Source organism: Sphingobium sp. TKS (assembly GCF_001563265.1).
GTDB lineage: Bacteria > Pseudomonadota > Alphaproteobacteria > Sphingomonadales > Sphingomonadaceae > Sphingobium.
The window spans coordinates 119944-234386 of sequence record NZ_CP005083.1; the positions used below are offsets into that span (position 1 = coordinate 119944).

Below are 114443 nucleotides of genomic sequence, written 5' to 3' on the forward strand. Positions count from 1 at the left end.
CCAAGGGAAATTTGATGTCTACGCATGAAGACCGGCTGAAAGCCCTCCGCGCCCAACTGGTGCGCGATAAATTGGATGGCTTTGTCGTGCCGCTGACCGATGAGTATATGAGCGAATATGTCGGCGCCTATGCGCAGCGGCTGGCCTGGTTGACGGGGTTTCAGGGCTCGGCGGGCAGCGCCGTCGTGCTGCCGGAGGAAGCGGCGATCTTCGTCGACGGGCGCTATACGCTCCAGGTGCGCGAGCAGGTGGACGCGGCGCACTGGCAATATGAGAGCGTGCCGCAGACATCCGTGGCGGCCTGGCTGGGCGAGCATGCGCCTGCCGGTGGCCGGATCGGCTATGACCCGTGGCTGCACACGCGCGCCTGGGTGAAGGCGGCGAACGAGGCGCTGGCCGAACGCGGCGCGGCGCTGGTGGCGGTGGACACCAATCCGGTCGATTCGGTGTGGCCGGACCGCCCCGCCCCCAGCGAGGCCAAGCTGGTGGTGCATGACGACCGCTATGCCGGACAGTCGGCGGCGGAGAAGCGGCAGGCGATGGCCGATTGGCTGACCGCGAAACACGCCGATGCGGCGGTGCTGTCGGCGCTCGATTCGCTGGCCTGGACCTTCAACATCCGGGGCAAGGATGTGGAGCGGACGCCGGTGGCGCTCGCCTATGCCATCGTCCATGCCGATGCGACGGCGGACATCTATGTCGCGCCGGAAAAGATCGATGAGACGGTGGTGAAGCATCTCGGCAATGCGGTGCGGGTGCACGACCGGGCCGATTTCGCCGGAGCCTTGGCGGGCTTTGCGGGGAAGACCGTGGCGGCAGACCCCGAGCGTGCGGTGGCGGCGATCTTCGAGGCGCTGGAGGCGGGCGGCGCGACCGTGCTTTCCTTGCGCGATCCTGCGGTGCTGCCCAAGGCGGTCAAGAACCCGGTCGAGATTGCCGGCCATAAGGCGGCGCAGGCGCGGGACGGCGCGGCGTTGAGCCGTTTCCTGCATTGGATCGCGGTCGAGGCGCCCAAGGGCGGCGTCGATGAACTGGGCGCGGCGGCCAGGCTGGAGGCGTTCCGCAAGGAGACCGGGTTGCTGGAGGATCTGTCCTTCGACACCATTTCCGGCGCGGGACCGAACGGCGCCGTGGTGCATTACCGGGTCGAGGAAAAGACGAACCGGCCGATCGAGACCGGCAGCCTCTATCTGGTCGATTCGGGCGGGCAATATCGCGACGGCACCACCGACGTGACGCGCACCATCGCCATCGGCACGCCAACTGAGGAAATGAAGCACCGCTTCACGCTGGTGCTGAAGGGCCATATCGCGCTCGGCCGGGCACAGTTCCCGAGGGGAACGCGGGGCGGCCAGCTCGACGTGCTGGCACGGCAGTATCTTTGGGCTGAGGGGCTGGACTACGCCCATGGCACCGGCCATGGCGTCGGCAGCTTCCTGTCGGTGCATGAAGGTCCGCAGAGGATCGCGACCTTCGGCGGCGGCGACGAGGCGCTCCAGGCGGGCATGATCCTCTCCAACGAGCCGGGTTATTACAAGACAGGCGAATATGGCATCCGCATCGAAAATCTGGTGCTGGTCGAACCGCGCGACGTGCCGGGCGCCGAACGGGAAATGCTGGGGTTCGAGACGCTGACCTTCGCGCCGATCGACCGCAACGCGATTGCCGTGGACTTGCTGACCGGCGAAGAGCGCGCCTGGTTGGATGCCTATCATGCCAAGGTGATCGAGATCGTCGGGCCACAACTGGAGGGCGATGCGCTCAACTGGCTAAAGGCTGCCTGCGCGCCTTTGTAGGCGGCTCATGCGGGAGCACAGCGCCTCCACCGGCCCGGTCTACTCTTTGGCGTCGGTGGAGTTTCGAGGGCTGTCCGCGTCGCGCGATTCGCGTGACTGGGCCTTGCGGCGACGCAGATTGTCCCGCAATGCCTGCGCCAAACGCTCTTTTCGTTCGTCCTGATCGTTTGCCATGGCCCGCCCTTAATCAAATTGCATCTTCCGCCGCAAGCCGCCTTGACATGGGCCGATGAGGCGGCCATAGGCCCGGCTCCGCTGGCGCGATATAGCCAGATGGATGAAATAGTGCTGCCGTAGCTCAGTGGTAGAGCGCATCCTTGGTAAGGCTGAGGTCGTGAGTTCAATCCTCACCGGCAGCACCATTTTTCAATGACATAGCGATCCATTCCTTCTCCAGAAGGCGCCCTGGGCGCAATTCGGATAATGACTGGGACTGTGTTGTTAGGATACAGGTTTCCATCGATCCGTGATGCCGCTCATGCGGAATGGCGCTTGCAAGTTCCCTGGGGCTCGGCACATGCCTTATGCTCGGCATCCCACGCGGACTTTATGATCGGGGCTTGGGCGCGCGCCTATGGTTTCTGCGAAAACGGGGAACATATCGAAAGCCGACGTGGCGCTGTTGCGTGAAGCGGCAACCAAAGCGTTGAAATGGAATGGCGAGGAACGGGACCGGCTGGGGGCGTCGGGAATGCTGGTGGAGATCGAAGATGGCGACGAAGGATAAAGGCTATCGCAGCGAGATCGCAGGCGCGATCCATGAAATGATGAGTGACGCGCACGACGCGGGCGTAGTGTCGCGTGCAACGCTTCGCACTTTTGACGAGGCGCGCCTTGCTCCCGCTCCGACACTCGCGGGCGATGAAATCCGCGCGATCCGCGAGCGCGAGCATGTCTCACAGCCGGTGTTTGCGGACTATCTCAACGTATCGCGCAATCTGGTATCCGATTGGGAGCGCGGCGTGAAGCGCCCCGGTGGCTCCGCCTTGCGTCTGCTGTCCATCATCCAGCGCAAGGGCTTGCAGGCCGTCGCGTAGCTGCCCCGCATCGCTTTTAACCTGATTTTCGACGGGGCGCCCGTTTCTTAAGAAAATGTCGCTACATCACTAGGAGCAAGTTGGTAGGGACATTGATAACCCCGGATTCACCGTGCTGTTATGCGAGAGCCCGGGGGGCGTCCTGGTCGCGATACAGCTCGGCAACGTCACGGAGCGGCAAGTCCCGCTGAGAAGCTGGGAGCTTCGGGTCGCTGCCCGAGGAGCTGGAGCCAGTCAGCCACGGCGGCCTTGAGAGCCTTACAGGGCCGCTCGAAGCCCAGCGCGTCCTCCGGGTTCCGAACAAACCGTTGCGCCTTAAGGAGCTGTTCGGCGCGGTCGATCCACTCCTCCATGATTGCGTCTGTGTCACTCTCGCCTTGCCCGCAGACATAATTCGAGAGCTTCTCCTCCCAGAAGTGGCGCGACGGGATCGCGAAGCCGTCACCACGAGCTTGGAGGGACACTTCGTCGGCGGCGTGCCATTGCTGCACGAACAGCTTGGCCATGCAGCCGATGTTCTCAGATGTTAGCCTATCGAAGGCAGAGGTCGCCCTCAGTCGCTTCACATTCCGCGTTTGCCTCCTGATAAATTTGGAGGGCGTCAGGCTCGGCTATGGATTTTGCCTTTAGGCTCCGCTTCAGTTCCGTGGGCGGAGAGGTCTTGCCCTCCGGGTACGTCCAAATATGGGAGAAGCTCAGGCGGATACATTCGCCGGAACGAGAGACGGCCCGTTTTCTTGTCTTTCATGACGTGAGCCAAGAGGTGCCCCATGTCGCGAATTATACCCCTTCTTGTACCGCATTTTTCTGCGATCAGGGCCGTATTTTCGCTGAAATCCAAGGTTTACAGAACCTCGGAAAGAAATGGTCAGCGCAGCCGCTCTGGCGTGTCGGAGCGGACGTGGATCAGAAAGGCACCGATCGGGCCGCCGGGGATGCCAACGGCGGGTCCGAGTGGCTCGGCCTGCCATCCCATGGTGAGCACTTCCTTGCGAAACGAGTCGGGGATGACGCCCGTGTAGCGCTCCATACCGCGCTCGAGCGCAACATCGACCATCGCGGCGAAGAGCAGGTTGCGCAGTTCTCGGCGCCGTTCGGCCTCATGGCGCTGGGGCAGGCACAGCCGAGTACTTTCCCAGGTGCCGTGATCAACGGGCACGCCAAGCGGGCAGAGATAGGAAAGAGGGTGCCGAGCATGTGCGGCTGGGTGCTCGGGAAGAGCCGGATAGAGGCGGCGTGTCTGCCATTCTCGTCGGCGGCGATTAGCTAGACGGTGTGGCAATTATCGAACTGGTCGATCTCGTACTGGCCGTCGACGACCGGAACATCCCAGCCGAACAGATCGACGAATAGGCGCTTGCGGTCGGCGAACATGGATTGCAGCAGCGTCCGGTTCGCCGGAGCCAAGTGGTTGTCGATGACGTGGATCATGAGAACTGTTCCCAATCGTGGTCTCATCCACGAGAAGAGCAGCGGGCAGGAACTTAAAATAGACCGAGTGATTACTCGAAATAGACCGAGTGATTACTCGGGTTGACGCCGCAATTCGTCGATGCCGACCTCTCCCGCGAGGACCGCGCTGACCACAAGCTCAGTCCGGTCGCGCGCAGAGAACAGACGCCGTGCCTCGGTGAGGTAGCCATCGATGGTTCGAGGCGTCAGCACCAAAGCTCTAGCGATCTCCTTGTTCGAAAAGCCGCGGAAACGCAAAGACCCCGATCAACTGCGACGATCCCAAGTACCGTTCGACGCGGTTCAGGATCCGTGTTCCGGCAAACGTGCATGACCCGATCGGATCGCCTAGACGGTGAAAGGGAACAGTGATTCCTTGGTTCAATCCTTCGCGCGCGCCGATTTCGAGAGTGGCGAGGTCGTAGCGATCGAGATGCATGAAGGTCGGCACGTCCGACCATATGAAGGCACCCCCGGAGAATATGCATCCGCGAATGACGGGATCGCGCCGAAAAGTCCTGTTGGAAAACAGGCGCTCCACTATCGCGGAGGGATAGTCCTTGAGATCGACGATGTCGTCGCGCGGTATCTGCAAATCTGCATGATGAATGAGAGCATAGTAAGAGAAGCCCATCTCGCGGGCGACGTTTGAAATCAGCGTTCTTAGGTCGGTTGCGCTTGCGATGGTTCTTACGGATCGCACAAAATCGTCTGTGACGGAGACGATGTTGTTTGAAACGATCCCGACTGTCGGCAAGTCAACCTCACAGACTACCCCCGCAGCTTTGTTCGATTTCGAAGTTTGTTGCGATATCGGTTGGCGGCGACGGCCCCCACAGAAACGCGCTGTCTTCCGGCGGATGGTCCTCCGCCTGCCATTGGGCGTCGGCAGCTATGTAATCCATGTCTGCCGAATATTCCGCGAAGCCTCCCCAGGGATCACGGACATAGTGGAAGTAGTTTGAGCCCAGGACGTGCCGACCGAGACCCCATCCGGCCGTATAGCCAGCTTGGCCCATCTGCATCGCTCCCAATCCTACATCCGCGAGCGTGCCAACGTCCCAACTTGAGTGATGCAGTCCTCTCCCATCCGAGCGAAGAAAGGCAAGCATATGATGCTCGCTTCCATGACGCCCGTGAAGGAACGCGACGGCGTCGCCGGATCGGTCCGACAGCCGCATACCGAGGCGGTTGCAGTAGAAATCGATCGCAGCAGGGACGTCGGGCGTAAACAGAGCGATGTGGGCCAATCTTCGCGGCCGGACCTGCGTCCGCGCTCCTCTGGCAGACGCACCGCGCTCGCGCGAAGCTCGTGCTCCGATATCGAAGGTCGCTTTAGCGTCGGGTGACGTTTTCGAGGCGACTGCGAGCTCTATGGGCAAACCGTCTGGAGCTGCGCACCACAAATCCCCTCCCGCGTTGGCCGGCGCGGGGATGCGGGCAGAGTCTATCTGGGCGACAAGCCGGTCGAGATCTTTCTGGTAGATGCCGAGGCGTATCGCCAGCAACCGCTTGGCAGAGCCCTGCCGGATGCGTCCCCAGACATGTGCGTCTCCGAAGGTTCGGAGCGTCAGCGCATCCCCCTCCGCGCAAACGTTCAGTCCGAACGTCTCGTAAAATCTACGCGCTTCTCCAAGGTCGGGAACCTCCAGTTCAAAGCGATCGAGCGAATGAATGCCTGCGGTGGCGAGCGAGGAATCCATTTCAGACCGCCTCGGGCACCACCGGATTGCGTAGCACGCCGATCCGCTCGATTTCCACTTCCACGACGTCCCCTGCCTTCATGTGCAGCGGCGGTTTCCGCACATGCCCGACTCCGGACGGAGTGCCAGTCACGATGACATCGCGGGGCTCAAGCGTGATCGCCTCGCTGATGGAAGCAATGAGCTTGGCAACGTCGAAGATCAGTTGATCGGTGGACGATTTCTGAACGGTAACGCCATTCAGGCGGGTTTCGATCGCGAGACCACTAGCACCCGGAGGAAGCTCGTCGGCCGTGACAAGGAACGGCCCGAACGGGCCGGTTCCGTCGAAATTTTTGCCGATCATCCATTGCGGATTGCGAAGCTGATAGTCGCGAATAGTGGCGTCGTTAAAGACACTATATCCGGCAACGTAGTCGAGGGCGTCGCCTTCGCTGATATATCGCCCCGACTTGCCGATGACCGCCGCCAGCTCGCCCTCAAAATCGAGTGCGGTCGACACCTTTGGCAGCCAGATCGACGCTTTTGCTCCGATCACGCTGGAGGCAAACCGCGAGAATAACACGGGATACTCGGGGATCTGGAGGTTGGCCTCCGCCGCGTGATCGGCGTAGTTCAAGCCCACGCAGATAATCTTACCCGGCGTGCATGGCGGCAGAAGGACGAGTTCGTCAAAGTCCAGCGGCTTACCCTTGAGGGCCAAAGTCTGGGCGGCGTCGGCAAGCGCTGTGGGTGTCCCGTCGATCAGGTCGTCGAGCGATCCCGGATAACGAGGATCGCCGACACTGAGTCCGAGAATTTGGCCGTCTTTCAGTATCGCTACACCATGCGTACCGTCTTTGACGTACGAGAGAAATTTCATGTTGATACAACCTCAGGGGTTAGACTCTGCTGTTCGCGATCGGTGGACGGCCGATGATGGACATCGACCGAGCCGGCGGCGGCTCTGGACTGCGGGCCAACCTACCTATGGCGAGCAGAACAACGTCCGCGTCGCTCGAAGGGCGCGGAGCGGCTCGCCAATTCGATCCTCTCCATGCCGGGCGGGTTTCGACCTGCAACTCTGGATCGGAGTGGATCAACAAAGCACTGCTGACAAATTAATATCAGTCCATCTGAATATTCATTGGGTCGATAATGTCCTTGCAGGACTCTCGATTATGTCAGCGCCCGGACCGTCCATTCGGGCCTCCGGCAGCGAGGGCGCTCCACTGTCATTGCCGATCTCGGCGAGGATCTCTCGGATGAACAGATGACCGGGATCCTTGTCGTTTCTCTTATGCCACCACTGACAAACGATGTTGATATCGACCTCGACCGGAAGAGGGACGGCGCAAAGAGATGGTCGGCCATGGAGAAGCCACGGCACGCTTTTGTCGGGTACGGTCGCCACGAGTTCGCCCGCTTCGACGATCTCGGCGAGGACGATTGAGTGAGGGATCGAAAGCGCATCCCGTTTTTTCGATCGGTCGCTTCCCAAGGCGCGTGCGATCGGATCGCTCGAAGCGCCGGGAGCCTGAACGGTAACGTGCGCCGCTCGCAGATAATTCTCGTAGCTTAGCATCGCTACCCCATTTGGAACTTGCTCGATCAATGGATGATCACTGCGCAGTAGGACGGAAAAACTGCTTGAATGGATGTGCTGGAAGCTGAAGCTGGGGTTCAGTTGGAACCGGCCAATGGCGATATCGATCTCCCCGGTTTCCAAAAGATCCTCGTAGTTGACGAGTCCATGCTCGACCACGTGAATCGAGATGCCCGGCGCTGTGCGGGCTAGCGTCTGCATCAGCTTTGGCAGGAAGATGATCTCGCCCACATCGGTCATGGCGATGCGAAACTGGCGCGTCGAGGTCGCCGAGTCGAAGCTCGTGCTGGTGGCTACGCCGGCCCGGATGATGTTCAGGCCCAAGCCAACTGCTTCGGCGAGCAACATGGCTTTACGCGTCGGCTCCATGCCGCCGGCGCCGCGCACGAACAGCGGGTCGTCGAAAAGACGGCGCATGCGGTTCAGCGCGCTGCTGACCGCCGGTTGGGAAAGGCCGAGCTTGTCTGCCGCCATCGAGACGCTCCTGTCGCGGTGGATCGCTTCGAACACCCGCAGGAGGTTAAGATCGAACGTCCGCAGATTGATCATGTGGCCTCGCTACTATTCACTGCATCAATAAACGATCAGTCCAGTATCGATTTGTCAAGCTGCTGCCCCAAGCAGATAAGAAATTGGAGCGCACCAGATGGGCTGCGTCAGCAAACAATTTCGAGCGCGTGGCCAACCTGCGCGCAAAAACGAGAGGGCGGGGATCTTGCGGCTCTGGACAGTAACTGAACCTTGGGGGCCGGAAGGCCTGACCCTGGACGAAACGGCTGATCCGATGCCCGGCCGGGGTGAAGTTCGCGTCCGTTTGCGTGCCGCATCACTCAACTATCGCGACCTCTTGATCGTGCGCGGACGCCATGTCGGCGGCGCGCTCAAACATGGCGCTCCGATCATCCCGATCGGCGACGGCTGTGGCGTAATCGATATGGTCGGCGAGGGCGTGGAGCAGCATCAAATCGGCGATCGGGTCATCCCGCTTATGGTTCCCAACTGGCGCTCTGGTCCCGTCTCACCTGCAAAAATGGCCGGTGCGCTTGGATTGCATAGCCCCGGCCTCGCGCGCGAACTCGCCGTCTTTCCCGAGAGGCACCTTATCAAGGCGCCTTCTTACCTCTCGGACAGCGAGGCCGCTTGCCTCGCTTGCGCTGCGCTGACCGCCTGGTCGGCCTTATTCGAAGGTCCGGGATTGCGGCCCGGCGACGTCGCAGTGATCCAGGGCACAGGCAGCGTGTCGCTCGCCGTGCTGCAATTCGCGAAGGCGGCAGGTCTGCGGACGATCGTGACCTCATCCTCCGACGACAAATTGGCCTCTGTCCTCGCTTTGGGGGCGAACCACGGAATCAACTACCGGACCGTCCCCAACTGGGCTGGCGCCGTGAGAGACCTGACCGACGGCGTCGGCGCGGACTTCGTTCTCGACATGGGCGCGGTTGGCAGCCTCTCGGAGAGTCTTCGCGCCATTCGGATGGAGGGACAGATCGCCGTCGTCGGGATCCTCGAAGGCGGATCAGCTATAGACCCGGCCCAATTTCTGGCCAGCGCCGCAAGGATCAGGGGCATCACGGTCGGCTCGGCAGAGATGTTCGACGCGATGGTGCGGGCACTAACGCATCATGAAATTCATCCTGTCGTCGGGACGGTCCTTCCCTGGACCGAAGCCCCTGCAGCGTTCGAAATGCTCAGCGACGGCAATCAGTTCGGAAAGATCGTCTTGGAGTTCTGAGCAGTAACTGAGCACGTTCATATCAATATTTCGAACATGCAGGAAATGCCTGTCGAAAGAATGCTGTTTATCGTGAGGCTTTAACCGCCCCAATCGAAGAGCAGCTGCAATGGAGGGAGTTTGATTGGTGATGAGTCTCGAAGGAAAAACGGCGATTATTACCGGAGCGGCCGGCAATATCGGCTCGGCCACGGTGCGCTTGTTCGCCGAGCGCGGTGCTAATGTTGTAGCGATCGATCAACCGAGCAGCGACTTCTCCAGCATTACCGGCGATGGGCCAAATCGCGCTTCCATCATCGTCCAGCCCGCCGATGCCCGGTATCCGGACCAGGTTTCGGCCTATGTCGACACGGCGATGCAGCGCTTTGGCAGGATTGACATTTTTTTCAACAATGCTGGCATCATAGGCCCGATGAAATTCATCGACGACTACACGCTCGATGATTTTCGGACCATCATGGACATCAACGCGACCGGCGTCTTTCTGGGCCTCAAGGCCGTCCTGCCGATTATGTATCAGCAAACGTCCGGCAGCATCATCAATACCGCGAGCGTCGCTGGGATCGCCGGCTCGCAAGGCAGCATCGGCTATGTGGCATCGAAGCATGCCGTCGTCGGGCTCACGCGCGCGGCAGCACTGGAAAGTGCCGCTCGAAATGTCCGGGTCAATTGCATCGCGCCCGGACCCATCGCTGGGCCGATGATCGACTCCGTCGACCGGGGCCTAGGTCGATACGACGCTCCTGATCGCATGGCCTACGTTCCGGCGAACCGATACGGCCGGCCAGATGAGGTTGCGCGCTTAGTCGCGTTCCTTGGCGGGGACGAGTCCGGCTTCTGTAACGGCGCCGTCTACACGATCGACGGCGCGAAGACGGCCGAGATCTGAAGCCGGAGCGGTCGAGTCCGGGCGATCGCATTCGCCCAGGCCGAAAGCCTTGAGCTTCACGGAAAATATAGCCGCAGGCCAATGCCACCAGCGGACTGAACACGAAACTATCAAGACAATAAACTGGAGGGGATGTGATGAGGTACTTGGCTCTTTCGACGATGGCGAGTTGTGCTGCAATGATGATTGGAACGCCTGGATATGGGCAAACTGCTGCCCAGGGTGCCGACGCGCCGGCGCAGGGATCTGACGCGTCGCCCGATGGCGAAGTGTCGACCACCGGTCTCGCCGACATCGTCGTGACAGCGCAGAAGAGAAGTCAATCGGCGCAGAAGACACCTGCAGCGGTCACGGCTCTCAGTAGCGAGATCCTAGTCTCTCGGGGCCTCGTCGATCTAGCAGCGATCAACAATGTCGTTCCTGGGGCTCGCTTCAACCAAGAAGGGAACAGCATGCAACTGTTCCTTCGCGGCGTTGGGTCCAATCTCGACATCGCGAATATTGAGCCGGTGGTTAACTTCAACGTCAACGGTGTCTTCATCCCCCGTGAGGGCACAAGTGCGCCCTTGTTCGATCTTGAGAGTATCGAAATATTGCCGGGACCGCAGGGCACTCTCTACGGGCGAGGTGCACTCGGCGGTGCGGTCAACGCAAACTTCAAGAGGCCAACGCACGAATTGTCGACCGACGCCATTCTTGAAGTGGGCAACTATAATCTCGTGCATGGCACGGTTACCCAGAACATACCGATTTCAGACGTCTTGGCCGTGCGTCTTGGTGGGGATTACATCTATCACGAAGGCTATATGAAGTCCGGCGCCTATTCGAAGGATGATTTCGCCGGGCGAATTGGCCTGCTCTATGAGCCCAATCCCGACCTGAAAATCTATCTCTGGGGCCAAGGGGTCACGAAGAACGGCTCTCCCGCGAATGCGGTGAACAAGGGGCTCGATCCCGTAACCGGGCAATACAACGAAAGCGCGTTCCTGAACAAGGATCCATGGAACGACCTACGGACTCCCGCGCAAATCGCGCAAGCTCAATCGGTTCCTGGTTTGGGCGGCCTGTTTTTTCAGCCGCGAAAAGACGACCAGACCTATACCTTCCTCTCTACCGGCGGTCAGATTGACCTTCGGCTGGGCGACGGGCTCACCCTTTCCTACATCCCATCGTACCTCTACCTGAAATCCAGCGAGAGACACTGGAATGGCGTCCTTGAGTCACAGACCGACGCGAAATACCGTCAGGTCACGCAGGAACTGCGGCTGTCGTCGGATGGTCCGAACCTTCAATGGCTAGCCGGGATATACGCCTTCCAGCAACGCAATTCCGGCTTCATTATCCTCGCGCCGGACGTGGCGAACCTGTTCGTCACCAATGTGCTCTACAACAGGATCCAAGGTATAGCGGGCTTTGGGCAAGCGACCTATGCGATTGCGTCGGGTTTGCGGCTTACGGTCGGCGGTCGCTATTCGATCACCGGCAAGAAGGCCAACGGCATCTCCCCCGGCGATCCAAATCAGACGCCGTACTTTTTCGATCGGACGTTCCGGCACTTCGATGTCAAAGCCGGTTTCGAATACGATATCGCGCCGCGGGTCATGGGATATTTCACCTACCAGACCGGCTATCAGGCAGGAACGTACAACGAGTTTCCGGCCACCTCGACCCAAGACAACCTCGTCAAGCCGGCCGACCTCGACTCCTTCACAGGTGGCATAAAGAGCCGATTCCTAGACAATCGGCTGCAGGTAAATGTTGAGGGATTTTACTATAAATACACCAACCTTGTCCTTCAGTCCTTCGATCTAAGCAAAGTGTACAACGAGATTTTCAACGCGAAGCGTGTGGAGATTTACGGCGGCCAGCTTGATGTGACGTTGAGGCCGACTTCCAACGATATGATGAGCGTGTCGGTGAGTTACGCGCATGCGCGAAACAAGGACTTCGTGACCCCCGATGGCTCAAATTTCAACGGTTTGCAGCCCCCCTATGCGGCGGACTGGACGATCGTCGGCAACCTGTCACATGATTTCTCACTGCGGAACGGCTACATTCGCGCCGCGGCCGATGCGCGATACGAGAGTCGCTGGTGGGCCGATTATCTGCACAATCGCGGCACCGAACAGAAGCCAAGCGTGATCGTGAACGGATCGATCACCTACTATTCCGAGGGTGGTCGCTGGGATCTTGGCATCTGGGCCAAGAATCTTACCAACGAGGCCAAGATTGCGGCCGCCGCAGCCAACGGCTTCCCCGGCCCTGCGTCCGGCTTCCTGATCGAACCGCGTACATTCGGCGGTCGTCTCGGGCTGCATTTCTGATGACGGATATCAAACCGACCATGATCGAGCCGGCGATCGATGACCTTCCATGCACGAGGCGCGTCGCCGCCTCGCCTTTTTCCCAAGCTGCCAACGAGGATCCCATGCGTCAGTCCCCCCTTTTCGAGCCGTTCCGCTTGAAGTCTCTATCGCTCCCCAATCGGGTGGTGATGGCCCCGATGACGATGGAGGCCAGTCCCGGCGGTGTACCGGACGACCACACCGTTCAGCATTACGCATGCCGGGCTGCGGGCGGCACGGCCTTATTGATTACCGAAGGTACCACGATCGGTCGGCCAGCGGCGTCCCATAACGGGAACATCCCGAATTTCCATGCGGCGGACGCATTGAGCGGCTGGGCCAAGGTGGTCGAGGCGGTCCATGCGGCCGGCGGCAAGATCGCGCCGCAGCTCTGGCATGAGGGCATGGCCCGTAAGCCTGGCACGGGACCGAACTCGGAAGCGCCGTCTGAAGGACCATCGGTCGGGTCGGACGGCGGTATTGCCATGTCCGACACGGAGATCGCCGACACGTTGGAGGCGTTTGCGATCGCGGCCGGCGAGGCGAAGCGGCTCGGCTTCGATGCCGTCGAGATTCATGGCGGACACGGCTATCTGCTCGATAACTTCTTTTGGGAGAGCCAAAACAAGAGGACTGATGGCTACGGGGGCAATCATCGCAACAGGGGCCGATTTGCGGGCGAAGTGGTGCAGGCGATCCGCGCGGCCGTCGGGGAAGATTTTCCGATCATCATGCGGTTCTCGCAGTTCAAGCTCGAGGATTATCTCGCGAAGATCGCAACCTCGCCGCAGGAACTCGAAGATTTGCTGGCGCCATGCGTCGAAGCCGGGGTGGATATGTTCCACGCTTCGCAGCGGCGGTTCTTCGAGCCGGAGTTCGAAGGCTCCAATCTGAATTTGGCGGGGTGGACCAAGAAGCTGACAGGCCTTCCGACCATTACCGTGGGATCGGTCGGCCTCAAAGGAGCAGACGCGCTGGATTCCTTGCGCGGTGGCGAGACTGGCCCCGATCGCATCGACCGCATCGAAGAGAGGCTTGCGAACGGCGAATTCGACTTGGTTGCGGTTGGACGAGCGCTGCTGACCGATCCAACCTGGACTGAAAAGGTCAGAGAGGGCCGCTTCAGCGAAATGCTCGCATTCGATCCGGCTTCGCTGGGCCGCCGCCGTAATAATGTGGACGATTATCTCAAGGACTCCAAGGCGTCTTGAGCACTCGACTCTTGGGCCGCGGTCTCAATTAGATCGAATCTGCGGCCCGTAGATACCGACCCGATCGCTTCGCATCACGCTGCTATCCGTCGCGGTGATGCAGCCAGAAATTCCAACAATCTGCGGCGGCCAATCGATGGGCGCGTGGAAGTCTTGCGCACGGGAATCAGGCCATGACATCAGACTATTCGAAGAACGAACTCCCGGTCATCATCGTGGGAGCTGGACCAGCGGGGCTATCGCTTGCGATCGAACTCGGCAGGCGCTCGGTCAACTGCGTTTTGATCGAGCGTAATGACCGCGCGGGTGTGGCGCCCCGAGCCAAACTGACGAATGTGCGCACCCGCGAGCATTTGCGCCGATGGGGCATCGCTGATCACCTTCGCGACGCCTCACCGCTTGGGGTAGACTATCCCGCCAACGTAATATTCGTGACGAAGCTCGCCGGACCGCTGATCACGCGATTCGAGGATACTTATTCATGCAACCCGGCTTCGAACCCTCTCTACTCCGAACACGCCCAGTGGATTCCACAATATAAGTTGGAAACTACTCTCTTCGACTACGTCTGCACCTTGCCGAGCGTTCAAGTCCTTATGGGGACCGAGGTCGTCGGCTTCGAGCAGGAAGAGTCCAATGTGAGCGTTCGCATCTGTGACGTTGCGACGGAGACCGAGAAGACGATCTCAGCGGCATTTTTGGTAGGTGCAGACGGAGCGCGAAGCACCATCCGAGAGATGGCGGGAATTCAAATGGCCGGCACCTACGGCATGTCGAACAACTACAATACGATCTTTGAAGCACCTGGCCTCGACCAAGCCCATCCTCATGGTCCGGCGATCCAATACTGGCAGCTTAACGGCGACGTGCCGAGCACGATGGGGCCCATGGATGTCGGCGATCGCTGGTTTTTCATGCCCATGGGACTGGCCATGGGCGGGCGGTTCACGGACGAAGAAATGCCCGACGTAATCCGGCGCGCGACCGGCATAGATCTTCCTTACCGCATATTGAGTTCAGACGCCTGGGTCGCCAGCCGGCTTCTGGCTGAACGCTATCGATCGGGTCGGGTTTTTCTGGTCGGCGATGCGTGTCACCTCCATCCGCCGTTCGGTGGTCACGGCATGAACATGGGCATCGGTGACTCCGTTGATCTAGGTTGGAAACTTGCGGCGGTTCTGCAAGGCTGGGCCGCCCTTACCCTGCTCGAGAGCTATGAGGCGGAGCGCCGGCCCGTCCATGAGCGGGTGCTGGAAGATACCGAGATCAATCACAAGACAGCACCCAACCAACTGGTGCGAGCGGGCATCGAAGAGGACTCGATTGCCGGAGAAGCGGTACGCGCTGAAGTCGCCAGCCTGGTCAGAGAGGTCAAGCCCCGCGAGTTCTACGGCCTGAACCTCGTCTTGGGTTACAGCTACTTTGGCTCGCCGGTGATCGTCCGTGATGCGGATGATCCCACCGCCTGGGTGCCGGGGCCTGATTATATTCCATCGGCGCGCGCGGGCAGCTTGGCGCCACACCAATGGCTGGAAGACGGCAGTTCACTCTACGATCGGTTCGGCGACGGGTTTACGATGCTTCTGCTTGACCCGGAAAATCGCACGGAGGCCGGTAAGGCTGCCGACCAAGCTGAGGCTGCGGGAATTCCGTTCGAAACCGTCGAGTTGGACGATCCAGCCCTTCGCGCCCTCTACGGCGCACCATTAGCCCTCATCAGGCCCGATCAGCATGTCGCGTGGCGCGGAGACGCCGTGCCCGCAAGCCTTCTAGACACTGTGACAGGCCGTCGGGCAGGCCTCAACGGAGACACGGAATGAAAAAGCGGAAAGTCATTGTCACCTGTGCAATCACAGGCTCGGTCCACACGCCGTCAATGTCGCCGTACCTTCCGATCACGCCGGATGAGATTGCGGCCTCAGCGATTGAAGCGGCCGCAGCCGGTGCCTCGGTGGTGCATCTTCACGCACGCGATCCCGAGAGCGGGAGACCAACCCAGGATCCCGAAATTTATCGCCAGTTCTTGCCCAAGATCGTCGAAGCCTGCGATGTGGTTGTGAACATCACGACGGGGGGCTCGCCGGTCCTGCCGCTCGAGGAGAGGCTGCGCCCGGCAGTCACATTCGAGCCTGAGCTTGCCTCCCTCAACATGGGCTCGATGAACTTCGGGATGTACGAGATGCTCGGGCGCTTCACCGAGTTTCGGCACGATTGGGAACGACCCTATCTTGAAAACTCGGCCGATCTGGTTTTTCGGAACACTTTTCGGGACATCGAGTATATCCTGAAATCGTGCAGCGCCGCAGGCACGCGTTTCGAGATCGAGTGCTATGATGTGAGTCATCTCTACACGGCGGCTCACTTCCGCGATCGCGGGCTGCTCGAAGGCCCGATTTTCATTCAGACCGTATTCGGCACGCGCGGCGGCATCGGCGCGCATTACGAAGACATAGTAATGATGAAGCGCACGGCAGATCGGCTGTTCGGTGACGACTACATCTGGTCCGTGCTCGGCACAGGCCGTGGCCAAATTCCGATCGCGACGATGTCGGCGGCACTCGGCGGAAATGTCCGCGTAGGGCTGGAAGATTCGCTCTGGGACGCTCCTGGGCAGCTTGCCACAAGCAATGCCGCGCAAGTTCGACGAATGCGCACAATACTTGAAGCGCTCTCGCTCGACGTAGCGACACCGGATGAAGCACGCGAGTATCTGCAATTAAAGGGCAAGGCCGCGATGAAGATCCCGGTTTGACCTTCTCCCTTCTAACCGCATCGCTGGCGTTTCGCCAGTTCTCAGGCACCCGGCTGCTGCCGGATGAACAACGCTGCGCATCCCTCTAGTTCGAGTAAAAAGTCCATGAGCGATCCTGTCGTTATCGCGAGCTACGCCCGTACCCCGATCGGCGGACTGCAGGGTCTGCTGTCAGCTGTGACGGCTACCCGGCTCGGCTCAATCGCCGTAGGTGCTGCCGTCGAGCGCGCAAATGTAGCACCGGACGCCATCGCCCGCATCTACATGGGCTGCGTCTTGCCCGCCAACCTGGGCCAAGCTCCTGCGCGGCAGGCGGTAAGAGGGGCCGGTTTGCCCGACAGCGTCGAAGCCACCACGGTCAACAAGATGTGTGGATCGGGCATGCAGGCCGCGATCATGGCCTTTGAGGCACTCGCCGCCGGAACTGTCGATGTCGTGATCGCGGGCGGTATGGAGAGCATGACAAACGCACCCTATCTCCTTCCCAAGCATCGCAGCGGCGCGCGCCGCGCTCGCGGAAGCAAAAGAGCCGGACAATGCGGCCGCTGCGGAGGATGCGGCTGCATCTGAGGCTGAGCTGCCTGTCGAAGTTGCTGCAGGCATGCCTGCCGGAGAGCATAAGAAGGTCGCCAGAACCCGCGCCGCGATCCTGAAGAGTCGTTCGACGGACCGTACATCGACAGGTGGTCGCGGCAAGTTCCGGCTGCTTGTGGCGCCGACATCGGGGGAGCGCGCCTGCTGCGTGCTCGACGGTCTGGTTGCCGCCATAGAGGCCAAGGGCTGGTCCCTCGACAATACGGAACAGGGCTATGCCATCGTCGCCGACGGCGAGACCGTCGGCCTGATGATCGAGGAGAAGCTCGATCGCGTGCCGCATGTCATCACCGCAGCGGAGATCAAGGAGAAGGCGGATTATGACCGCAAATGCGCGCTGGCCGATCGCGGGATCGGCTATCGACCATGGCGCGAACCGCCGATCCCCGAGCATGACTATGTGCCGAACGGCGAGCTCGTCCTGAAGTTCGACCGCGAATATGACGCAGGCGGTGCGCGTCGGACCTATTCCGACGGCAAGCACCAGCGGCTCGAGGACTTGATCCCAGCCGTGGTCGATACGCTCGGGGGATGGGCCGTCGCAGTGAAACGGCGGCGCGAAGAAAGAGCCGAGCAGAAGCGGCAATGGGAGGAACAGGACCGCAAGCGAAAGGACATCGAGCGGCAGGTCCGCGTGGAGGGCTACCGGATCACGTTCCTGCAACGGCAGGTCGAGCGAAAGCGCGAGATCGACGGCTCGGCTGGTCTCATCGATCTTTGGAGCGAAGCCGAGGATCCAGATTCGAAATTTGCCGAGCTGCTCGAGTTCGCGCGCCTCTACCCGAAATGGCTCGAGGCCAAGCCGTCGCTAGACGCCGTCGCCAAGCGCATTGCCGAGCTCAAGCTGATGGATGACGACGTCTACATCTACGATGCGAAGCGCCTCGACTGACCCTCGTCCTCCTGTGCCTGGACATTGCCGCGGAAATTGGGCTTGAGCAGCTTGGAGCCGTTGCTCAGGCGGTCGAGCTCGCCCGACCACCACTGCATCATAGTGACCCGCTCGTTCCAATATTCGCCGCGGGTATAGGCCCGGCGCACGCCGTCGCGCTCGACATGGGCCAGCTGGCGCTCGATCGCGTCGGGGTGGAATCGCCCATTTTCGTTGAGCAAGGTCGCCGCCATCGCGCGGTAGAAAGCGCAGCACATTGATGAAGTTCCGGCAGTGCGAGCGCGAGATCGTGCTCATCGGGGTATCCCTGCCGATCACCGACACAGCAAGCCTGCGGCTCGTCTCATATGCTTCGCGCGTGCGCGCACCCCATACTTGCGTCGGATCGGTCAGATATCGCTCGTAGGCATCGTCGAGGGTCAGCAGCGGCGCTTCTTCAACCGGCAACTCCGTGCTGCTGCTGATCGCATCGCTGCTGGTCGTGCGGCGCTGCCGAAGATCGTCATGGGACGGTTCCAGCAGCGTCGGGTCAAATGGTAGACCGGCCATCGACCTGAAATGCTCAATCTCGGTTTCGACACCCGACGGGCCATTTGCGTAGCAATTTTGTGTAACAGCCAACTCGACCATTTTTCGAGGTTTTGCGGAGAGTTGCGGGCGAACTGCATGCGCATTGTGTAGCAGTTTTGTGGAGCAGACGCGCGGAGAGGACCGTCTTTGCGACGATTCTCTAGCGTTTTCCGATGTCTGGAAAAGAATGGTGCCAGAAGAACACTCCCATCGGGCACCCAAGAGGCTGATTTTCCCTGCAAACCGGCAGTGGAAAATCACCGGCACCATCAATCGCACCAACACACCGTCTGGAAAAGGCTGGATGTCCCCGGACAGGGGTAAAATTATGCCGTGACAGCCGCTTAGTAGTAGCCATATGGCGGGCGAAAGGCGTGATCGTTATCGTCGCCGAACAGCTTATTTTTCTCGAAACGCTGCTCGAGGCCGTCAGCCGAAAGCGCAGCCTCGCGCGAGGCCAGTCGGCGCTCGGCCAACCCCACGAATTCGGCGCCGCGGCCGGTGCGCGTTGACATTTCCTCGCCTCACAAATTCGCCACCAGCCATCTCAACCGATTGAGCAAGATATCTCTTCGAGCACTACATCAAGTGCCTTCGCACTGCCGAAGCCAACGCGACAGGCTGCTCTGGCGAGCACCGCACCGCACCGCGTCCACCGGCGCACTTGCGATTAGAATATGAAAGGTGATTATACGCCAAGTCGCATAGAATGAGGAAATGCCATGGCGCGCCCGCGAGAATTCGACGCCGATAAGGCCCTTTATGCGGCGTTGCGCCTTTTTTGGGAGCGCGGGTTCGACGATACGTCGCTGGCGGAACTCGCAGATACGATGGGCATTGTGCGGCCCAGTTTGCAGGCCGCCTTCGGATCTAAAGAGGATTTGTATCGGCAGGCAATCGATCTTTACGGTCGGGAAGCGATGGCCTTCGTCGACGAAGCCGTCGGGAGCGATAGTGCCGCTGAGGTCTGCCGCCTGTATCTCAAGGGTTATTGCGATATCCTGAGCGATCCCGGGACGCCACCGGGATGCTTCATGATCAAGGGCTTGGTGTCGGCGGGCCGTGGTGCCGCCGTCGCGCGGCAGGAGGGCGTGAGCAGGCAGCAGAGCTATGAAGCCTTGCTTGAACAGCGGTTTCAGGGTGCTCAGCAGAGCGGAGATTTGAGCGAGGACATCGACGCGCGCGCGCTGGCGGAAACACTGACCGTTATCGCCAACGGCCTGGCCGTTCGTGCCGACATGGGGGCCACCCGCGCCGAACTCCATCGGCTGGCCGACTTTGTTCTTGCCAACCTTTTGATTCCAAGCGCGCAATGATTCTATGCCGACATGCATAAAACAGATTGACGGCCTGACATGTTGGATTCTATGCGACTTTGCATATTATCCTGCGGAGTTGTGCGATGTCGGAATCGATCAAAGTGGCGATCGTGTATCACAGTGCGTTCGGACACACTCGCCGTATCGCGGAAGCCGTGGCACGGGGAGCTGAAACGATCGAACGAACCATCGCGACACTGGTGGCGGTTGAGGACGTGGCCGATCATTGGGATCTTATGGATGCCGCGGATGCCATCATCATGGGCGGCCCCACGTATATGGGCAGCCTTTCGGCGCAGTTCAAAACCTTCATGGATGCAACGTCGCGTGTGCAATATGTGGAAAAGCGATGGGACGGTAAGATCGCCGCGGGTTTTACCAACGGCGGCTCCCGCGGGGGCGACAAGCAAAACTCACTTATCCAGCTTATGACGTTCGCAGCGCAACATCAGATGCACTGGGTGGGACTGGGTCTGAGCTATGGCAACAATCGCGCGAATACCAATGACGAAATTCTCAATCGCGATACCTACTCGATCGGTATGGCCGGCCAGTCGAACATCGACCAGGGCAGTGACGTGGCGCCGCCCCCATCCGACCTGCGCACCGCGGAATATCTGGGTCGGCATGTGGCTGATTTCACCCAGATCGTGGCGGCTGGCCGCAAGGCACTTAACCGGCCGACGCTTCCCGATGGACCGGGGGGTGCCGAAATCCATGATCCTGAACGGCGCGGCATTGACGAGATCGCCGTCTGACCGCAGCGCTTGGCCGCGTCAGCGCGAGAAATCGCGCAGCCGAGCGCCGCTGTGCGCCGCGATTTCCAATGCGGGAAGGTTGGTGAGAACGATCGCGCCGTTGCGGATTGACAGCCATCCTTGCTCCTGAAACCTTTGCAGCATCCGGTTTACGGTTTGCCGTGTCGTTCCTACCATTGCTGCCAGTTCGGATTGTGATAGCCGGGTCGACAGGGCAATGCCTTCCGTATTCGTCTCCCCGAAGGTCTGGGCAATGTCCGTAAGTCGCTGGGCCAGCCGGAAAGAGACTTCGTTGAGCGTCGCACCGGCAAAATGGTCGCTAAGCAATCGCATGTGCCGCGACAGCAGCTTCAACAGCGCGCTGTTGATTTCGAAATGAGTGAGCCGTAATCGGTCAATAGTCGTGCGATCTAACAATTGTAGCTCGACATCTTCGTGGGCGTCCGCCGTCTGCGGGCGCGGCTCGCCGTCGATGACACTGCTGGTACCAAAGCAATCGCCAGGCCCGAACAACTGGTAGAGCAAATCGCGCCCATCCTCACCCATCACCGACAGGCGGACGGAGCCTGAGACGATGCGGAACATTTCATGTCCTTCATCGCCCTGGGCGTAAATAAGCGCCCCTGCTTTCACGTGACGCCGACAGGCTGCGCCTAGCAGCGCGCGTGCGGTATCCTCGGGTAACCATTGAACGATATCAAAAGGAGCAAAACGCGGCGCCATGCGACAATGATCAACCACTTGGCAGAACTGGTCAAGCGAACGCGCTCAACCCTACGATGCTCCGGTCCAGCTCCCCCAGGCTGCGCGCGCCACTCAATACCATGCAACGTTCAACTTCATCACGAAGGAGCAAGATCGCGCGTTCAACGCCTTGGCTTCCCGCAGCCGCGAGGCCGTAGAGATAGGGGCGACCGATGGAACAGGCGTCCGCGCCCAGCGCGAGCGCTTTGACGATATGGGAACCGCGCCGGATGCCGCCATCGCAGATGATTTTCGCGCGTCCACCCAGCGCATCGGCAATCGGCGCGATCTGATCGATCGGCGCGGCGGCGGACTCAAGCTGCCTTCCGCCGTGGTTCGACACCATGATGATATCGGCACCGGCATCAACCGCGTTACGGGCATCGTCCGATCGCAAGATGCCCTTGATCGCAAGCGGGCCGTTCCAGCGCGCTGCGAGCCAATCCACGTCCTTCCAGGTCAATGAGCGATCGAACTGGCCGTTGACATATTCTTGCAGAGACGTTGTCCCCCCAGACATTGCAGTAACGCGGTGCGCGACGTTGACGAAATCGAATTTGCGACCGAATAATGCGGGGATCGACCACCGTGGCTTGGAGGCGAACCCAAGGAACCCTTGGGGTGTCAGCCGGGGCGGCAAGGTAAGCCCGTGCAGAAGATCGCGCTCCCGCTTGCCCGCCATGGGCGTATCCACCGTCAGCACCAGGCCATCGTAGCCTCCGGCACGCGCGCGCTCCACGAACTCCTCGGTTAGCCCGCGGTCTTTGAAAATATAGATTTGAAACAACTTCGGCGCCCGCATCGCGTGCCCGAACTCCTCTATTGTCGTCGTACCGAGAGTGGAGAGGCAATAGGGGATGCCAGAAGCGGATGCGGCTTGCGCGACCGCGAGCTCTGCATCGTGGTGGAAGAGGCGTGTCAAGCCGGTGGGAGAAAGGATCAGTGGAAACGGTATGCAATGTCCGAAGATTTCGGTTTCCGTGCTGACGGTGGATACGTCTGTGAGCATCCTGGGCAGCAGCTCGTACCGATCGAAGGCCGCGGTCGATCGGCGCAGCGCCACCTCGTCTTCCGCTCCGCCGTCGATGTAATCGAATATGGGGCGCGGCAACATACGGTGGGCGCCCCTCCGCAACGCTTCGATATTGTGCCAGCGATTTTCGCGCATAAAGGCTCCTCCCTGCGCAAGGTCTAAATCAAACGACACGAGGATGCTGTCATCCGGATGACAGCGCTCTTTTACGCAAAGCATTACGATGGTCCCAGGAGAGACCGAATGGACAAACATGCCCCCGTTTCGCTAGAAGACAAATGGGCTATCACGCGCGGCCGCATCCTGTTGAACGGGACGCAAGCGCTGGTCCGCGTCCTTTTGTCGCAGGCGTGGCTGGATCAGTGTGCCGGGCTTAGGACGGCCGGCTATATCAGCGGGTATCGCGGCTCGCCGCTCGGCAACGTGGACACCACGCTTTGGTCTGTCGGTAAACGCCTCGAACAGGCGGGTATCCGGTTTCAGCCTGGCGTCAACGAGGATTTGGCAGTCACCGCTATCGCGGGCACGCAGCAGATCGATCAGGTCCCCGGCGCGCGCTACGATGGGGTATATTCCGCGTGGTATGGTAAAGGCCCCGGGGTCGACCGATCCGGTGATGCCTTCAAGCACGGCAATTACGCGGGCGCCCATCGCAACGGCGGGGTCGTGCTTTTCTACGGCGACGATCACTCGGGCAAATCCTCCACCGTGGCGTACCAGAGCGAACAGGCGATCGCGGCGAACCTGATCCCGTCCTTCTATCCCGCGGATGTCGGCGAAATATTGCACTTTGGTTTGCTGGCTCTCGCATTGTCACGCCATTCGGGAACCTGGGCTGCGGTGAAATGCGTAACAGAAGTTGTGGAACAGACCGCGTCTGTCGACATCGATCTCGATACGTTCGCGCCGATTATGCCCGCGATCCCTGCTGTGCCGCCTGAAGGGCTGCACGCGAAGGTCCGACCGTTCAATCCGCTGCGTGCCGAACAGATCGTAGTGGAATACCGCTTGCCGTCGGTCATACCATTCGTGCGCGCGAACGGGATCGACCGCACGATATTTCGCGCGCCCGAGCCGCGCCTTGCGATCGTGAGTGCGGGCAAGAGTTACGGAGACGTGCGGCAGGCGCTGGCGCTGTTGGAAATCGACGAGGCGCGCGCGACGGCTCTGGGCATCTCGCTATTCAAAGTCGGTTGCATTTGGCCGCTTGATGCTGAAAGCATCGCCGCATTCGCGCGCGGGCACGACACGTTGCTGATTGTCGAGGAAAAGAGGAGCTTTATCGAGGCTCAGACGGCCTCGGCGCTGGTCAACGACCCAGCAGCGCCTCGCCTCATCGGCAAGGCGGACGAGGCGGGTGCTCCGTTGCTCTCGTCCGTCACGCCGCTACAACCCGAGGACATCGCGCGGGTCATTGCGGATCGCCTGAAACGGCTCGGGGTGGAATTCAATGCGCTCGCGCCGGGGCGCGGGGCGGCGCCCGCCGGGGGCAATACGCTGCCTACCTTGCGCACGCCCTATTTCTGTTCCGGATGCCCGCACAACCGATCGACGCGGATCCCCGATGGGAGCCTCTCGATGACCGGCATTGGCTGTCACACGATGGCGGCCTTCGCCACGCCCGAAAAAGCGTTGCTGCCGACGCAAATGGGCGGCGAGGGTCTTAACTGGACGGGGCTGGCACCTTTTACCGACACGCCGCACATGTTCCAGAACATGGGAGACGGCACCTATTACCATTCCGGCACGCTCGCGATCCGGGCCGCCGTCGCGTCCGGCGCCAACATGACCTACAAGATCCTCTATAACGACGCGGTGGCGATGACCGGGGGACAGCCGATCGATGGGCCAATATCGGTCGCGAAGATCGCGCACCAGGTGCTTCACGAAGGGGTGAAGCGGGTTGTCCTGCTCAGCGACAATCCCGATTTGCACCGGCGCGACCGCGCCATGCCCGCCGCCGTCGCAATCCATCACCGGGACGCGCTCGAGCGCATCCAGCGCGAATTGCGGGAGACGCAGGGCTGCACGGTCCTGATCTACGAGCAGACCTGTGCGGCGGAAAAACGCAGGCGCCGCAAACGCGGCGAGCTTCCCGATCCTCCCAAGCGCATGTTCATTGCGGAGGATGTCTGCGAAGGGTGCGGAGACTGCACCGTCCAGTCGAGCTGCATGAGCATCATGCCGAAGGAAACCGCGTTCGGCCGCAAGCGGACGATCGATCAGTCCAGCTGTAACAAGGATTATAGCTGCGCAGACGGCTTTTGTCCGTCGTTCATCACCGTGCGCGATGCCGAACCTGTTCGGCCCCGCGGCGCGGATATCGACGATACGCTGTTTGAGGGCCTGCCTGAGCCGCGCCGGGTCGAAGGATCCTGGAACATCATGGTTGCGGGCGTCGGCGGCACGGGCGTTATCACCGTCGGTGCGTTGATTGCCATGGCGGCGCATGTCGAGGGACGAGCCGTCTCGTTGTTCGACATGACCGGTCTCGCGCAAAAAAATGGGGCGGTCTTTAGCCACATACGGGTTGCCGCTACGTCCGGCGAAATACGCACGCAAAGACTCGGCCGCGGCGAGGCAGACCTTCTGATCGCTTTCGACCTGATCGCAGCGCTCTCGTCCGACGCAATCGCCACCTTGCGGCATGGCCACACACGCGTTCTTGCCAACAGCTTCGTGATGCCGACGGCCGCATTCCAGAGCGACCGCGATGCCCCGTCGGAGGCAGAAATCCTGATGGCGCGCCTCATCGCCAGCGCGGGCGAAGACCGTTGCATTCAGATCGATGCGGCCGCGCTGGCACGCCGCATCACCGGGGATACGATGGCGGCGAACCTCGTCCTGCTGGGCATGGCCGCCCAATCCGGCCTGCTGCCGGTATCGACCGTCGCGCTGGAACGCGCCATTATGCTGAACGGGGTTGCGGTAAAGGCCAACATCACGGCCATGCGCCTGGGCCGCGTGCTTGTCGCGGACGCAGCCCGCTTGGACCATCTCACGGCCGACCGGGCGGATCGCGCTGTGACTCCGCAGACGTTCGAAGACATTGTGACCCATCGTTCCGCGCATCTTTCGCGCTATCAGGACGACGTCCTTGCCAAACGGTATCGCGATAAAATGGCGGTCGTCCACGAAGCGGAGCAGCGGGCCGCCGCCCGGTCCGAGGCGCTCTCACGCGTGGTTGCGGTGAACTATGCGAGGCTTCTGGCGATCAAGGATGAATATGAGGTGGCGCGGATGCTGACGGATCCGGTGCTGCGGCGGAGCCTGTCAGAAACGTTCGGAGACGGCGCGCGACTGAGCTTCAACATGGCACCGCCGTTTTTACCTGGCCGGGCGGCGAACGGCCGACCACGCAAGCGGGAAATTCCCTGGTGGCTTGCTTTCCCGGCGCTACGACTGCTGGCCCAAATGCGGGGATTGCGCGGAACCGCGCTCGATATCTTCGGCAGCACTGCAGAGCGCCGACGAGAGCGCGCCTTGTTGCGGGATTACGAGGCGCTTGTCGATCGCACGGTCGCGCGTCTTTCCGCCGACAATCTTGCGGCAGCAACCAGGCTGCTGGACGAAGTCTCTGCGGTGCGGGGATATGGCCCCGTGAAGGACGAGGCCATGTCGCGGTATTTCGACAAAATTCGCGCCGACGAACGTCTTTTCAGTGACGGAGACGCGCTGGATCAGCCTGACGTGGCAGCTTTTGCGACGTAAAAAGCGACGGGAGCGGGAAACTTATGCCTGCTATCTGGCGCGGCACTGGCACAGTTCTCATTTCCGTCAATCATCGTCCTCAGGGACGTCGCAGTGCGTTTCGAATGCCGCCGTCGAGATGGTGACGACCTCATCAATCATTCGGTTGATCGTTTTCTCGTTCAGCCGGGGTGCTCCAAAGCGAAACGGGGCCAGCGCAGCAAGGCCCACCGTCAGGCTCAACATTTCATAGATACGGTTTCGCGACACATTGGGAAATAGCTTGGCGAGTGCATCGACATAGAGTTCGCGGACGGGCGCTATGCGATCCTGAAGCAGCGTGACGGCAATATCGGGCACAACGAGGTGCAAGCTAGCCACGATTCGTAAGTAGTTGTAACCCGTCTCACTTCCCGATTCCCGCAAGTGCGCCCCGAGATAAGCCGTCATCAGCGCGCGAATGTGATCATGCTGATTAAGATCAATGGGGATGTTGTGGAACCCGGAGATGCGGGTTGCTTGAATCCGCGACAACGCTTCTTCGAGAACCGCGCAATATAGCGATTCTTTCGAGCCAAAATAATAGTTTACGGTAGAATTATTGACGCCGACCTCGCGCTGGATCGCGCGTTGACTGGCGCCTTGGAACCCATGCTCCGCGAAGTGGCGCGCAGCGACTCGGATCAGCCGGTCTCTGATGTTCGATGTGTCATTCTCGTCCATTGGTTGCCGTAGTTGCGTTTCGATTTTCAATTCTGACATCCTGGTTTCATGCTGCAAAAGCGCCGGCAAGAAAAGGCAAAACACCTGCCAACCGCTCGAAACAGGAAACTCTCTCCGTCTCAGTGGCCGTCACCGTGACAAAAATGGCCTTGACACCGCACGCTCTTGAGATCATTCAACCGGTTGAAAGTGGGGCTTGGATAAATGAGCCCTCGAAATGGGGAGGATATATGATCCGGCTATTTTCTTCGGTAGGTGTGGCCGCGCTGGCGATCGGGGCCGCAACGGCGGCGAACGCGCAGGCTGCGGCCCCGGAATCCACGAGCTCGCAGACGGCGGCGCCCGTCGACAATTTGATCGGGGACATAGTCGTCACCGCTCAAAAGCGCTCGGAATCGCTGCAAAGAGTCCCTGTCGCGGTGACCGCCGTTACCGGAGCGGAGCTTGCGCGTAGCGGGATTACCGATCTGGCCGGTGTCACGGCGGTAGTTCCAAACCTTAATCTTGGGCAGCAACTGGGTGTCGCCAAGATAGCACTTCGCGGTATCGGGCTGGAAAACATCTCGGCAGGTGCCGAAGGTAGTATCGCTTTCCATGTCGATGGAGTGTTCATCTCACGCTCGATCGCGGCATTGTCGAGCTTCTATGATATCCAGCAGGTCGAAGTGCTGCGCGGCCCGCAGGGCACGCTTTACGGCCGGAACGCCACCGGCGGATCGATCAACATCACGACACGCAGCCCGACGCAGGATCTGAGCGGGTACGCACGAGTGACTGTGGGCAATTATGCGCGTGTCACGACCGAAGGCGCCATCAGCGGCGCGATCATTCCCGGTGTGCTTGCGGCACGAATCGCGTTTCAAACCCAGGACCACAACGGTTATGGCCGAAATATCGTCACGGGTACGCGAATCGATGATCAGAACACGCGCGGCTTTCGCGGTAGCCTGCTTTTCACGCCGTCCGATCGACTGACGGTTGATGTCAAGGCGGACTATTTTCGCGAAAGCGATCGTTCGGGCGCGTATCACTATTTCGGCGCGGGCGGGTTTGACCTTGCCGGCAATCCGGTTGTTCCCACAGGTTTGACGTCGGGCGGCACCGTTCCGGCCAACGTCCGCGACATTAGCAATGATAGCGACCCCAGCAATAATGTGAAGTTCTGGGGCGTGAGCGGTAAGATCAGCTACGAGCTGTCGGATTCGGTCCAGTTGAGCTCGCTCACGGCGTTCCGGCGGACGGATTACACCACGCTAGCGGATCTCGATTCCACGAGTGCGAAGCTGGCGCCGACCACCCAGTTCGAGCGGGATCGGCAGTTGAGCCAGGAATTCCAGCTTTCCGGAAAAGCGGACCGTTTAAACTGGCTCGTCGGCCTCTATTACTTTCATGAAAACGATGCCGGCGCGATCGATATTCCGTTTAACAATCACATCGTCGGGTTTCCTCTCCCGGGAACTTTCGTACAGGGGTTCTACGGCGGCGGCGTGATCAAGACCGACGCGCTCGCCGCGTTCGGCCAGGCGACCTACGAAGTGGTTGACAATCTGCGTCTAACGCTCGGCGCGCGCTACAGCACTGAAAAGAAGACCAACCAGGATCAGGTTCTTTTCGACTTCCTGACGCCTTACAATCCCGCGACGCGCGCGCCGTTCACGTTGCCTGAGCGGAGCAAGCGGTTCAAGTCATTCACGCCGCGCATCGCTCTAGACTATCAGGCCACGCCTGATGTGTTGGTGTATGGTTCCTGGTCGAAAGGCTTCAAATCCGGAACGTACAACCTCGGCACCGGTCAGGCGCCGGTCAACCCCGAAAAGGTCAGCGCGTTCGAGGCGGGTCTGAAGTCGACGTTGCTCGATCGCCGCCTGCGACTGAACCTCGCCGGATTCCACTACAAGTATAAGGATCTTCAGGTCGGTAAAGTTGTGCAGACGGTGTTGAATCTCGAAAATGCCGCAACGGCCAACATCTATGGTCTCGAGGCCGAGGTTCTGGCCAAAATCACGCCGCAGTTCGAAGTGACACTGAACGGCGCTTGGTTGCACGCGCGCTTCGACAATTACATCTCCTCCGATGCTGCGCGTCCGGCAGGCGACGGATCGGGTGTGCTCGATCCCACCACGCATTTGCCGGCGTTCAATCTGCACGGAAACAGGCTTTCGCAGTCGCCTGACTTCACCTTTTTCATTGCGCCGCAATATACAATTCCCACCGACGCGGGCAGTTTCGCCCTACGTGGCGAGTTGAGCTGGAGGGACAAGGTCTTTTTCACGCCGTTTAACGTAAATGCCACGAGCCAGGCAGCGAATGCGCGCGTCAACTTGTTCCTGAACTGGGAGTCCAATAACAGCAAGGTTACTGCATCGCTGTTCGTGAAGAACCTCACCAACAAGACCATTATCGGCAACTCCTACGTCAGCACCTCGCTCGTCGGCTTTCCGGTGAATGGCTATCTCGAGGAACCTCGCACTTGGGGTGCGACAGTCGGGTATAAGTTTTGAAGCCATGGTGCCGTGACCTGTCACGCAGGCCGGTCACGGCACCGCCGTCGCAGATTTCTGGCCCGCCCCCTTGGCAGCTTGGCCGCAGCCCGGCACGTCTGACCGGTATGAAATGAAAGCGAGGATGCCGATGGAAATGGCCAGCGATTTTCGCCAGCATTGGCGGACGCTCGCGGGCTGCACCATCGCCGCCTCCATCGGCACGTTCGGGCTGCATAGTTATACCAGTGGCGCTTTCGTGCCTGAACTCGCGAAGCATGCTGGCTTCACGCGCGGCGAGATGTCGCTTGCCACCCTGATCTTGTGCGCGACGATTGCCGTGAGCGCCCCGTTCGTCGGTGCCTTGATGGACCGCTATGGCGCCCTGAGGATCGTTAGCGTTGCTGTCGTGGGTGAAGCGGCGGCCTTTGCCTTGCTTGGTCTGATCCGGGCGAACTTTCCGTCCTATGCGTCGGGCATCTTCATTCTCGCGGTGTTGGGCGTCGGTACGACGCCGCCTGGCTTTGCCAGAATGGTGACTGCGCGCTTCGATCGATCGCGCGTGCTGGCGCTCGGCGTGCTGATCAGCGGTCTTTGTGTGGTCGCGATCGCCGGTCCGGTCTGGATGACGGCCGTGATCCAACATCTTGGTTGGCGAGGGGGCTATTTCGCGCTGGCCGGGCTTGTGCTTCTACTTGGAGGCGGCGGCGTGCTTCTGACTAGGAGCGACGGCACGATGCCGGAGGCGCAGGGCAACACAGATGAGTCCCAAAGCCGCGCCAGAGCGGGCGGCTACGCGCCGTTGCGGCGCCCGCTCTTCTGGATGATGCTTCTGGGCTTTGCCGCCCCGGCGGTGTTTTGTGGAGGATATATACTCCACTTGATCACGTTGCTGCGGGAGCGCGGTTTCAGCCGAGGCGAAGCAGCGCAGATCCAGGCGCTTATCGGCGTGGCCGTGCTGGCCGGGCGGTTGGGATCGGGGTGGGCCCTCGACCACTTCCCCGCGCAGCGCGTCGCCGCTTGCACAGCTTTCGTTTCCGGTCTGGCCTGCGCCTTATTGCTTCAATCCGACCCGGTGCTTTTGTGCATCGCTGCGCTAGGCATCGGCCTGACCATCGGCGCAGAACTGGACGTGATGGCCTATCTCCTTTCCCGGTATTTTGGCCTCGACAGCTTCGGACGACTGTACGCTTTGGCTTATGCCTGCCTGATCACGTCGGCGGGCGTCAGCCCGGTGCTGATCAATTGGATTGCCGATTTCGGCGGTGGATACGGCGCTGCGCTCATCACGTCGACAATCGGCACGATATCCGGAGCGGCCGTTCTGATGCTCTTGCCCAATCCGCCGGTGTCGGCGGCATGGGGCACGATCGCTGAGACTTCGTCTCGGCACCGCCTTGCCGACCCCGTGGACCCTGCCACGGTGGCGGAGACATGACATTGGGCGGCTCAGCCGGAAACATAAGAGTTGACCTGCTCATGCCGCTTGTCGGTCCAACTTCAGTTTTGAGGAGAGTTTGATGTCTGGCCAAAAGAAAACGCTGATCCGTGGTGCATCGATTGTCAGCATGGATTCGGCGATCGGCGATCTTCCGCGCGGTGATATCCTGATCGTCGATGATCGCATCGTCGAGGTCGCGCCATCGATTTCGGCCGACGACGCCGAAATCATCGATGCGACCGGCATGATCGCCAGTCCCGGCTTCGTCGATACCCACCGCCACGTCTGGCAGACGCAGCTGAAGGGCGTGGCGATCGACTGGAGCCTGTTCGACTATAGCTGTCTGATGCGGTCGATGTATTCGATCTGCTATGAAGCCGACGATGCCTATCTGGGCAACTATGTCGGCGCGCTCGATGCCATCAACGCCGGCATCACGTCGATCGTCGACCACAGCCATTTGCAGATCACGCCCGAGCATTCGGATGGGCTCGTCAAGGGACTGAAGGACGCCGGTATTCGCGGCGTGATGTGTTACGGTCTGTATCGCAACCCCAAGTACAAGCCGGGCGACACGCTCACAGTTGCGCAGGTGGTGGACGAAGTCTCCGGCCCGCTCGAAGAGTTTCACAAGGTCAATGCGACGCGTGTGCGGGACCAGCATTTTTCGTCAAACGACGGGCTGCTGCGGTTCGGGATCGCCGCGAGCGAGTTCGTCGTGTCGCCAGGTCCGGAGCCGGTGCTCGAGGAGATGGCGTGGGTACGGACGCTGGATCCCGCGCTCGTCAGCATTCACATCGGGTTCGGTGTGAACGAAGGGTTCCGCGTCGTTCCCCTGCTCCACGAACATGGCATGCTGGGCGATGACCTCCTCTTCGTTCACGGGGCGCACCTTACCGACTACGATCTGGCGCTGCTCAAGCAGCATGGCGGATGGCTGTCGACCACGCCCGAGACCGAATTGCAGATGGGCATGGGCTATCCCGTGCTGGAGCGCGTGGTGGAAAGCGGCAGCACGCCCTCGCTCGGCATCGACATCGCCTCGAACTTCGCGGGCGACATGTTCGCGCAGATGCGCCTGATGCTCCAGACCATGCGCTTCCGCCATTATGAGATCGCGAACGCGGGCCTCCCGGTCGCGTCACGCTATGCGGCGCGCAAGATGCTCGAATTCGCCACGCTCGGTGGTGCGCGGGTGATGGGGATGGACAGCTACACCGGCAGCATCACGCCCGGAAAGAAAGCCGATCTCCTTCTGACGCGGATGGACAGCGTCAATATGAGCCCCGTCATCGATCCCATCGCGGCGCTAGTCTTCTATGCCGATGCGGGCGACATCGATTCCGTCTGGGTCGATGGCGTGGCGCGCAAGCGGCACGGCAAGCTGACGGGGCTGGACTGGTCGGCCGTCCGCTCCAGCCTGGTGACCTCGCGGAACGGCATTTACGAGAAGTTCCGCAAGATTCCCGAGCAGCAGATCCGGGACTATTGGTCGCCCCTCTGGAAGATCGAAATGCCCGCCATCGAGCTTCCGCTTGCCACGGCGGGGGCATGACTGTGGCTCTCGATCATACGCATGACGCCGCAGCCAGGAGCTGGATCGAAGCCGCCAATGGGGAGGGGGCCGATTTTCCGATCCAGAACCTGCCGCTTGGCGTGTTCTCGACTGGGTCGGCAGGTCCGCGTTGCGGCGTGGCGATCGGCGATCAGATTCTGGATCTGAAGCTGGCCGCGGAGCGCGAGTTGATCGAAGGTCCAGCGGCCGCGACGCTGTCGGTTGAAAACCTCGATCGTCTGTTCGCGCTCGGGCGCCCAGCGATGCGTGCGCTTCGTCATGCCGTGTTCGCGCTGCTCCGTGAGGACAATGACCGGCGCGACGGCAGCCTGCTGCACCCGATGCGGGATTGCACCCTGCTCCTGCCGACGTCCGTTCGCAGCTTTACCGATTTCTACGTCGGCATTCATCATGCAATTCGTTGCGCGGACGTTCTTGGGCAAGGCGAGAACCCGCTTCCGCCCAATTATCACACAATGCCGCTTGGGTATAACGGGCGTGCATCCACCGTCCGCGTAAGCGGGGAAAATGTCCGTCGGCCGATCGGGATGCGCAAGCCCATCGGTCAGCCGCAGTCAAGCTTCGGTGCCTGCGAATGGCTCGATTTCGAACTGGAAATGGGATTCTACATCGGCCCCGGAAATCCCGTCGGCGAGCCGGTGGCGATCGATCAGGCAGAAGACCAGGTAGTCGGCTATTGCCTGCTCAACGACTGGTCGGCGCGCGACATCCAGTTGTTCGAGATGGCGCCGCTCGGGGCCTTTAATTCCAAGAGCCTCAGCACCTCGATTTCCCCCTGGGTCGTCACCGCCGACGCCCTGGAGCCGTTCCGGATCGCGCCGATGAAACGCCTGCCTGGCGCGGGGCCGGTCCCGGCCTATCTGGATGGGGCAGCGGATCAGGAATGCGGCGGCATCGACGTCACGCTAACCGCGACGCTGTCCACCGCCGCCATGCGCGCGGCGGGCGCACCGGCGGCCCATCTGCTCGAAACCGGATCGCGCTATCTTTATTGGACCTGCGCGCAGATGGTGGCGCAGCAGTCCGTCACAGGGTGCTGCCTGATGCCGGGAGACCTGATCGGCACGGGCACGATCTCCGGACCTGATCAGGCCAGTTACGCCAGCCTGTTCGAACTGTCGGTCGGAGGGCGGGAGCCGCTCGTTCTCCCCAACGGCGAACGGCGGATGTTCCTCGAGGATGGCGACGAGGTCAGCTTTACAGGCCGGTGCAGCCGTGACGGGTTTGTCCCGATCGGCTTCGGAGCCTGCTCCGCCCAGATCCTGCCGGCGCTCGCGTGAGGCGAGCGCGAAGGATTGTCACGCACCGCGCGGGCCACTTGCAGGAACGTAACTCTTTGATTCGATCGGATAACGCATGACCATCTACATCGTCAGCGCCATGGATAAACACGACGAGCGCCTCTATGCCGAATATGAGGCGGATGCCCACGCGACCTTCGCCGGGCATGACGATATCGAAATTCTGGCCATCTCCGATCACGTCCGCGCCATCGAGGGCGAGCCACCGGGACAACGTATGGTTCTGATCCGCGCTGCGGACGAGGCAGCGTTCGACCGCTGGTACCACTCGCCCGCGTACCAAGCCGCGAAAGCGAAGCGGCTTGCCGCCTCGCATGCCCGGTTCACGGTGATGTTGGACTAGCCAAGACTTCTTGGAGATATTTGTGACGCAAACGTATGAAAAAGGCATGTTTCAGCTCGCCAATGGCTGCTGGGCGTGGCTTCAGCCCGATGGTGGCTGGGGGTGGAGCAACGCCGGGTTGATCACCGACGGCGGCTGCTCGATGCTTGTCGACACCTTGTACGACCTAAAGATGACGCGCGAGATGCTTGCCCGGATGCGCGACACGACGCCTGCAGCTCGCACCATCGATATTCTTGTCAATTCGCACGCGGATGGTGACCACACCTTCGGAAATCAGCTCGTCAGCGGCGCCCGGATCATCGCGTCCGCCGCGACGGTCGATGAATTCTTCAAGGTGACGCCCGAGACACATCAGCGTATCATCGAAAACGCCGATTTCATGGGAGACGGCGCGAAATATGTCGCCGGGTTCATCCGCGACCATGGCTTCACGTTCAGCGACATCACACTGACGCCGCCGACTGAAAGCTACGACCGGGAAGCGATGGTCAAGGTGGGGGACAAGGACGTGCGCCTGATCAACGTCGGGCCGGCGCATACGGCTGGCGATACGCTGGTGCATTCCATCGCCGACCGCGTCGTCTATACCGGCGACATCCTGTTTCTCGGCGTGCATCCGGCGATCTGGGATGGCTCGCTGTCGCGCTGGGTGGAAGCCTGCGACGCGATCCTCGGGCTTGATGTGGATGTGATCGTTCCTGGTCACGGCCCTCTGACCGACAAGGCCGGAGTGGCTTTGTTCAAGACATATCTCCAGACCGTGGAGCACGAAACGCGCTTGCGCTTCGAGGCGGGCATGAGCGTCGAGCAAGCCGCCGCCGACATCCGCTTCGAGCCGCCGTTCGACGCGTGGATTGTCCCCGAGCGGATCGTCGGCAGCGTCAATTTCCTTTACCGGGAGTGGGGCAGCCCGCTTGCCGAAAACGATTACATGGAAGTGTTCGGCATGGTGGCGCGCTATGCGGACCGGCGGGCAAGATGCCTCGCCGGGCAGCACGTCGCAGGCTGCGGCCACGCGCACTGAACCGGGGACACAGGATTGTCAGCCACTCGCCGTAAGCAGCGATCCCTGCGGATCCCTGCCAGGCGCCAGCGCGGCCCAGCGATCCTCCTCACCCAGCAAGCTGCGGCGAAGGTAAGCGAGCGTCACGTCCTGGACCAGCCTTACGCGATCTGGATTTTCGTCGCTGGTCTCCACGACCTCATAGCCCGATATGCCGCCGAGCATATGTTCGCCGCCATGCAGCGTGAGAAGCGCCTTGCTGCCGGGCGACAGGTAGAAGGGATCGTAGAACCAGTCGGGACCACGCACGGTGAGCGGTGATCGATCGGCATCGCCCGCGACCATCAATGTCGGGCAATCCATGTGCGTGAACGCCGTGTCGAGGTACGGCGTGGCCCGTCGTCCAAGGTCGCTCAGGTCGCTGCCGCCCCGGCCGCCTGACGCCAGCAGGATGCCGCAGGCGACGCGGGTGTCGGACATATCCTCGTCCGCGTCTGACGCCGCCATGCGTGCGCCCGGCAGCATGCTGGTCATCTGCCCGCCGAACGAATGGCCGACGGCGGCGAGGCGGGTGATATCGGCGCGATCTGGCAGGCCGGGCACCTGGTGCATGATATCGGCCAGACGATCGATAACCGTTTTTGCGTCCGCGACCCGGATGCCAGATTGCCGGTCGCCGTGGATCATCCTCCGCCAGGCCGAGCCGCCGCGCATCAAGGTACGTGAGCTGCACGACCGCGAAACCGTGCGCTGCCCAATAGTCCGCAAGGGGCGCATAACCGTCCATCGAGGATCCGAATCCGTGCGAGAACAGCACGACCGGCAACCCCGTTCCCGCAACGGGCGCGGATATCCGAAGCTGAATGTCCTCACCACGGTTGCCGCCGGGAATCCGGATCGAGCGCACCGAAAGGATCGGCACTGGCGAGTCCATGTTGGCGTCGCGCGGAATCCACGGGCCGGGCATAGGCAACTCCTTGGCGGGCGACCGCCGACCCCTGCCATGACGCTGGCGGGCCGATGGTCTACATTGTAGACCAGCTCTAGTTATGGGATCGCGGGCGCGGCACAAGAACGCATATTTTGGAGACTAGGTCACATGGAGATGCCTTTGCGGCCGACTGTGCTGCCCGATTGCACCGGCGTCGGCGACGTCCTGTCACGCATCGGCGACAAATGGTCGGTGCAGATCATTGTCGTGCTGCATGACAGCGCGCAGCGCTTCAACGGCGTGAAGCGGGGCGTGCCCGGAATCTCGCAGCAGATGCTCACCCGCACGCTCAGGAACCTCGAACGGGATGGCCTGGTCGATCGCACTGTCCGCGCGAGCAAGCCGCCCCAGGTCGAATACGTGCTGACGCCGCTCGGGCGGTCCCTTGCCGGGCCCGTGCGCGCGCTTGCGGCCTGGGCGATCGAGCATCGCGCGGCGATATGCGACAGCCGAACGACGTTCGATGCGAGCGAGGACGAAAACGCGCATCGATAGCAGGCGCGGCGCTGGATGCCGGGCCTGCTTTTTCTCGTTACCGCGGATCGATGATGGTCGAGCCGATGGTCTGGCGGTTTTCCAAGGCGACATGCGCCTTGGCGGTTTCCGTAAGCGGGAAACGCTGACCGACCTTGATCTTGAGGACGCCCTTGGCGGCCAGATCGTACATGGCGGCGGCAGCCTTCAGCGCGACCTGGCGGTCGGTGTAATGCGTCGGCAGGATCGGGCGCGCCAGATACAAGGCCTTGGGCGCCAGGGTGTCGAAGATATCGTCGATCGAGACGCGGCCGGACGAGTGGCCGAAATTGACCATCAGGCCCCAGGTGCGCAGGCAATCGAGCGAGCCTTGGAACGTGTCCTTGCCGACGGAATCGTAAACGACGTCTACGCCCTTGCCGCCGGTGATCTCCTTCACGCGCTCGACGAAATTCTCGGTCTTGTTGTCGATGACGTAATCCGCCCCGCTTTCACGCGCGAGCGCGACCTTTTCTTCGGAGCTCACGGTCGCGATCACGGTGGCGCCGATATGCTTTGCCCATTGGACCGCGATCTGCCCGACGCCGCCCGCTGCGCCATGGAACAGGATCGTCTCGCCCGGCTGGAGCTTGTGCGTCATGTGGAAGAGATAATAGACCGTCATGCCCTTCAGCGTGATCGCGGCGGCCGTGTCGAAATCGACGCCATCGGGAATAGGAAACACGATCGAGGCGGCGACGTTCCGTTCTTCGGAGAAGGCGCCCGTGGCACCCATGTACGCGACGCGGGCACCGAGTTTGAATTCCGTGACGCCGGCGCCGACCTCCGTGACGACGCCCGCCGCTTCCTGTCCCAGCACGAAGGGCGTGGGAATATCGTAATGGCCCTCGCGGATCAGCACATCGACGAAGTTCAGGCCGATGGCTTCATGCCGCACCTTGATCTCGCCCGCGCCGGGCGGGGGCACATCCCAATCCTCCACCTGCATTTTGTCGGCGCCGCCGACTTCGTTCATCACGATCACTTTCGTCATTCACTTTTCCTTTCAGATGCCAGATCTTCATCCTTCGCCCGGACTGGTCGGGCGGAGCGAATGAGGGCCGGGGCGGCTGGGGAACCACGGGGTCGGTCAATGCTGGTGGTTGCTGTCCGAGCACCCGCAGGCCGCCACCGCCGGGTTGTCGGCGGCCATTTTCGCGACGAGACCGAAAATCTCGAGGAAGTCCGTCCGCGCGTCAGGGTTGCCCCATTCGCGGTAGAGGAAGTTGACGCTCCCGACCAAGCGCTCCGGCAGCAGCCAGTCGTCATAGGGCGGTGGAAAGGCGATGTCGGCCGCCGCCTGCTCCACCGACATGCCCGCCTCGAAACGCTTGCGTGTTTCCGTCTCCAGGATTTCGATGTAGCGCTTGAAGGTTCTTACCCCCTGCTTGTCCGTCACCGGGCCGTGTCCGGGCACGACCAGGTCCACGTCGAGGGACAGGATGTGATCGCAAGCGGCCGACCAGCCCTGGATCGACCCTTCCCAGATCGCCGGATGCACGCCGATGAACAGGATGTCTGCCGTGAAGACGACCCGATCCTGAACGCTGTGGACCAGCGTGTCGCCGGCGGTATGCGCCGGGCCGACATTGTAGAGAAGCACATCCTTGTCGCCCACCTTGAGGGCGTGGCGGCGATCGTATGTTTCCGTGGGCGGCGTGAACTCGACGCCGGTGAAATCAAAGCCATTGCCGCGAACGAAGCCCGCGACATACTTTGCACCTTCGCCCAGGACCTCGGCATTTTCGACCATGGCCTGCGCCTTGTCTGGTGTCAGCCCCGTGAATTCGCGCGCGGTCTCCTGCGAGGCAATGATGCGTGCGCCCCGCACAAGCTGGTTGCCGAAGGTGTGATCGGCGTCGGCGTGGGAGTTGACGAGGATGTCGATCGTCGCTGCGGAGGGCGACGCATCGCGCATGGCCGCAAGCATCTCGGCAGTCGATGCCAGATCAAAGAGCGTGTCGACCAATAGCGATTGTCCGCCGTCGACGATCAGGCCGGCGTTGGAAAAACCCCAGCCTCCATCGGGCTGTAGCCAAGCCCAACTGCCGCTGCCCAGATCCCTCAGCCCCTTACTATATTCCGCAGCCATATTCCTCTCCTACAGCATTATATCAATCGGTTGAATGACATGCCGACAGGCTTGTGCTCCGCCCGGACAAGCTACGATATTAGAGTTGACCTGCGGCAACGCACTTGACTCATAACACCACAATGTTCATCAATACAACCAACCGATTGAAAGAACTGGTTGGCTATCCGCTTTTTCCGGCGTTTCGGTTGCGAACGGTTCAATCCGCGGAACGTCCGCGCTTGAGGCCAAGGGTGAGAGGAAGGCTGAATGGAAATGCGTAGAACGCTAATTCGTGGCGCCGCCATCGTCTCCATGGATCTCGCCATCGGCGATCTGCCGCGTGGCGACATTCTGATCGAGGGAAACCGCATCGTTGGTGTTGCCCCAGTTATAGAAGTGGGGGATGCCGAGACCGTCGATGCCGAAGGAATGATCGCGAGCCCGGGCTTCGTCGATACACACCGGCACGTCTGGCAGACGCAGCTAAAGGGCGTGGCAATAGACTGGAGCCTGTTCGACTATATCTGCCTCATGCGAAGCATGTACTCCGTTTGCTACACGCCGGAAGATGCGTATCTTGGCAATTACTTCGGAACGCTCGACGCCATCAATGCCGGCGTCACTTCCATTGTCGATCATAGCCATTTACAGATCACGCCCGAACATTCCGATGCGTTGGCCAAGGGCATGCTGGATTCGGGGATTCGCGGCGTGTTCTGCTACGGCGCATATCGTAACCCGAAATACATGCCCGGAGATTTGCTAACCCCTGAGGCGATCATCAACGACATTGCCGGCCCGCTGGAGGATTTCCACCGGCGCAATGCTCCACGCGTGCGCGAGAAATATTTCCCGTCCAACGACGGTCTGGTCCGCTTCGGGATCGCCTCGAGCGAATTCCCGACCGCCGCGCTGGCCGAGCCGATGCTGGAGGAATTGGCCTGGGCGCGCACGCTCGATCCTGCCGTGATCAGCATGCACGCGGGCGTGGGCGTGAACGAGCATTTCCGGATGGTTCCGATCCTGCACGAGCACGGCCAGCTGGGCAACGATCTGCTGTTCGTGCACGGCGCGCACCTGACCGATGAGGACCTGGTCCTGTTGCGCGACCATGGCGGCTGGCTGTCGACGACGCCCGAGACCGAATTGCAGATGGGCATGGGCTATCCCGTGCTGGAGCGCGTAGCGGCGAGCGGCAGCACGCCCTCGCTCGGCATCGATATCGCATCGAACTTTGCGGGCGACATGTTCGCGCAGATGCGCCTGATGCTTCAGGCCATGCGCTTCCGCCATTTCGAGCATGCGAATGCCGGCCTGCCGGCGGCGTCGCGCTATGCCGCGCGCAAGATGCTCGAATTCGCGACCATCGGCGGCGCGACCGTGATGGGTCTGGAGACGATCACGGGGAGCCTGACGCCGGGCAAGCGCGCCGACATCATCCTGACCCGCACCGACAGCGTTCATATGAGCCCCGTATTCGATCCCGTCGCGGCGCTGGTCTTCTACGCGGATGCGGCGGACGTCGATTCCGTCTGGATTGACGGTATCGCTCGCAAGCGCGGCGGCAGGCTCGTCGGCGTCGACTGGCCTGCGGGCCACGCTGCCCTCTCGGCCTCGCGCGATGCGATCTACGCGAAGTTCGGCCAGATTTCGGAGCGCGAAATCCGTGCCACCTGGGCGCCGCTTTGGGGGCTCGAAACGCGGGCCATGGACCCGGCTGACGCATAGCCGGTCTAATCACGCATTTACGAATTCGCACAAAAACGGTAGTTTTCTGGAGGATTTATGGACTATACGCACGAAGCGGCACGCAGGAGCTGGGTCGCTTCGGCCAATGACGCGACGACTGACTTCCCGCTGCAAAACCTGCCGCTTGGAATTTTCCGTGTCGCCGACGGCCCGGCACGTTGCGGCGTGGCGATCGGCGACAAGGTATTCAATCTTTCCCGCGCCGCGCAGGACGACCTGCTGGATGGCACGTTCGCTTTTCTGGCTGCCGCCGAGAGTCTCGATCCCTTGTTCGCGATGGGGCGGCAGGCGCTGACCAGCCTACGGCACCAGGTTTTCGACCTGCTGGACAGTGGGAGCGCGACATTGCCGGGCGAGCGCAGAGAATCCTATCTCCACCCAATGACGGAATGCACGATGCTGCTCCCGGGCGGCATCCGCAGCTATACGGATTATGTCGCCAGCGTGCATCACATCGCGCGGTGCAGCCGCATCATGAGCCTGCCCAACGAAATCCCCATCAACTATAAATGGCAGCCGCTGGCTTATAACGGCCGCGCCTCGACCGTCCGCGTCAGCGGCCAGGCCGTCCGTCGTCCGTCCGGCAACAAGGGCCAGCTGGCGCCCGGCGCCACGCCCGAGTTCGGCCCCACCGACCAGCTCGACTTCGAGCTGGAGCTCGGCTTCTTCATCGGCGCGGGCAACCCGATCGGCGAGCCGGTTCCGGTCGCCAGGGCGAGCGAGCAAGTGGCCGGCTTCGTCCTGCTGAACGACTGGTCGGCGCGCGATCTGCAATTCTGGGAGTTCGCCCCGCTCGGGCCGAACATCTGCAAGAATTTCTGCACGTCGATTTCTCCGTGGGTGCTCACCCCCGATGCGCTCGAGCCATTCCGCTGTGCGCTGCCGCAGCGCTTGGCGGAGGATCCTCGCCCCGCATTCCTCGACGACGAGGCAGACATGGCGCGCGGCGGCTTCGACATCGCGATGACGGCGCTGCTGCAAACGGACGCCATGCGCCGAAACAGCGAAGAGGCGACTGCGATCATTTCGACCAATGCCAATCACTTCTATTGGTCGGTCGCGCAGATGATCGCGGCGCAGACGGTGACGGGCTGCGCGCAGGATCCTGGCGACCTGATCGGTGCGGGGACGGCATCCGGCCCGGAAGACGCGCAATCCGGATGTTTGCTGGAGCGGACATATGGTGGCGCCAACCCTATCCACTTGCCCAATGGAGAAACGCGTACCTATTTGCAGGGCGGTGACGTGGTGACGTTCCGCGGCCGCTGCGCGCGCGACGGATATCGCAGCATCGGCTTTGGAGAATGCGTCGGCCAGGTGATCGACTGATGCGGTTCCTGGAAAACATCCGATACCGCATGCCGGTGTCGTTCGGCCCGGCGCCCGGCCCGCGCCAGCAAGTGGGCGGCGCGCGCGTCGTCGATCCCATGGCGCGCGTGCAAGGCGTCTCGACCCGGTTCCTCACCGATGCCGACAAGCTGGAGGCGCTTCTGCCGCCGGGCATGAGCCTCGACGGGGAGCCGGTCGTCACGGTCGAATTGCTGTTCCTCACCGAGCTCGCCTGGCTGGCGGGGCGCGGGTACAACAGCCTGGGTGTGAAGTTTCCCGTCGTCTGCAAGGGCCGGACGGAGACGGTACGCGGCCCCTATCTCTCCGTCCTATGGGAGAACATGGCCGATCCGATGATCACCGGCCGAGAGGAGCTCGGATATGCCAAGCTCTATTGCGAAATCGATCAACCGGCGATCTCGAAAGACCGGCAGCGCTACGCCGCAAGCTGGCAGCGCCACCGCTTTTTCGAGATGGAGCTGACGGATATCGCGCCATCCAGCGATTTGCCGAACCGCGAAGGCGACGGCCTGTTGCACTACCGCTATGTCCCGGCGATCGGTCGGCCCGGGGTGGCGGATTTCGCCGGGCCGACGCTCTCGCCACCGTCCCCGCATGTCGAATTGCTCGATCACAAGACGGCGCAGGGCCAGCTCCGCTTCATACGTTCGTCCTTCGAAGAGCTGCCGACGCTGGTGCATATCGTGAATGCCCTGGCCGGTCTTCCGATCGTCGAATACCGCGGCGCCAGCATCACCGAATGGCGGCAGGACGCGGAGTTTGCAAACCAGCGCCTGGTGGATTGAAGCGTCGAACCTTTCCCGGACTTGCCATGAACTCCAGACCCATCGAAGGATTTTGAAATGACGCAAGCTTTTGCTGGCCTACAGTTGCAGTCGACCGTTTCCTCGGAAGGAGTTCTGACTCTGGATCTGGCCAAGGGCAATTGGGCAGATCCGGCCGCGGGCGAGATCATCGTCCGTATCGAAGCGTCACCGCTCAACCCGTCGGATCTCGCCAACGTCTTCGGTCCGGCGGATCTTTCGACGCTCGAAAGCGGAAAAACGGACGCTGGCCCGGTGCTGACCGCGCGCATTCCGGCCGGTGCGATGGGTGGGCTGGCAGCGCGTATCGGCCAGCCCCTGGTTGGCGGCAACGAGGGCGCCGGCACGGTGGTGGTGGCGGGATCTGGTGCTGAGCATTTACTTGGTAAGCTGGTGGGTACGTTCGGTGGCAGAATGTATGCCCAATATCGCAAGCTCCCGGTGGCCGACTGCATCCCCTTGCCGGAAGGCGCGACCGCGCAACAGGGCGCGGCGATGTTCATCAACCCGCTCACGGCGCTTTGCTTCGTGGAAACCATGAAGGCCGAAGGGCACAGCGCGATTGTGCATTTCGCGGCGGCGTCAAGCCTCGGGCAGATGCTCAATCGCATCTGCCTCAAAGACGGCGTTCCACTCGTCAACGTGGTCCGGTCCGCGGAGCAGGTGGCGCTCCTGCGTTCCGCAGGGGCCGAGCATGTCCTGAATTCGTCCGATCCGGATTTCATCTCCCAGCTCATCGATGCCGTGGAAGCGACCGGCGCGACGCTGGCGTTCGATCCGATCGGCGGCGGCCGCCAGGCCGCGCAGGTCCTCGACGCGATGGAGAAGGCCGCGCTGCGCAAGATGACTAGCTACGACCGTTATGGATCGGGCAAGTTCAAGCAGGTCTATATCTACGGCATGCTCGACAGCGCGCCCGTGGTGATTGACGGCTGGTTCGGTTATGCCTGGTCGGTCGGCGGGTGGCTGTTCTCCTATTCGCTCGCAAGACTCGGCGCCGATGGTGCGGCACGGCTGAAGCAGCGCATTGCGGACGAACTCACGACCACCTTCGCCAATTCCTATATTGACGAATTGACCTTCGAAACGATGCTCCAGCCCGATAACGTCCGCGCTTTCATGCGACGGTCGACCGGAGGAAAGTATCTCCTCCGCCCTCAGGGCTGATATCGTCGCCGTGATACGACAAGCTCGATGTCTGCAATCTTTCTTCCTCGCGCGATGCGGATCGGCGGCGGTGCGCTGAACGAACTGCCCGCCGCATTGGCGCAACTTGGGCTAAAGGCACCTGCAATCCTGACTGACGGGTTCCTGGGGAGCAATGGTGCGCTCGACCGGCTGTTGACGATCCTGGCCGACGCCGGGATCGATGCACGCGCTTATCGCGACGTTATCGCCGATCCTACGGTCGCTTCCGTGAACATGGCGGTCGATTTTGTCATCGGGGGCAGTCATGATTGCATTATTGGCTTTGGCGGCGGCAGCCCGATCGACACGGCAAAGGCAGTCACCGTCCTGGCCGCCCGAGGTGGCACCATGCGCGAGCGCAAGGCGCCGCATCAGGAAGACGAACCCGGTTTTCCCGTGATTGCGATCCCGACAACGGCAGGCACAGGCTCTGAAGCGACGCGGTTTACGATCATCACGGACAAGACGAACGACGAGAAAATGCTTTGTGCTGGTCTCGCCTATCTGCCCGTGCTAGCAATCGTCGATTACGAACTCACCCTAACGAAGCCGCTGCGCCTTACCGCGGATACCGGTCTCGATGCGCTCACGCATGCCGTCGAAGCGTATGTTTCCCGGCTTGCCAACCCTTTCTCAGACAGCATGGCGCTCGCCGCGATGGCAGCAATCTGGCCGAATCTGCGCCGCGTATGCGAGTATCCTGCTGATCGCCCCGCGCGCGAGGCGATGATGGTCGGCTCGCTGCAGGCTGGGATCGCTTTTTCCAATTCCTCCGTGGCATTGGTTCACGGTATGAGCCGGCCGCTTGGCGCGCATTTCCATATCGCGCACGGACTTTCAAACGTTATGCTCCTGCCCGTAGTGACGGCGTGGTCGGCACCTTCGGCGCTAGGTCGCTACGCAGATTGCGCGCGTGCGATGGGGCTGGCGGAAACGGGGGAAGGAGACCAGTCGACCGTGGCGTGTCTTGTCGAGGCACTGCGCGATGCTAACCGAGAGCTTTCAGTCCCGAGCCCCAGAACATACGGGATTGATGAAGCGCGCTGGATCGAACTCTTGCCGTTGATGGGGGGATAGGCGCTGGCTTCCGGCTCTCCCGGCAACAATCCCCGAATACCAGACCACGATGCGATCCAGTCGCTTTATCGCGAAGCGTGGGCCTGATCTTGGGCACTATAAAGGGCGAGAGCGAAGGGAATGAGGAAACCGCTCAATGGTGAGCACTAGAATCGTGACCGTTGCCAGCATGTTTGGCCGGTCGGTCACCGAAGAGATGTTTCGTCATGCCCCGTTTCTGAGATTCTTGCCGGTTTCTTTTGCCGCAGAGTCCACGCTTCCCCCCGGAATCGAAATCCTGCTGGCCATGCCTGTGAACTTTCAGCCCGGCCACAGGCAAAGTCCCCGACCGGTCGGATGGCCCTCCGGTTGCGCTGGGTTCATTTGCCCTCGTCCGGTCTGGACGGCTACCCTAGCTGGATGCTTGAGGATGTTATCGTCACGTGAGCGCCCAATGTTTCAGGCTCGTCGCTGGCGGAATATGCGCTCGCGGCCATCCTAACGGTGACGAAGAATCTTCCTGCGTTGTGGATTGATTCCGCAGAGCGTTGGCAGAGGCAGTGGGTTCCGATGGTAGCTGGTTCGGCGCTCGGCATCGTGGGCTTCGGAGATATCGGCCGCGAACTGACGTCGCGCGCTTTGGCTTTCGGAATGACTGTCAGCGTACTGCGCAAGTCTACTGATCCGTTGCCGGATGGTGTCCATCGTGCCGCCGATCTCGAAGAGTTGCTGGCGACATGCGACCATGTGGTCCTGGCGGCACCAGCGACCGAACAGACCAGGCACATGATCAATGCGGAGACGTTGGCCAAAGCAAAACCGGGCCTGCATCTGATCAATGTCGCTAGGGGTTCGTTGATCGACAATAAAGCGCTGCTTCGCGCTCTTGATGCGGGGAAAGTCGGTCATGCCACGCTGGACGTGACTGATCCCGAGCCGCTGCCCAAGGAGCATCGTTTCTACACCCACCCCAGAGTTCGGCTTTCGCCCCATACAGCAGCGGCGAGCATCGACATGATGAATAAACTCGCCAAGCAGTTTGTTGAAAACGTCAAACGTTTCAGCTGCGGCGAAGCTCCTAACGGCTTGGCCCTCGATTGATGAGCGACATCGAAACGTCGGCCTTCGTTCCAAATTACAACGTAGCTGAAGTCCGACTCTGGCCTCGACGACGCTTATGGGACAGCGGTGCCGGTGCCGGACATCTATTACTCAAATTCATACAGACAGGTCGCTCCCGCTCGAACTTGCGCGTTGAGACCCAGCGCCTCGGGAACGATATGGGCAAGATACCATTGCGTGGTAGCCAGCTTGGATCGCAGGAAAGGTGTCCGGCCATTGTCGGATGCACTTTGCGCTGCCGCCCTGTTCTGTCGCTCCATAAGCCAGGCGCAGACCATTACCGACGTCATCGTGAGAAAGGGCGCGCTGGCGGCCAGACGGTCGTAGATCGGCGCGGCGAGTAACCATTGGGCCAAGTCGGCAACCTTACTGGCCAGTCGGATCAAGCCCAGGTCCTGCGCTTCGGTTTGCACATCGGCGACGAGGGCTTTCATCGCTGCACCGTTATTTCCGGTTAGCTTGCGACCGACGAGATCCGCCGCCTGGATGCCAGTGATGCCCAGACGCGTGCGATCCATTTCCGCTGCCGACGCATAAAGCAGGGCGCGGATAGCCTCTGTTTGCGCGCGCATGCGGCGCACATGGGGATGCTCGATAATTGTCACAGGCGTGGGCGAGCCGCTGCTGACGCGTGCCGATTGCACCCGCTCGCGCGCATATGCAAACGCAGCCTGCGTCGCGCGTTCGGCTACCGACACGCCCTGAAGACCCACATTGATGCGGGCGTTGTTCATCATCGTGAACATGGCGCGCATGCCAGCCCCCTCCTCACCGATCAACCACCCCTGGCATTCGTCATGATCGCCATAGATCATCACACATGTAGGCGAGGCGTGAATTCCGAGTTTGTGTTCGATCGACGCGCAACGCAGATCGTTGCGGGTGCCGTCGGAAAGCACCTTGGGCACGAGAAACAAAGAAATGCCCTTGGTGCCCGTTGGGGCGCCGGGCGTGCGGGCGAGGACAAGGTGAATAATGTTATCGGTCAGGTCATGCTCACCGAAGGTGATAAAGATTTTGGTGCCCTTAATTCGCCAACCGCCGTCTCCGGCTGGCGTTGCGGTCGTGCGTAGCGCGCCTACGTCGCTTCCCGCCTGCGGTTCGGTCAGGTTCATGGTGCCCGGCCCATTCCCCTGAAACCTAGCTTCGGCAGGTAGACCTCCTGTTGCTCCGGCGATCCGTGGTGCACCAACGCCTCGATCACGCCGGCGGTTAGCATCGGACAAAGCGAGAGGGAAGGTTGGCGGCACCCAGGCTCTCCGAAACGGCCATGCCGAGCGCAGTCGGCAGGCCCTGCCCGCCAAACTCGTGCGGTGCAGTCAGCGTGCCCCACCCGCCATTAACATAGCTATGATATGCGTCGTGAAAGCCTCCCGGCATCGCAACTGAGCCATCCGACCATTGGGCACCCACCGTGTCGCCAAGCCGATTTAGCGGTGCCCATTTGCCTGCGGCCAGCGCGCCGGCACCTTCAAGAATGGCGTCGGTCATCTTGGCATCAGCCGTGCTGAACTGCTCGTGCGCGGCGAGCGCTGGGAACCCTGCGACGTGGTCAAGAACGAAGCGCTGTTCGGTAAGAGGTGGTTCAAACGTCATGGCAATCCCATAGCTATCAGAAAGGATGATCGGGTGCGTTGGGGTCAGGTGCGTTCCCAAATTGCCGACATTCCTTGGCCACCGCCAATGCACATGGTGGTCAGCGCCAGGCGGCCTCCGGTACGGTGAAGTTCGTGCACAGCCTTTGTGGTGATGATCGCGCCGGTGCCGCCGATCGGATGGCCGAGCGCAATGCCACTGCCGTTGGGATTGACCTTCGCCGAATCGAAGCCGAGCTCGCGTGCGACGGCGCAGGCCTGCGCAGCGAACGCCTCGTTCGCCTCGACTACATCGAGATCGTTCACCGAGAGGCCCGCGCGTGCCAATGCATTGTGCGTGGCCGGCACCGGGCCGATTCCCATATATGCGGGATCTACCCCGGCATAACCATAGGCAACCAGCCGGGCCAATGGGGTCAGACCATGAGCCCTTACCGCTTCTCCGCTGGCGAGGACTACCGCCGCCGCACCGTCGTTGATGCCGGAGGCATTGCCCGCCGTCACTGTGCCGTGCTCTTTCTGGAATGCTGGCCTGAGGCTAGTGAAATCTGACAGCTTCGCATCCCGGCGAACATACTCGTCGGTGTCGAAGTTGACCGTGCCTTTTCGGCCTTTGATCTCGACCGCCACAATCTGATCCTTGAAGCGGCCCTCCTCGATTGCGCGGGCTGCCCGAGTCTGGCTTTCGAGCGCCAGAGCATCCTGATCTTCCCGGCTTATGCCGTAGCGCTTGGCGACGTTTTCGGCGGTTACACCCATGTGGTATTGGTGAAAGGGATCGGACAGAGCGCCGGTCAACTCATCGATCAGAGCGGCGTCTCCCATACGCTGGCCCCAGCGCACCGCCGGCGCGAAGAAGGCAGCGCGGCTCATCACATCGACCCCGCCCGCCAGCGCGACGTCGCAATCGCCGGCAATGATGGTGTGGGCGGCCGAGATGATCGCCTGCAGGCCAGAAGCACATAGCCGGTTGACGGTGAACGCGGGCACTTCTTGCGGAACGCCAGCCGTGATGGCGGCGATGCGCGCGACATATGCGTCGCGCGGCTCGGTCTAGAGAACTGAACCAAGCGTGACGCGGCCGATTTGGCTGGGATCGATACCCGCCCGCTCGATCGCGGCGCGCGCCGGGACAGCGGCCAGTTCGCCTGGGCTTTGATCCTTGAGCGAGCCGCCATAGCTGCCAATGGCGGTATGAACGGCTGAAACGAGATAAACATCAACCAAGGTGCATTCTCCAAATCGGTTCGAATTAGATGTTGAGATCGGCGAAGCTTCCGCCGGTAGCGGCAAGCTTCGTCAACAGGGGAGCGGGGGTCCATGCCCAGCCATGGCGACCCGCAGTCAAGGTCGAGATGCGATCGAGCACTTGGGCGAGCCCCATGGCGTCGGCCTGAAAAAGCGGGCCACCGCGTTCGCGGGCAAAGCCATAACCAGTGAGCCACACCATATCGACATCGACCGGGCGATAAGCGATGCCCTCGCCGACGATCCGCGCGCCCTCATTGATCAGAGCAAGCAAGCACCGACTTACGATTTCCACGTCCCCGATTTCGCGGCGTTCGATGTCGATTTCCGCCGAGTAGGCGACGATCAGGTGATCAATCTCGGGGTCGATTTCCGGCGTTTGTCCGTCGGGATACCGATATATCCCTTTGCCCGTTTTCTGTCCGAAGCGGCCCAATTCGCAAATGCGGTCGATCACTCCGGAATAGGGTCGGTCGGGATGTTCGACAGCGCGGCGCTTACGGCTCGCCCAGCCGATATCCTGTCCGGCAAGGTCCATAGTACGACATGGCCCCATGGCAAAGCCCCAGCGCTCGAGTACCGAATCTATCTGCCGCGGGAGAGCACCTTCTTCGAGCAGAAAACAGACCTGACGCAGATACTCTTCAAACATGCGATTGCCGATGAAGCCATCGCACACTCCTGACGCAACGCCGACCTTGCCGATACGCTTTGCGAGCGACATGGCGGTGGCAAGGACTTCGGGGCGAGTATCGCGCCCTCGCACCACTTCCAGCAGCCGCATGATGTTAGCTGGCGAAAAGAAGTGTAGCCCCACCACTCGGCCCGGATCTGCAACCAGCCCCGCGATCGCGTCGAGGTCGAGTGTCGAGGTATTGCTCCCTAGGATAGTATTGGCGCGGGTTACGCGATCCAGCTCGGCAAAGACCTGCTGCTTGACGGCCATATCCTCGAACACCGCCTCGATCACGAGATCGGCGTCGCCCAGCGCCGATATGGCGTTGGTCGGCGTCAGCCTCGCGATTCGCGCGTCGGCGGTCTCGGTGGAAATGCGGCCCTTTTCGGCGTCGCGGCGGGTGGTCCGGCTGATTGTCGCGACCGCCTTGGCAAGACCGTCCTCACGCGGTTCAACAAGCGTAACTGGGAGATCGGCATTCAGCAGCGCGATGGCGATGCCTGTGCCCATTAGTCCGCCGCCCAGAACACCGACCTGTCTGATCGGCAAAGTCGCGGGCTTTGCAGGATTTCCCGGGATGCGCGCCACCTGCCGTTCGCCAAAAAAGGCATGGCGCATTGCGCGCGAGGTTTCGCTGGCGAGCAGCTCGGCAAACAGGGCCTTTTCCACCGCCAGACCCGGAACATAGTCGGGTGTGATGGCGGCCACGCAATCGCAAATGCGAGCCGGAGCGGCACTCAACGCATCGGGGCGCAGGCGCGCGCGAAGGGCCGCCACGGCCTCGGCGCCATCGGCGGGCGGCGGCAGCGCGCCGGTGCGGCGAAGCGCAGGCGTTGTCTGCGCCGCCAACGTTTGTGCGATATTCTCGATCCCATCATCCACGAGATGGTCAATCAGTCCTGCTACCAACGCAGTCTCGGCGGTTACGGGTTGGCCAGAGATCATCATGTCGAGCGCTCGGGCCGCGCCGGTCAGTCGCGGCAGGCGCTGGGTTCCACCCGCGCCGGGGAGCAAGCCAAGAGTGACTTCCGGCAGTCCGAGTCGCGCGGAGTGATCTGCCACGCGGAAATGACAGGCCAGTGCGAGTTCGAGTCCTCCGCCAATGCATGCGCCTGAAATGGCGGCAACAACCGGCTTGGTACAGGCCTCGACCCGATTGACTAGGTCCTGAAAACTTGGCTGGCCGCCCATGTCATCCAATGCGAACTCTCGAATGTCCGCCCCCCCAGAAAATAGACCTCCCGCGCCTCGGATGACGATCATCCGCACTGTTGCGTTGGCTTCCGCAGCCTCCAGCCCGGCCAGCAGCGCCTCCCGGACCGGCCGGCTAAGCGCGTTGACCGCGCCATTGTGCAAAACAATCTCGAGGACGTCGTCGCGCAAAGTCTGCCTTGTCACCTATTCCCCTCCGCAGTGCGTCCGCGACCACACTTCCGCTGGCTTGCAGAAGGCGACCGTCTCCATGTGTGGCTAACCGCCACGCGCTTGCCATCAACCTCCTGTCAGCGTTTGGCCACTGTATTTCAACTGGTTGAATGTGTGTATATGCCGATGTTGTCAAGGTAGCTGGCCCACTCTGCCGCAGATCAGGTGCTAATAAGCACTAACTACCAGTTTATGCTCTATTTTATCTCGCATAGCTTTAGCCGCTAAGGTCGTGGCTACACGATGATCGCAGAACGGTTTGACAACCAACCGATTGAATATAAAAAGGCCTCATTAGGAGGCGATAGCTATGCAAAAGGTTTATGCCGACGCTGAGGCGGCATTGTCAGGGGTCCTTCAGAGCGGCCTGTTGATCGCTGCCGGCGGCTTTGGGCAGTGTGGAATTCCGGAGCGACTCCTGGACGCGATCCTGGCTTCAGGTTTTAAAGATCTCACATTCGTATCCAATAACGCCGGCATCGATGGCGAGGGCATCGGTAAATTGCTGGCAACGAGGCAAGTCAAAAAAATGATTTGTTCCTACATAGGGGACAACAAAGAGTTCGAGCGGCAATATCTTGCAGGCGAACTGGAAGTGGACCTTTGTCCCCAGGGCACTCTTGCCGAAAAGCTGCGGGCTGGCGGCGCGGGCATACCCGGCTTTTACACTAAGACGGGAGTCGGTACCGTGGTTGCGGAAGGAAAAGAGATCAGGGAATTCGCCGGCGAGGAATATATCCTTGAGCACAGCATCGTAGCGGACGTGTCCCTCATCAAGGCTTGGAAAGCGGATGAGGCGGGTAACCTCATATTTCGAAAGACTGCGCGCAACTTCAACCACCCTGCTGCCACGGCTGGAAAATTGTGCATTGCAGAGGTTGAGGAAATTGTGCCGGTCGGAAACATCGATGGAGACGCAATTCACCTTCCCGGCATCTACGTGGATCGAATAATTCTCGGTGCTCCATATGACAAAAAGATCGAGCAGCGCACCGTACGGAAGAGGGAGCTTGCCGCATGAGCTGGACACGCGATGAAATGGCCGCGCGTGCGGCCCGGGAATTACAGGACGGTTTTTACGTAAATCTTGGCATCGGCATACCGACGTTGGTGGCGAACCATATTCCATCGGGGGTCCAGGTCACGCTTCAGTCGGAAAACGGGATGCTCGGCATCGGGCCGTTCCCATATGAAGGCGAAGAGGATGCGGATCTTATCAACGCCGGAAAGCAAACCGTGTCCGAACTCCCCGGCACCTCTTACTTTTCATCGGCTGACAGTTTCGCGATGATCCGTGGGGGGCATATCGACCTTGCCGTTTTGGGGGCGATGGAGGTCGCAGAAAACGGCGATATCGCCAACTGGACGGTCCCAGGCAAGATGGTAAAGGGCATGGGCGGCGCGATGGACCTTGTCGCTGGCGTCAAAAATATCATCGTCGTGATGGAGCATGTGTCGAAGAACGGCGCTCCGAAATTCACGCGCGCGTGCACGCTGCCGCTGACGGGAAAAAACGTCGTCAGCACGATTGTCACGGATCTCGCGTACTTTCGTCGTTCGGATCGGACATCTCCGTTCAAGTTAATCGAATGCGCGCCCGGCGTTTCTAAGGACGAAATTCGCAGTAAAACGACTGCGTATTTTGATTAATGTTTCCTCCCACTCGGCCTTGCGCAACTCTCCCGGCCGGACGAACAGGTGGGGTGACAGCCGCAAAGCGATCGCGGTGATTTCGTGACCCGTATAACCATCAATCGCGCGCAGAAGCGCGCCAGCCTCCTTCGGCGTCGTGATCGCGGCAAGATGCTGGACCTTCGGGGTGATGAGCGCGCCACGCAGGTCAGCGGCGACGTCGCGATCCGCCCGAGCGGTCGCGATTGCATAGCGGAACACCCGACTGAGTACGCTGCGCATCCGACGCGCACTTTCGTAGCGCCCGGTCGCCTCCACCTTGCGCAGGACGGCCAGGACTTCCTGCGGTGATATCTTCGAGACCGGAAGGTTGCCGATCATCGGATAGGCCATGCCGAGCAGCCATCGAATCTTGTCAAGCGTGATCGGCGCGCGGCCCTCCCGTTCATTCTTCGCCACCCATTCTTCTGCGATCGTCTTGAATGCGTTGTCCGCCGCCACTTTGCGCGCGAGGTTCTCGACCCTTTTCTCGGCGGTGGGATCGAGGCCGGCGGCGATCTGCTCCCGCGCCTTATCGCGCCGCTGGCGCGCCATGGCGATTCCCACTTCGGGCCAGGCGCCGAAATAGAGCGTCTTCTGCCGGCCAAGGTGCCGGTAGTTCATGCGCCAGAGTTTCGTGCCGTTTGTCTGGACGACGAGGTACAGCCCATCGGAGTCGGCCGCCTTGTAGGCCTTGTCTTTGGGTTTCGCGTTGGTGATCTGGATGTGATTCAGTGCCATGATGGTGCCAGCTCCAAAGGGCTTGCCGGCACCATCAAAAACACCATCATTTTGATGGTGCTGCCGATGGATTCGGGTGGATGAGCCCGGATTCCATTTGGCGATTTTCACTGAAAATATGCTGTAAAACCAGCCGCTTGCTGGACCTTCCCGGACGTTGCCGGAAAGGCCTCTGGTGCCCAGAAGAGGACTCGAACCTCCACGACCTTGCGATCGCCAGCACCTGAAGCTGGTGCGTCTACCAATTCCGCCATCTGGGCACGGGGTAGGAGCGCGCAACTAGCCGCTGGCCGGAGGGCTGTCAATCACGGCAGCCGCATTATTTTTATTTTTCTGGTTTCCCGGCCAAGAGCTTTTTACGGCCCTTTTTTCAGGCTCCTGCCGCTGAACTGGAGAATCGCATGGAACGCCCCGATGTCGCGCCGCCCGCCCTATATGCTCGCCCGGACGGGGTACGGCTTGCCTATCGCCATCGGCCTGGAACGGGGCCTATGATCGTCTTCCTGCCCGGCTATATGTCCGACATGGAAGGCGGCAAGGCGGTGGCGCTGGATGGCTGGGCGCAGGGTCAGGGCCGGGCGATGCTTCGGCTCGACTATGCCGGCAATGGCGCGAGCGAGGGCCGGTTCGAGGATGGCACGCTGGCGAGCTGGCGCGACGATGCGCTGCTGCTGATCGATTCGCTGACGCCGGGCCCGGTCGTGCTGGTCGGGTCTTCCATGGGCGGGTGGCTGGCGCTGCTGATCGCGCTGGCGCGGCCGGAGCGGGTCGTGGGGCTGGTCGGCATCGCGGCGGCGCCGGATTTCACGCAATGGGGCTTTACCGATTCGGACAAGGCGCTGCTGGCGACGGAGGGCCGGATCGTCGAGCCGACCTCCTATGGCGACGATCCCTATGTCACCACGCTTGCTTTCTGGGAATCCGGCCAATCGCTCCGGCTGCTGGAGGGGGAGATTGCGATCGATTGCCCGGTGCGGCTGTTGCATGGGCAGGACGATCCCGACGTTCCGTGGCAGACGGCGCTGCGCATCGCGGAGCGGCTGCGTTCATCCGATGTGCAGACGCTGCTGATTAAGGATGGCGACCATCGTCTTTCCCGTGACCCGGATATCGCCCTGTTGATCCGCACCGTCGCCAGCCTGTTGGACAGCCTCTGATGCCCTTTCTGCTCCCGCTGCTGCTGCTCGCCCCGCAGGCCTATGATCCGGAGATCGAGGCGGTGATGAACCGCAAGAGGAAGGAAAAGGCGGAAGCCGCGGCCTCCGCTTCGGCCGCCGCCCCTCCGGCGCGGGCGGCGGCGAGCGATGGCCGCATCCCGGTGCCGGACAAATATGCCGCGAAATTCCAGGCCTGCCTGGATCAGGCGATCGAGGCGCCGGACAAGGCCGTCGTCTTCGCGCAGCAATGGCGGATCGACGGCGGGAGCTTCTATGCGCGCAACTGCATGGGCTTTGCCTATGCCCGCGCCGAACGCTGGGCGCCCGCCATCGTCTCCTTCGAGCAGGGGGCCGACGAAGCCGAACGCAATGGAGAAATGGTGCAGAGCGGGCGGCTCTGGGCGCAGGCGGGCAATGCCGCGCTGGCGGGCGGGGATGCCGCCAAGGCACGCGACGATTTCGATGCGGCACTGGTGCGTGGTCTGCCCGACGGCGTGGAGAAGGGCGAGGTCCATCTGGACCGCGCCCGCGCGCTGGTGGCGCTGAACGATGCCAAGGGCGCCCGCGATTCACTCGACATCGCGCTGGAGCAGGTGCCGCAAGACCCGCTCGCCTGGCTGCTCTCGGCCACTTTGGCCCGCCGCTCGGGGGAACTGAAGCTGGCGCAGGCGCATGTTGCGCGGGCGGTGCAGCTTGCGCCCGACGATGCCTCGGTCGCGCTGGAGGAGGGCAATATCGCCATCCTCACCGATCAGGAGGACGTGGCCCGCTCCGCCTGGCAGCGCGCGGTGAAGCTGGCGGCACAGTCGCCTGCGGGGAAGGCGGCCGCCGACAATCTTTCCCGCTTGCCTGCGCCGAAACCCGCCAACTGATTGGCCGATACTGAAGCTTGGTCCTTTTAATTGAGGTAGAAATCGACGGTCGTGACGACGCGCACCTTCTTATAGGGCGTGTCGCTCGCCCCGTCGGCCTCGCCATCGCGGGCATCGATCGAGAAATAGCCCTGGGTCGCGCTCTTGATGCCACCGACGCTGGCGCCGCTGTCGTGGGCGAACTGTTCGGCGGCGGCGCGAGCGTCCTTGGTGGCGGCGGCGACCATTTGCGGCTTCACGTCATTGAGCCTGGTGAAGCTGTAGCGCATGCCCGACCCTTCCTGCAGCGTCACGCCGCGCCGGACCAGGTCGAACTGCTGGGCCACGGCGCGCTGGGCGCGGGCGATATCGGTCGTGCGCAGCAGCATGCGCTGGGTGATGGTGATCGTGTTGACGCCATTGTTGATATATTGATTGACCCCCGCGCCGGTCGCGGTCAGCGCGTCGGGCCGGAAGCCGAGGCTGGTGAAATAAGCGCGCAGTTCCTTCGTATTATTGTCGATCTGGGCGCGAACGGCAGGCAGGTCGAAGCCGGTGGCGGAATAGCTGATCGACCAGGTGGCGAGGTCGGCGGTCACATCCTTTTCCGCCAGCCCGCGCACGGTGACGGAGCGGTCCGCCGCCTTGGCCCGTTTCAGCCCGTCGCCCAGCAGATAGCCGCCGCTGACGATTCCCAGGGCCAGCAATCCCGCGCAGCCGAGCAACAGCTTGTCATGATAGGCCAGGTCCATGCATGCCTCCCTCTTCCTTCCATGCCCAACGCATCTTATCTTGGGGATGTTCCTAGGATTTCAGAGATGAACCGTTGCTTTATGGCGACGAATGGAGTGAGCAATTGCCCAAATATCTGCACACGATGATCCGCGTGACCGACGTTGACCGGACGGTCGCCTTTTTCCGGCTGCTGGGCCTGGAGGAACAAAAGCGCTTCGACAATGCGCAGGGGCGGTTCACCCTGGTCTTCCTCGCCGCGCCGGGGGATGAGGAGGCGCAGGTCGAACTGACCTATAATTGGCCAGCCGAGGACGGCACCCCGCCGGAGGCCTATGGCGGCGGCCGCAATTTCGGGCATCTCGCCTATCGGGTCGAGAATATCTATGAGACCTGCCAGCGGCTGATGGATGCGGGCGTCACCATCAACCGCCCGCCGCGCGACGGGCACATGGCCTTCGTGCGGACGCCGGACAATATTTCGATCGAAATCTTGCAGGACGGGCATCTGGAACCGGCCGAACCCTGGGCGTCCATGCCCAATAAGGGAGTCTGGTAAGGTCATGCTGGAAGTCGTCCGCATCCCCGTACTCAACGACAATTATGTCTGGCTGCTGCACGACGATGCCAGCGGGGAGACGGTGGCGGTCGATCCCGCCGTCGCGGAACCCGTGCTGGAGGTGGCAAGGCTGAGGGGCTGGACCATCGGCCAGATCTGGAACACGCACTGGCATGGCGATCATGTCGGCGGCAATGCGGCGATCGAAGCCGCGGCAGAGGCATGGGGCGGCTGCACCATCACCGGCCCGGCGGCCGAGGCTGAGAAGATCGGCACGCTCGACCGTGTGGTGGGGGAGGGCGACAGCGTCCGCATCGGCCATCATCAGGCCGCGGTGCTGGAGGTGCCTGCTCATACGGCCGGCCATATCGCCTATCATCTGGCGGACGATCATCTGCTGTTCGTGGGGGACACGCTGTTCGCCATGGGCTGTGGCCGGTTGTTCGAGGGGACGCCCGCTCAGATGTTCGCCAATATGCAGCGCTTCGCGGCCTTGCCGGACGATACGGCGGTCTATTGCGCGCATGAATATACGCAATCCAATGGCCGTTTCGCGTTGACGGTGGAGCCGGACAATGCGGCCTTGCGCGCCCGTATGGCGGAGGTCGACGCGGCGCGGGCGCGGGGCGAGGCCACGGTGCCGACCAGCATCGGGCAGGAGCGCGCGACCAATGTCTTCATGCGCGCCCGCAATGTCGCGCAACTGGCCGAACGGCGCGCGGCCAAGGATGCGGCGTGACGGTTTTCGCGCCGTTCCATCGTCTTGGAAGCGGGGACGAATGAGGAGAGGTGTCATGCGCTCTTGGATGTTGCGCTCCGGGCTATGTCTGGGGCCGCTGCTGCTGGCGGGCTGCTCCGGCAGCTATGAGCCGCCCAAGCTGACCGAAAAGCAGACCAGCGAATTGGAACGCGCTCTGGCCGGCAAGGTGGCGGGCGAAAAGACGAGCTGCGTCAATCGCGTATCGCAGGCCAATCTGACGGCGATCAGCAACAGCGTGCTGCTCTATCGGGTGAGCGGGCGGCTGGTCTATCGCAACGATCTGATCGGCAGTTGTTCCGGCCTGTCGCGGGGCGACACGCTGATCATCAAGACCTGGGGATCGCAATATTGCCGCGGCGACATGGCGACCAGCGCGGACCTGACGACGGGCATGGTGACGGGAAATTGCGCGCTGGGGGACTTCACGCCCTATCGATCGCCGGGCAAATAAGGCTCACCCCTTGTACAGCGCGTCCAGCCGTTCCTGATAGCGGGCGCGGATGACATGACGGCGGATCTTCATCGACGGCGTCATCTCGCTATTGTCGATGGTGAAGGGTTCGTCTGCCAGGATGAAGCGCCGCACCCGCTCGATCACGGACAGATCGTCATTCACCCGGTCGACCGCCCCGCGCAGCGCCGCCTGATAGGCCGGATCGTTGCCGATCCCGTCGACGCTGCATCCCTGCGCCTGCGCCCATTCCCGCGTCCATTCGGCATCGGGCACCAGCAGCCCCACCAGATGCGGACGGCGGTCGCCATAGACCATCGCCTGCCCGATCTCCGGCTGGAGCGTCAGTATCCCTTCCACCTTCTGGGGCGAGACATTGTCGCCCTTGTCGTTGACGATCAGATCCTTCTTGCGATCGGTGATGCGGATGCGGCCCTTGGCGTCGATCTCGCCAATGTCGCCGGTGTGCAGCCAGCCATTTTGCAGCGCCTTCTCCGTTTCCGCCGGATTGCGCCAATAGCCGTGCATCACCAGTTCGCCGCGCACGAGAATCTCGCCATCCTCCGCGATCCGTACTTCGACGCCGTCGAGTGGCGGGCCGACCGTATCCATCGCAATCCCGGCGCGGGGGCGGTTGCAACTGATCACCGGCCCGGCCTCGGTCTGGCCATAGCCCTGGAGCAGCGTCAGTCCCATCGCATCGAAGAACAGGCCGACATCGGGGTTGAGCGGGGCGCCGCCCGACACCAGCGCCTTCATCCGCCCGCCGAAGCGCGTCGCGATCTTGGGCTTGAGCGTGTGGGACAGCAGCGCCTTCATAGGCAGGTCGAGCAGCGATTTCTGTCCGCGCTGTTCCTTCGCCGCGATGCGCAGCGCCTGACCCAGCAGATAGGCGGGGAATTTGCCCTGCTTCTCGATCGACTTGATGATGCGGGTGCGCAGCACTTCGAACAGGCGGGGGACGACGACCATGATGGTCGGGCGCGTTTCCTCGATATTGCTGGCCAGCTTTTCCAGCCCCTCCGCATAATAGATCTGCCCCGCCAGCATGATCGGCATGAACTGGCCGCCGCTATGCTCATAGGCGTGGGAGAGGGGAAGGAAGGAGAGGAACACCTCCTCGCCCCATCCGAAATCCTCCTCCAGCAGCCGGCCTGCCCCCTCGATATTGCAGAGGATGGAGCCATGATGCTGCATCACCCCGCGAGGGGCGCCGCCCGTGCCGCTGGTGTAGATGATGCAGGCCAGATCGTCGCGCCCCGCCGTCTGGCTGGCGGCGCAGGCGTCGATGTCGGTGGGATAATGGGCGATCAGGTCGCTCCACACATGGCAGGCGACGCTGCCCTGCGCGCCCCGCAGCGGCTCCATGCCGATGACGAAGCTCGCCTGCGACCGCAGCACGGCGGGCATCAGATTCTGCGCCAGCTTCGCGGTGGAGACGATGACGGCGCGGGCGCCGCTGTCGGTCAGGATATGCTGGTGATCGCGCGTGGTGTTGGTGGTGTAGGTCGGCACCGTGACGCAGCCCGCCGCCATGATGGCGAGGTCCGCGATGCAGAATTCCGGCCGGTTCTCGCTGACCAGCATCACCGGGTCGCCCGGTTTCAACCCTTGCGCCTGCAACGCGCTGGCGAGCGAGGCGATGTCATGGGCGACCTCGGTCCAGCTCAGCGATTGCCATTGGCCCGCCACCTTGCGCCAGAGGAAGGGCGCGTCGCCCATCGCCCTGGCCCGGGCAAAGAACATGGTCACCAGATTGGGAAAACGCTCGATCGCCCTCAAAACGGCATCTCCTCACTCGCGGCGCGTCTCCGGCGCGCTTCTTCGCCCGATCGGCAGGCTATAACCGCGCCAAGCCGTAACGGCCATGATTTTTAGCGGATTTCCTGAGATTCGCTTTGGGGTGTGGGCGGATTGATTCAGGATGGAAATAGGGTGGATAGGGGACGGTCTGCCTAGCGCTGCTTTTCTTGAAGCACATCGTGCTCCTGCGAAGGCAGGAGCCCAGATCCTAAGGTGCGATGATCCACCAGGGGCAGAACTGGGTTCCTGCCTTCGCAGGAACACGGATTCGCTCAATGGCAGCTAGCGGCCATCTCCGTCGACCTATCCTAATCGAACAATCCATCCTGAACATTGGACGGCGGGTTCAGCCCCAGATGCTTCCAGCCGGGCCCATTCAGGCAGCGCCCCCGTGCGGTACGGGCGATCAGGCCGAGCTGGATGAGAAAAGGCTCGATCACTTCCTCGATCGTGTCGCGGGCTTCGGAAAGGCCCGCCGCCAGCGTTTCGACGCCCACCGGCCCGCCGCGGTAGATGTCCGCGATCATCATCAGATAGCGCCGGTCCATCAGGTCGAGGCCGAGATGGTCGACCTCCAGCCGGGTCAGCGCGGCGTCGGCCACCCTGGCGTCCACGGCTGGCGCCCCCGCCACATTGGCGAAATCGCGCACCCGCCGCAGCAGCCGCCCGGAAATGCGCGGCGTGCCCCGCGATCGCCGGGCGATCTCCACCGCGCCGTCGGAGGTGATGGCGAGGTCGAGCAGCCGCGCCGCACGCCGCACGACCAGTTCCAGCTCGTCGACGGTGTAGAATTGCAGCCGCACCGGAATGCCGAAGCGGTCGCGCAAGGGCGTCGTCAGCAGGCCTTGCCGCGTGGTCGCGCCGACCAGGGTGAAAGGCGGCAGGTCGATCCGCACCGAGCGGGCGGAGGGGCCTTCCCCGATCATCAGGTCGAGCGCCCGGTCCTCCATGGCGGGGTAGAGCACTTCCTCGACAGCCGGATTGAGCCGGTGAATCTCATCGACGAAGAGGACGTCGCCCTCGTCCAGATTGGTGAGCAGCGCGGCCAGATCGCCCGATTTGGCGATCACCGGACCGGATGTGGCGCGGAACCCCACACCCATTTCGCGGGCGACGATCTGCGCCAGCGTCGTCTTGCCCAGGCCGGGCGGGCCGAAGAAGAGCACATGGTCCAGCGCTTCGCCGCGCCCCTTGGCGGCCTCGATGAAGATGCGCAGATTTTCGCGCGCCGCCTGCTGGCCGATGAATTCGGCCAGCGACTTGGGGCGCAACGCGGCGTCGGCATCTTCGATGCGACGCGTGGAGGAGATCAGGCGGTCTTCGCTCATTTCGCCGCTTTCCTGAGAGCGAGGCGGACCAGAGCGTCAAGCGAGGCGTCTTCGCCCAGTTCCTCTTCGGCGGAGGCGACGGCGCTGCTGGCTTCGGCGGGCCTGAAGCCCAGATTCTGCAGCGCGGAGATTGCATCGGCGCCATGGCCGCCGGTCGGCACGACCGCAAATCCCCCGCCGACCGCGCCGGTGGGCATGGGCACTGCGCCGATCTTGTCCTTCAACTCATTGGCGATGCGCTGGGCGAGCTTGGGGCCGACGCCATTGGCCCGCGCGATCATCGCCTTGTCCCCGGTCGCCACGGCGCGATGCAATTCCGCCGGTTCGAGCGCGGAGAGGATGGCCAGCGCCACCCGCGAACCCACGCCCTGCACGCCGGTCAGCAGGCGGAACCAGTCGCGTTCCTCCGCCCGGGCGAAGCCGACGAGGCGGATCGCATCGGCCGACACCAGCATTTCGGTGTGGATCGTCACCGCCTCCCCCACCGGCCCCAGCGCGGCGAGCGTGCGGGAGGAGGCGCCGACCAGATAGCCGACCCCGCCCACATCGATGATGGCATGGTCCAGGCCGGTGCTGTCCAGCCGTCCCTTGAGTTTTGCGATCATGCGCCCCGCCCTTTGGTCATGATCTGTTCCTTACGGGCCTCTCCCGCGCCGCGCCAGTCAAAAGCGATGGGGGACGGCACCATTTGCGGACCCATGCGTAGAGCAGCGGCGGGGATATGCCAAAAGGAACCGTTTTTCATGTCGATGCAGGCGCCGCTGCTGGACCCCAAGGATTTCGAATATCCCGCGATCATGCTGTCGGGCATTGTCGATCACGGCATGTATCTGCATTTCCGCAACTGCCTGTCGTCGGCGCCGCAGCAGGGACTGGTGGTGGTGGAGATCGCCACCCTGGGCGGCGATCCGGAGATTGCGCGGATGATGGGGGAGGATATCCGCTTTCATTCCGACCTCTATCCAGACCGGCGGCTGGTGTTTCTGGGCAAGACGGCGGTCTATTCGGCGGGCGTGACCTTCATGGGCTTCTTCGCCGCGGAAAACCGCTATCTGGCGCGGGGAACGCGGCTGATGATCCATGAGCGGATCATCACGCGGGACATCCATCTGGAAGGACCGCTATCGACCTGCATCGCCTCGCTCAAGGCGACGCTGCATGAGATCGAGGCGTCGATCGCGATCCAGAATGAAGGCTTTGCGAACCTGATCCTGGGATCGCGGGTGTCGATGGAGGAGCTGCGGACGCGCGCGCCCGAAAACTGGTATCTGGAGGCGAATGAGGCGCAGGCGCTGGGGCTGATCGCGGCGGTGATATAAAGCGGCTTGTGCGGGGCGCCGATTATGCCTTTGATGCGCGGCATGATCCGGTCGCAAATCTTCCCCTGGCGTTATGGCATGTTCCTGACCCTGCTGGCGAGCATGGCGCCGTTCGGGTTCCTGCTGCCCTGGCATGAGGCGGTGATGGCGGGATTCGACGTCGCGGCGCTGGCGTTCATTCTGTCCGCATGGCCATTGTTCGACGCCGATCCGGATTCGATGCGGCGCAAGGCGGCGGACAATGACGCGAACCGGCAATTGATGCTGCTGCTGACCGCGATCGTTTCGGTGGTGATCCTGATCGCCGTGGGTGTCGCGGTCAGCCAGCATGGCGGGCCGAAGGGGCCAGTGATTGCGTTGCTGCTGGGGACGCTGGCGCTGGCCTGGCTGTTTTCCAACCTCGTCTATGCGATGCACTATGCGCATATCTTCTATCTGGCCGGCGAAAAGGGCGGGGATAGCGGCGGGCTGGATTTCCCCGATACGCGGGAGCCGGGCTATTGGGATTTCCTCTATTTCGCCTTCACGCTGGGGATGACGTTCCAGACGTCCGACGTGGCGGTGACGAATCGGGGGATGCGGCAGACGGCGCTGTTCCATTGTCTGGCGGCGTTCGTGTTCAACCTGGGGATATTGGCGTTCACGATCAATGTGCTCGGAGGGGGGTAATCGGGGGCACCGGAAGAGGGTTTTGGCCAATTGCTGACGCGTGATATCCGTTCGGGCTGAGCCCTTCGTCTGCCTGCCAAGGCAGGCGCTCAGGATAAACTTGCCTTCGGCAAGTCGAAGCCCTCAGCCGAGCGGAGCGAGGCTCCCATGCTTCGCCTTCGCTCAGCAGAGCCCTTCGACAAGCTCAGGGCAAACGGAAACGGAAGGTCCACCTTCCACCCCAATCCGGACCTTCGGGGGTTGTTTACCAATTTTCGCTAACGCGGCGGCATGAGCGACAATGCCGATCCCTGTCCGAAATCCGCCGTCAGCCACGGCGTCGGCATAGCCGGGCTGGTGGGATTGGGGCTTTGGACGCTGGTGGCGCGGCATTATGGGATGAATGGGCCGAATGCGGGCTTTGCCGCCGTGGCGGCCTGTGGCGTGCCGATGGTGCTGTGGTCGCTGCTGGTCGACAAGGTGCATCGGCGCGCATCGACCGGGATCGACTGGACCGCGCCGGCGCGGCCCTGGCGGTCGGTGCTGGACGTCAGCATCGTCAAGATCGCGGGATTGTGGGCGACATGGCTCGCCATCGCGGTCTTTTATTGCGTTGCCCGTTGGTATTGGAGCGGGGATTACCGCTTTTCCATGGATCTGTTCAGGGGGGCGGCGCCCTGGTTGCTGGCGGCGTCGGCGCCTTATGTGATCTGGCTGGACCGGCGGCTGGTCGAGCCCAAGGATGCGAGTTACGCCTTCGGCCAATGGGTGATCGGTGGGGCGGCGGGGGTGCCGGATCGCGTCGAGGTCGCCCATCATGCGCGGGCCTGGGCGGTGAAGGGCTTTTTCCTGGCCTTCATGCTGTCGATCGTGCCGGGCAATTTCGCCAGCGTGGTGGAATGGCGGATCGAGGACGCCTTCAGCCATCCGGTGGCTTTGGCCGGGTTCCTGATCGCAGTCATGTTCATGATCGACGTCTGTATGGCGACCGTGGGCTATTTGCTGACGTTGAAGCCGCTGGATTCGCATATCCGCACGGCCAATCCGCTGCTGGCCGGGTGGGTGGCGGCGCTGATCTGCTACCCCCCCTTCGTGCTGATGGGGAATGGCGGGCCGCTCGATTATCATGCGGGCGGGGCGGAGTGGGATGTCTGGACGCAGGGGCATGGCGTCTTGCAATGGATTCTGGGCGGATGGTTGGTGTTGCTGACCGCTGTCTATGCCTGGGCGACGGTGGCTTTCGGGTTGCGCTTTTCCAACCTGACGCATCGGGGGATTTTGACGCACGGCCCTTATCGCTGGACGCGGCATCCGGCCTATCTGTCGAAAAATCTCTTCTGGTGGTTTTCCGCGCTGCCGTTTCTGAGCGTGTCGGGAAGTTTGACCGATGTCGTGCGGAACTCGGCGCTGCTGGCGGTGACCAATGCGGTCTATTTTTGGCGCGCGAAGACCGAGGAGGCGCATCTGCGGGCGGATGCGGAGTATCGGGCCTATAGTGACTGGATGGAACGGAACGGCGCGGTGCCGCGGTTTTTTGCCTGGGTCGTGGGGCGGAAGGTTCGGCAGGGAGGCGGGGTTCAGCCTGCGGAGTGAGCGTTACGCAACACCCTCATTCATAAGGCGTTTTATCCTTCTCCCATCAAGGGAGAAGGATAAAATCGTCAGAAGCTTTCTTCGGCGTAGATTTTGCTGAGGTCGCCTTGCCATTCGCCATGATAGCGGGCGAGCAGGCGTTCGGCGTGGGTCTGGCCCGACGCCACGATCTCGTCCAGCGGGGCGAGATAGCCGGTTTCGTTGTCGCCTGAGGCATTGAGCCGGGCGCGGGCGGAAAGGCCGCTACGGGCGATGTTGAGGACTTCGCCTGCTATGTCGCGCAGCTTGCGCCCGCCTGCGATGGGGGCGTCGAGGGCCAGTTTCGGCACGGAATCGCGCAGAACCTGCCGTTCCTCCATGCTCCAGTCCTTGACCAGATCCCAGGCAGCGTCGAGCGCGCCTTCATCATAGAGCAGGCCGACCCACAAAGCGGGCAGCGCGCAGATGCGGTTCCAGGGGCCGCCGTCCGCGCCGCGCATTTCGAGGAAGCTCTTCATCCGCACTTCGGGGAAGGCGGTGGAGAGATGGTCTTCCCAATCCTTCTCCGTCGGCTTTTCGCCGGGAAGGACGGCCAGCTTGCCTTCAAGGAAATCGCGGAAGCTGTGGCCCGCGGCGTCGATATAGCCGCCGTCGCGATAGACGAAATACATCGGCACATCGAGCGCATAGTCGGCATAGCGTTCATAGCCGAAGCCGTCCTCGAACACGAAGGGCAGCATGCCGGTGCGGCCGGGGTCGGTGTCCGACCAGATATGGCTGCGGTAGGAGAGGAAGCCGTTGGGCCGCCCTTCCGTGAAGGGGGAGTTGGCGAACAGCGCGGTCGCCAGCGGCTGGAGGGCCAGGGAGACGCGGAACTTCTTCACCATGTCCGCCTCGCTGCCATAGTCGAGGTTGGTCTGGATGGTGCAGGTGCGCAGCATCATGTCGAGGCCCATCGACCCCACGCGCGGCATGTGGCGCAGCATGATGTCGTAGCGGCCCTTGGGCATGATGGGCAGCTCTTCGCGCGTCTTGTCCGGCCACATGCCCAGGCCCAGGAAACCCAGGCCCAGCATGTCGCCCACATATTTCACCTGTTCCAGATGGCGGCTGGTTTCCGCGCAGGTCTGGTGCAGATTTTCCAGCGGCGCGCCCGACAGTTCGAGCTGCCCCGCCGGTTCCAGGCTGATCGTGCCGTCGGTGCCGGAAAGGGCGATGATATTCTCGCCCTCGAACACCGGATTCCAGCCATAGCGGGTGAGCCCGATCAGCAGCGTGTGGATGCCGCCCCGCTCGTCATAGCTGGGGGCGTGATGATCCTTGCGGCTATAGACGAATTTCTCATGCTCGGTGCCGATGCGCCAGCGATCCTTGGGCTTGGCGCCCTTGGCGAAGGCCGCGATCAACTGGTCGCGGCTCTCGATGATGGGATCGTCGCCCCCTGAGTCTGTTCTGGTGCTCATGCCCCGCCTTAATCTATCCCCCGGTTGCGGCAAAGGCGCAACGTTCGGCGCTCAAATAGGCTGCGTTGATGACGGCTTCAATCCCATTGCGGAATGAAACCCGAAAGCAGGTCATTTCCAGTCGCCGTTTATCGTCATCCAGGCCGTGGTCGCGGCGATGGCGGCGGTTTCGGCGCGCAGGATGCGGGGGCCAAGCGAAACGGGCACGGATTTGGGGTGGGCGCGGATCGCATCGCGTTCGGCGGGGTCGAAGCCGCCTTCGGGGCCGATCAGGAAAGCGGCGGGGCCGGCATGGGCTTTCAGCGTATCCGCCAGCGGTTCGCCGCCGGTTTCGTCCGCGAAGAACAGCCAGCGGTCGCCGGGCCAATCCCTGAGCAGCGCGTCGAGCTTTGTCATTTCATGGAGGTCGGGGAGGGCGGTGCGCCCGCATTGTTCGGCGGCCTCGACCAGATGGGCGTGGAGGCGGTCGAGGTTCAGCTTGTCCACCACGGCGCGGCGGGTGAGCACGGGTTGCAGCCGCGCCACGCCCAGTTCGCAGGCCTTTTCCGCGATCAGGTCGATGCGGCCCTTCTTGATCGGCGCGCAGCAGAGCCAGAAATCAGGGACGGCTTCGGGTGGCCTGGTCTGGCTGATGACCTCCAGCACCAGGTCTCGTTTGCGGATGTCGCGGGCTTTCGCCGCCCATTCGCCCGAGCGGCCGTCGAACAGCAGGACGATATCGTCCGCCTTCACCCGCATCACGCTGATGAGATAATGGGCCGGATTGCCGTCGACCGGCACGGCGACGCCCTCGCCCAACGGGGTCTCTACGTGGAGGCGCGGGGCGCTTTGTGGCGGCCAGGCGGGGGTTGCGGTCATTTTGTCTCTTCCATTTGGGACGCGCTTGTCGGCGCGACGTTCTTCCCTAAAGAGAAGGGGAGGGCTTCGACAAGCTTTGGCCCGAACGGAGTTGGTGTGAATCAGACGATCGTCCCCGACAGCGAAGCGCGTGGTTTGGTTGCGCGCCTGCCCGATGTTCCGCGTGCTCTGGCCTTGCTGGCGCGGTTCGACCGGCCGATCGGCTGGTGGTTGCTGTTCTGGCCGGGCGCCTGGGCGGTGGCGTTGGCAGGGGAGGGCTGGGCGCATTGGCCGCTGATCCTGTGGTTGCTGCTGGGCAGCGTCGCCATGCGTGGGGCCGGATGCGTGTTCAACGATATCGTAGACCGCGATCTGGACCGTCAGGTGGCGCGGACGGCTTCGCGGCCTTTGGCGAGCGGGGCGGTGTCGCTGAAGACCGCCTGGGCCTGGCTGTCGGCGCTCTGTCTGGTCGGGCTGGTGGTGCTGCTGCAACTGCATCTTCATGCGCAGCTCGTGGCGCTTGGGTCGCTGGCGCTGGTGGCGGCCTATCCCTTCATGAAGCGGATTAGCGGATGGCCGCAAATATGGCTGGGGCTGGTCTTTTCCTGGGCCGCGCTGGTCGGGTGGACCGAGGTGGCGGGGACTCTCACCGTACCGGGACTATTGCTCTATGGCGGCTGCATCTTCTGGGTGGTGGGCTACGACACCATCTATGCGTTGCAGGACCGGGAGGATGACGCGCTGATCGGCATCGGATCGAGCGCCCTGTCGATGGGCAGCCATGTGCGGGGGGGGGTGACGCTTTGCTATGCGCTGGCCTTGGCGTTGTGGGGGAGTGCGATCTGGCAGGTCCGGCCGCAGGGGCTGGCGTTGCTGGCGCTGCTGCCGATGGCGGCGCATCTGGGCTGGCAGGTGGCGACTTTGAAGGAGGATGGCGTCGATCCCCTGGCGAAATTCCGGTCCAATCGCTTTGCCGGGCTGCTGATGTTCCTTGGCTGCCTGGTGGTAGGCAGCGCATGAGCGCCCCCCGGCCGGGAGAGGATTGCTGGCGCATCGAGCGCGCCTCGAAGGCGAGCGTGATCGTCGATGCGGATGCCTATTTCCGCCACGCCCGCGCGGCGATGATGAAGGCGAAGAAGCGGATCATGCTGATCGGCTGGGACTTCGACGCCGCGATCAGCCTGATTCGTGAGGATGAGGCGGCCGATGGCGCGCCCGTGGTCATCGGGGATTTCATAAGCTGGCTGGTGGAACGGACGCCGGAGCTGGAAATCTTCCTGCTGCGCTGGGACGTGGGGGCGATGAAGTCGATGGTGCGGCCGTCGAACCTGTTCACCACCGTCCGGTGGATGGCCAATTCGCGCATCACCGTGAAGCTGGACAGCCATCATCCGACGGCGGCTTCGCATCATCAGAAGATCGTGGTGATCGACGATTGCTTCGCCTTTTGTGGCGGGATCGACATGACGGCGGACCGCTGGGACACGCGGCATCACCGCGACGACGATCCGGGACGGCGGCATCCGGACGGGTCGGCCTATGGGCCGTGGCATGATGCGACGACGGCCTTGCAGGGGCCGGTCGCGGCGGCGCTGGGTGACCATGCGCGGGCGCGGTGGAAAGGCGCGGGCGGCGAGGAACTCGCGCCGGTCGAGGGCGTGGAGGATTGTTGGCCCGATGCGCTGCCGGTGCAGTTCGAGGATGTCGACGTCGCCATTTCCCGCTCCGCCCCGGAGATGGAGGATCAGGAGCCGCTCTTCGAGATCGAGCGGCTATATGTGAACCAGATCGCGTCGGCCCGACGATATATTTACGCGGAGAGTCAGTATTTCGCGTCCCGCCGTATTGCCGAGGCGATCGCGGCACGGCTGGGCGAGGAAGACGGGCCGGAAATCGTCATCGTGAACCCCGATCAGGCCGATGGCTGGCTGGAGCAGCAGGCGATGGACACGGCGCGAGCGCGGCTGTTCGAGGCGTTGAAGGCGCGGGATGCATATGGGCGCTTCCGGCTCTACCATCCTTTCACCGCGCGAGGGGAGCCGATCTATGTCCATGCCAAGGTGCTGATCGTCGATGATCGGGTGCTGCGGGTCGGGTCGTCCAATATGAACAACCGCTCGATGCGGCTGGATACCGAATGCGACGTGACGATCGATGCGGCGCTGCCGGCCAATGCGGGGCGGGAGGATGCGATCCGGGGGATTCGCGACGATCTTGTAGCCGAGCATCTGGATTTGCCGGTCGAGCGGGTGGCGGCGGTGATTGCCGAGCGCGGCTTGATTGCGGCGATCGAGCAGTTGCGGGACAAGGCGGGGCGGACCTTGCGGCCCTATGTGACGCCGGATCTGAGCGATGTACAGGCATGGCTGGCGGACAATGAGGTGCTGGACCCCGAGGGACCGGGCGAGATGTTGGAGCCGATTGCCGAGAGGGGATTATTCCGGCGGATGCGCGGATGGATGGAGCGCGGGTAAACCGGATAATGGTGGGTGCTCCTGCGAAGGCAGGAGCACGTAGCTTTACTCCGCCGCCAGCAGCGCCTCAGCCCCGCCCAAATTCACCGAGACGAGGCGGCTCACCCCTCGCTCCACCATCGTCACGCCGAACAGGCGGTGCATGCGGGCCATCGTCACCGCATTGTGGCTGACGATCAGATAGCGCGTGTCGGTCTGCCCCACCATCACGTCGAGCAGATCGCAGAAGCGCTCCACATTAGCGTCGTCCAGCGGGGCGTCGACTTCGTCCAGCACGCAGATCGGGGCGGGGTTCGTCAGGAACAGGCCGAAGATCAGCGCGACGGCGGTGAGCGCTTGTTCGCCGCCAGAGAGCAGGGTGAGCGCGGCCAGCTTCTTGCCCGGCGGCTGGGCCATGATCTCCAGCCCCGCTTCCAAGGGATCGTCGCTGTCGATCAGTTCCAGATGCGCTTGGCCGCCGTTGAAGAGGGTGGTGAAGAGGCGGCGGAAATGGCCGTCCACCGCCTCGAACGCGGCGAGCAGGCGCTGGCGGCCCTCGCGGTTCAAACTGCCGATGGAACCGCGCAGGCGGTTGATGGCCTGGCTCAGTTCCTCGCTTTCGGCGCGGCTGTTGGCCTGGGTCGCTTCCAGTTCCTCCAGTTCCTGCGCGGCGACGAGGTTGACCGGGCCGATGCGTTCGCGCTCGGTAACGAGGCGGTCATGCTCGGCCTGTTCGGTCTGTGCGATGCGGATGTCGGCGCTGGCGAAGCCCAATTTCTCCGGCAGGACCGGGGGTGGGCATTCGAAGCGTTCGCCCGAAAGGCGGTTGGTTTCGACGCGCTTTTCGTCAGCCGCTTCGGCGCGGGCGACGGCGGTGGCGCGGGCTTCGCGGCATCCGGCGAGGGTTTCGCCAGCTTGGGCGGCGCGCTGCTCGGCGGTGCGCAGGGCGGCTTCGGCTTCGCTTTCCTCGCGGCGGGCGGTGTCGGCGGCTTGGGTCAGTGCGTCGCCTTGTTCGCCAAGCGTCGCGATGGCGGCGGCGAGCTGGTCCGGCTGCTCCGCAATGTCGGCGCGTTCCTGGGCGATGGCCTCGTTACGGTCGACCATGGCGGCGATGCGCTTGGCGGCTTCGCCTGCGCGGGCGCGCCAGCCCTTGGCCTCGGCATCGGCGGCGGCCATGCGTTCGCGGTCGCTGGCCAGAGCGCGGTCGGCCAGCGCCTGGTCGGCCTGAAGCTGGCTGACGGCAAGGCGGGCCTTTTCGCTGGCCTGTTGCAGCGTGGTGGCGAGGGTGCGGGTTTCCTCTCCGTCCGGCATGGCGGCGCGGGCGACTTGTGCCTTGTCGTGTTCGGCTTCAGCGGCGTCGAGGTCGGCGCGGGCTTCGGCCAGCCGTTCCTCAATCGCTTCGCGGCGGCCGGATAGGCGTTCGAGCGCGGTCGCGGCTTCGTCGGCGGCGCGCAGGGCGGTGCGCAGGCGCTGGTCGGCATTGGAGAGTTGCGTACGGCCGGTGGCAAGGGTCTGGGCTGCTTCGCGCTCGCAGGCGGCGGCAGAGTCCTGCGCCATGCGGCCGGCATCGACCTCGGCCTCAATGGCGGGACGGGCGGCGGCGATGGCGTCGAGGCGGTTGATGCGAATCAGGCGCTCGGCGGCGGCTGCGCCGCCTTCGATGGCGAGATAGCCGTCCCAGCGGCGGAGCTGGCCGTCCTTGGTGACGATCCGTTGGCCTACGGCGAGGGGATGGCCTTCGTCACTGTCCGTGACCGCGACCTGCGCAAGGCGGCGGGCAAGTTCCGGCGGCGCGGTCACATGGGTGGACAGCGCCGTGCAGCCCGCGGGCAGTGCGGGATCGCTGTCGAGCGGGGCGGCGCCTGCCCAGCGGCGTTTGCCTGTGGTGGCGATAGGGGCTTCCAGATCGTCGCCCAGCGCGGCGGCCAGGGCGCGTTCATAGCCGGGGGCGGCTTTGAGCTGGTCGAGTGCGCGGCTGCGGTTGCCGGTGCCGCTTTCCACCGCCCGTTTTAGGGCAGAGGCTTCGCTGTCCAGCGCGGCGAGCCCGGCGCGGGCGGAGGCAAGCGCGGCTTCGGCGGTGGCGCGGGCTTCGGCGGCTTCGGCGCGAGTGGTTTCGGCGGTGCGGATCGCGGCTTCTGCTGCGTCACGGTCGGCGCCGGCTTGTTGTTGGGCGGTGAGTGCTTCGGTGCGCTTCTCTTCCAGCGGGGCGGCATCGGGTAGGGCGGCGGCCTCGGATTCGAGGCGCTGGGCTTCGCGGACCGCACGGTCCAGGCGGCCGCGCGCGGCGGCGAGGGCTGCGTCGGCAACGCGCAGTTCCGCCTGCTCGCCAGCCTGCTTGGCCATGGCTTTCGCCAGATCGAGTTCGGCGTCGCGGGCGGCGTCCTCGGCGCGGGCGATGCGGCCGGCGAAATCGGGGCGCATCGCTTCGGTTTCCGCGATGCGGCCTTTCAGCACGGTGATTTCGTCGGTGAGGCGGGCGATCGCTTCGGCCGCGTCATTGGCGAGCGTGCCTTCCCGCTCCCGGTCCTCTTCCAGACGGGCGGCCTGCTGGGCAAGGTCGTGGAGGCGGCGGACCACGCCGTCGCGTTCGGTGCGCAGGGCGGTAAGCTTGTGGCCCGCCTCGCTGGCGGCATCGCGGGCGGTCTGGGCGGCGGCGCGTTTTGCGGCAAGCGCTTCGACGGCGGCATTGGCGTGGACGGCGGCAGCCTGCTGGGCTTCCTGCGCGGCGGCGACGGCGGTTTCGGCCTGCTTCGCCTCGGCGCGAGCGGCATCGGCGCTGGCGGCTGCTTCGCGCCAACGGGCAAAGATCACCCGCGCTTCGGCAATGCGGATCTGTTCGGACAGGCGGATATAGCGCTCTGCCGCCTTGGCCTGACGGCGCAGGCTGTTGGCGCGGGCGTCCATGTCCGATAGGATTTCGTCCAGCCGCATGAGGTTGGCTTCGGCGGCGCGCAGCTTCTGCTCGGCATCCTTGCGGCGGACGTGGAGGCCGGAAATGCCCGCCGCTTCCTCCAGCATGGCGCGGCGTTCCTGCGGGCGGGCGGCGATGACGGCGGCGATGCGGCCCTGGCTGACCAGAGCTGGACTATGTGGCCCGGTGGCGGCATCCGCGAAGATCAGCGACACGTCCTTGGCGCGGACGTCGCGGCCATTGGCTCTGTAGGCGCTGCCCGCGCCGCGTTCGATGCGGCGGGTGACTTCCAACTCGCCGTCAGCCGCGACTTCGACCGCGTTGAACAGTTCGCCCTGTTCCTGGATGGTGAGCAACGAGACTTCAGCGAAATCGCGCTGGGGGCGGGTGGAGGTGCCCGCGAAGATCACATCCTCCATGCCGCCGCCGCGCATCGACTTGGCGCTGGATTCGCCCATGACCCAGCGGATCGCTTCGAGCAGGTTCGACTTGCCGCAGCCATTCGGCCCGACAATGCCGGTGAGGCCGGGTTCGATGCGCAGTTCCGTCGGGTCGACGAAGCTCTTGAAGCCGGAAAGTTTGAGGCGCCTTATCTGCATCGTGCAAGATCAGGGCAGCGCAAAGCCGCCCCGCGGCTGGCCCCTTTCGGGGCCAGCATGTTGCCCGTGATTTCCGAGCCGCCAGATGTTGCCATCTGGCTTGAAATCACTTTAGCGGAAACCCGCATCGATGATGTCAGCCCCCTCTTATTCAATCCCAAATCCCTGACTTAGAGTCCCGCTTCCTTGAGTTTGGTGCGCAGTGCTGGCCAGGCGGCGGTGTTTTCGACCATCACGCCGTTCAGGATGAAGGTCGGCGTGCCTTCGATCTTATATTGCTGGTTCGCCTCTTCCACGCCCTTGGCCAGCTTTTCGGCGGCGGCGGTGTCGGCCAGGCATTGCTTCGCCTGATCCTCAGCTATGCCGCGCTGCTTGGCGAAATCGACCAGGCCGACGGCGGCGGCCAACTGGCCGAAGCGCTGGGCCGGGGGCGCGCTCATCAGCGCCTTGTATTTTTCGTCGCCCAGCGCCTGCGCCTTTTCGAACATGGCGTTCTGGTTGCCGAAAAACTGTTCGGACAGCGGATAGAAGATGTCCTTGCCGCCGCAGCGTGCCAGCAGCGCCGTCGAAATGTCGATCGGGTCGCGCACATAATTGCGGAATTCGAAGCTCATCTTGCCGCTGTCGACGATCTGCTTGATCTCTTCGGCCGATTCAGCGGCGAAATCGCGGCAGTGCGAGCAGGTGTAGGAGCCATATTCGATCAGCTTCACCTTCGCATTGGGATTGCCCATGACGAAATGGCCTTCGGGCGTGGCGGCAATGGTTTCGGACCATTTGGTGCCTGCCGGCGCGGCGACGGCGGCGACCGGTTCGGCGGAGGTGGCGCTGCCCGCATCCTTCTTGCCGCAGGCGGCGATGGTCAGGCTAAGGGCGATGAGAGCAAGTCCGGAAAGGGCTTTCACGTTATTTTGGCTCCGTTTGTCGGGCGTTATCGTGCACGTTTAGATCAGGGCAATGCCGCCTGCAACCGCGTCCAGTCGGAACCGTGAACCAACGTGCCGTTCACCGTGAACGCGGGCGTGCCGGTGATCTGCACCTTGTTCCAGGCTTCGTCGGTCATGGCGAGGATCTGCTTCATCGACGCGGGATCGTTGATGCAGGCGTCGAGCTGTGCGGGCTTGTAGCCGCGCTTCGCCATCAGGGCGTAGAGTCCGGTCTTCTGGCCGATGTCGCGCAGGGCAGCCTTTTGTTCGGTCGGCTTGGTCGCGTCCTTTTCATAGGCCATCAGCTTTTCCATCCAGGCGTCCTGATTGGCGAACAGCGCTTCGTGATTGCCGAAGAAACGCTTCGGACCGCCGCAGCGGGCGAGCAGGGCGGCGGTCAGGTCATATCTGTCGCGCACGGCGTTGCGGACTTCGACGCTCATCTTGCCGCCCTTCACATAATTGGCCCGCAGCGGTTCGCTGGCCTCGCCCACGAAATGGGCGCAGTGGGAGCAGGTGTAGCTCACATATTCGACCAACTTGGTCGGCGCGGCGGGATTGCCCAGCACATGGCCGCCGATCGGGGACAGGACGATCTGATTCAGCCAATTGGCGGCGGGGGCAGCGATGAGGGTCGCGGGGATGGCGAGCAAAGTGAGCAACAGCAATCTGAGTTTCGTCATGCGGTGGTCCAGTGAAACGCCGCCCCTGTCACGGCTGAGGATGGATCGAATCGAGGTGCGATGTGCGCCGACGCGTCCCGGCACCTCGAACTCAGCTGATCTTGGGCAAACCATTGGAATTGGCAAGCCCCTGCGCCAACGATTCCAACACGGCGCGCAGTTCGGGATCGCCAATGTCGCGGAGCGAATCGCCCAGTTCCACCGGAATGGGCTTGAGGTTGCGCGGCGGCGGGCGGCGTTCCGGCTCGCGGGGCTGGGTCATGCCCTGCTTCATTGAGACCTTGGCGACGGCGGCATAGCCGAAGAAGCGGTTCACCCGGTCGATGATGTCGGGCAGCACATGCTGGATCATCGGCGCATGGCCGCTCATGACGGTGAGCTGCAACGTGCCCCCGGCTTTCTTGCCCGCCGGGAAGCGGATCGATTCGGGTTCGCTGATCCCGGCATAATGGAGCCCGACGATCTCCGCCCAGCGGGTAACGATGCTGGACTGGACGAAGCCGAATTTGCGGAAGGCGGCGGCGCCGATGGCGGGCATCAGGTCCGCGATCCGGCGCGGGGCGCCGATGCGCGGGCGTTCCTCCGCCTGTTCCTTGCGGCTTTTCATTTTGGGAGTCGCGGGGCGTTCCGTCATGCCTCGCTTAATGGCATAGGGGCGCCATGCGCGTCGAGGGTAACATCCAGAAAATAGCATCCGATTTGCTCGCCCATTATGACGTCCATGCGCGCAGGCTGCCCTGGCGCGCGGCGCCGGGGGCCAATGCCGCCGATCCCTATCGGGTGTGGCTGTCGGAGGTGATGCTCCAGCAGACGACGGTGGCGGCGGTCGGGCCTTATTTCGCGAAGTTCACGGATCGCTGGCCTGATGTGGCGGCCCTGGCGGCGGAGGAGGATGCCGAGGTCATGGCCGCCTGGGCGGGGCTGGGCTATTATGCCCGCGCCCGTAATCTGCTGGCCTGTGCGCGGGCGGTGGCGGGCGAGCATGGCGGGGTGTTTCCCGATACCGAGGACGGACTGCGCGCCCTGCCGGGCGTGGGGGCTTATACGGCGGCGGCGGTGGCGGCGATCGCCTTCGGGCGGCGCGCCGTGGTGGTCGACGCCAATGTCGAGCGGGTGGTGGCCCGGCTCTTTGCCATCGCGACGCCTCTGCCTGCGGCACGCCCGGAGATTCGGGCGGCGACCGACAGCATCACGCCCGATCTGCGCGCCGGGGACTTTGCGCAGGCGATGATGGATCTGGGCGCGACCATCTGTACGGCGCGCAATCCCGCTTGCGGGATTTGCCCCTTGCGGGAGGATTGCGCGGCTTTCCGGACCGCCGATCCTGCCGCTTTTCCGGTCAAGGCCGCGAAAAAGGCCAAGCCGCATCGGCTGGGCCATGGCTGGTGGATCGAGCGGCCGGACGGACATGTCTGGCTGGTGCGGCGGCCCGATAAGGGGATGTTGGGCGGCATGCGCGCGCTGCCTTCCTCCGAATGGAACGACGCGCCCGATGCCAGGCCGCCGCTATCCGCCCGCTGGCGGCAGGCGGCGGAGCCGGTGGCGCATGTTTTTACGCATTTCTCCCTCGCATTGACGGTCCACCATGCCCATGTCGGGCAGGACGTGACCCCACCCGGCGAGGGTGAATGGTGGCCGGTGGCCGAAATCGGGAAGGCGGGCCTGCCGACTCTTTTCGCCCGCGCCGCCGAAGTGGCGATGAAGGAGAGGATGGACGATGCACGGCTCTAATGCCCCGGAATCGCAGCTTGTGGCCTTTGGCGGGGGGCGGTTGGACCGGGTCGATCATATCCGCAGCAATCCTGCCCTGCTGGCGGAGGCCTTTGCCTCTCCGCTGGCCCGCCGTGTCGTGCTGGAGGGACTGGAGCCAGTGGTCGAGGGTGGCCATCTGGTGATGGAGCCGCTGCCCGACGATGCCTGGATCGAGCATCATGCGCTGCTGGGCGTGGATGAGCGGCAGCGGCCGATCTTCGCGGAGCTGCTCGCGGATGCGCCGGACAGCTTCTTCGCCACGCCGCGCAGCCGGGCATTGGCGGGCGAGGTGCCGGGACATGAGGTCGCCCTCTACGGCACGGCGCGCAGCCTGCTGGCCTGGCATGCGCGGCACCGCTTCTGTTCCGTGTGCGGGCAGCGCACCGCCCCGGTCAAGGCGGGCTGGTCGCGCCGCTGCGGTTCCTGCGAGGCCGAGCATTTTCCCCGCGTCGATCCGGTCGTCATCATGCTGGCCGAGCATCGCGGGCGGGTGTTGCTCGGGCGGCAGCATAGCTGGCCGGCGGGGCGCTATTCGGCGCTGGCCGGCTTCGTCGAGCCGGGCGAGACGCTGGAGGAAGCGGTCGTTCGCGAGATCAAGGAGGAGGCGGGCGTCGCCACCCATAAGGTGCGCTATGTGACCAGCCAGCCCTGGCCCTTCCCCTCCTCGCTGATGATCGCCTGCATGGCGCAGGCGGATGACGATGCGCTGAAGATCGACGAAAATGAGATCGAGCATGCCTTCTGGTGCGATGCGGAGGGGGTTCGGGCTGCGATGGCCGAAGAGGAAGGCGCGCCCTTCGTCGCGCCGCCGCCGATGGCGGTGGCCTGGCATTTGCTGAAGCACTGGCTGGATGGGCAGGTTGCCGACCGTGAGCCAAGCGCGTAAGGCCGCCCATTCGCCCTGCATGCCCCATTACAGGAAACGACACAGCCCATGCTCAGCCTAGAAGAAGCCCAGTCTCGCGCGCAGGATCTGGTGACGGCGGCGCGCCGGGCAGGTGCGGATGCGGCCGACGCCATCTATGCCTGCAACGCGTCGACCAATGTGTCGGTGCGGCTGGGCGCGCTGGAGGATGTGGAACGGTCGGAGGGCGAGGAAATCGGCCTGCGCGTGTTCATCGGCCGCCGCTCAGCGAGCATTTCGGCGTCGGACATGAATCCGGCGACGCTGGCGACTTTGGTCGACCGCTGCATCGCCATGGCGGGGCAGGCGCCGGAGGATCCCTATGCCGGGCTGGCTCCCGAAGACCGGTTGCTGAAGGAGGCGCTGCCCGCGCTGGACCTGGCCGATCCGTTCGAGCCGGAACCGGCGGACCTCAGGGCACGCGCCATGATCGCGGAGGAAGCGGCGCGTGCTGTGCCGGGCGTCACCAACAGCGAGGGCGGCGGCGCGGCGACCGGGCGGAGCCAGATGGCGCTCGCCACCAGCCATGGCTTTGCCGGAGCCTATGCGGGGACGAGTCATTCGACCTGGGCGAGCGTGCTGGCCGGGACCGGCGCCGACATGCAGCGCGACCATGCCAGCCACAGTGTCCGCCATATCGAGGATCTGGACGATGCCGATGCGGTCGGCACCCGGGCGGGGCATCGCGCGGTGGCGCGGCTCAATCCGGTGAAGGTGGGAAGCGGCGTGATGCCGGTGATTTTCGACCCGCGCATCGGCTCCAGCCTGGTCGGTCACTTGATCGGCGGCATGGTCGGCCCGGCGATCGCGCGGCGGTCCAGCTTCCTGCTGGACTCGTTGGGCGAGGCGCTGTTCGATTCGGGTGTCACGATCATCGACGATCCGCTGCGGCTGCGGGGTCTGCGTTCGCGGCCCTTCGACGGGGAAGGCCTTCCGGTCGAGCGTCGCGCGCTGATCGACAAGGGCGTGCTGACCGGCTGGCTGATGGACAGCGCCTCGGCGCGGCAGTTGGGGCTGGAGCCGACCGGCCATGCCAGCCGTGGCGGCAGCGGCGCGCCGGGCGCGGGCGTCACCAATGTGCATATGGAGCCGGGGACGGTTTCGCCCGGTGAACTCATGGCGGATGTGAAGCGTGGCCTCTACGTCACCGAACTGATCGGCATGGGCGTCAATGGCGTGACCGGCGATTACAGCCGGGGCGCGGCGGGCTTCCTGATCGAAAATGGCGTGGTGGGTCAGGCCGTGTCGGAAATCACCATCGCCAGCAATTTGAAGGCCATGTTCCGGGCGCTGGTGCCGGCCGATGACCTGGTCTTCCGCTATGGCATGAACGTGCCGACGATCCGCATCGACGGGATGACCGTTGCCGGCGGCTGACATCCCCTTGCGCGATGTGGTTGCCGTCGTTTCGGATGCGGCGGACCGTGCCCTGACGCTCTGGGCGGGCGGGGAGACGCGCGTGCGCCAGTGGGAGAAGGTTCCCGGCCATCCAGTGTGCGAAGCCGATCTGGAACTGGACGCGATGCTGCGCGAGCGGCTCTATGCGATCGATCCGTCGGCGGGTTGGCTGTCGGAGGAGACGGCGGATACCGTGCACCGGCTCGACCTGCCCCGCGTCTGGGTGGTCGATCCGATCGACGGCACGCGTGACTATCTGCGCGGGCGGCCTGGCTGGGCGGTGTCGGTGGCGCTGGTGGAGCATGGTGCGGTGCGCTTCGGCATATTGGCGGCGCCTGCCCGCAATGAGCTGTGGATCGCGCAGGCGGGCGCGGGGGCGACCCGCAACGGGCGTATCTTGCAAGCGGGCTCGCGTGCCCTGCTGCCGGGTTCACGCGTACCCGCCGATCAGCTTCCCCGCTATGACCGCGATCTCGTCACCGTCGACAAGCCCAACAGCATCGCGCTGCGCATGGCGATGGTCGCGGCGGACGAGGCCGATCTGGTCGCGACGGTTCGCTGGGGCAATGAATGGGATGTCGCCGCTGCGGCGTTGATCGCTGAGGAGGCGGGGGCGATCGTCACCGATGCGCTCAGCAATCCCTTTTCCTTCAACCGGCCGCAGCCCACCGCCTTTGGGTTGTTATGCGCCGCGCCGGGGATTCATGCCGCGGCGGCGGAGCGCCTGGCGCCGCGTGCGCGGGAGATATTGGGGCGGGGCTAGGGGTTAGGTCTGCCAAGCGATACGTGCTCCTGCGAAGGCAGGAGCCCAGATCAGACGGTGGAACTGGGCTCCTGCCTTCGCAGGAGCACGATACGCTTCACGGAAAGCAGCGCGAAGCAGACCGTCCACCCTCCACCTATCAAGGCGTGCAGCGGCGTACCGTCTCGGGTGGCAGGATTTCGCTCAGCCGCTGGCGCACAACCCCGGCCCAGATGCGGTATCCGGCCGGGTTCATATGCACCCCGTCGGGCCGGTAATTGTCGCCCAGCTTCCCGTCCTTCAGCAGCGGCGTGGTGATGTCGGCATAATAGGTCAGCGGAATCCGGTCGATCAGCCTTTGCGCCGCCGCGTTGAACAATAGCTGGTTGCGGAAGATCGAACGGCGCGTGGGGCTAGGCTTCATCGACAGCACCAGGACCGGCACGTCGCCCATCATCCGGTTGCGCAGATCGAGGAAGTAGGCGAGGTCGCGGATGACGGTTCGGACCGCGATGCCGTTGGCGATGTCGTTTTCGCCGGCATAGAGGATGATCGCCGCCGGCTTGTGGTCGTCCGCGGTATTGGCGAAGCGGGGCAGGATTTCAGCGAAGGTCGCATTGTCGATGCCCCGGTTATGCGCCAACCATGGCGCCATGTCCTGGTTGAGGCTGGTCCAGCGGTGCATGGACGAACTGCCCACGAACCAGAGCGAGCAGGCGCTTTGTCGCGGGTCGTCGTTCGGCAGCGTCGCTCGCGCATCGCGGTAATGGCCGGCCGCCAGCCAGCCGCCGAAGATCAGGCAGAAGACGAGAACCGCCAACCCGATCTTGGCAAAAGGCGAGGCGTCGAGGCGTTGCAGCAGCGGCGTCTTCATCGAAAGATATATGTAGAGTTTTTTTTCGGCTGCAAAGCCATATTCGTTTCTTTTTCTTAACGATGTCGCAACCCTATCAACGTTAATGTTCCGACCGGGGCGCTAGGGCAAAATTACGTGGGCAAGAATCCGTCGATCGACCTGCTGAAAGGCGTGCTGATCCTGCTCGTCATGGGCGGGCATGTGATGGAGCTGACCGGCGGCCATGATCTGGCGCTGTGGGTCGGATCTGGTTTCCGCATGCCCTTGATGGTCGGCATTTCCGGCTATTTGCTCAACGTCACCCGCACCCGTGCCGATTCCACCCAGCTTCTCATGTCCCGCTACGGCCGGCGGATGCTGCTGCCCTGGGCCTTTGCCGGGCTGGTCTATATGGTTGCCAGCGGAGAGGCGCTGCACTGGACCACGCCTTTCGACCTGATGTTCCGGCCGCCCTTCCACCTCTGGTATGTGCCGACGCTGTTCTTCCTGATCATGTTGACGCGGCTGTTGCCCTTCTCGCCGCTGGTCCTGCTGGCCATCGGCACGCCGGTCAGCCTGGCCGTCATGTACAGCTTCGGCCTCAATCACGGTCCGATCGGGCACAGCCTGTTGTCGATCGACAGCCGGTTCCTGCGCTATCCGGTCTATTTCTTCTTCGGCATGCTGATGGCGGAGCGGCGCGTTTCGCGACGTTATCTGCCGATTGCCGGGGCCGTCGCGCTGCTTGGCATCCTGTGGTGGTCGGGGCTTTACGATGCCGACGATGAGCTGGCTTTCGTGCCGGCGCGGCTGCTGATGTGCCTCGGCCTGATCGCGCTGTTGCCGATGCTGTCGGTGCTGCGGCTGGACTTTGCCCCAGTCAATGCGATCGGGCGCGACAGTCTGTTCTTCTATCTCTGGCACCCGTTGGTCATGGGCGTGGTCATCATGACTGGAGTGGGAGCGGTGGCGACGCTGGCGCTGTCGATCCTGCTGCTGGCATTAGGCAACCGCCTTGCGGCGTCGGGGACGCTGCTGCCGCTGCTGTTCGGCAGCGTGCCGCAGGGGCGCACCGTGCGGACCACGCCCGCAAAAGCGCCCTTACCGGCCTGACTGTTCAGATTTTGCCATATTTGGCTTCGAACCCGGCGACGTCGCCGGCGGCGAGATATTTCGCCTGGTCGATCCACTGGTCGCGCACCGGACGGCCCTTGAAATTGCCTAGCTTGGCGTCGATTACGGCGATGTCGGTATCGTTCCAGCCCGCGATCTGCGCATATCGGGTGACGCCCAGCTCGATCAGCAGCGTGTTGAGCTTGGGGCCGATGCCCTTCAGCTTCAGTAGGTCGTCCGCATCGCCGGACGGCGTGGTGACGGCGGGCGATGTCGGGATCGGCTCCGGCGCGGGCGTCGGTTGAGCCGGGGCAGCGGCGATGGGTTCGGGCGCCACCGGCTCGACCGGTGCGGAGACGGACGGAGCGGCGACCGGCGCGGCAGGCTTCTTCGCCTCTACAGCGACGGGAGGCTCGCTCGGCCTGTTGCGCCCGGACAGCAGGAAGACGATGCCGATAAGGACCAGCAGCGCGATCAGCAGCCACAGGCCATAGTCCATGAAAAATTCTTGCATCGCTCGTCCCTCCCTGTCCAACTTTGCTTTATTTAAGAGCGCTTGAGTGCGCGCTGCAAGGGATCAGTGCGAGGCATCCTCCCGCGCGACTTCCCGCCAGCCAATATCGCGGCGGCAAAAGCCGGTCGGGAAGCCGATGGCGTCGACCGCCTTATAGGCCGCCTCCTGTGCTGCCTTCACCGTGTCGCCGGTCGCGGTGACGTTCAACACGCGGCCGCCATTGGCGATGATCGTGCCGTCCTTGTCCGCCGTGCCCGCGTGGAAAACACGCGCGCCGGTGGCTTCCGCCGCGTCGATGCCGGTTATCGCGCCGCCATTTTCCGGGGTGCCGGGATAGCCGTTCGCGGCCATGACGATGGTCAGCGCGGTGCGGTCCGCCAGTTGCACCGGCCCCTGACCGGCCAGCCGGCCTTCCGCCACCGCCAGCAGCAATTCCCCCAGATCGCCGTCGAAGCGCATCATCAGCACCTGGCATTCGGGATCACCGAAGCGGGCATTATATTCGATCAGCTTTGGCCCTTCGTCGGTCAGCATCAACCCGGCATAAAGAACGCCGCTATAGGGCGTGCCTTCGGCAGTGAGCGTTTCCACCGTGGGGCGGATGATCTTCTCGATCACTTCCGCTTCCAGTTCCGGGGTCAGCACGCGGGCGGGACTATAGGCGCCCATGCCGCCGGTATTGGGGCCGGTGTCGCCATCGCCCACGCGCTTGTGGTCCTGCGCCGATCCGAAGGGCAGGATCGCGCTGCCGTCGGTCAGGGCGAAGAAGCTCGCTTCCTCGCCGGTCATGAACTCCTCCAGCACCACTTCCTCGCCCGCCGCGCCGAACGCGCCGGAGAACATGGAGTCGAGCGCCTCCAAGGCTTCTTCGCGGCTTTCCGCGATGATCACGCCCTTGCCCGCCGCCAGGCCGTCCGCCTTGATCACCACCGGCAGCGCGAAATCGTCGAGCGCGGCGATCGCGCCATCCTTGCTGGTGACGCGCTCATAGGCGGCGGTGGGGATGTTGGCGCGCTTGCACAGATCCTTGGTGAAGCCCTTCGAGCCTTCGAGCTGCGCCGCCTTCTTGCCGGGACCGAAGACCGGATAGCCCTTCACCCGCAGATTGTCGGCCAGCCCGTCGACCAGCGGCGCTTCGGGGCCGATCACCACCAGGCCGATGCTGTGGCGCAGGCAGAAATCGACCACGGCGCGATGATCCGTGGCATCGAGGTCGACCAATGTCGCATGCTGGGCTATGCCGGGGTTGCCCGGCGCGGCATAAAGGGTGGTAAGGGTAGGCGATTGCGCCAGCTTCCACGCCAGCGCATGTTCGCGGCCGCCGCCGCCCAACAGAAGGATGTTCATTTCGCCCATGTCCCCGGAAGATGAAGCTGGTTTCGATGTCTCGGGGCGCCTGTTAGCCGAGGAACGCGCAGGGGACAACGCGCCGCCGCTGTCGGTGAGCGAATTGTCGTCCCTGTTGAAGCGCGCGGTCGAGGACCGTTTCGGCCATGTCCGCCTGCGCGGCGAGATTTCCGGGTTCAAGCGGGCGGGGTCTGGGCACATCTATCTGTGCCTGAAGGACGACAATGCCGTGATCGACGGCGTGATGTGGAAGGGCGGCGCGGCCCGCCTGCCCTTCGCGCCGCAGGACGGGGTGGAGGTAATCGCCACCGGCAAGCTCACCACTTATCCCGGCCGCTCCAAATATCAGATCGTGATCGAGCGGATGGAACTGGCGGGCGAAGGCGCGCTGATGGCGCTGCTCGAGAAGCTCAAGCAGAAGCTGGCGGCGGAGGGGCTGTTCGACCGGGATCGCAAGCGCCGCCTGCCCTTCATGCCACGCGTCATCGGTGTCGTGACCTCGCCCACCGGGGCCGTGATCCGGGACATATTGCATCGGTTGGAGGATCGCTGCCCGACGCAGGTGCTGCTCTGGCCGGTGCTGGTCCAGGGGCAGGGCGCCGCCGAGCAGGTGGCGCGGGCGGTGCGCGGCTTTAGCGACATGCAGCCCGGCGGGCTTTTGCCGCGTCCCGATCTGGTGATCGTGGCGCGTGGCGGCGGCTCCATCGAGGATCTGTGGAGCTTCAATGAGGAGATCGTCGTCCGGGCGGTGGCCGAATGCTCGATCCCGATCATCTCCGCCGTGGGGCATGAAACGGACACGACGCTGTGCGACTATGCCGCCGACGTGCGGGCGCCCACGCCCACGGCTGCGGCGGAAATGGCGGTGCCGGTCCGGGCCGAACTGCTGGCGATGCTGACCGAGCAGGGGCTGCGCATGGATCGCGCCGTGCGGCGGGGCGCCGCGCAGGCGCGGGAACGGCTGGAAATGCAGGCGCGGCTGATGCCGACGCCGGATATGCTGCTCAGCCCCCAGCGGCAGAAACTGGACCAGATGTCGGATGGTCTGGTGAGCGGGTTGCGACATCGCGTTGCCGATGCCCGTGCCCATCTGGGGCAGGCGGGCGGGGCATTGCGGCCTGCCTTGCTGCGTCAATATGTCAGCCGCGCGGCCGAGCGCGTCGACCGGCTGCGGCTGCGCCCGGATTATCTGACGCGGGTCTATCAGGACCGGGCGACGACATTCGACCGGGTTTCGCGCCTGTTCACATCGGTCAATCCGGACCTGCCGTTGCAGCGCGGCTTTGCGCGGGTGATGGCGGGCGACCGGCTGGTGAAATCGGTGGCGGAGGCCCAGGCTGCGGGGGCCGTCAGCCTGCACTTCCGCGACGGCGCGGTGGGCGCGAGCATCGAAGGCGGCGCGCCTCTTGAGAAGCCGTCCGCCGAGGCTATATCGACTCCGTCCCGCGCGCCGCGCAAGCCGCGTGAGGGCAAGGGAACGGACCAGCAGGATCTGTTTTCCTGATGACGCCATTGCGCAAGAAAGGCCGAGTGACCCCATGCTGATGTCCAACCGCGATCGCCCGGCCCGGCTGCACTATATGGCCTACAGCTTCCGCATCCTGCAGGCGGGCGACCATGTCGTCTGCGCCGTCAGCGGGCGAAAGATCTCGCTGGAGGATTTGCGCTACTGGAGCATCGCCCGGCAGGAACCCTATGCCAGCGCCGAAATCTCCGCCCAGGCCGAATTGAAGGCGCGTGGCCTGTAAAATGTCGGGGTCGTAAATGAAGAGTTGGATTGCCGCCGCTGCGCTGGCGATGGCCGGCGTGACGGCTGCGTCTTTCGCAGCGCCGCCCGCCGCGGAACTGCTGTTGACCGGCGTGCCCATTCAGGGCGGCACCTTGCTGGGGACGGCGCCCAAGGGGACGGTCGAACTGCGCTTCAACGGCCAATTGGTCCCCGTCGATGCCGATGGCCGCTTCCTGATCGCCTTCGACCGCGATGCCGTGCCGCAGGCCCGGCTCACAGGGCGTCTGGTCGATGGCACGCTGCTGGACCGCGCCCTCGCCGTCGCGCCCCGCGACTGGCGGATCGAGCAGGTCGACGCACCACTGCGCCCGACGAAAGATACGGAAGCCTTCCTCGCCCTGCGCAAGCCGGAACTGGAGCAGATCGCCGCCGCCCGCGACATGACGACGGACGCCAGGGGCTGGCGCCAGCGGTTCATCTGGCCGCGCATCGGCCGCGTCTCCGGCCTGTTCGGGTCGCAGCGCGTCTATCAGGGGCAGCCGGGCGCCTATCATAGCGGTGTCGACGTTGCGGGCGCCACGGGCGATCCTGTCGTCGCCCCGGCCGACGGCGTGGTGATCCTGGCCGCCGATCACCCCTTCACGCTGGAGGGTAATCTGTTGATGATCGACCATGGCCATGGCCTCAACAGCGCCTTCCTGCATCTCTCGCGGATCGACGTGATTCCCGGGCAACATGTGATTCAGGGACAGCGCATCGGCGCGATCGGAGCCACCGGCAGGGCCACTGGACCGCATCTTCATTGGGGAATGAAGTGGAATGACGCGCGGATCGATCCGCTTTTGCTCGCCGGACCCATGCCGCCGAACTGACGTAATATTTCACGGAACTATAATTTTATTCGTGTGTTTTCGCGCACCGAAATGCGAAAGTTTTTCCCGGAAACTCGGGCCTGCAACAATGTTGTTATACGGCTGTTCAATCGCCATTTTGTGCGATTGTGGCATATTTACTACAGTTTCCGCCAAATGCGATTTCCGACCCCAGAGCCTGCTTTACACTCATAAAACGACTGCGCAGAGTAACCCGCAGTACGTGTGAAGAGGGTTTGCTGTCGGGCTCTTTTCGCTCTCTTCACGCGTCAAAAAAGCGCGCGGTGCAGTCCGCGAACCTCCAGAGCAAGGGACTGGATAGTGAAGACCATAACCAAGATCGGGCTGCGCGGTGGCGCGGCTCTTCAGGCGTTGACTCTCGTCGGCGCGGGCCTCGCGGCATTCTCCGCACCCGCTTTCGCCCAGGATGCAGCGCAGGGCGCCAATTCGGATGCAGGCGATGTCATCGTCGTCACCGGGTCCATCATCCGCCGTACCGATGCCGAAACGCCTTCGCCGGTCACAACCGTTTCGGTCGAAAATCTCGACAAGCGCGGCATCAGCACGGTTCAGGAAGGTCTGCAGCGGATTGCCGCTAATAATGGCCCGGCGCTGACCAACAGTTTCTCGGCCAATGGCGCGTTCGCCGCCGGTGCTTCGGCTGTGTCGCTGCGCGGCCTGTCGACCAACTCGACGCTGGTTCTGTTCGACGGCATGCGCGCCGCTTATTATCCGCTTTCGGATGACGGCACGCGCAACTTCGTCGATCTGAACACCATCCCGGACGATATCGTCGACCATATCGAAGTGGTCCGTGACGGCGCCTCTTCCGTCTATGGCGCGGACGCCATTGCGGGCGTGGTCAACGTCATCACCAAGAAGAATTTCAAGGGCATTTCGGGTCGCGTCGAAAGCGGCATTTCCAGCCGTGGCGATGGCCAGCAATATCGCCTGTCGATGACCGCCGGCACCGGCGATCTCGATGACAATGGCTATAATGCTTATGTCAGCGGCTTCTACTATAACAGCAAGCAACTGAAGAACGACCAGCGCCGCTATCCCTACAATACCGACGACTATCGCAACATCTGCCATGACGGCGTCTGCGGTCCGAACAATATCGTTGACGGTCTGGACGGCGACGGCGCCTATCCAGGCTTCAGCCCGGTTGTGACCAACACCGGCAGCACCTTGTTCGTGCGTCGGGCCGATGCCCTGACCGGCACGCAGAGCGGCCGCTATCAGTTGCTTAACCCGGCCGTTGCCTGTCAGCGCGGCAGCCTCTACAATCTGACGGGTGCCGAACTGGCTGATCCGGCCAACGCCGCCGCCCCGACCACCGTATGTCAGGAAGACCTGACCAAGAATTACGGCGTCATCAACCCGGATATCGAGCGTTACGGCCTGTCGGCCCGTTTCACCGCCCGCGTCGGTGATTCGAGCGAAGCCTATGCCGAGTTCAACTTCCTGACCACCAAGGTCGCCTATGACGGCCTGCCCAGCACGCTTCGTGCGAACGCGCCAGCGCCCTTCTACTTCCCGCGCTACAGCACCTCGGGCAACGTCGCTTATTATGGCAACAACAACATCCTGCAATTGCCGGTCTATGTCTGCCCGCGCGGAACGACCGTCGCCTGCACGGCTGCCAATGGCACGCTGAACCCGAACAACCCGTTTGCGGCCGCAGGCCAGAAGGCGGCGTTGATCGGCCGTCTGCCCAACTCGATCGAGCATGATGAATCGCGTACCCGCGCCTATCGCGGTGCGCTCGGCATCAAGGGCCCGATCAACGACAAGTGGAGCTATCAGGTCGACGCGACCGCGATGCACATGGATCTGCGCCGCAAGTCGGACGGCTATGTCTACATCCAGCACCTGCTGGACGTGATCGCGGATGGCAGCTTCAACTTCCTGAATCCTAACGCCAACAGCCAGGCGAGCATGGATTATCTGATGCCGACGGCAATCGCCAATTCGACGTCGGACATGGTTCAGGTTCAGGGTGCGGTCCAGGGCGAACTGTTCGACCTGCCGGGCGGCCCGCTGCAGTTCGCCGCGGGCGTGTCGTTCCGCTATGAAGCGATCGACTCTCCGTCGATCAACTCCGATATCAATGGCGGCACGGAGCGCTATTATCGTTTGAACGGTTTCGCCGTGAAGGGTGATCGCCGGGTCTATTCGGCCTTTGCGGAACTTACGGCTCCCATCATCGACCAGGTCGAAGTCGATGCGTCGGGCCGGTATGACCGTTATTCGGGTGGTCTCGACAATTTCTCGCCGAAGATCGGCGTGAAGGTGAAGCCGATCAAGGAAGTGCTGCTGCGCGGCACCTTCTCGAAGGGCTTCCGCGTTCCGAGCTTCGGTGAAGCGAATGCGACCTTCCCGACGACGGGCTTCGTCACCAACAACCAGAGCCTGTTCAACGACACCTATCTGGCGCAATATGGCTGCACGGTCGCGACCTTCAGCTCGTGCCCGCAATATATCCGCAGCGGCAGCTATGGCGCGACCTCGCTCGCCAATCCGGAGCTGAAGGCGGAAAAGTCGCGCAGCTTCACGGCCGGTATCCTGGTCGAGCCGATGCGGGGCGTGTCCTTCTCGGTCGACTATTACAACATCAAGAAGACGGGCGCGATCACCACGGCCGACAACACCCCGGCGTTGCAGGCCTATTATGCGGGTCTGCCGATCCCGGCAGGCTTCAACGTCATCGAAGACGTGCCCATCGCGCCGGGCGATCCGCGCCAGCCGCGCGTTGCCTTTGTCCAGTCGGGCTTCATCAACGCCAACACCATCAAGTCGGAAGGCCTGGACTTCGAAGCCAATATCGATCTGCCGGTCGCCGAGGGCATCCGTTGGAACAGCTCGCTGCAAGCCAGCTACATCCTGCGTCTGGAAACCGAATTTCCCGACGGTTCGGTGGAACGCTATGACGGCACGCTCGGCAACTTCAACCTGACCGCCGGTTCGGGCACGCCCAAGTGGCGCGGCACCTGGACCAACACGCTTGACTTTGGCGGTTTCGCGCTCAGCGGTACGGCCAACTTCTTCGGCGGTTACGACACGTCGGCGATGGACCAGGGCACCGGCTACAAGGATTGCGGCCTGAACGACGGCTCGCTGCCTTGCCGGGTGAAGGACTACATCACCTTCGATCTCAATGCGCAGGTCAAGGTGACGGACCGCTTCACCTTCTACGCCAACATGCTGAACGTGTTCGACAAGCTGCCTCCGATCGACACGATCACCTATGGCGCCCATGCCTACAACCCGGTTCAGGGTGGCGAAGGCATATTGGGCCGCTATTTCCGCATCGGCGCGAAGTTCAACTACTGATCTTCCCCGTCCTTCGGACAGAAAAGAAGGGGCGCTTCCATCGGGAAGCGCCCCTTTTTCTTGGTTCGGCGAAAGAAGATCAGCCGATGCTGAGCTTCAACGCACCATCGCCTTCATCGACGCGAACGGTCGAACCATCCGGCACCTCGCCGCGCAGGATGAGGTCGGCCAGCGGGTCTTGCAGATAGCGCTGCACCGCGCGCTTGAGCGGCCTTGCGCCATAGACCGGATCATAACCGACCCGCCCCAGCCACGCCCGCGCGCCATCGGTCAGGTCGAGCGTCACCTTGCGATCCTTCAGCAGCTTGCCGATGCGCGCGACCTGGATGTCCACGATCGGCGCCATGTGGGCGGCGCCCAGGCGGTGAAACAGGATCACTTCGTCCAGGCGGTTCAGGAATTCCGGCCGGAAATGCGCCCGGACGATGTCCATCACCTGATCCTCGACCTTCTCGACCGGCTCGTCGTCGGCCAGGCTGGCGATGAACTGGCTGCCCAGATTCGACGTCAGTACGATGATCGTGTTGGTGAAGTCCACCGTCCGACCCTGGCCATCGGTCAGGCGGCCGTCGTCCAGCACCTGCAGCAGCACGTTGAACACATCGCTGTGCGCCTTTTCGACCTCGTCGAACAGGACGACCTGATAGGGACGGCGGCGCACGGCTTCGGTGAGCACGCCGCCTTCCTCATAGCCGACATAGCCCGGAGGTGCGCCGATCAGCCGGGCGACGCTGTGCTTCTCCATGAACTCGCTCATGTCGATGCGCACCATCGCGCTGTCGTCGTCGAACAGGAAGCCCGCGAGCGCCTTGGTCAGTTCCGTCTTGCCGACGCCTGTCGGGCCAAGGAAGAGGAATGAACCCAAGGGCCGGTTCGGATCCTGCAATCCCGCACGGCTGCGGCGCACTGCGGTAGCGACGGCCTTCACCGCATCGGCCTGACCGATGACGCGCTTGGCCAGTTCCGCTTCCATGGCGAGCAGCTTTTCGCGCTCGCCTTCCAGCATCCTGTCGACGGGGATGCCGGTCCAGCGGGAGACGACCGAGGCGATATCCTCGCTCGTCACTTCTTCGCGCAGCATCGCGCCCTGGGTGACATTCTGCGCTTCGGCCAGCTTGCGCTCCAGTTCGGGGATGCGGCCATAGGCCAGCTCCCCCGCCTTGGCGAGATCACCGGCACGCTGCGCCTGCTCCAGTTCGACGCGGGCGGCGTCCAACTGTTCCTTGAGCTTGCTTTCGCCCGCAATTTTGTCCTTCTCCGCCTGCCAGCGCTGGGTGAGTTCGGCCGACTGCTGTTCGAGGTTGGCGAGGTCTTCCTCCAGCGCGGCGAGACGGTCCGCCGAGGCCTTGTCGGTCTCCTTCCTGAGCGCTTCCCGCTCGATCTTGAGCTGGATGATGCGGCGGTCGAGCGTCTCGATCTCCTCGGGCTTGCTCTCCACCTCCATGCGCAGGCGGCTGGCGGCTTCGTCCATCAGGTCGATGGCCTTGTCGGGCAGGAAGCGGTCGGTGATGTAGCGGTTGGAGAGCGTCGCCGCCGACACGATCGCGCCGTCGGTGATCCGCACGCCATGGTGCAACTCATATTTCTCCTTGAGGCCGCGCAGGATGGAGATGGTGTCCTCCACCGTCGGCTCGCCCACGAAGACGGGCTGGAAGCGCCGCTGGAGCGCGGCGTCTTTCTCGACATATTTGCGATATTCGTCGAGCGTGGTCGCGCCGATGCAGTGCAGTTCGCCGCGCGCCAGAGCGGGTTTGAGCAGATTGCCCGCGTCCATCGCGCCCTCGGACTTTCCCGCGCCGATCAGCGTGTGCATCTCGTCGATGAAGAGGACGATCTGGCCTTCCGCGCCCTTCACCTCGTCCAGCACGCCTTTGAGGCGCTCCTCGAACTCGCCGCGATATTTGGCGCCCGCGATCAGGCTGCCCATGTCGAGCGCCATCAGCGTGCGGTCCTTCAGCGTATCGGGCACGTCGCCATTGGCGATGCGCAGCGCCAGACCCTCGGCAATGGCGGTCTTGCCCACACCGGGGTCGCCGATGAGGACGGGGTTGTTCTTGGTGCGGCGGGCAAGGATCTGGATGGTCCGCCGGATTTCCTCGTCGCGGCCGATCACCGGGTCGAGCTTGCCCATGCGCGCCGCTTCGGTCAGGTCGCGGGCGAATTTCTTGAGCGCGTCATAGCGATCTTCCGCGCCCGCCGTGTCGGCGGTGCGGCCGCCGCGCAGATTGTTGATCGCGGCGTTGAGCGCTTCGGCCTTCACGCCCGCAGAGCTGAGCGCCTTGCCCGCCGCCGTGGTGGTGGCGAGCGTCAGCGCCAGCAGCAACCGCTCGACCGTGACGAAGCTGTCGCCCGCCTTGGTCGCCACCTGCTCTGCACTGTCCAGCACGCGCACGGCGTCATTGTCCAGGCCGGGCGTCTGCTGCGCGCCGCTGCCGGACACGGACGGCACCTTGGCCAGCGCCGCGTCGGTTTCGCGCAGCGCCACGCCGGCATCGCCGCCTGCCGCTTTGATCAGGCCGGACGCCATGCCCTGCTGGTCCTCCAGCAGCGCCTTCAACAGATGCTCCGGGCTGATGCGCTGATGGCTCATCCGGATCGCGACAGTCTGCGCCGACTGGAGAAAGCCCTTGGCGCGGTCAGTGAATTTTTCGAGGTTCATCAGAGTCCTCTTTCTGGAATTTGGCCCTTCGTGAAGCTGGCCCCGATGTAATGTTGCATAAAAGCAACACAAGATGCCCTACGCAAATATCCTTAGGGCGCTTTCGGCCTCTCCACGTTCGCCCTGAGCGAAGTCGAAGGGCAAGGCTGAGCTTGTCGAAGCCTTCGCTATGCTCAGGTCAGGGCTTCGACTTCGCTCAGCCCGAACGGGGGAGGGATTATTCCGTTTCTATGGCTTCACCGCCTTGAGCGCATCCGGTGCAAAGGCGTTCCCGAAGAAATCGCCCTTATACCAGCGCGGCGCCTCCTGTTCATCGGCAATCTCGCGGGCGATGGCATAGTTCACCTTGGCGAATTTGGCGGCGGCTTCCCAATGGAAGGGCAGGCTCATCTGGTCGGAAGGCTGGTGATAGTCGGTCTTGAGGAAATGCTCGAAGGCCTCCTTCCCCGGTCCGGCGAACCCGGTCATCAGGAACACCGCAGGCACCCCCTCCTGCACGAAGCGATAATGGTCGGATCGGGTGAACAGCCCCTCGGCGGGCAGCGGATCGGGCGAGAGCGAAACACCCTCCGCTCTGGCTGCCTTGGCGACGATGGGACCGAGGGTCGAATGTTCGGCGCCGAACGCCACCACATCCTGAAAATCATAGGTCAGGATCGGCATGTCGAGATTGACCACGCCGACCAGTCTGGCGCCCGCTGGCAATACCGGGTTTTTGGCCAGATATTGCGAGCCGAGCAGCCCGTCCTCCTCCGCCGTCACCGCCGCGAACAGGATGGAGCGTTTCGGCCGCTCGCCGCTTTCCGCAAAGGCCTTCGCCACCGCCAGCATGGTCGCCACGCCCGAGGCATTGTCCATCGCGCCATTATAGACCTTGTCCGGCCCCTTGGCGTCTTCCTTGACCCCCAGATGGTCGAGATGCGCCATCAGCAGCACATATTCATGGGCAAGCGCCGGGTCGGAGCCGGGCAGCACCGCCAGCACATTGCGGCTGGGCGCCGTCTCGACGGAGCTGGCGCGGTCGATGCGGATGCTTTGCTTGAGCGCGAAGCCCTTGGGCCGCGCGCCCTTCTTTTCGGCCTGCGCGCGGATCATGGCGAGGCTCTTGCCCGATCCGGCCAGCAGCGCCTCGGCGGCGGCCCCGGTCACGGTGCCGGTGCCGCGAATGGCAGGGGTGCGGACATAGGGCTGACCAGACTTGTCGATCCAGCTCACCATCGGGCTCTGCGCCCGTTCACGCAGCTTGTCCCAGGGCGTGCGGGCCAGCATGCTGGCGCTGGGAATGGTGATAAGGCCGATGGCGCCGGCCTGTTGCGCGGCCAATGACTTTTCGGCGGCCAGATGCGCGCCGATCTCGCTCGGCATGCCGACAGGGGAACCCGAAAGCGCGACCGCGAACTTGCCCTTAAGGTCTAGGCCCGCATAGTCGTTGATCTTCTCGCGATCGGATTTCAGGCCATAGCCGACGAACACCGCCTGCGCTTCGATGCTTTGCCGCGGTTCGCGGCCGAAGGCGCCGATTGCGACATCATCGCCATTGGCGAAGCGCCTGCCGCCGATGGTGAGCGAGGGGGTGGACGCCTTGTCGAGCCGTGCGACGGCGAGGGTCACCGGCTGATACCAGCTATTCGGCAAGGCCTGTTGCAGACCCAGCGTCTCGAACCGCGCGGCGACATAGCGGGCGGCGATGTCATAGCCGCGCGTGCCGGCATCGCGCCCTTCCAGCAGGTCGTCGGCCAGAAAGCCGATATCGGCGCGGATGGCTTCTCCGGTGATGGCGGGTGCGGCTTGGGCGGAGGCGAGGCTGGGGGTGGCGAGCGTAAGGGCGAGGGAGGAAGCGAAAGCGAAGGAGCGCAGGCGCATCGGGTGCGGAACCTCTCTTTATGGTTGGAAGGGGAGCCTAACGCGCTGGTTTCGCCTGTCCAGCCGCCTCTTCTGCCCACATGCGTATTGCGCGTCTAAAACGCCTCGCTATGCTGCCGGCCAATCCATTGACCATCATGAGGCGCCCATGACTCTTTCCCCTTTTTCTCGCCGGGTAGCCCTGATGCTCGGCCTGTCTTCGCTTGCCCTCATGCCGACGGCGCAGGCGCTGGCGGCGCCCAAGGCCGCCAGCGTGGCCGCGCCCGCGCCGCTTTCCAGCCTGGTGGCGGCGGTGGACATTCCCTATGAGGAATTCACGCTGAAAAACGGCCTGCGCGTCATCGTCCATAGCGACCGCAAGGCTCCGGTGGTCGGGGTGTCGATCTGGTATCATGTCGGCTCGCGTTTCGAACCCGTGGGCAAGACCGGGTTCGCCCATCTGTTCGAGCATCTCATGTTCTACGGCTCTGAAAATGCCGACGGGCCGTTTTTCGGACGGCTGGAGGATATCGGCGCGACCGACTGGAACGGGACGACCTGGTTCGACCGCACCAATTATTTCGAGACGGTGCCGACCGGCGCGCTCGACCGGGCGTTGTTCCTGGAATCGGACCGCATGGGACATCTGCTGGGCGCCGTCACCCAGACCAAGCTCGATGCGCAGCGCAGCGTTGTGCAGAATGAAAAGCGCATGGGCGAGAATGAGCCCTATGGCCTGGTCGAATATGCGCAACTCGCCGCGATGCTGCCGGAGGGGCACCCCTATCGCCACTCGACCATCGGTTCGATGGCGGATTTGAACGCGGCGAGCCTTGCCGACGTGCAGAACTGGTTCAAGACGCATTATGGCCCGAATAACGCCGTGCTGGTGCTAGCGGGCGACATCGACGTGCCGACCGCCAAGGCCAAGGTCGAAAAATGGTTCGGCAACATTCCCGCCGGCCCCGCGCCCAAGGATGTGGATGCGACGGTGCCGACGCTTGGGCAAGATGTCGAGAAGGTGATGCACGACAATGTCGCCGCGACCCGGCTCTACCGCAACTGGATCGTGCCGGGGGTGAATTCGGACGATCTGACGCCGCTCAATCTGGCGATGGCGGTGTTCGGCGGCCTCAGCTCCTCGCGGCTCGACAATATTCTGGTGCGGGATGAGAAGGTGGCGGTTGGCGTCAAGGCCAGCATCCAGCCGTTTGAGAAGCTTTCGCTCGCGGAGATTACCGTGGACGTGAAGCCGGGACAGGATCCGGTGGCCGTCGGCAAGCGGCTTGACCAGCTTCTGGCCGACTATCTCGCCAAGGGTCCGTCCGCCGACGAGGTGCAGCGCGCCGCGACGCAGCAGCTTTCGGGGACCATCGGCGGACTGGAGAAGGTCGGAGGCTTCAGCGGCAAGGCGGTGACGCTGGCCGAGGGCGCCGTCTATTCCAACGATCCGGCCAAATATAAGAAGGACTTGGCCGCCGCCGCCGCCGCCACGCCGCAATCGGTGAGCGAGGCTGCGCGCAAATGGCTGGGAAGGCCTGTGTTCCGCCTGACCGTGGCGCCGGGCGAACGTTCGGCGGAGGATAATGCGCTGGCGGGCAACGCGACCCATCATCCGGCCTATTTCCGCGATCCGAAGAAACCCGCTCCGGTCGCGGCGACCCCGCCGCCGCCAACGAAGATCGCGGAACCGGGGATCGAGCCGGTCAAGGATCTGGAGTTCCCGGCGGTCGAGCATGCGACCTTGAAGAACGGCATTCCCATCGTCTTCGCGCGCCGGGCGACGGTGCCGGTGGTGCGGGTTTCTGTCTCCTTCGACGCGGGCAACGCCGCCGATGACAAGGCGAAGCTGGGCACGGCGGGTCTGACCACGGCGCTGCTGGACGAAGGCACGACCACCCGCAGTTCGGTGCAGATCGCGGAGGAGCAGGAGCGGCTGGGCGCCTCGATCAGCGCGGGCAATGGCATGGATGCCACCAATGTCGGCCTTTATGCGCTGAAGCCCAATCTGGACGCGTCGCTCGGCCTGCTGGCCGATGTGATCCGCAACCCGGCCTTCGCGCCGACCGAGGTGGAGCGTCTGCGCGGGCAGGTACTCACCCGGATCGCGGCGGAAAAGACCGAGCCGATGCCGATCGCGCAGCGCCTGCTGCCGCCGTTGCTCTATGGGCAGGCGCATCCCTATGGCATCCCCTTCACAGGCTCCGGCACGGAAAGCGGGGTCAAGGCGGTGACGCGGGCCGATCTGGTCGCCTTCCATGACAAATGGCTGCGGCCCGACAATGCGACCATCTTCGTGACCGGCGATACCACGCTGGCCGATGTGATGCCGCTGCTGGAAAAGCGCTTCGGGGACTGGAAAGCGCCCAAGGTCGCCAAGGGCGCCAAGCTTTTCCGCATGGACCGCATGATGCGCCCGTCGCGCATCATCCTGGTCGACAAGCCGCAAAGCCCGCAGTCGATGATCCTCGCCGGCCTGCTCACCAACAAGGCAGGCACAGACAATCCGGTGACGCTGCTGACCGCCAATGAAGTGCTGGGCGGCAGTTCCACCTCCCGCCTGATCATGGACCTGCGCGAGAGCAAGGGCTGGGCCTATTATGCGGGCAGCGCGCTGCCCGGCGTCAAGGAGACGATCCCGCTGCTGGTCTATGCCCCGGTGCAGACCGACAAGACCGGCGAGTCCATCGTCGCCGCGCGCAAGGACATCAGCGATTTCCTGACGGCCAAGGGCACGACCGAGGCGGAACGCAACCAGACGATCAATAGCCAGATCCTGTCGCTCCCGGGCAGCTTCGAAACCTCGTCCGACCTGCTGGGGGCGATGATGCGCAACCGGATGCTGGGACGGCCGGACGACTATTATGCCAGCCTGCCGGGTGTCTATCGGGCGATGACGGCGACCGACCTCGATAAGGCGGCGCGGGAGGCGATCAATCCCGACCGGCTGATCTGGGTGGTCGTGGGCGATGCGAAACTGGTGAAACCACAGCTTGACGCGGTTGGCCTTCCCGTCGAGATGGGCACATTGGCCGACTGACGATTACGTAAAGGAGAAGTGCTATGGCAGCAGTGGACGGTGCCTATGATTGCGTGGCGAAGACCCCGATGGGCGACCAGAATGGCGTGCTGACCGTCATCAGCGCGGGCGAAAGCTTTCACGGCACCTTTGCGGGGATGATGGGCTCGCTCGACGTGGCTGAAGGCAAGGTAGAAGGCAACAAGCTGAGCTGGAAGATGAACATGACCATCCCCATGCCGATGACGCTGGAATGCGAGGCTGAGGTGAGCGGGGACAGCATCACCGGCACGATGCAGCTTGGGGCTTTCGGCGCAGCGGGCTTTTCGGGCACGCGCCGGGGCTGAGGATCACATTTGCCCATCTTCGTCATTCCCGCCTTCGCGGGAATGACGGTTGGGTAATGGGGCTGGAGGCAGGAAAATCTCCGGCCTTTTTCGTAACTTGGGGAAATGCAGTATCAAATTGCAACGACTCTCTTGACGAAAGACATTAGTTAGCTATCTAAGAAAAATGTCTCGATCGGAGTTGAAGCGCGTCTTGGCGCATAAAATGCCCCAGGTGGCGCGTCAGTGGCGGCAATTGGCCGATCTGGCGCTGGCCGAATTCGGCGTCTCGAACAGCGCGGGCTGGTGCCTGATCTATCTCGACCGGCTGGGACCGGACATTCGGCAGGCCGACCTGGCCGAGGAACTGGGCATCACCCAACCCTCGCTGGTGCGGACGCTGGACCAGTTGCAGGCGGCGGGACTTGTCGAGCGCGTGCCCAATCCGGATGATCGGCGCTCGAACCGAGTCGCCTTCATGCCGGAGGGTCAGGAACTGGTAGGGCAGATCGAAGCCAAGTTGGGGAATTTGCGGCGCGAGTTGCTGGATGGCGTGCCCGACGCCGCGATCGAGATCATCGTCAACCTGCTGAGCCTGCTGGAACGGCGCATGGCCGAGCGGCGGGGGCAGTCGTGATGAGTGGCCTGATGTGGGGTGGCTTGGCATGCGAGCGTTGAGATGAACGCCTTTGGCGAGCGCATCGGCGGGCCCGCCGCGCTCTTTTCCCTGAAATGCTTCGCGGCGGCGATGCTGGCGCTCTATGTCGCGCTCAGCATCGGGCTGGAGCGGCCCTATTGGGCGTTCTTGACCAGCTATATCGTCGCCCAGCCGTTGGCCGGCGCGGCGATTTCCAAGGCGGTGTTTCGCGTCATCGGCACGTTGACCGGCGCGATCTTTTCTGTCGCCATCGTGCCGCCGCTGGTCAATGCGCCCGAACTGCTGTCGCTCGCCATGGCGCTGTGGATGGCGGCCTGCGTGTTCGTGTCGCTGCTCGACCGCACGCCGCGATCCTATATGTTCGTGCTGGCGGGCTATAGCGCCTGCCTGATCGTCTTTCCCGATGTCGACACGCCGCAGACCATCTTCACCGTGGCGACGCTGCGCGTGCAGGAAATCACCATCGGCATATTGTGCGGCAGCCTGATCCACGGCGTGGTTTTCCCCGGCTCCATCACCAATTTGCTGCTGGCGCGGGTGGAGGCGATGCTGCGCGATGCGGAGCGCTGGTCGCATGACGCCATTGCGCTGGAGCCGGTCGAAGGGTTGGAGCAGGAGCGCCGCCGCCTGGCGCAGGACATTACCGAGTTGCACCAGATGTCGGTGCACCTGCCCTTCGACATCAGCCGCCTAGCGCCCCGCGTGCGGACGGTTCGGGCGATGCAGGACCAGCTTTCCCTGCTGCTGCCGCTGGGCGCGGCGGTGGAGGACCGGCTGGCGATGCTGAAGGCGGCAAGCGGCGGAAAGGTGCCGCATGAGGTCGCAAGCCTGATAGCCGATGCGCGGGCCTGGATCGTGAATCCCGGCGAAGATATCGCCGCCCGCACCGCTGCGGCGGACGCGCTGATCGCTCACTGCGCCGCGCTGGAGCCGGCGGCGCGGGCGGAGATGGACTGGGCCGACATGATGCGCCTCAGCCTGTTTGCGCGACTGTCCGCCCTGATCGCGGCGCATCGCGATTGCCGCGATCTTTACGACCAGATGGTGACGCACAGGCGCGAGGCGGTCAGCCCCCGCGTCGGTGAATTGCTGGAGGGGCGGCGCAACCGTGAATTGCACAAGGATTATGCCGGGGCGGCGCGTGGGGCCTTCGGCGCCTTCATCACCGTGGCCGTGGGTTGCGCGCTATGGATCGGCAGCGGTTGGAGGGACGGCGGCAGCGCGGTGATGCTGGCGGGCGTGTTCCTCTCTCTGTTCGCGGCATCCGACAATCCGCTGGCGCCGCTCAAGGGCTTCATGATCGGCACTATCGCCGCCTCGCTGCTGGGGGCGATCTATGGCTATGTACTCATGCCGCGTCTGGACGGGTTCGCCATGCTGGCGGCGGCCTATGCGCCGATGCTGCTGCTGCTGGGGACGATGATGGCGTCGCCCCGTTGGGCCGGAATCGCGCTGCCCACGTTGCTGGGGCTGGGCAGTCCGGTGCTGCTGTCGGATCGGTACAGGGATGCCTTTGCCAGCTATGCCAACGGCACGGTGGCGCAGTTGGTCGGCCTCTGGTTCGCGATCATCATGACCGGGCTGTTGCAGTCGGCAGGCGTCGAACGGGCGATCCGGCGCACGGTGCGCGCGGGGTGGAACGATATCGCCAACCGCGCCACGCTGATGACGCCGCCCGATGTGCGCGGCTGGATCAACCGGATGCTGGACCGCATCGCCCTGCTCGCACCCCGTCTGGCGGCAACGCGGTCCGAGAGCGGGCAGCCGCTTTACGATGCGCTGCGCGACCTGCGGACGGGTGTCGCCATTGGCGAATTGCGGCAGTTGCGGCTGGACCTGCCCGCCGACGAAGCGGCGCCGCTGGCGGATGTGCTGACAGGCGTCAGCACGCATTATCGCGAGTTGGACCCGGATGCGCCCATGCCTGCCCGGTCCGCCCTGCTGGTCGATATCGACCAGGCGATCAGCGATCTGGCGCGCAATCCCAGCGCTCCGATCAGGCGGGAAGCCATACTCGGGCTGGTCAGCCTGCGCCGCAACCTGTTCCCTGAGAGCGAAGGCTATCGGAGAGTCGCCGCATGACCGGAGAAATCGCCCTGGGCGGCGTCTATGTGCCGACCCTTTTGTTGCTGGCGCTGGTCGCGCTGATCCTGAGCTGGGGCGTGACCCGGCTGATCGGCGCCTTCGGCCTTTATCGCTTTCTCGCCTATCGGGCGGCGGTCGACCTCAGCATTTTCGTGCTGATGCTGGGCGCGCTCGCCATTCTCGTTCCCACCCTTGGAATCCGCCTATGAACCGCCTTACTGCCAAGCTGATCAGGAGCACCGCCACCATCGTCATCGTCATCATTGCCGTGCTGGTGGCGGTGTGGATGTGGAACCATTATGAGCGCAGCCCCTGGACACGCGACGGGCGGGTGCGCGCCGATGTGGTACGGGTGACGCCCGATATCGGCGGCCTCGTCACCTCTGTCGCGGTGCATGACAATCAGGCGGTGACGGCGGGCGACCTGCTGTTCGTGATCGACCGGCCGCGCTATGCGCTGGCGCTGGAGCAGGCCGAGGCGCGGATCGCCAGCGCCAAGGCGACATTGGGCCAGGCGCGGCGGGAGGCGACACGCGACGTCGCGCTGGGCGACCTCGTCGCGAAGGAAGCGCATGAGCAGAATGTCGCGCGGGTGGCGACGGCGGAGGCTGCGCTGGCCGAGGCGATGAGCGCCCGGGACGCCGCTGCGCTCAACCTGAAGCGCACGCAGGTGGTGGCGTCGGTCAATGGTGTGGTCACGAATCTTGACCTGCATCCGGGCGATTTCGTCGCGGCGGGGCAGCAGGCCATGGCGCTGGTCGACCGCGACAGCCTGCGCGTCGAGGGCTATTTCGAGGAAACCAAGCTGCCGCTCGTATGCATCGGCGCGCCGGTGACGGTAAGGCTGATGGGCGAGGCGGAGGACCTGCATGGCCGGGTCGACAGCATCGCCTATGGCATCAATGATTCGAGCCGGAGCGACAGCGGCAATTTGCTGCCGACGGTCGAGCCTACCTTTTCCTGGGTGCGGCTGGCCCAGCGCATTCCGGTGCGGGTGAAACTGACCAAAGTGCCTGCGGAGGTGAAGCTGATTGCCGGGCGCACCGCCACGGTGACGATCGAACCGGCGAGGAAGGGCGCGAAGCCGGGGGCTTGCCACCATGCGTAAGAGGGGCTGGACGCCCTTGCTGGCTTTGGCGCTGGCGGCCTGCGCGACGGCGGGACCGGATTACCGGCCGCCGGAACAATCGGCCGCGACGGCTCCGGGTGCGCAGGGCGCCTTCCTGTCGGCGCAGGGGGCGGGTTTCAGCAATGCCGAGCTGCCCGACCATTGGTGGCGGCTCTATGATGATCCCAGGCTGGACGCGCTGGTCGAGCAGGCCCTGTCAGCCAATACCGACCTACGCGTGGCCGACGCGAATTTGATCGCGGCGGAAGCCGTGCTGCGCGAGGCGGAGGCGGGGCGGACGATCGGCACGGCGATCAGCGGCGGTGTGTCGCTGGCGCGGCCTTCGGGCACGGGCGAGAGCTTGCCGGGCGTGGTCGGCTATGATCTGGGCCTCGGCGCCTCCTATCCGCTCGATCTGAACGGTCGGATCAAGCGCGCGATCGAGGCGAGCACCGCCGATCTGGAAACGGTCGTGGCAGCGCGCGACTATGTGCGCGTCAGCGTCGCGGCGGCGACGGCCAAGGCCTATGCGCAGGTCTGCGCGGCCAATTATTCGCTGGCCGTCAACCGCCGGGTGGTCGCCTTGCAGCGCGAGACGCTCAATGCCACGCAGCGATTGTTCAAGGGCGGACGCGGCACGGCGTTCGACGTCAGCCGGGCGCGGGCGGCCGTCGATGCCAGCGAGGCGAGCCTGCCCGCTTTCGAGGCGCAGCGACAGAGCGGGTTGTACCTGCTGGCGACGCTGCTGGGGCGGGCGCCGGCGGATTATCCGAAGGAAGTGGAGGGTTGCGCATCCTTGCCGGTGCTGCATGCGCCGCTGCCGGTGGGCGACGGCGCGGCGCTGATCCGGCGGCGGCCCGATATCAGGCAGGTGGAACGAGAGATCGCCGCCGATACCGCCCGCGTCGGGGTGGCGACGGCGGACCTTTATCCGCAGATCAGCATCGGCGGATCGCTGGGGCTGGGCGGGCCGCTGAAAAGCTTCGGTTCGGGGACGAGCTTTGGCATGAGTCTGGGGCCGCTGCTAAGCTGGAGCTTCCCCAACCGGCCAGTGGTGAAGGCGCGGATCGCGCAGGCCGATGCGCAGGTGCAGGCTGATCTGGCGCGCTTCGACGGGACGGTGCTGGAGGCTTTGCGGCAGACGGAGACGGCGCTGGAAAGCTACCGCCGCCATGCCGAGCAGGCGGCTGCGCTCGACCGGGCGCGGGACAGCGCGGGGGTGTCGGCGGGGCAGGCTGGCAAGCTATTCCGCTTCGGGCGCGGGGATTTCCTGTCCTTGCTGGACGCGCAGCGGTCGCTGGCGGGTGCGGAGGCGTCGGCTGCGGCGGCGCGGGTGCAACTGGTGCAGGATCAGATCGCGATCTTCCTGGCGCTTGGGGGCGGGTGGTCGCGGAAGGATGACGGCGCTCGTTAGGCAGTCCGCTTCACCAAGGCGGGCGGCAAGCAAAAGTCTTCCCCCGGCCTGAGAATCTGTCGGCGGGAAAAGAAAAGACCCGCCGGCCGAACGACCGGCGGGTCATGAAGCACAGGTGCGACCCAAAAGCTTCAGATGATCAATATTGGACGGTGACCGTCACTGCGCGGCGGTTCTGCGCCCAGGCCGTTTCGTCCGATCCCAGCGCGGCAGGGCGTTCCTTGCCATAGCTGACGGTGGTGATGCGGCCGGCGTCGATGCCGAGCGATGCGAGATAATTCTTCGCCGCATTGGCGCGGCGCTCACCCAGCGCGATATTGTAATCGCGGGTGCCGCGCTCGTCGCAATGCCCTTCGATGGTCACGCGGACATTGGGGTTCTGTTGCAGCCAGGCGGCCTGGCTTTGCAGGATTTGCTGGTCCTGCGCGTCGACATCATATTGGTCGGTGCCGAACAGGATGCGGTCCGACGATACCGAGGCGACGAAATCCTCCTGGCTGCCCTTGACCGGGCCAGAGGGCGCGGTCGGGCCCGTGGAAGCCGATGTGTCGCCACCGGGTGCGGGCGGCAATTCTTTCGGCGGCTTCTTGGAGCAGGCGGCAAGAGCCACGATGGCGGTCGCCACCAGCAAGGTGCGGGAAAGTTTCATCGGGTTGCTCCTCAACATTTTCTAAAAGTCGTTACGCAGTCGGGACGATTCGGTTCCGATCATGATGCAGATTAAGGCAGTAGCGGACCCCAGGCCGGGTCGGAGCCGCTCAAGGGCGTGGGTATCCGCCGCTCGTTCACGCCGGTCAGGTCGACCTGCCACACCTGGCTGTTGCCGTCGCGGCCCGGCGTGGTGCGGAAAAATTGCAGCACGCGGCCATTGGGCGACCAGCTCGGTTGCTCGTCCTGCCAGCCATTGGTCAGGATGCGCTCATTGTCGCCCGTGGGCGTCATCACCGCGATCTTGAATTCGCCCGAAATCTTGGTGAAGGCGATCAGGTCGCCGCGGGGGCTCCATTCGGGCGTCGCATAGCGGCCGCCGCCATGGCTGATCCGGCGCTGGCCCGAACCGTCGGCGTTCATGACATAGACCTGCTGGCTGCCGGAACGGTCGCTTTCGAACACGATCTGGCGGCCGTCGGGCGAATAGCTGCCGCCGACATCGATGCCCGGCGCCGTGGTCAGGCGCACTGGTGCGCCGCCGGTGGCGGAGACGCGATAGACGTCGGTATTGCCCGCGATCGCCATGGAGAAGAGGATGTTGCGTCCGTCGGGCGACCAGCGCGGCGCGAAGGTCGGGTTGTTGCTCTCCGTCACCAGCCGCTGCCGTCCGGTGCCGATGTCGTAAATGTAGATGCGCACCCGGTTGTTCAGGTAGCTCACATAGACGATCGACTTGTAATCGGGCGCGAAGCGCGGGGTCAGCGCGATCGACTGGCCATTGGTGATGAAGCGGTGGTTGGCGCCGTCCGAATCCATGATGGCGAGGCGCTTGGTGCGGTTCCCCTTGGGGCCGCTTTCCGCGATATAGGCGATGCGGCTGTCGAAGAAGGGGCTTTCGCCCGACAGCCGCGCATAGATGGCGTCGGCGCATTTATGCGCGGCCCGGCGCCAGTCGCGGGGGGCGACGACATAGCCCTGCCGCGTCAATTCCTGCTTCAGCGCCACGTCGTAGAGATAGCAGCCGACGGTGATGTCCGCCTCGCCGCCCGTGGTGCGCACGAAACCCTGCACCAGCGCCTGATAGGCGCCCCATTTGTCATAGGCGGGACTGGTGACTTCGGGAAAGGCGATGGTCGGGATGCCGTTGGGGCCGGAGGGATCGAACAGGCCCGACCCCTTGAGGTCGGCGGCGATCACTTCCGCGATCTTGCGGCCCAGTTCGGTCGAGCCGCCTGCGGGCGTCGAGACTTCCGCCTGCGCGGGCAGCGCGGGGACGACGATCTTGAGGTTGGAGGAGGATTCGTCCGTCACGTCGACGCTGAGCTGTGCCGAAACGGCGGGCGCGAACGCCAGCAGCAGCGCCCCCAGCGTGGCCCCAAATGCGGCCCGAGCCTTTCCGGTCATGAAGGGTGGCGTCATTGCGATAGCCTCTTGTCGAAGGAGATGCGGAGGGATTTCCAGCCATCATAAAGATCGGGCGGCAGCTTGAAAGGCGCGGCGAGGCGGATCGCCTTTACCGCCAGTTCCTGATGCAGCGTCACCTGCGCGCGGTTGCTGGCGGTGATGCCGGTCGTGTTCACGACCTGCGGCTGGCCCGCCAGTGATCCGTCGCGGGAAAGCTGCACGTCGACGAAGGTGCGGAGCTGCTCGATGTCCGCGCCGCTCGGGGATTTCCAATAGGGCTTGAGCTGACGGCGGATTTCCGCGTCCAGCGCGGCCTTCTGCGCCGGACCCATGGCGGCGGCGGGCGGCGGCGCGGGCTTGCGCGGGGCGTCGTCCTCCGCATTGATGCCCTTGAGGAAATCCTTGCCCAGCAGCGATCCCTTGGGCTTGTCCGCCTTGCCCTGCCCTGAGGCGCGGTTGGGGGAGTCGGGCTTCGGCTTGGCCGCTGGCTTTTGCGATGCCTTGGCGGGCGCGGCGGCAGCGGGCTTTGGCTTTTCGGGCGCGGGTTTCGGCTTGGGCTTGGCTGCGGGCACGTCCTTCTTCGGCGGCGCGGGCGTGGGTTTGGGTGGCGCAGGCTTCGCCACCGGCTTGGGTGGCGCGGGCGGCGCCGGGGTTGGTTCGGGCTGGGGTGCTGGTTCCGGCGCGGGCGCGGGTGAGGCATCCTCGGTCGGGCCTTGTTCCGGCGCGACGCTGGGCGGCGGCGGCTGGGTCGAGACCTGCGGTGCCATGGATTTCAGCGCGACCTCATCCACCAGGCTGACGTCCATCGGCGGCGAATTGAGCTTCAAGGGGTTGGGTGTAGCCAGAAAACCGGACGAGAGCAGGCCGAACAGCAGGACATGTCCCGCCGTCGCCACGCCAAGGCCGATTTTCTCCGCGCGATCCATGGGCAAGACCTATGGCCCCTATTCTGAACCGCTGCTGACAGCGGACCCTTGCTCCGTGCCGGTGCTGACCAGTGCGACCTTGTTCAGGCCTGCACGGTTCAACTCGCCCATGACCAGCATCACCCGGCCATAGTCCAGCCCCTTGTCGGCGCGCAGGAAGATCTGCGGCGGCTGCGCCTTGCCGGCGTTCGCGGACATGATCTCGGCCAGGCGGCCGGGCAGTTCGGCATCGCTGATCTGCGTGTCATCGATGAAGACGCCGCCGTCACGGTCGATCGACACCACGGTGGGCTTCTGGTCCTGATCCAGCCCCTTGGCGCGGGTTTCGGGCAGGTTCACCGGTACGCCGGTCACCAGCAGCGGCGCGGTCACCATGAAGATGATCAGCAGCACCAGCATGACGTCGACCAGCGGCGTGACGTTGATGTCCGCCATCGGCGCGCGATGACGGCCACGGCGACCGGATGGAGGACCGGACATGGCCATTATAACCGCCCCTCCGTCATCCCAGCGGAAGCTGGGATCTCGTGCCTCAAGCGCCGCCCTATCCGGCCTGAGATCCCAGCTTCCGCTGGGATGACGGTGTTGAAGGACAACATCGTCACCGCTGCGCCTCCAACTCGCGGCTGAGCGTCGAATAGAAATTGTCGGCAAAGCGCGTCAGCCCGGCCTCCATCCGGTTGATGCCATGGCTGAACCGATTATAGGCGATCACCGCCGGGATCGCCGCGAACAGGCCGATGGCGGTGGCGAACAATGCCTCCGCAATGCCCGGCGCCACGACCGCGAGGCTGCTGTTCTGTTCCGCCGCGATGGAGGTGAAGGCGCGCATGATGCCCCAGACGGTGCCGAATAGACCGACGAACGGCGCGACCGATCCGATGGTGGCCAGGATGTTCAGCCGATCCGACAGCCGGTCGACCTCCGCGCCGATGGTGCTGGTCATGGCGGTGGACAGGCGGTCGCGCGTTCCGTCGCGGTCGATCACCTTCTGCGCGGTCGAGCGGCGCCATTCGGTGACGCCTGCGGCCATCACCTTGGCGGCGGGAAATTCGGACTTGCCGCGCGCTTCGTAGAAGCGGTCGATATCCTCCGCCTTCCAGAAATCGCGTTCGAAGGCGGCGCTCTGCCTGCTGGCCTTGCGCAGCGTGAAGCTGAAGCCGATGATCATCGCCCAGGTCCAGATGCTGGCCAGCAGCAGGCCCAGCATCACCACCTTCACGACGATGTCGGCCTGAAGGAACAGGGCCAGCGGCGAAATGGTGGCGGCTTGCGCGGCGGTGCCGACAGCAAGGCCAACGTCGGGCATCGAAAGGCTCATGGGTTGATGTCTTCCCCTCTCATCAAACGGCTGAAAATGTCGATCCAGGGCTTGGGTTGCCGGCGCGGGCGGCCCTGGGGCGTCAGAAAGGCGACGGAAACCGTGCCTTGCGTCAGTAATTCCTCATCGCGCATGACCGTCTGATGAATGGAACATGAAGCCGCGCCGACCTTCGTCACGCGGCTCACCACCATCAGGACGTCGTCCAGCCGCGCGGGGCGGCGATAGTGGAGTTGCAGGTCGGTGACGGCATAGACGCCCTCTCCCCCCTCCAGATTGCCGCGCTGGTCGATCCCGGCGATGCGCAGCATGTCCGACCGCGCCCGCTCCATATAGCGCAGATAATTGGCGTGATAGACGAGGCCGGACAAATCCGTATCCTCGAAATAGACGCGCAATGGAAAATGATGCACGGCGGCGATGAACCTTCCGGTCGCCGGCGCGGGCAGCAGGTCTGAAACGGACATGCCGGGGCTTTTAACCATCAAGCAGGCGCGGCGCAAAGCCGGAAATGACCGAAAGAAAAGCGCTCCGCCGACCGTCCAGGGCTTTCCGTCCGCTTTCGCCCGGCCCGGAAGCTCTGGCGGCCCGCCTGTCATGGCGCTACGGGGGCTGGCGACGAGCGATTTTAGTGCAGGAGGGTTTCGGGAATGACGGATATTCGGACAGTGGGCGTGATCGGCGCGGGTCAGATGGGCGCGGGCATCGCGCAGGTGGCGGCGCAGGCGGGCTATGAAGTGATCCTGTCCGATGTTGACCTGCCCCGCGCGCAAAAGGGCCGCGACGGCATCATCCGCCAGTTCGCCAAAGCGGTGGAAAAGGGCAAGCTGGCGCAGATTGACGCCGACGCCGCCATCGCCCGGATCACGCCGGTGGGCGAAGTCGCGCCGCTTGCGGCTTGCCAATTGGTGATCGAAGCCGCGACCGAGCGCGAGGAGATCAAGCGCGCCATCTTCGCCAATGTCGGCGCATTGCTGGCGGACGATGCGATATTGGCGTCGAACACCTCCTCCATTCCGATCACGCGGCTGGCGCAGGCAGCGCCGGATGCGGGCCGCTTCGTGGGCGTGCATTTCTTCAATCCCGTGCCGGTGATGGCGTTGGTCGAGGTTATCCGCGGACTTGCCACCAGCGCTGAAACCGTGGCGGCGGTGGAGCGCTTCGCCGCGAGCCTGGGCAAGCAGGTGGTCCATGCCTTCGACGCGCCGGGCTTCGTGGTGAACCGCATCCTTTTGCCGATGCTCAACGAAGCGATCTTCGCGCTGGGCGAGGGCGTGGGCAGCGTGGTCGATATCGACAAGGGCGTGATGCTGGGCCTCAACCATCCGATGGGGCCGCTGACGCTGGCGGATTTCATCGGTCTCGATACCTGTCTGGAGATCTGCAAGGTGCTTCAGAACACGACCGGCGACCCGAAATATCGCCCTGCACCGCTGTTGGTGAAGTATGTCGAGGCTGGCTGGCTGGGCCGCAAGACGGGCAAGGGCTTCTATGACTATTCCGGCGCGGAACCTGTGCCGACGCGGTAGAAGATTGAGTGCTCCTGCGAAGGCAGGAGCCCAGTCCCGCCATCTGAACTGGGCTCCTGCCTTCGCAGGAGCACGTTTTCCCTACCCCGCGCTCAACCCATGCTTCTTCATGCAATGGCGAAGCTGGTCATAGGTCAGCCCCAATCCCTTCGCCGTCGCACGTTGATTATAACGGAAACGCTCCAGCGCCGCCCGCACGATCGCCGCCTCATGCGCATCCACGGCGGATTTGAGGTCGGTGATCGCGTCATGACCGTTCGCTACGGCAGCCGGTGAGCCCATGGGCGCAGCTTCGACCACCGCCTTCCCGGACATCAACGGCTTGGGCTTCCAGGGCGAGGCGAAGGGATCGAACACGATCGCCGCGATCGGCCGGGTCGGGTCGTTCCAGCGATAGACGGCCCGCTCCACCACATTGCGCAATTCGCGCACATTGCCGGGCCAGTCATGCGCTTCCAGCTCGGCCATGCAGGCGGCGGAAAAGCCGGGCCATTGCGGCCAGGCGATCTCCGCCGCCATGCGCCGTCCGAAATGATCGGCCAGCACCGGGACATCCCCCTCCCGCCCTCGCAGCGGGGGCAAGGTGATCACCTCGAAACTCAGCCGGTCCAGCAGATCGGGCCGGAACCGCCCGGCATCGGCGGCGGCTGGCAAATCCTCATTGGTCGCCGCCACGATCCGCACATCCACGGTCAGCGGCTTCGATGCCCCGATCCGCGTGACCTCCCCATATTCGATCACGCGCAGCAGCCGTTCCTGCGCCGCCATGGACAGCGTGCCCAGCTCGTCCAGGAACAGCGTGCCGCCATCGGCTTCCTCGAACCGCCCGGCCCGTGTCCGCGCCGCGCCGGTGAAGGCGCCCTGCTCATGCCCGAACAGTTCCGCCTCGATCAGCGTTTCGGGCAGCGCCGCGCAGTTCATGATGATCAGCGGCCCGTCCCAGCGCGGCGACAGGCGGTGGAGGCGCTCGGCAATCAGTTCCTTGCCGGTGCCGCGCTCCCCGATCACCAGGATCGGCCGGTTGAGTTCCGCCGCCCGCCCGGCCTGCTCGACCGCATCCAGAAAGGCCAGCGACTGGCCGACGAACTGGGTATTTTTCTCCATGCCCCAACTTATGGTGAAATTTCCCACCTTTCGGCAAGAGCTATTCTTGGACAACCGTAAAAAACGGCGCAACTCCGCCATTTCCGAAAATTGGCACGCCTTCTGCAAAGTCGGAAAGCGAAGCCGCTGACCCATCAAGCGGCACGTCAATGAAGGCCAAGGTTCAGGAGTTTACCATGGAAAAGCAAAGCAACAGCGTTCGCGAAATCGGCCAGTTCCTGTCCGTCGTCATCGCCTCCGTCCTGTTCGGATCGACCCTGATCCTTTCGGCGGTCGGCCCGGCGCGCGCCAGCGAAGTCCCGATGCTCGCGACCCATGATTGCCCCGCGGCGCTGCGTTATCTGGCGTAAGGCCGCACCCAAACAAGTCGTACCAGGAGTGAAGTTCAAATGGGGGCTCTGTTGCAAAGATTGGCGGCAGTCAGAGGTAGGCTGTCGCTCTGCGCCGATCAGGCGGCTGCTGCGAAATGGTGGTTGAGCATGCCCATGGCCTCCGTCAGCGCCGAGGGCCCAATGCCAAAAGCTCTCTCCACAAGGCGCACCTCGCCCCTGATGCCGGGCTGCAGGCACCAGGGGCGAGCCTGTCCTTTGCGCAGGGCTCGCATGACTTCGAATCCCTTGATCGTGGCATAGGCCGTGGGGATCGATTTGAAACCGCGCACCGGCTTGATCAGTATCTTGAGCTTTCCGTGATCGGCCTCGATCACGTTATTGAGATACTTCACCTGCCGGTGGGCCGTCTCCCGGTCCAGCTTTCCTTCGCGCTTCAATTCGGTGATCGCTGCACCATAGCTCGGCGCTTTGTCGGTATTGAGCGTGGCAGGCTTTTCCCAGTGCTTCAGGCCTCGCAGGGCCTTGCCCAGGAACCGCTTCGCTGCCTTGGCGCTGCGGGTCGGCGACAGGTAGAAATCGATCGTGTCGCCCCGCTTGTCGACTGCCCGGTACAGGTAGGTCCACTTGCCCCGCACCTTGACGTAGGTTTCATCCAGGCGCCAGCTCGGATCAAAGCCACGCCGCCAGAACCAGCGCAGCCGCTTCTCCATCTCCGGGGCGTAGCACTGGACCCAGCGATAGATCGTCGTATGGTCGACCGAAATGCCGCGTTCCGCCAGCATTTCCTCAAGGTCGCGATAGCTGATCGGATAGCGACAATACCAGCGCACCGCCCACAGGATCACATCACCCTGGAAATGGCGCCACTTGAAATCCGTCATCGTTCCGTCCGTCCAATCTCCGCCAAGCATGCTCAAGCTTCACGATTTTTGCAACAGAGCCTCCGCGAGATCGTCGAGAGCGGCAACGACGGGCCGGTCCTGATGATGAATTTGAACCGCTACACGCAGGAAGCGGCGGTGGGCGCGCGGATCCTGTGGTGCACGCCCGTGTTTGGCCAGGCCGTGGGCACTCAACATATCGATGAGATTCTCGCGGTCTGGTATCCGACTCACAAAACCTTCCTCGATCTTTCGGATGCGCCCGGGGCTAAGGAAAGCTACCGCCTGAGAGGCGCCTGCGTGGCCTACGCCGTCATCCATCGATGCTCCGGCAGCAACTCTCCGCTCGACGGCAATGGCTAGAACGATTCCTCGATTGACATGATATTCATCATGCGATATGCATCGCCGACCGGGCAGACCAGAAAATCGCTCAAGGAGAATATCGATGAGCCTCGGCGCAAAGCCATTTGGCGAGAAGAAATTCATTGAGATCAAGGGCCGGCGCATGGCCTATATCGATGAAGGGACCGGCGATCCGATCCTCTTCCAGCACGGCAATCCGACGTCGTCCTATCTGTGGCGCAATATCATGCCGCATTGCGCCGGGCTGGGACGGCTGATCGCCTGTGACCTGATCGGCATGGGCGATTCGGACAAGCTCGATCCGTCGGGGCCCGAGCGTTATGCCTATGCCGAGCATCGTGACTATCTCGACGCGCTGTGGGAGGCGCTCGATCTCGGGGACAGGGTTGTTCTGGTCGTGCATGACTGGGGGTCCGTCCTCGGCTTCGACTGGGCCCGCCGCCACCGCGAGCGTGTACAGGGGATTGCCTATATGGAAGCGGTCGCCATGCCGCTCGAATGGGCGGATTTTCCCGAACAGGATCGCGATCTGTTTCAGGCCTTTCGCTCGCAGGCGGGCGAAGAATTGGTGTTGCAGGACAATGTTTTTGTCGAACAAGTTCTCCCCGGATTGATCCTGCGCCCCTTAAGCGAAGCGGAGATGGCCGCCTATCGCGAGCCCTTCCTCGCCGCCGGCGAAGCCCGTCGACCGACCCTGTCTTGGCCTCGCCAAATCCCGATCGCAGGCACCCCGGCCGACGTGGTCGCGATCGTCCGGGACTATGCCGGCTGGCTCAGCGAAAGCCCGATTCCGAAACTCTTCATCAACGCCGAGCCGGGTCACCTGACCACGGGCCGACTGCGCGACTTCTGCCGCACATGGCCAAACCAGACCGAAATCACGGTCGCAGGCGCCCATTTCATCCAGGAGGACAGTCCGGACGAGATTGGCGCGGCGATTGCGGCGTTTGTCCGGCGATTGCGCCCAGCATAATCCGGAACCGGCTCATTTTCTAAGATCCGAACAAACCACAGACGCGGCGACGCCGATCACCCGCGCAGGACAATAGGAGAGACCGACATGAGCGACGACATTAAAGGCTCTGTTGCAAAGATTGGCGGCAGTCAGAGGTAGGCTGTCGCTCTGCGCCGATCAGGCGGCTGCTGCGAAATGGTGGTTGAGCATGCCCATGGCCTCCGTCAGCGCCGAGGGCCCAATGCCAAAAGCTCTCTCCACAAGGCGCACCTCGCCCCTGATGCCGGGCTGCAGGCACCAGGGGCGAGCCTGTCCTTTGCGCAGGGCTCGCATGACTTCGAATCCCTTGATCGTGGCATAGGCCGTGGGGATCGATTTGAAACCGCGCACCGGCTTGATCAGTATCTTGAGCTTTCCGTGATCGGCCTCGATCACGTTATTGAGATACTTCACCTGCCGGTGGGCCGTCTCCCGGTCCAGCTTTCCTTCGCGCTTCAATTCGGTGATCGCTGCACCATAGCTCGGCGCTTTGTCGGTATTGAGCGTGGCAGGCTTTTCCCAGTGCTTCAGGCCTCGCAGGGCCTTGCCCAGGAACCGCTTCGCTGCCTTGGCGCTGCGGGTCGGCGACAGGTAGAAATCGATCGTGTCGCCCCGCTTGTCGACTGCCCGGTACAGGTAGGTCCACTTGCCCCGCACCTTGACGTAGGTTTCATCCAGGCGCCAGCTCGGATCAAAGCCACGCCGCCAGAACCAGCGCAGCCGCTTCTCCATCTCCGGGGCGTAGCACTGGACCCAGCGATAGATCGTCGTATGGTCGACCGAAATGCCGCGTTCCGCCAGCATTTCCTCAAGGTCGCGATAGCTGATCGGATAGCGACAATACCAGCGCACCGCCCACAGGATCACATCACCCTGGAAATGGCGCCACTTGAAATCCGTCATCGTTCCGTCCGTCCAATCTCCGCCAAGCATGCTCAAGCTTCACGATTTTTGCAACAGAGCCTGACGCCCTGCCCAAACCGGTTGAGGCCCCTGTAACCAGCACCCACGAGTTCTGGATCGGCAGCGGTTTCATGCGCTTTCCAGAGCCTTGTACAGGGCGGTTTTCCCGATCTTGAGCCGAGCCGCCGCCTCACGAACAGTTAGGCCCGCTGCGATGTGCGCCCGCGCCTTGCGCAGCTTGTCGGGAGTGACGACAGGGCGGCGACCGCCCTGACTACCGCGCTCGCGCGCGGCTCGCAGGCCAGCATGGGTGCGTTCCCGGATCAGATCGCGCTCGAATTGGGCAAGCGAGCCGAAGATGTTGAATACCAGCATCCCGCCTGACGTGGTGGTATCGATCTGCTCGGTGAGCGAGCGGAAACCCACGCCGCGCGCCGCCAGCTCGCCGACTTTCTCGATCAGGTGGCTCATCGAACGCCCAAGACGATCGAGTTTCCAGACCACCAGCGTGTCGCCGGTACGCAGATAGGTGAGCGCCTCGGCCAGGCCGGGCCGATCGGCTTTTGCTCCAGATGCATAATCGTCGAATATGCGATCGCAACCGGCAGCGCTCAACGCGTCGAGCTGGAGCGCCAGCTTCTGGTCTGCGGTCGAGACGCGCGCATAGCCGATCAGCGCCACATGCTGCCCGATCGTGTCCGTTTTCCCATCATTTTGCGATCTTGTCCGAATCGCCATCACAGGTCCAGAGTTGACGGACATATTCATCCTGGCCGCCAGAGGACCGTCTGACGGACAGGCACAGAGAAGGAGATGATGTTGGCGAGGCGGCGACTGGTGAGCCCGGAAATCTGGGCGGGGCATTATGACGCGCCGCTCGATGAGCGCGAGATTGCACGTCACTATACGCTGACCAGCGACGATCTGGAATTTGTCGGCCGCCGTCGCGGCGATGCCACCCGGCTCGGTTTCGCGATGCTCCTGCTCACCATGAGATGGCCTGGCCGTGCGCTGGAAGCGGGCGAAGTCCCGCCCGCACCCGTGCTCGCTTATGTGGCCCGCCAACTTGGTGTCGCGCCCGAAGCCTTTGCGGCCTATGCTCATCGGGACCAGACCCGTCGCGAGTATCTCGTTGAAATCCGACGATCGCACGGGTTCAGGATCTTCGACCGCGACGCCTTCCGTGAAGTTGTCGCCTTCTCGATCCCGATCGCGCAGACCATCATCCATCCCGGCCAGATGGCAGGGGTCATCGTCGATGAACTCCGCCGTCGGCAGATCCTCCTGCCTTCTTCGTCGATTCTCGAAGCGGTACTGCGACGGGCTCGCCAGCAAGCTGAACAGCTTACCTATGAAGTGCTCACAAATGGCCTGCTGCCCGACACACTACAGGGCCTGGACGATTTGCTGGCGCGACGGTCGGGGCAGGCCACCACATGGCTATCCTGGCTACGCAATGCGCCACAGTCGCCGGCAGCGCGCAACATCCTGCGCCTGATCGAACGGCTCGCCTATGTCCGCGCACTGGGCCTCGATCGCGGTCGGGCCGACATGATCCCGGCTTCGACTTTTGACAGGCTGGCGGACGAGGGCAGCCGCATCACGCCCCAGCATTTTGGCGAACTCAATGCCCTGCGCCGACATGCGACGCTGGCGGCAACCGGCATCCGCCTTGAGGAAAGCCTGACCGACGCGGCCCTGACGATGTTCGACAAGCTGTTGGGCAGCATGGTGCGCCGCGCCGAAAACCGGACCCGCGACAAAGCCCTCAAGACGGTGCGCGAGCTGCAGGGCCATCTCCGGACGCTCACAGGGTCTTGCCGTATCCTCATCGACGCGCATACCAACGGCGTGGACTCGCTGGCGCAGATCGAGGCGCTGGACTGGCAGCGCTTCGCCATGGCGGTCGAGCAAGCCGAAGTGCTCGGGCGACCGGAAACCGTCGATCGCACCGCTGAATTGATTGATCGGCATCGCACGGTAAAGCTCTTTGCCGGCCCCCTTCTCAACACCTTTGAATTTCGCGGCGCCGGCGCGGTGCAGGGACTCCTGTCGGCGCTGGCCATTATCGCGGAGCTATACCGGACCGGCAAACGGCGCTTGCCTGATCGCGTGCCGCTGCGCTTTGTACCATCAGCATGGCGGCCGTTCGT

General features: G+C 63.3%; 104 protein-coding genes, 2 tRNA genes and 3 pseudogenes (1 of these 109 running past the window's edge). 61 read left to right on the forward strand and 48 right to left on the reverse strand.

What is annotated here, in order from left to right; translation table 11 throughout:
* The first annotated feature begins 14 nt into the window (after positions 1 to 14).
* Positions 15 to 1796, forward strand: coding sequence for an aminopeptidase P family protein (locus K426_RS00625; protein ID WP_066553005.1), 1782 nt, complete (start codon positions 15 to 17; stop codon positions 1794 to 1796).
* 39 nt (positions 1797 to 1835) lie between these two features.
* Here the strand turns inward: K426_RS00625 and K426_RS32810 are convergent, their stop codons facing one another.
* The gene (locus tag K426_RS32810; RefSeq protein ID WP_254911417.1) at positions 1836 to 1970 is read right to left on the reverse strand and encodes a hypothetical protein; all 135 of its coding nucleotides are present in this window, start codon (positions 1968 to 1970) and stop codon (positions 1836 to 1838) included.
* A 113-nt stretch (positions 1971 to 2083) separates the two neighbouring features.
* On the opposite strand from K426_RS32810, the gene K426_RS00630 reads away from it, so the two are divergent.
* Positions 2084 to 2158 (forward strand) — tRNA-Thr (locus tag K426_RS00630).
* A 348-nt stretch (positions 2159 to 2506) separates the two neighbouring features.
* Positions 2507 to 2833, forward strand: coding sequence for a helix-turn-helix domain-containing protein (locus K426_RS00640; protein WP_066553008.1), 327 nt, complete (start codon positions 2507 to 2509; stop codon positions 2831 to 2833).
* Between the two features lie 167 nt (positions 2834 to 3000).
* On the opposite strand, the gene K426_RS00645 is transcribed toward K426_RS00640, so the two are convergent.
* The 8 genes from K426_RS00645 to K426_RS00670 all read right to left on the reverse strand — a co-directional run bounded on the left by K426_RS00645 (position 3001) and on the right by K426_RS00670 (position 8122).
* On the reverse strand, positions 3001 to 3339 hold the full coding sequence (locus K426_RS00645; protein ID WP_066553009.1) for a hypothetical protein: 339 nt from the start codon (positions 3337 to 3339) through the stop codon (positions 3001 to 3003).
* A gap of 362 nt (positions 3340 to 3701) precedes the next feature.
* Complete coding sequence (locus tag K426_RS32275) at positions 3702 to 3992, reverse strand: hypothetical protein (RefSeq protein WP_237229861.1); 291 nt, start codon at positions 3990 to 3992, stop codon at positions 3702 to 3704.
* A gap of 107 nt (positions 3993 to 4099) precedes the next feature.
* On the reverse strand, positions 4100 to 4279 hold the full coding sequence (locus K426_RS32280) for an acyl-homoserine-lactone synthase (protein WP_237229863.1): 180 nt from the start codon (positions 4277 to 4279) through the stop codon (positions 4100 to 4102).
* A gap of 78 nt (positions 4280 to 4357) precedes the next feature.
* Positions 4358 to 4498 (reverse strand): hypothetical protein, encoded by a 141-nt coding sequence (locus tag K426_RS32285; protein WP_237230026.1) that lies wholly within the window; start codon positions 4496 to 4498, stop codon positions 4358 to 4360.
* A gap of 7 nt (positions 4499 to 4505) precedes the next feature.
* Positions 4506 to 5042 (reverse strand): autoinducer binding domain-containing protein, encoded by a 537-nt coding sequence (locus tag K426_RS00655; protein WP_237229865.1) that lies wholly within the window; start codon positions 5040 to 5042, stop codon positions 4506 to 4508.
* Positions 5043 to 5049: 7 nt separating this feature from the next.
* Positions 5050 to 5988, reverse strand: coding sequence for a VOC family protein (locus tag K426_RS00660; protein ID WP_066553011.1), 939 nt, complete (start codon positions 5986 to 5988; stop codon positions 5050 to 5052).
* Position 5989: 1 nt separating this feature from the next.
* On the reverse strand, positions 5990 to 6850 hold the full coding sequence (locus tag K426_RS00665; protein WP_066553014.1) for a fumarylacetoacetate hydrolase family protein: 861 nt from the start codon (positions 6848 to 6850) through the stop codon (positions 5990 to 5992).
* A gap of 261 nt (positions 6851 to 7111) precedes the next feature.
* Positions 7112 to 8122 carry a LysR family transcriptional regulator gene (locus K426_RS00670; RefSeq protein WP_066553017.1) on the reverse strand — a complete coding sequence of 337 codons (1011 nt, stop codon included), beginning with the start codon at positions 8120 to 8122 and terminating at the stop codon, positions 7112 to 7114.
* 166 nt (positions 8123 to 8288) lie between these two features.
* Between K426_RS00670 and K426_RS00675 the strand changes: the two genes are divergently transcribed.
* The 8 genes and pseudogenes from K426_RS00675 (at position 8289) to K426_RS00710 (ending at position 17988) form a co-directional block, all read left to right on the forward strand.
* Complete coding sequence (locus tag K426_RS00675) at positions 8289 to 9305, forward strand: zinc-dependent alcohol dehydrogenase family protein (RefSeq protein WP_158511714.1); 1017 nt, start codon at positions 8289 to 8291, stop codon at positions 9303 to 9305.
* 130 nt (positions 9306 to 9435) lie between these two features.
* A complete protein-coding gene (locus K426_RS00680) occupies positions 9436 to 10194 on the forward strand; it encodes an SDR family NAD(P)-dependent oxidoreductase (protein WP_066553023.1) in 759 nt (252 codons plus the stop codon).
* A 137-nt stretch (positions 10195 to 10331) separates the two neighbouring features.
* A complete protein-coding gene (locus tag K426_RS00685) occupies positions 10332 to 12518 on the forward strand; it encodes a TonB-dependent receptor (protein ID WP_082748339.1) in 2187 nt (728 codons plus the stop codon).
* Positions 12519 to 12622: 104 nt separating this feature from the next.
* Complete coding sequence (locus tag K426_RS00690; protein ID WP_066561220.1) at positions 12623 to 13750, forward strand: NADH:flavin oxidoreductase; 1128 nt, start codon at positions 12623 to 12625, stop codon at positions 13748 to 13750.
* A gap of 173 nt (positions 13751 to 13923) precedes the next feature.
* Complete coding sequence (locus K426_RS00695) at positions 13924 to 15570, forward strand: FAD-dependent monooxygenase (protein WP_066553027.1); 1647 nt, start codon at positions 13924 to 13926, stop codon at positions 15568 to 15570.
* Entirely contained in the window at positions 15567 to 16502 is a 936-nt protein-coding gene (locus K426_RS00700; RefSeq protein ID WP_066553029.1) for a 3-keto-5-aminohexanoate cleavage protein, read from the forward strand. The genes K426_RS00695 and K426_RS00700 overlap by 4 nt, the downstream gene beginning before the upstream one ends.
* Before the next feature lie 105 nt (positions 16503 to 16607).
* Positions 16608 to 17009, forward strand: a pseudogene (locus tag K426_RS00705) (acetyl-CoA C-acetyltransferase); the annotation flags it as partial.
* A 94-nt stretch (positions 17010 to 17103) separates the two neighbouring features.
* A complete protein-coding gene (locus tag K426_RS00710) occupies positions 17104 to 17988 on the forward strand; it encodes a hypothetical protein (protein WP_066553035.1) in 885 nt (294 codons plus the stop codon).
* On the opposite strand, the pseudogene K426_RS00715 reads toward K426_RS00710, so the two are convergent.
* A pseudogene (locus K426_RS00715) lies at positions 17964 to 18230 on the reverse strand (hypothetical protein); the annotation flags it as partial. The gene K426_RS00710 and the pseudogene K426_RS00715 overlap by 25 nt on opposite strands.
* A 133-nt stretch (positions 18231 to 18363) precedes the next feature.
* Between K426_RS00715 and K426_RS31750 the strand changes: the two are divergent.
* Entirely contained in the window at positions 18364 to 18528 is a 165-nt protein-coding gene (locus K426_RS31750) for a hypothetical protein (RefSeq protein WP_158511715.1), read from the forward strand.
* Positions 18529 to 18902: 374 nt separating this feature from the next.
* Here K426_RS31750 and K426_RS31090 read toward each other — a convergent pair whose 3' ends face one another.
* On the reverse strand, positions 18903 to 19073 hold the full coding sequence (locus K426_RS31090; protein WP_237229867.1) for a hypothetical protein: 171 nt from the start codon (positions 19071 to 19073) through the stop codon (positions 18903 to 18905).
* Between the two features lie 207 nt (positions 19074 to 19280).
* Here K426_RS31090 and K426_RS00720 point away from each other — a divergent pair, with 207 nt between their 5' ends.
* Positions 19281 to 19874: a TetR/AcrR family transcriptional regulator gene (locus K426_RS00720; RefSeq protein WP_066553042.1), complete on the forward strand. Its 594-nt coding sequence runs from the start codon at positions 19281 to 19283 to the stop codon at positions 19872 to 19874.
* Positions 19875 to 19960: 86 nt separating this feature from the next.
* Positions 19961 to 20635 carry a flavodoxin family protein gene (locus K426_RS00725; protein WP_082748341.1) on the forward strand — a complete coding sequence of 225 codons (675 nt, stop codon included), beginning with the start codon at positions 19961 to 19963 and terminating at the stop codon, positions 20633 to 20635.
* 18 nt (positions 20636 to 20653) lie between these two features.
* On the opposite strand, the gene K426_RS00730 is transcribed toward K426_RS00725, so the two are convergent.
* On the reverse strand, positions 20654 to 21358 hold the full coding sequence (locus tag K426_RS00730) for a Crp/Fnr family transcriptional regulator (RefSeq protein ID WP_066553049.1): 705 nt from the start codon (positions 21356 to 21358) through the stop codon (positions 20654 to 20656).
* Between the two features lie 31 nt (positions 21359 to 21389).
* Positions 21390 to 22547, reverse strand: coding sequence for an alpha-hydroxy acid oxidase (locus tag K426_RS00735; RefSeq protein ID WP_066553052.1), 1158 nt, complete (start codon positions 22545 to 22547; stop codon positions 21390 to 21392).
* Positions 22548 to 22655: 108 nt separating this feature from the next.
* Between K426_RS00735 and K426_RS00740 the strand changes: the two genes are divergently transcribed.
* The gene (locus K426_RS00740) at positions 22656 to 26123 is read left to right on the forward strand and encodes an indolepyruvate ferredoxin oxidoreductase family protein (RefSeq protein ID WP_082748345.1); all 3468 of its coding nucleotides are present in this window, start codon (positions 22656 to 22658) and stop codon (positions 26121 to 26123) included.
* 66 nt (positions 26124 to 26189) lie between these two features.
* On the opposite strand, the gene K426_RS00745 is transcribed toward K426_RS00740, so the two are convergent.
* Complete coding sequence (locus K426_RS00745; protein WP_158511716.1) at positions 26190 to 26855, reverse strand: TetR/AcrR family transcriptional regulator; 666 nt, start codon at positions 26853 to 26855, stop codon at positions 26190 to 26192.
* Between the two features lie 200 nt (positions 26856 to 27055).
* Between K426_RS00745 and K426_RS00750 the strand changes: the two genes are divergently transcribed.
* The 6 genes from K426_RS00750 (at position 27056) to K426_RS00775 (ending at position 34993) form a co-directional block, all read left to right on the forward strand.
* Positions 27056 to 29326 (forward strand): TonB-dependent receptor, encoded by a 2271-nt coding sequence (locus tag K426_RS00750; protein ID WP_066553057.1) that lies wholly within the window; start codon positions 27056 to 27058, stop codon positions 29324 to 29326.
* A 136-nt stretch (positions 29327 to 29462) separates the two neighbouring features.
* Entirely contained in the window at positions 29463 to 30743 is a 1281-nt protein-coding gene (locus tag K426_RS00755) for an MFS transporter (RefSeq protein ID WP_158511717.1), read from the forward strand.
* Between the two features lie 82 nt (positions 30744 to 30825).
* Positions 30826 to 32301 (forward strand): amidohydrolase family protein, encoded by a 1476-nt coding sequence (locus K426_RS00760; protein ID WP_066553061.1) that lies wholly within the window; start codon positions 30826 to 30828, stop codon positions 32299 to 32301.
* Positions 32298 to 33602 carry a fumarylacetoacetase gene (gene fahA / locus K426_RS00765; RefSeq protein WP_066553063.1) on the forward strand — a complete coding sequence of 435 codons (1305 nt, stop codon included), beginning with the start codon at positions 32298 to 32300 and terminating at the stop codon, positions 33600 to 33602. The genes K426_RS00760 and fahA (K426_RS00765) overlap by 4 nt, the downstream gene beginning before the upstream one ends.
* A gap of 76 nt (positions 33603 to 33678) precedes the next feature.
* Positions 33679 to 33966, forward strand: a complete 288-nt coding sequence (locus K426_RS00770) for a DUF1330 domain-containing protein (RefSeq protein WP_066553067.1) — start codon at positions 33679 to 33681, stop codon at positions 33964 to 33966.
* A 46-nt stretch (positions 33967 to 34012) separates the two neighbouring features.
* Entirely contained in the window at positions 34013 to 34993 is a 981-nt protein-coding gene (locus K426_RS00775; RefSeq protein WP_066553070.1) for an MBL fold metallo-hydrolase, read from the forward strand.
* An 18-nt stretch (positions 34994 to 35011) separates the two neighbouring features.
* Here K426_RS00775 and K426_RS00780 read toward each other — a convergent pair whose 3' ends face one another.
* Positions 35012 to 35659, reverse strand: a complete 648-nt coding sequence (locus K426_RS00780; RefSeq protein ID WP_197672741.1) for an alpha/beta hydrolase family protein — start codon at positions 35657 to 35659, stop codon at positions 35012 to 35014.
* A gap of 412 nt (positions 35660 to 36071) precedes the next feature.
* On the opposite strand from K426_RS00780, the gene K426_RS00785 reads away from it, so the two are divergent.
* Positions 36072 to 36458 carry a winged helix-turn-helix transcriptional regulator gene (locus tag K426_RS00785; protein WP_066553071.1) on the forward strand — a complete coding sequence of 129 codons (387 nt, stop codon included), beginning with the start codon at positions 36072 to 36074 and terminating at the stop codon, positions 36456 to 36458.
* Positions 36459 to 36495: 37 nt separating this feature from the next.
* On the opposite strand, the gene K426_RS00790 is transcribed toward K426_RS00785, so the two are convergent.
* Together K426_RS00790 and K426_RS00795 are read right to left on the reverse strand one after the other, a co-directional pair.
* Positions 36496 to 37470: a quinone oxidoreductase family protein gene (locus K426_RS00790; RefSeq protein ID WP_066553072.1), complete on the reverse strand. Its 975-nt coding sequence runs from the start codon at positions 37468 to 37470 to the stop codon at positions 36496 to 36498.
* 96 nt (positions 37471 to 37566) lie between these two features.
* Entirely contained in the window at positions 37567 to 38568 is a 1002-nt protein-coding gene (locus tag K426_RS00795; protein WP_066553073.1) for an MBL fold metallo-hydrolase, read from the reverse strand.
* 255 nt (positions 38569 to 38823) lie between these two features.
* Here K426_RS00795 and K426_RS00800 point away from each other — a divergent pair, with 255 nt between their 5' ends.
* From K426_RS00800 to K426_RS00825, 6 genes are all read left to right on the forward strand, one after another.
* Positions 38824 to 40278 (forward strand): amidohydrolase family protein, encoded by a 1455-nt coding sequence (locus K426_RS00800; protein WP_066561225.1) that lies wholly within the window; start codon positions 38824 to 38826, stop codon positions 40276 to 40278.
* A gap of 57 nt (positions 40279 to 40335) precedes the next feature.
* The gene (fahA, locus tag K426_RS00805) at positions 40336 to 41628 is read left to right on the forward strand and encodes a fumarylacetoacetase (RefSeq protein WP_066553075.1); all 1293 of its coding nucleotides are present in this window, start codon (positions 40336 to 40338) and stop codon (positions 41626 to 41628) included.
* Positions 41628 to 42434: an acetoacetate decarboxylase family protein gene (locus K426_RS00810; RefSeq protein ID WP_066553082.1), complete on the forward strand. Its 807-nt coding sequence runs from the start codon at positions 41628 to 41630 to the stop codon at positions 42432 to 42434. The genes fahA (K426_RS00805) and K426_RS00810 overlap by 1 nt, the downstream gene beginning before the upstream one ends.
* Before the next feature lie 57 nt (positions 42435 to 42491).
* Positions 42492 to 43619 carry a zinc-binding dehydrogenase gene (locus K426_RS00815; protein WP_066553084.1) on the forward strand — a complete coding sequence of 376 codons (1128 nt, stop codon included), beginning with the start codon at positions 42492 to 42494 and terminating at the stop codon, positions 43617 to 43619.
* Positions 43620 to 43646: 27 nt separating this feature from the next.
* Positions 43647 to 44717: an iron-containing alcohol dehydrogenase gene (locus K426_RS00820; RefSeq protein ID WP_237229869.1), complete on the forward strand. Its 1071-nt coding sequence runs from the start codon at positions 43647 to 43649 to the stop codon at positions 44715 to 44717.
* A 474-nt stretch (positions 44718 to 45191) separates the two neighbouring features.
* Positions 45192 to 45797, forward strand: a complete 606-nt coding sequence (locus tag K426_RS00825) for an NAD(P)-dependent oxidoreductase (RefSeq protein ID WP_335339804.1) — start codon at positions 45192 to 45194, stop codon at positions 45795 to 45797.
* A 107-nt stretch (positions 45798 to 45904) separates the two neighbouring features.
* Here K426_RS00825 and K426_RS00830 read toward each other — a convergent pair whose 3' ends face one another.
* The 4 genes and pseudogenes from K426_RS00830 to K426_RS00840 all read right to left on the reverse strand — a co-directional run bounded on the left by K426_RS00830 (position 45905) and on the right by K426_RS00840 (position 50735).
* Positions 45905 to 46933 (reverse strand): acyl-CoA dehydrogenase, encoded by a 1029-nt coding sequence (locus K426_RS00830; RefSeq protein ID WP_443018201.1) that lies wholly within the window; start codon positions 46931 to 46933, stop codon positions 45905 to 45907.
* Positions 46934 to 47030: 97 nt separating this feature from the next.
* Positions 47031 to 47474 carry a hypothetical protein gene (locus K426_RS32980; RefSeq protein ID WP_443018202.1) on the reverse strand — a complete coding sequence of 148 codons (444 nt, stop codon included), beginning with the start codon at positions 47472 to 47474 and terminating at the stop codon, positions 47031 to 47033.
* A pseudogene (gene bktB / locus K426_RS00835) lies at positions 47459 to 48640 on the reverse strand (beta-ketothiolase BktB). The gene K426_RS32980 and the pseudogene bktB overlap by 16 nt, the downstream one beginning before the upstream one ends.
* 25 nt (positions 48641 to 48665) lie before the next feature.
* Positions 48666 to 50735, reverse strand: a complete 2070-nt coding sequence (locus K426_RS00840) for a 3-hydroxyacyl-CoA dehydrogenase NAD-binding domain-containing protein (RefSeq protein ID WP_066553089.1) — start codon at positions 50733 to 50735, stop codon at positions 48666 to 48668.
* Positions 50736 to 51072: 337 nt separating this feature from the next.
* Between K426_RS00840 and K426_RS00845 the strand changes: the two genes are divergently transcribed.
* Together K426_RS00845 and K426_RS00850 are read left to right on the forward strand one after the other, a co-directional pair.
* Positions 51073 to 51783: a CoA transferase subunit A gene (locus tag K426_RS00845; RefSeq protein ID WP_066553092.1), complete on the forward strand. Its 711-nt coding sequence runs from the start codon at positions 51073 to 51075 to the stop codon at positions 51781 to 51783.
* Positions 51780 to 52412, forward strand: coding sequence for a CoA transferase subunit B (locus K426_RS00850; protein ID WP_066553095.1), 633 nt, complete (start codon positions 51780 to 51782; stop codon positions 52410 to 52412). Before K426_RS00845 ends, K426_RS00850 begins: the two co-directional genes overlap by 4 nt.
* Here the strand turns inward: K426_RS00850 and K426_RS00855 are convergent.
* Together K426_RS00855 and K426_RS00860 are read right to left on the reverse strand one after the other, a co-directional pair.
* Complete coding sequence (locus K426_RS00855) at positions 52344 to 53285, reverse strand: tyrosine-type recombinase/integrase (RefSeq protein WP_335339765.1); 942 nt, start codon at positions 53283 to 53285, stop codon at positions 52344 to 52346. The genes K426_RS00850 and K426_RS00855 overlap by 69 nt on opposite strands.
* A gap of 62 nt (positions 53286 to 53347) precedes the next feature.
* Positions 53348 to 53434 (reverse strand) — tRNA-Leu (locus tag K426_RS00860).
* Positions 53435 to 53575: 141 nt separating this feature from the next.
* Here K426_RS00860 and K426_RS00865 point away from each other — a divergent pair.
* Together K426_RS00865 and K426_RS00870 are read left to right on the forward strand one after the other, a co-directional pair.
* On the forward strand, positions 53576 to 54331 hold the full coding sequence (locus K426_RS00865) for an alpha/beta fold hydrolase (protein WP_066553097.1): 756 nt from the start codon (positions 53576 to 53578) through the stop codon (positions 54329 to 54331).
* On the forward strand, positions 54331 to 55203 hold the full coding sequence (locus K426_RS00870) for a tetratricopeptide repeat protein (protein ID WP_066553100.1): 873 nt from the start codon (positions 54331 to 54333) through the stop codon (positions 55201 to 55203). Before K426_RS00865 ends, K426_RS00870 begins: the two co-directional genes overlap by 1 nt.
* A 26-nt stretch (positions 55204 to 55229) precedes the next feature.
* Here the strand turns inward: K426_RS00870 and K426_RS00875 are convergent, their stop codons facing one another.
* Positions 55230 to 55934, reverse strand: a complete 705-nt coding sequence (locus tag K426_RS00875; RefSeq protein ID WP_066553103.1) for an SIMPL domain-containing protein — start codon at positions 55932 to 55934, stop codon at positions 55230 to 55232.
* Positions 55935 to 56038: 104 nt separating this feature from the next.
* Here K426_RS00875 and K426_RS00880 point away from each other — a divergent pair, with 104 nt between their 5' ends.
* From K426_RS00880 to K426_RS00890, 3 genes are read left to right on the forward strand one after another with little or no spacing between them, the layout of a single operon-like run.
* The gene (locus K426_RS00880) at positions 56039 to 56473 is read left to right on the forward strand and encodes a VOC family protein (protein WP_066561228.1); all 435 of its coding nucleotides are present in this window, start codon (positions 56039 to 56041) and stop codon (positions 56471 to 56473) included.
* A 4-nt stretch (positions 56474 to 56477) separates the two neighbouring features.
* Positions 56478 to 57212, forward strand: coding sequence for a hydroxyacylglutathione hydrolase (gene gloB / locus K426_RS00885; protein WP_066553106.1), 735 nt, complete (start codon positions 56478 to 56480; stop codon positions 57210 to 57212).
* A gap of 55 nt (positions 57213 to 57267) precedes the next feature.
* Positions 57268 to 57684, forward strand: coding sequence for a hypothetical protein (locus tag K426_RS00890; RefSeq protein WP_066553109.1), 417 nt, complete (start codon positions 57268 to 57270; stop codon positions 57682 to 57684).
* 3 nt (positions 57685 to 57687) lie between these two features.
* Here K426_RS00890 and K426_RS00895 read toward each other — a convergent pair whose 3' ends face one another.
* From K426_RS00895 to ruvA, 3 genes are all read right to left on the reverse strand, one after another.
* On the reverse strand, positions 57688 to 59466 hold the full coding sequence (locus K426_RS00895; RefSeq protein WP_197672742.1) for an AMP-dependent synthetase/ligase: 1779 nt from the start codon (positions 59464 to 59466) through the stop codon (positions 57688 to 57690).
* 329 nt (positions 59467 to 59795) lie between these two features.
* Entirely contained in the window at positions 59796 to 60815 is a 1020-nt protein-coding gene (gene ruvB / locus K426_RS00900; RefSeq protein WP_066553112.1) for a Holliday junction branch migration DNA helicase RuvB, read from the reverse strand.
* On the reverse strand, positions 60812 to 61420 hold the full coding sequence (ruvA, locus tag K426_RS00905) for a Holliday junction branch migration protein RuvA (RefSeq protein ID WP_066553114.1): 609 nt from the start codon (positions 61418 to 61420) through the stop codon (positions 60812 to 60814). Before ruvA ends, ruvB begins: the two co-directional genes overlap by 4 nt.
* 138 nt (positions 61421 to 61558) lie before the next feature.
* Between ruvA and K426_RS00910 the strand changes: the two genes are divergently transcribed.
* From K426_RS00910 to K426_RS00920, 3 genes are all read left to right on the forward strand, one after another.
* Entirely contained in the window at positions 61559 to 62134 is a 576-nt protein-coding gene (locus K426_RS00910) for a peptidase S14 (protein WP_066553115.1), read from the forward strand.
* Between the two features lie 42 nt (positions 62135 to 62176).
* Entirely contained in the window at positions 62177 to 62803 is a 627-nt protein-coding gene (locus tag K426_RS00915) for a DUF1345 domain-containing protein (protein ID WP_066561234.1), read from the forward strand.
* A gap of 270 nt (positions 62804 to 63073) precedes the next feature.
* Entirely contained in the window at positions 63074 to 64375 is a 1302-nt protein-coding gene (locus K426_RS00920) for a methyltransferase family protein (RefSeq protein ID WP_066553122.1), read from the forward strand.
* Positions 64376 to 64443: 68 nt separating this feature from the next.
* Here the strand turns inward: K426_RS00920 and K426_RS00925 are convergent, their stop codons facing one another.
* Together K426_RS00925 and K426_RS00930 are read right to left on the reverse strand one after the other, a co-directional pair.
* A complete protein-coding gene (locus K426_RS00925; protein WP_066553124.1) occupies positions 64444 to 65817 on the reverse strand; it encodes a glutamate--cysteine ligase in 1374 nt (457 codons plus the stop codon).
* 111 nt (positions 65818 to 65928) lie between these two features.
* On the reverse strand, positions 65929 to 66675 hold the full coding sequence (locus K426_RS00930) for a 16S rRNA (uracil(1498)-N(3))-methyltransferase (protein WP_066553126.1): 747 nt from the start codon (positions 66673 to 66675) through the stop codon (positions 65929 to 65931).
* Positions 66676 to 66771: 96 nt separating this feature from the next.
* Here K426_RS00930 and ubiA point away from each other — a divergent pair, with 96 nt between their 5' ends.
* A complete protein-coding gene (gene ubiA / locus K426_RS00935) occupies positions 66772 to 67674 on the forward strand; it encodes a 4-hydroxybenzoate octaprenyltransferase (RefSeq protein ID WP_066553129.1) in 903 nt (300 codons plus the stop codon).
* The gene (locus tag K426_RS00940) at positions 67671 to 69128 is read left to right on the forward strand and encodes a phospholipase D-like domain-containing protein (protein ID WP_066553132.1); all 1458 of its coding nucleotides are present in this window, start codon (positions 67671 to 67673) and stop codon (positions 69126 to 69128) included. Before ubiA ends, K426_RS00940 begins: the two co-directional genes overlap by 4 nt.
* Positions 69129 to 69173: 45 nt before the next feature.
* Here K426_RS00940 and smc read toward each other — a convergent pair whose 3' ends face one another.
* The 4 genes from smc to K426_RS00960 form a co-directional block, all read right to left on the reverse strand.
* Positions 69174 to 72617, reverse strand: coding sequence for a chromosome segregation protein SMC (gene smc, locus K426_RS00945; protein WP_066553135.1), 3444 nt, complete (start codon positions 72615 to 72617; stop codon positions 69174 to 69176).
* 170 nt (positions 72618 to 72787) lie between these two features.
* Positions 72788 to 73522, reverse strand: a complete 735-nt coding sequence (locus tag K426_RS00950) for a thioredoxin domain-containing protein (RefSeq protein WP_066553137.1) — start codon at positions 73520 to 73522, stop codon at positions 72788 to 72790.
* A 44-nt stretch (positions 73523 to 73566) separates the two neighbouring features.
* A complete protein-coding gene (locus K426_RS00955; RefSeq protein WP_066553139.1) occupies positions 73567 to 74226 on the reverse strand; it encodes a thioredoxin domain-containing protein in 660 nt (219 codons plus the stop codon).
* 91 nt (positions 74227 to 74317) lie between these two features.
* On the reverse strand, positions 74318 to 74860 hold the full coding sequence (locus K426_RS00960; protein ID WP_066553145.1) for a DUF721 domain-containing protein: 543 nt from the start codon (positions 74858 to 74860) through the stop codon (positions 74318 to 74320).
* Between the two features lie 26 nt (positions 74861 to 74886).
* Here K426_RS00960 and K426_RS00965 point away from each other — a divergent pair, with 26 nt between their 5' ends.
* The 4 genes from K426_RS00965 to K426_RS00980 are packed head-to-tail and all read left to right on the forward strand — an operon-like array spanning position 74887 to position 79043.
* Entirely contained in the window at positions 74887 to 75957 is a 1071-nt protein-coding gene (locus tag K426_RS00965; protein WP_066553147.1) for an A/G-specific adenine glycosylase, read from the forward strand.
* Entirely contained in the window at positions 75944 to 76864 is a 921-nt protein-coding gene (gene nudC, locus K426_RS00970) for an NAD(+) diphosphatase (protein WP_066553150.1), read from the forward strand. Before K426_RS00965 ends, nudC begins: the two co-directional genes overlap by 14 nt.
* 48 nt (positions 76865 to 76912) lie before the next feature.
* Complete coding sequence (locus tag K426_RS00975; RefSeq protein ID WP_066553152.1) at positions 76913 to 78259, forward strand: TldD/PmbA family protein; 1347 nt, start codon at positions 76913 to 76915, stop codon at positions 78257 to 78259.
* Positions 78246 to 79043 (forward strand): inositol monophosphatase family protein, encoded by a 798-nt coding sequence (locus tag K426_RS00980; RefSeq protein ID WP_066553155.1) that lies wholly within the window; start codon positions 78246 to 78248, stop codon positions 79041 to 79043. The genes K426_RS00975 and K426_RS00980 overlap by 14 nt, the downstream gene beginning before the upstream one ends.
* A 139-nt stretch (positions 79044 to 79182) precedes the next feature.
* On the opposite strand, the gene K426_RS00985 is transcribed toward K426_RS00980, so the two are convergent.
* Positions 79183 to 79896, reverse strand: coding sequence for a GDSL-type esterase/lipase family protein (locus K426_RS00985; RefSeq protein WP_066553157.1), 714 nt, complete (start codon positions 79894 to 79896; stop codon positions 79183 to 79185).
* Positions 79897 to 80013: 117 nt separating this feature from the next.
* Between K426_RS00985 and K426_RS00990 the strand changes: the two genes are divergently transcribed.
* A complete protein-coding gene (locus K426_RS00990; protein WP_066553160.1) occupies positions 80014 to 80970 on the forward strand; it encodes an acyltransferase family protein in 957 nt (318 codons plus the stop codon).
* Between the two features lie 4 nt (positions 80971 to 80974).
* Here K426_RS00990 and K426_RS00995 read toward each other — a convergent pair whose 3' ends face one another.
* Entirely contained in the window at positions 80975 to 81484 is a 510-nt protein-coding gene (locus K426_RS00995; RefSeq protein WP_066553162.1) for a hypothetical protein, read from the reverse strand.
* Positions 81485 to 81547: 63 nt separating this feature from the next.
* Positions 81548 to 82831, reverse strand: coding sequence for a phosphoribosylamine--glycine ligase (purD, locus tag K426_RS01000; protein WP_066561237.1), 1284 nt, complete (start codon positions 82829 to 82831; stop codon positions 81548 to 81550).
* A 7-nt stretch (positions 82832 to 82838) separates the two neighbouring features.
* Here purD and xseA point away from each other — a divergent pair, with 7 nt between their 5' ends.
* From xseA to K426_RS01020, 4 genes are all read left to right on the forward strand, one after another.
* Entirely contained in the window at positions 82839 to 84335 is a 1497-nt protein-coding gene (xseA, locus tag K426_RS01005; RefSeq protein ID WP_066553165.1) for an exodeoxyribonuclease VII large subunit, read from the forward strand.
* 34 nt (positions 84336 to 84369) lie between these two features.
* Positions 84370 to 84579 carry a DUF2093 domain-containing protein gene (locus tag K426_RS01010; protein WP_066553168.1) on the forward strand — a complete coding sequence of 70 codons (210 nt, stop codon included), beginning with the start codon at positions 84370 to 84372 and terminating at the stop codon, positions 84577 to 84579.
* A 16-nt stretch (positions 84580 to 84595) separates the two neighbouring features.
* Positions 84596 to 85432, forward strand: coding sequence for a M23 family metallopeptidase (locus tag K426_RS01015; RefSeq protein ID WP_066553173.1), 837 nt, complete (start codon positions 84596 to 84598; stop codon positions 85430 to 85432).
* A gap of 321 nt (positions 85433 to 85753) precedes the next feature.
* On the forward strand, positions 85754 to 88768 hold the full coding sequence (locus tag K426_RS01020) for a TonB-dependent receptor domain-containing protein (RefSeq protein WP_066553175.1): 3015 nt from the start codon (positions 85754 to 85756) through the stop codon (positions 88766 to 88768).
* 79 nt (positions 88769 to 88847) lie between these two features.
* Here the strand turns inward: K426_RS01020 and clpB are convergent, their stop codons facing one another.
* A complete protein-coding gene (clpB, locus tag K426_RS01025) occupies positions 88848 to 91427 on the reverse strand; it encodes an ATP-dependent chaperone ClpB (protein ID WP_066553184.1) in 2580 nt (859 codons plus the stop codon).
* 228 nt (positions 91428 to 91655) lie between these two features.
* Complete coding sequence (locus tag K426_RS01030; RefSeq protein WP_066553187.1) at positions 91656 to 93290, reverse strand: M28 family metallopeptidase; 1635 nt, start codon at positions 93288 to 93290, stop codon at positions 91656 to 91658.
* A 148-nt stretch (positions 93291 to 93438) separates the two neighbouring features.
* Here K426_RS01030 and K426_RS01035 point away from each other — a divergent pair, with 148 nt between their 5' ends.
* From K426_RS01035 to K426_RS01065, 7 genes are all read left to right on the forward strand, one after another.
* The gene (locus tag K426_RS01035) at positions 93439 to 96309 is read left to right on the forward strand and encodes a M16 family metallopeptidase (RefSeq protein WP_066553189.1); all 2871 of its coding nucleotides are present in this window, start codon (positions 93439 to 93441) and stop codon (positions 96307 to 96309) included.
* 23 nt (positions 96310 to 96332) lie between these two features.
* Positions 96333 to 96635, forward strand: a complete 303-nt coding sequence (locus K426_RS01040) for a hypothetical protein (protein ID WP_066553190.1) — start codon at positions 96333 to 96335, stop codon at positions 96633 to 96635.
* A 166-nt stretch (positions 96636 to 96801) separates the two neighbouring features.
* On the forward strand, positions 96802 to 97251 hold the full coding sequence (locus K426_RS01045; RefSeq protein WP_066553191.1) for a MarR family winged helix-turn-helix transcriptional regulator: 450 nt from the start codon (positions 96802 to 96804) through the stop codon (positions 97249 to 97251).
* A 42-nt stretch (positions 97252 to 97293) separates the two neighbouring features.
* Positions 97294 to 99354 carry an FUSC family protein gene (locus K426_RS01050; protein ID WP_066553192.1) on the forward strand — a complete coding sequence of 687 codons (2061 nt, stop codon included), beginning with the start codon at positions 97294 to 97296 and terminating at the stop codon, positions 99352 to 99354.
* Positions 99351 to 99566, forward strand: coding sequence for a DUF1656 domain-containing protein (locus tag K426_RS01055; protein WP_020817535.1), 216 nt, complete (start codon positions 99351 to 99353; stop codon positions 99564 to 99566). Before K426_RS01050 ends, K426_RS01055 begins: the two co-directional genes overlap by 4 nt.
* Positions 99563 to 100465, forward strand: coding sequence for an efflux RND transporter periplasmic adaptor subunit (locus K426_RS01060; protein WP_066553193.1), 903 nt, complete (start codon positions 99563 to 99565; stop codon positions 100463 to 100465). The genes K426_RS01055 and K426_RS01060 overlap by 4 nt, the downstream gene beginning before the upstream one ends.
* Positions 100458 to 101879: an efflux transporter outer membrane subunit gene (locus K426_RS01065; protein ID WP_066553201.1), complete on the forward strand. Its 1422-nt coding sequence runs from the start codon at positions 100458 to 100460 to the stop codon at positions 101877 to 101879. Before K426_RS01060 ends, K426_RS01065 begins: the two co-directional genes overlap by 8 nt.
* Positions 101880 to 102018: 139 nt before the next feature.
* Here the strand turns inward: K426_RS01065 and pal are convergent, their stop codons facing one another.
* The 6 genes from pal to ybgC all read right to left on the reverse strand — a co-directional run bounded on the left by pal (position 102019) and on the right by ybgC (position 106648).
* Positions 102019 to 102528, reverse strand: a complete 510-nt coding sequence (pal, locus tag K426_RS01070) for a peptidoglycan-associated lipoprotein Pal (protein WP_066553204.1) — start codon at positions 102526 to 102528, stop codon at positions 102019 to 102021.
* A gap of 71 nt (positions 102529 to 102599) precedes the next feature.
* Entirely contained in the window at positions 102600 to 103934 is a 1335-nt protein-coding gene (gene tolB, locus K426_RS01075) for a Tol-Pal system beta propeller repeat protein TolB (protein WP_237229871.1), read from the reverse strand.
* An 11-nt stretch (positions 103935 to 103945) separates the two neighbouring features.
* Positions 103946 to 104860 carry a TonB C-terminal domain-containing protein gene (locus K426_RS01080; RefSeq protein ID WP_066553211.1) on the reverse strand — a complete coding sequence of 305 codons (915 nt, stop codon included), beginning with the start codon at positions 104858 to 104860 and terminating at the stop codon, positions 103946 to 103948.
* Positions 104861 to 104878: 18 nt separating this feature from the next.
* On the reverse strand, positions 104879 to 105346 hold the full coding sequence (tolR, locus tag K426_RS01085) for a protein TolR (RefSeq protein WP_066553219.1): 468 nt from the start codon (positions 105344 to 105346) through the stop codon (positions 104879 to 104881).
* Between the two features lie 115 nt (positions 105347 to 105461).
* The gene (gene tolQ, locus K426_RS01090) at positions 105462 to 106181 is read right to left on the reverse strand and encodes a protein TolQ (RefSeq protein ID WP_066553221.1); all 720 of its coding nucleotides are present in this window, start codon (positions 106179 to 106181) and stop codon (positions 105462 to 105464) included.
* On the reverse strand, positions 106178 to 106648 hold the full coding sequence (gene ybgC, locus K426_RS01095; RefSeq protein ID WP_066561246.1) for a tol-pal system-associated acyl-CoA thioesterase: 471 nt from the start codon (positions 106646 to 106648) through the stop codon (positions 106178 to 106180). Before ybgC ends, tolQ begins: the two co-directional genes overlap by 4 nt.
* Positions 106649 to 106831: 183 nt before the next feature.
* Here ybgC and K426_RS01100 point away from each other — a divergent pair, with 183 nt between their 5' ends.
* Positions 106832 to 107710 carry a 3-hydroxybutyryl-CoA dehydrogenase gene (locus K426_RS01100; RefSeq protein WP_066553223.1) on the forward strand — a complete coding sequence of 293 codons (879 nt, stop codon included), beginning with the start codon at positions 106832 to 106834 and terminating at the stop codon, positions 107708 to 107710.
* Positions 107711 to 107791: 81 nt separating this feature from the next.
* On the opposite strand, the gene pspF is transcribed toward K426_RS01100, so the two are convergent.
* Positions 107792 to 108814 carry a phage shock protein operon transcriptional activator gene (gene pspF, locus K426_RS01105; RefSeq protein WP_066553225.1) on the reverse strand — a complete coding sequence of 341 codons (1023 nt, stop codon included), beginning with the start codon at positions 108812 to 108814 and terminating at the stop codon, positions 107792 to 107794.
* A 176-nt stretch (positions 108815 to 108990) separates the two neighbouring features.
* Between pspF and K426_RS32045 the strand changes: the two genes are divergently transcribed.
* Positions 108991 to 109164 carry a hypothetical protein gene (locus K426_RS32045; protein ID WP_169576121.1) on the forward strand — a complete coding sequence of 58 codons (174 nt, stop codon included), beginning with the start codon at positions 108991 to 108993 and terminating at the stop codon, positions 109162 to 109164.
* 98 nt (positions 109165 to 109262) lie between these two features.
* Here K426_RS32045 and K426_RS01115 read toward each other — a convergent pair whose 3' ends face one another.
* On the reverse strand, positions 109263 to 110027 hold the full coding sequence (locus tag K426_RS01115; protein WP_001389365.1) for an IS6-like element IS6100 family transposase: 765 nt from the start codon (positions 110025 to 110027) through the stop codon (positions 109263 to 109265).
* Here K426_RS01115 and K426_RS01120 point away from each other — a divergent pair.
* Positions 110004 to 110390, forward strand: a complete 387-nt coding sequence (locus tag K426_RS01120) for a hypothetical protein (RefSeq protein WP_235181721.1) — start codon at positions 110004 to 110006, stop codon at positions 110388 to 110390. The two genes, K426_RS01115 and K426_RS01120, sit on opposite strands and share 24 nt — an antisense overlap.
* 85 nt (positions 110391 to 110475) lie before the next feature.
* Positions 110476 to 111366 carry a haloalkane dehalogenase gene (linB, locus tag K426_RS01125; RefSeq protein WP_066553228.1) on the forward strand — a complete coding sequence of 297 codons (891 nt, stop codon included), beginning with the start codon at positions 110476 to 110478 and terminating at the stop codon, positions 111364 to 111366.
* Between the two features lie 159 nt (positions 111367 to 111525).
* Here the strand turns inward: linB and K426_RS01130 are convergent, their stop codons facing one another.
* A complete protein-coding gene (locus tag K426_RS01130) occupies positions 111526 to 112290 on the reverse strand; it encodes an IS6-like element IS6100 family transposase (RefSeq protein ID WP_001389365.1) in 765 nt (254 codons plus the stop codon).
* Positions 112291 to 112419: 129 nt separating this feature from the next.
* Positions 112420 to 112971, reverse strand: a complete 552-nt coding sequence (locus K426_RS01135; protein WP_041386225.1) for a recombinase family protein — start codon at positions 112969 to 112971, stop codon at positions 112420 to 112422.
* A gap of 138 nt (positions 112972 to 113109) precedes the next feature.
* Here K426_RS01135 and K426_RS01140 point away from each other — a divergent pair, with 138 nt between their 5' ends.
* A protein-coding gene (locus K426_RS01140) for a Tn3 family transposase (RefSeq protein WP_031286075.1) crosses the window boundary here: on the forward strand, positions 113110 to 114443 show its start. 1624 nt of this gene lie beyond the right edge of the window; the window shows 1334 of its 2958 coding nt (coding positions 1-1334); its start codon is at positions 113110 to 113112; its stop codon lies beyond the right edge, outside the window.

Bases quoted from the DNA above. Each gene is read 5' to 3' on its own strand.
- K426_RS00960 (WP_066553145.1), bottom strand. From the start codon at position 74,860: ATGACGGAACGCCCCGCGACTCCCAAAATGAAAAGCCGCAAGGAACAG.
- K426_RS00780 (WP_197672741.1), bottom strand. From the start codon at position 35,659: ATGATCCACGGCGACCGGCAATCTGGCATCCGGGTCGCGGACGCAAAA.
- K426_RS00930 (WP_066553126.1), bottom strand. From the start codon at position 66,675: ATGACCGCAACCCCCGCCTGGCCGCCACAAAGCGCCCCGCGCCTCCAC.
- K426_RS00975 (WP_066553152.1), top strand. From the start codon at position 76,913: ATGCTCAGCCTAGAAGAAGCCCAGTCTCGCGCGCAGGATCTGGTGACG.
- K426_RS01055 (WP_020817535.1), top strand. From the start codon at position 99,351: ATGACCGGAGAAATCGCCCTGGGCGGCGTCTATGTGCCGACCCTTTTG.
- gloB (WP_066553106.1), top strand. From the start codon at position 56,478: ATGCTGGAAGTCGTCCGCATCCCCGTACTCAACGACAATTATGTCTGG.
- pspF (WP_066553225.1), bottom strand. From the start codon at position 108,814: ATGGAGAAAAATACCCAGTTCGTCGGCCAGTCGCTGGCCTTTCTGGAT.
- K426_RS00640 (WP_066553008.1), top strand. From the start codon at position 2,507: ATGGCGACGAAGGATAAAGGCTATCGCAGCGAGATCGCAGGCGCGATC.
- K426_RS00645 (WP_066553009.1), bottom strand. From the start codon at position 3,339: ATGGCCAAGCTGTTCGTGCAGCAATGGCACGCCGCCGACGAAGTGTCC.
- K426_RS00740 (WP_082748345.1), top strand. From the start codon at position 22,656: ATGGACAAACATGCCCCCGTTTCGCTAGAAGACAAATGGGCTATCACG.
- K426_RS00690 (WP_066561220.1), top strand. From the start codon at position 12,623: ATGCGTCAGTCCCCCCTTTTCGAGCCGTTCCGCTTGAAGTCTCTATCG.
- K426_RS00735 (WP_066553052.1), bottom strand. From the start codon at position 22,547: ATGCGCGAAAATCGCTGGCACAATATCGAAGCGTTGCGGAGGGGCGCC.
- K426_RS00820 (WP_237229869.1), top strand. From the start codon at position 43,647: ATGTCTGCAATCTTTCTTCCTCGCGCGATGCGGATCGGCGGCGGTGCG.
- K426_RS00925 (WP_066553124.1), bottom strand. From the start codon at position 65,817: ATGAGCACCAGAACAGACTCAGGGGGCGACGATCCCATCATCGAGAGC.
- ybgC (WP_066561246.1), bottom strand. From the start codon at position 106,648: ATGTCCGTTTCAGACCTGCTGCCCGCGCCGGCGACCGGAAGGTTCATC.
- K426_RS00790 (WP_066553072.1), bottom strand. From the start codon at position 37,470: ATGACGAAAGTGATCGTGATGAACGAAGTCGGCGGCGCCGACAAAATG.
- K426_RS01035 (WP_066553189.1), top strand. From the start codon at position 93,439: ATGACTCTTTCCCCTTTTTCTCGCCGGGTAGCCCTGATGCTCGGCCTG.
- K426_RS00830 (WP_443018201.1), bottom strand. From the start codon at position 46,933: ATGAACCTGACCGAACCGCAGGCGGGAAGCGACGTAGGCGCGCTACGC.
- tolR (WP_066553219.1), bottom strand. From the start codon at position 105,346: ATGGCCATGTCCGGTCCTCCATCCGGTCGCCGTGGCCGTCATCGCGCG.
- K426_RS00800 (WP_066561225.1), top strand. From the start codon at position 38,824: ATGCGTAGAACGCTAATTCGTGGCGCCGCCATCGTCTCCATGGATCTC.
- tolQ (WP_066553221.1), bottom strand. From the start codon at position 106,181: ATGAGCCTTTCGATGCCCGACGTTGGCCTTGCTGTCGGCACCGCCGCG.
- K426_RS00795 (WP_066553073.1), bottom strand. From the start codon at position 38,568: ATGGCTGCGGAATATAGTAAGGGGCTGAGGGATCTGGGCAGCGGCAGT.
- K426_RS00730 (WP_066553049.1), bottom strand. From the start codon at position 21,358: ATGGCGCCGCGTTTTGCTCCTTTTGATATCGTTCAATGGTTACCCGAG.
- clpB (WP_066553184.1), bottom strand. From the start codon at position 91,427: ATGAACCTCGAAAAATTCACTGACCGCGCCAAGGGCTTTCTCCAGTCG.
- K426_RS00720 (WP_066553042.1), top strand. From the start codon at position 19,281: ATGGCGCGCCCGCGAGAATTCGACGCCGATAAGGCCCTTTATGCGGCG.
- fahA (WP_066553063.1), top strand. From the start codon at position 32,298: ATGACTGTGGCTCTCGATCATACGCATGACGCCGCAGCCAGGAGCTGG.
- K426_RS00750 (WP_066553057.1), top strand. From the start codon at position 27,056: ATGATCCGGCTATTTTCTTCGGTAGGTGTGGCCGCGCTGGCGATCGGG.
- K426_RS00700 (WP_066553029.1), top strand. From the start codon at position 15,567: ATGAAAAAGCGGAAAGTCATTGTCACCTGTGCAATCACAGGCTCGGTC.
- K426_RS00850 (WP_066553095.1), top strand. From the start codon at position 51,780: ATGAGCTGGACACGCGATGAAATGGCCGCGCGTGCGGCCCGGGAATTA.
- K426_RS00910 (WP_066553115.1), top strand. From the start codon at position 61,559: ATGTCGATGCAGGCGCCGCTGCTGGACCCCAAGGATTTCGAATATCCC.
- K426_RS01050 (WP_066553192.1), top strand. From the start codon at position 97,294: ATGAACGCCTTTGGCGAGCGCATCGGCGGGCCCGCCGCGCTCTTTTCC.
- K426_RS32810 (WP_254911417.1), bottom strand. From the start codon at position 1,970: ATGGCAAACGATCAGGACGAACGAAAAGAGCGTTTGGCGCAGGCATTG.
- K426_RS00725 (WP_082748341.1), top strand. From the start codon at position 19,961: ATGTCGGAATCGATCAAAGTGGCGATCGTGTATCACAGTGCGTTCGGA.
- K426_RS01045 (WP_066553191.1), top strand. From the start codon at position 96,802: ATGTCTCGATCGGAGTTGAAGCGCGTCTTGGCGCATAAAATGCCCCAG.
- tolB (WP_237229871.1), bottom strand. From the start codon at position 103,934: ATGACCGGAAAGGCTCGGGCCGCATTTGGGGCCACGCTGGGGGCGCTG.
- K426_RS01065 (WP_066553201.1), top strand. From the start codon at position 100,458: ATGCGTAAGAGGGGCTGGACGCCCTTGCTGGCTTTGGCGCTGGCGGCC.
- K426_RS01030 (WP_066553187.1), bottom strand. From the start codon at position 93,290: ATGCGCCTGCGCTCCTTCGCTTTCGCTTCCTCCCTCGCCCTTACGCTC.
- purD (WP_066561237.1), bottom strand. From the start codon at position 82,831: ATGAACATCCTTCTGTTGGGCGGCGGCGGCCGCGAACATGCGCTGGCG.
- K426_RS00915 (WP_066561234.1), top strand. From the start codon at position 62,177: ATGATCCGGTCGCAAATCTTCCCCTGGCGTTATGGCATGTTCCTGACC.
- K426_RS00965 (WP_066553147.1), top strand. From the start codon at position 74,887: ATGCGCGTCGAGGGTAACATCCAGAAAATAGCATCCGATTTGCTCGCC.
- K426_RS01040 (WP_066553190.1), top strand. From the start codon at position 96,333: ATGGCAGCAGTGGACGGTGCCTATGATTGCGTGGCGAAGACCCCGATG.
- fahA (WP_066553075.1), top strand. From the start codon at position 40,336: ATGGACTATACGCACGAAGCGGCACGCAGGAGCTGGGTCGCTTCGGCC.
- K426_RS00665 (WP_066553014.1), bottom strand. From the start codon at position 6,850: ATGAAATTTCTCTCGTACGTCAAAGACGGTACGCATGGTGTAGCGATA.
- K426_RS01115 (WP_001389365.1), bottom strand. From the start codon at position 110,027: ATGACGGATTTCAAGTGGCGCCATTTCCAGGGTGATGTGATCCTGTGG.
- K426_RS00940 (WP_066553132.1), top strand. From the start codon at position 67,671: ATGAGCGCCCCCCGGCCGGGAGAGGATTGCTGGCGCATCGAGCGCGCC.
- xseA (WP_066553165.1), top strand. From the start codon at position 82,839: ATGTCCCCGGAAGATGAAGCTGGTTTCGATGTCTCGGGGCGCCTGTTA.
- K426_RS00710 (WP_066553035.1), top strand. From the start codon at position 17,104: ATGCCTGCCGGAGAGCATAAGAAGGTCGCCAGAACCCGCGCCGCGATC.
- K426_RS01120 (WP_235181721.1), top strand. From the start codon at position 110,004: ATGGCGCCACTTGAAATCCGTCATCGTTCCGTCCGTCCAATCTCCGCC.
- K426_RS01100 (WP_066553223.1), top strand. From the start codon at position 106,832: ATGACGGATATTCGGACAGTGGGCGTGATCGGCGCGGGTCAGATGGGC.
- K426_RS00810 (WP_066553082.1), top strand. From the start codon at position 41,628: ATGCGGTTCCTGGAAAACATCCGATACCGCATGCCGGTGTCGTTCGGC.
- K426_RS31090 (WP_237229867.1), bottom strand. From the start codon at position 19,073: ATGTCAACGCGCACCGGCCGCGGCGCCGAATTCGTGGGGTTGGCCGAG.
- K426_RS00815 (WP_066553084.1), top strand. From the start codon at position 42,492: ATGACGCAAGCTTTTGCTGGCCTACAGTTGCAGTCGACCGTTTCCTCG.
- K426_RS01060 (WP_066553193.1), top strand. From the start codon at position 99,563: ATGAACCGCCTTACTGCCAAGCTGATCAGGAGCACCGCCACCATCGTC.
- linB (WP_066553228.1), top strand. From the start codon at position 110,476: ATGAGCCTCGGCGCAAAGCCATTTGGCGAGAAGAAATTCATTGAGATC.
- nudC (WP_066553150.1), top strand. From the start codon at position 75,944: ATGCACGGCTCTAATGCCCCGGAATCGCAGCTTGTGGCCTTTGGCGGG.
- ruvB (WP_066553112.1), bottom strand. From the start codon at position 60,815: ATGAGCGAAGACCGCCTGATCTCCTCCACGCGTCGCATCGAAGATGCC.
- K426_RS32045 (WP_169576121.1), top strand. From the start codon at position 108,991: ATGGAAAAGCAAAGCAACAGCGTTCGCGAAATCGGCCAGTTCCTGTCC.
- K426_RS00685 (WP_082748339.1), top strand. From the start codon at position 10,332: ATGAGGTACTTGGCTCTTTCGACGATGGCGAGTTGTGCTGCAATGATG.
- ruvA (WP_066553114.1), bottom strand. From the start codon at position 61,420: ATGATCGCAAAACTCAAGGGACGGCTGGACAGCACCGGCCTGGACCAT.
- K426_RS00995 (WP_066553162.1), bottom strand. From the start codon at position 81,484: ATGCAAGAATTTTTCATGGACTATGGCCTGTGGCTGCTGATCGCGCTG.
- K426_RS00845 (WP_066553092.1), top strand. From the start codon at position 51,073: ATGCAAAAGGTTTATGCCGACGCTGAGGCGGCATTGTCAGGGGTCCTT.
- K426_RS00660 (WP_066553011.1), bottom strand. From the start codon at position 5,988: ATGGATTCCTCGCTCGCCACCGCAGGCATTCATTCGCTCGATCGCTTT.
- K426_RS00870 (WP_066553100.1), top strand. From the start codon at position 54,331: ATGCCCTTTCTGCTCCCGCTGCTGCTGCTCGCCCCGCAGGCCTATGAT.
- K426_RS00890 (WP_066553109.1), top strand. From the start codon at position 57,268: ATGCGCTCTTGGATGTTGCGCTCCGGGCTATGTCTGGGGCCGCTGCTG.
- K426_RS01130 (WP_001389365.1), bottom strand. From the start codon at position 112,290: ATGACGGATTTCAAGTGGCGCCATTTCCAGGGTGATGTGATCCTGTGG.
- K426_RS00760 (WP_066553061.1), top strand. From the start codon at position 30,826: ATGTCTGGCCAAAAGAAAACGCTGATCCGTGGTGCATCGATTGTCAGC.
- K426_RS01015 (WP_066553173.1), top strand. From the start codon at position 84,596: ATGAAGAGTTGGATTGCCGCCGCTGCGCTGGCGATGGCCGGCGTGACG.
- K426_RS00955 (WP_066553139.1), bottom strand. From the start codon at position 74,226: ATGACGAAACTCAGATTGCTGTTGCTCACTTTGCTCGCCATCCCCGCG.
- K426_RS01080 (WP_066553211.1), bottom strand. From the start codon at position 104,860: ATGGATCGCGCGGAGAAAATCGGCCTTGGCGTGGCGACGGCGGGACAT.
- pal (WP_066553204.1), bottom strand. From the start codon at position 102,528: ATGAAACTTTCCCGCACCTTGCTGGTGGCGACCGCCATCGTGGCTCTT.
- K426_RS00775 (WP_066553070.1), top strand. From the start codon at position 34,013: ATGTTTCAGCTCGCCAATGGCTGCTGGGCGTGGCTTCAGCCCGATGGT.
- K426_RS00985 (WP_066553157.1), bottom strand. From the start codon at position 79,896: ATGAAGACGCCGCTGCTGCAACGCCTCGACGCCTCGCCTTTTGCCAAG.
- K426_RS00680 (WP_066553023.1), top strand. From the start codon at position 9,436: ATGAGTCTCGAAGGAAAAACGGCGATTATTACCGGAGCGGCCGGCAAT.
- K426_RS00695 (WP_066553027.1), top strand. From the start codon at position 13,924: ATGACATCAGACTATTCGAAGAACGAACTCCCGGTCATCATCGTGGGA.
- K426_RS00625 (WP_066553005.1), top strand. From the start codon at position 15: ATGTCTACGCATGAAGACCGGCTGAAAGCCCTCCGCGCCCAACTGGTG.
- K426_RS00755 (WP_158511717.1), top strand. From the start codon at position 29,463: ATGGCCAGCGATTTTCGCCAGCATTGGCGGACGCTCGCGGGCTGCACC.
- smc (WP_066553135.1), bottom strand. From the start codon at position 72,617: ATGCAGATAAGGCGCCTCAAACTTTCCGGCTTCAAGAGCTTCGTCGAC.
- K426_RS00770 (WP_066553067.1), top strand. From the start codon at position 33,679: ATGACCATCTACATCGTCAGCGCCATGGATAAACACGACGAGCGCCTC.
- K426_RS00785 (WP_066553071.1), top strand. From the start codon at position 36,072: ATGGAGATGCCTTTGCGGCCGACTGTGCTGCCCGATTGCACCGGCGTC.
- K426_RS00920 (WP_066553122.1), top strand. From the start codon at position 63,074: ATGAGCGACAATGCCGATCCCTGTCCGAAATCCGCCGTCAGCCACGGC.
- K426_RS00875 (WP_066553103.1), bottom strand. From the start codon at position 55,934: ATGGACCTGGCCTATCATGACAAGCTGTTGCTCGGCTGCGCGGGATTG.
- K426_RS00865 (WP_066553097.1), top strand. From the start codon at position 53,576: ATGGAACGCCCCGATGTCGCGCCGCCCGCCCTATATGCTCGCCCGGAC.
- K426_RS01010 (WP_066553168.1), top strand. From the start codon at position 84,370: ATGCTGATGTCCAACCGCGATCGCCCGGCCCGGCTGCACTATATGGCC.
- K426_RS00670 (WP_066553017.1), bottom strand. From the start codon at position 8,122: ATGATCAATCTGCGGACGTTCGATCTTAACCTCCTGCGGGTGTTCGAA.